Annotated in this window: 121 protein-coding genes and 2 tRNA genes (1 of these 123 running past the window's edge); 73 read left to right on the top strand and 50 right to left on the bottom strand. The window is 73.6% G+C overall.

The features are described from left to right. Positions 1-1354 carry the 3' portion of a sensor histidine kinase gene (locus AB1207_RS17530; protein ID WP_367639691.1) on the top strand. 14 nt of this gene lie to the left of the window's left edge, so 1354 of the gene's 1368 nt are visible here — the last part of the coding sequence; its start codon lies beyond the left edge, outside the window; its stop codon occupies positions 1352-1354. Between the two features lie 109 nt (positions 1355-1463). Here AB1207_RS17530 and AB1207_RS17525 read toward each other — a convergent pair whose 3' ends face one another. Then, complete coding sequence (locus AB1207_RS17525; protein WP_367639690.1) at positions 1464-3002, bottom strand: CCA tRNA nucleotidyltransferase; 1539 nt, start codon at positions 3000-3002, stop codon at positions 1464-1466. Positions 3003-3034: 32 nt separating this feature from the next. Here AB1207_RS17525 and AB1207_RS17520 point away from each other — a divergent pair, with 32 nt between their 5' ends. Both AB1207_RS17520 and AB1207_RS17515 read left to right on the top strand, forming a co-directional pair. Further along, a complete protein-coding gene (locus AB1207_RS17520) occupies positions 3035-3511 on the top strand; it encodes an NUDIX hydrolase (protein ID WP_367639689.1) in 477 nt (158 codons plus the stop codon). Beyond that, a complete protein-coding gene (locus AB1207_RS17515) occupies positions 3508-5730 on the top strand; it encodes a DUF6049 family protein (RefSeq protein ID WP_367639688.1) in 2223 nt (740 codons plus the stop codon). The genes AB1207_RS17520 and AB1207_RS17515 overlap by 4 nt, the downstream gene beginning before the upstream one ends. Here the strand turns inward: AB1207_RS17515 and murJ are convergent. Further along, positions 5695-7365 carry a murein biosynthesis integral membrane protein MurJ gene (gene murJ, locus AB1207_RS17510; protein WP_367639687.1) on the bottom strand — a complete coding sequence of 557 codons (1671 nt, stop codon included), beginning with the start codon at positions 7363-7365 and terminating at the stop codon, positions 5695-5697. The genes AB1207_RS17515 and murJ overlap by 36 nt on opposite strands. Before the next feature lie 89 nt (positions 7366-7454). Here murJ and AB1207_RS17505 point away from each other — a divergent pair, with 89 nt between their 5' ends. Continuing rightward, positions 7455-8564, top strand: coding sequence for a C40 family peptidase (locus AB1207_RS17505; RefSeq protein WP_367639685.1), 1110 nt, complete (start codon positions 7455-7457; stop codon positions 8562-8564). On the opposite strand, the gene AB1207_RS17500 is transcribed toward AB1207_RS17505, so the two are convergent. Further along, a complete protein-coding gene (locus AB1207_RS17500; RefSeq protein WP_367639684.1) occupies positions 8561-9493 on the bottom strand; it encodes a hypothetical protein in 933 nt (310 codons plus the stop codon). The genes AB1207_RS17505 and AB1207_RS17500 overlap by 4 nt on opposite strands. A 178-nt stretch (positions 9494-9671) precedes the next feature. On the opposite strand from AB1207_RS17500, the gene AB1207_RS17495 reads away from it, so the two are divergent. The 5 genes from AB1207_RS17495 to trxA all read left to right on the top strand — a co-directional run bounded on the left by AB1207_RS17495 (position 9672) and on the right by trxA (position 14251). Then, positions 9672-11246 (top strand): hypothetical protein, encoded by a 1575-nt coding sequence (locus AB1207_RS17495; protein ID WP_367639683.1) that lies wholly within the window; start codon positions 9672-9674, stop codon positions 11244-11246. After that, a complete protein-coding gene (gene sigM, locus AB1207_RS17490) occupies positions 11243-11833 on the top strand; it encodes an RNA polymerase sigma factor SigM (RefSeq protein WP_367639682.1) in 591 nt (196 codons plus the stop codon). Before AB1207_RS17495 ends, sigM begins: the two co-directional genes overlap by 4 nt. 78 nt (positions 11834-11911) lie before the next feature. Continuing rightward, a complete protein-coding gene (locus tag AB1207_RS17485) occupies positions 11912-12721 on the top strand; it encodes an RsmA family anti-sigma factor (RefSeq protein WP_367639681.1) in 810 nt (269 codons plus the stop codon). 129 nt (positions 12722-12850) lie between these two features. Further along, the gene (gene trxB, locus AB1207_RS17480; protein WP_367639680.1) at positions 12851-13894 is read left to right on the top strand and encodes a thioredoxin-disulfide reductase; all 1044 of its coding nucleotides are present in this window, start codon (positions 12851-12853) and stop codon (positions 13892-13894) included. A gap of 30 nt (positions 13895-13924) precedes the next feature. Next, entirely contained in the window at positions 13925-14251 is a 327-nt protein-coding gene (trxA, locus tag AB1207_RS17475) for a thioredoxin (protein ID WP_367639679.1), read from the top strand. Between the two features lie 56 nt (positions 14252-14307). On the opposite strand, the gene AB1207_RS17470 is transcribed toward trxA, so the two are convergent. Next, positions 14308-14970: a GNAT family N-acetyltransferase gene (locus AB1207_RS17470; RefSeq protein WP_367639678.1), complete on the bottom strand. Its 663-nt coding sequence runs from the start codon at positions 14968-14970 to the stop codon at positions 14308-14310. Positions 14971-15139: 169 nt separating this feature from the next. On the opposite strand from AB1207_RS17470, the gene AB1207_RS17465 reads away from it, so the two are divergent. Next, positions 15140-16537 (top strand): aminotransferase-like domain-containing protein, encoded by a 1398-nt coding sequence (locus AB1207_RS17465; protein WP_367639677.1) that lies wholly within the window; start codon positions 15140-15142, stop codon positions 16535-16537. Continuing rightward, entirely contained in the window at positions 16534-17505 is a 972-nt protein-coding gene (locus AB1207_RS17460; RefSeq protein ID WP_367639676.1) for a D-alanine--D-alanine ligase family protein, read from the top strand. Before AB1207_RS17465 ends, AB1207_RS17460 begins: the two co-directional genes overlap by 4 nt. A gap of 4 nt (positions 17506-17509) precedes the next feature. Here AB1207_RS17460 and AB1207_RS17455 read toward each other — a convergent pair whose 3' ends face one another. The 8 genes from AB1207_RS17455 to rpmH form a co-directional block, all read right to left on the bottom strand. Next, entirely contained in the window at positions 17510-18673 is a 1164-nt protein-coding gene (locus tag AB1207_RS17455; RefSeq protein WP_367639675.1) for a ParB/RepB/Spo0J family partition protein, read from the bottom strand. Continuing rightward, positions 18670-19797 carry a ParA family protein gene (locus AB1207_RS17450; RefSeq protein WP_367639674.1) on the bottom strand — a complete coding sequence of 376 codons (1128 nt, stop codon included), beginning with the start codon at positions 19795-19797 and terminating at the stop codon, positions 18670-18672. The genes AB1207_RS17455 and AB1207_RS17450 overlap by 4 nt, the downstream gene beginning before the upstream one ends. 239 nt (positions 19798-20036) lie before the next feature. After that, entirely contained in the window at positions 20037-20810 is a 774-nt protein-coding gene (gene rsmG, locus AB1207_RS17445; protein WP_367639673.1) for a 16S rRNA (guanine(527)-N(7))-methyltransferase RsmG, read from the bottom strand. A 35-nt stretch (positions 20811-20845) separates the two neighbouring features. Beyond that, a complete protein-coding gene (locus AB1207_RS17440) occupies positions 20846-21445 on the bottom strand; it encodes a Jag family protein (protein ID WP_437178969.1) in 600 nt (199 codons plus the stop codon). Between the two features lie 49 nt (positions 21446-21494). Further along, on the bottom strand, positions 21495-22508 hold the full coding sequence (gene yidC, locus AB1207_RS17435; protein ID WP_367639672.1) for a membrane protein insertase YidC: 1014 nt from the start codon (positions 22506-22508) through the stop codon (positions 21495-21497). 45 nt (positions 22509-22553) lie between these two features. Further along, positions 22554-22784, bottom strand: coding sequence for a membrane protein insertion efficiency factor YidD (yidD, locus tag AB1207_RS17430; protein WP_437178974.1), 231 nt, complete (start codon positions 22782-22784; stop codon positions 22554-22556). 61 nt (positions 22785-22845) lie between these two features. Beyond that, complete coding sequence (rnpA, locus tag AB1207_RS17425) at positions 22846-23196, bottom strand: ribonuclease P protein component (protein ID WP_367639671.1); 351 nt, start codon at positions 23194-23196, stop codon at positions 22846-22848. A gap of 19 nt (positions 23197-23215) precedes the next feature. Continuing rightward, on the bottom strand, positions 23216-23353 hold the full coding sequence (gene rpmH, locus AB1207_RS17420) for a 50S ribosomal protein L34 (protein WP_367639670.1): 138 nt from the start codon (positions 23351-23353) through the stop codon (positions 23216-23218). A gap of 523 nt (positions 23354-23876) precedes the next feature. On the opposite strand from rpmH, the gene dnaA reads away from it, so the two are divergent. The 12 genes from dnaA to AB1207_RS17360 all read left to right on the top strand — a co-directional run bounded on the left by dnaA (position 23877) and on the right by AB1207_RS17360 (position 38042). Continuing rightward, on the top strand, positions 23877-25442 hold the full coding sequence (gene dnaA / locus AB1207_RS17415; RefSeq protein ID WP_367639669.1) for a chromosomal replication initiator protein DnaA: 1566 nt from the start codon (positions 23877-23879) through the stop codon (positions 25440-25442). A 730-nt stretch (positions 25443-26172) separates the two neighbouring features. Next, positions 26173-27300 (top strand): DNA polymerase III subunit beta, encoded by a 1128-nt coding sequence (dnaN, locus tag AB1207_RS17410; RefSeq protein ID WP_367639668.1) that lies wholly within the window; start codon positions 26173-26175, stop codon positions 27298-27300. A 63-nt stretch (positions 27301-27363) separates the two neighbouring features. After that, positions 27364-28278, top strand: coding sequence for a phosphogluconate dehydrogenase (NAD(+)-dependent, decarboxylating) (gene gnd / locus AB1207_RS17405; RefSeq protein WP_367639667.1), 915 nt, complete (start codon positions 27364-27366; stop codon positions 28276-28278). Positions 28279-28320: 42 nt separating this feature from the next. Then, positions 28321-29505, top strand: coding sequence for a DNA replication/repair protein RecF (gene recF / locus AB1207_RS17400; RefSeq protein ID WP_367639666.1), 1185 nt, complete (start codon positions 28321-28323; stop codon positions 29503-29505). Continuing rightward, entirely contained in the window at positions 29498-30088 is a 591-nt protein-coding gene (locus AB1207_RS17395) for a DciA family protein (RefSeq protein ID WP_367639665.1), read from the top strand. Before recF ends, AB1207_RS17395 begins: the two co-directional genes overlap by 8 nt. Positions 30089-30381: 293 nt before the next feature. Beyond that, positions 30382-32460 carry a DNA topoisomerase (ATP-hydrolyzing) subunit B gene (gene gyrB, locus AB1207_RS17390; RefSeq protein ID WP_437178968.1) on the top strand — a complete coding sequence of 693 codons (2079 nt, stop codon included), beginning with the start codon at positions 30382-30384 and terminating at the stop codon, positions 32458-32460. A gap of 55 nt (positions 32461-32515) precedes the next feature. Further along, the gene (gyrA, locus tag AB1207_RS17385; protein WP_367639664.1) at positions 32516-35245 is read left to right on the top strand and encodes a DNA gyrase subunit A; all 2730 of its coding nucleotides are present in this window, start codon (positions 32516-32518) and stop codon (positions 35243-35245) included. A gap of 152 nt (positions 35246-35397) precedes the next feature. After that, positions 35398-35769: a DUF3566 domain-containing protein gene (locus AB1207_RS17380; RefSeq protein WP_367639663.1), complete on the top strand. Its 372-nt coding sequence runs from the start codon at positions 35398-35400 to the stop codon at positions 35767-35769. 64 nt (positions 35770-35833) lie between these two features. Then, positions 35834-35907 (top strand) — tRNA-Ile (locus tag AB1207_RS17375). A 75-nt stretch (positions 35908-35982) separates the two neighbouring features. Next, a complete protein-coding gene (locus AB1207_RS17370) occupies positions 35983-36384 on the top strand; it encodes a VOC family protein (protein ID WP_367639662.1) in 402 nt (133 codons plus the stop codon). 40 nt (positions 36385-36424) lie between these two features. After that, positions 36425-37438, top strand: coding sequence for an AAA family ATPase (locus AB1207_RS17365; protein WP_367639661.1), 1014 nt, complete (start codon positions 36425-36427; stop codon positions 37436-37438). Positions 37439-37454: 16 nt separating this feature from the next. Then, the gene (locus AB1207_RS17360) at positions 37455-38042 is read left to right on the top strand and encodes an arsenate reductase/protein-tyrosine-phosphatase family protein (protein WP_367639660.1); all 588 of its coding nucleotides are present in this window, start codon (positions 37455-37457) and stop codon (positions 38040-38042) included. A gap of 6 nt (positions 38043-38048) precedes the next feature. On the opposite strand, the gene AB1207_RS17355 is transcribed toward AB1207_RS17360, so the two are convergent. After that, positions 38049-39440 (bottom strand): tyrosine-protein kinase domain-containing protein, encoded by a 1392-nt coding sequence (locus AB1207_RS17355; protein WP_367639659.1) that lies wholly within the window; start codon positions 39438-39440, stop codon positions 38049-38051. 189 nt (positions 39441-39629) lie between these two features. Here AB1207_RS17355 and AB1207_RS17350 point away from each other — a divergent pair, with 189 nt between their 5' ends. Further along, positions 39630-41045, top strand: a complete 1416-nt coding sequence (locus AB1207_RS17350; RefSeq protein ID WP_367639658.1) for a sugar transferase — start codon at positions 39630-39632, stop codon at positions 41043-41045. Continuing rightward, on the top strand, positions 41042-42163 hold the full coding sequence (locus AB1207_RS17345) for a glycosyltransferase (RefSeq protein ID WP_367639657.1): 1122 nt from the start codon (positions 41042-41044) through the stop codon (positions 42161-42163). The genes AB1207_RS17350 and AB1207_RS17345 overlap by 4 nt, the downstream gene beginning before the upstream one ends. 3 nt (positions 42164-42166) lie before the next feature. Here AB1207_RS17345 and AB1207_RS17340 read toward each other — a convergent pair whose 3' ends face one another. From AB1207_RS17340 to AB1207_RS17295, 10 genes are all read right to left on the bottom strand, one after another. Then, a complete protein-coding gene (locus AB1207_RS17340; protein WP_367639656.1) occupies positions 42167-42544 on the bottom strand; it encodes a VOC family protein in 378 nt (125 codons plus the stop codon). A gap of 95 nt (positions 42545-42639) precedes the next feature. Next, a complete protein-coding gene (locus AB1207_RS17335) occupies positions 42640-42789 on the bottom strand; it encodes a hypothetical protein (RefSeq protein WP_367639655.1) in 150 nt (49 codons plus the stop codon). Positions 42790-42863: 74 nt separating this feature from the next. Further along, positions 42864-44438, bottom strand: coding sequence for a methyl-accepting chemotaxis protein (locus AB1207_RS17330; protein ID WP_367639786.1), 1575 nt, complete (start codon positions 44436-44438; stop codon positions 42864-42866). Positions 44439-44565: 127 nt separating this feature from the next. Beyond that, complete coding sequence (locus tag AB1207_RS17325) at positions 44566-45447, bottom strand: alpha/beta hydrolase (protein ID WP_367639654.1); 882 nt, start codon at positions 45445-45447, stop codon at positions 44566-44568. Beyond that, complete coding sequence (locus AB1207_RS17320) at positions 45444-45986, bottom strand: GNAT family N-acetyltransferase (RefSeq protein ID WP_367639653.1); 543 nt, start codon at positions 45984-45986, stop codon at positions 45444-45446. Before AB1207_RS17320 ends, AB1207_RS17325 begins: the two co-directional genes overlap by 4 nt. Before the next feature lie 32 nt (positions 45987-46018). Further along, positions 46019-47482 (bottom strand): lipid II flippase MurJ, encoded by a 1464-nt coding sequence (locus tag AB1207_RS17315; protein WP_367639652.1) that lies wholly within the window; start codon positions 47480-47482, stop codon positions 46019-46021. Next, complete coding sequence (locus AB1207_RS17310) at positions 47482-48621, bottom strand: glycosyltransferase family 4 protein (RefSeq protein ID WP_367639651.1); 1140 nt, start codon at positions 48619-48621, stop codon at positions 47482-47484. The genes AB1207_RS17315 and AB1207_RS17310 overlap by 1 nt, the downstream gene beginning before the upstream one ends. Next, the gene (locus tag AB1207_RS17305) at positions 48618-49736 is read right to left on the bottom strand and encodes a glycosyltransferase (RefSeq protein ID WP_367639650.1); all 1119 of its coding nucleotides are present in this window, start codon (positions 49734-49736) and stop codon (positions 48618-48620) included. Before AB1207_RS17305 ends, AB1207_RS17310 begins: the two co-directional genes overlap by 4 nt. Beyond that, entirely contained in the window at positions 49724-51097 is a 1374-nt protein-coding gene (locus tag AB1207_RS17300; RefSeq protein WP_367639649.1) for an O-antigen ligase family protein, read from the bottom strand. Before AB1207_RS17300 ends, AB1207_RS17305 begins: the two co-directional genes overlap by 13 nt. After that, positions 51094-52206 (bottom strand): glycosyltransferase, encoded by a 1113-nt coding sequence (locus AB1207_RS17295; protein WP_367639648.1) that lies wholly within the window; start codon positions 52204-52206, stop codon positions 51094-51096. The genes AB1207_RS17300 and AB1207_RS17295 overlap by 4 nt, the downstream gene beginning before the upstream one ends. Before the next feature lie 114 nt (positions 52207-52320). Here AB1207_RS17295 and AB1207_RS17290 point away from each other — a divergent pair, with 114 nt between their 5' ends. Beyond that, positions 52321-52437, top strand: a complete 117-nt coding sequence (locus tag AB1207_RS17290) for a DLW-39 family protein (protein WP_367639647.1) — start codon at positions 52321-52323, stop codon at positions 52435-52437. A gap of 13 nt (positions 52438-52450) precedes the next feature. Further along, positions 52451-52523 (top strand) — tRNA-Ala (locus AB1207_RS17285). A gap of 128 nt (positions 52524-52651) precedes the next feature. Here AB1207_RS17285 and AB1207_RS17280 read toward each other — a convergent pair. Then, positions 52652-53254 carry a hypothetical protein gene (locus AB1207_RS17280; RefSeq protein ID WP_367639646.1) on the bottom strand — a complete coding sequence of 201 codons (603 nt, stop codon included), beginning with the start codon at positions 53252-53254 and terminating at the stop codon, positions 52652-52654. A gap of 74 nt (positions 53255-53328) precedes the next feature. Here AB1207_RS17280 and AB1207_RS17275 point away from each other — a divergent pair, with 74 nt between their 5' ends. Both AB1207_RS17275 and AB1207_RS17270 read left to right on the top strand, forming a co-directional pair. Beyond that, positions 53329-53691, top strand: a complete 363-nt coding sequence (locus tag AB1207_RS17275; RefSeq protein ID WP_367639645.1) for a PadR family transcriptional regulator — start codon at positions 53329-53331, stop codon at positions 53689-53691. Next, complete coding sequence (locus AB1207_RS17270) at positions 53688-54401, top strand: hypothetical protein (RefSeq protein WP_367639644.1); 714 nt, start codon at positions 53688-53690, stop codon at positions 54399-54401. The genes AB1207_RS17275 and AB1207_RS17270 overlap by 4 nt, the downstream gene beginning before the upstream one ends. 7 nt (positions 54402-54408) lie before the next feature. Here AB1207_RS17270 and AB1207_RS17265 read toward each other — a convergent pair whose 3' ends face one another. After that, positions 54409-55122 carry a hypothetical protein gene (locus AB1207_RS17265; RefSeq protein WP_367639643.1) on the bottom strand — a complete coding sequence of 238 codons (714 nt, stop codon included), beginning with the start codon at positions 55120-55122 and terminating at the stop codon, positions 54409-54411. Positions 55123-55183: 61 nt separating this feature from the next. Between AB1207_RS17265 and AB1207_RS17260 the strand changes: the two genes are divergently transcribed. Both AB1207_RS17260 and AB1207_RS17255 read left to right on the top strand, forming a co-directional pair. Beyond that, positions 55184-55747 carry a GNAT family N-acetyltransferase gene (locus tag AB1207_RS17260; RefSeq protein WP_367639642.1) on the top strand — a complete coding sequence of 188 codons (564 nt, stop codon included), beginning with the start codon at positions 55184-55186 and terminating at the stop codon, positions 55745-55747. Between the two features lie 20 nt (positions 55748-55767). Beyond that, on the top strand, positions 55768-56595 hold the full coding sequence (locus tag AB1207_RS17255) for a class I SAM-dependent methyltransferase (RefSeq protein WP_367639641.1): 828 nt from the start codon (positions 55768-55770) through the stop codon (positions 56593-56595). 40 nt (positions 56596-56635) lie between these two features. Here AB1207_RS17255 and AB1207_RS17250 read toward each other — a convergent pair whose 3' ends face one another. Then, positions 56636-57472, bottom strand: a complete 837-nt coding sequence (locus AB1207_RS17250; protein WP_367639640.1) for a hypothetical protein — start codon at positions 57470-57472, stop codon at positions 56636-56638. Continuing rightward, on the bottom strand, positions 57469-58038 hold the full coding sequence (locus tag AB1207_RS17245; RefSeq protein ID WP_367639639.1) for a SigE family RNA polymerase sigma factor: 570 nt from the start codon (positions 58036-58038) through the stop codon (positions 57469-57471). Before AB1207_RS17245 ends, AB1207_RS17250 begins: the two co-directional genes overlap by 4 nt. A 70-nt stretch (positions 58039-58108) precedes the next feature. On the opposite strand from AB1207_RS17245, the gene AB1207_RS17240 reads away from it, so the two are divergent. Continuing rightward, a complete protein-coding gene (locus tag AB1207_RS17240; protein ID WP_367639638.1) occupies positions 58109-59788 on the top strand; it encodes a DUF4091 domain-containing protein in 1680 nt (559 codons plus the stop codon). A 116-nt stretch (positions 59789-59904) separates the two neighbouring features. On the opposite strand, the gene AB1207_RS17235 is transcribed toward AB1207_RS17240, so the two are convergent. Beyond that, positions 59905-60798, bottom strand: coding sequence for a hypothetical protein (locus tag AB1207_RS17235; RefSeq protein ID WP_367639637.1), 894 nt, complete (start codon positions 60796-60798; stop codon positions 59905-59907). Between the two features lie 192 nt (positions 60799-60990). On the opposite strand from AB1207_RS17235, the gene AB1207_RS17230 reads away from it, so the two are divergent. Continuing rightward, a complete protein-coding gene (locus AB1207_RS17230) occupies positions 60991-61515 on the top strand; it encodes a peptidylprolyl isomerase (RefSeq protein ID WP_367639636.1) in 525 nt (174 codons plus the stop codon). A gap of 72 nt (positions 61516-61587) precedes the next feature. Beyond that, the gene (locus AB1207_RS17225; RefSeq protein WP_367639634.1) at positions 61588-62406 is read left to right on the top strand and encodes a rhomboid family intramembrane serine protease; all 819 of its coding nucleotides are present in this window, start codon (positions 61588-61590) and stop codon (positions 62404-62406) included. A 287-nt stretch (positions 62407-62693) separates the two neighbouring features. Here AB1207_RS17225 and AB1207_RS17220 read toward each other — a convergent pair whose 3' ends face one another. Both AB1207_RS17220 and AB1207_RS17215 read right to left on the bottom strand, forming a co-directional pair. Next, on the bottom strand, positions 62694-63635 hold the full coding sequence (locus AB1207_RS17220; RefSeq protein WP_367639633.1) for a hypothetical protein: 942 nt from the start codon (positions 63633-63635) through the stop codon (positions 62694-62696). A 116-nt stretch (positions 63636-63751) separates the two neighbouring features. After that, positions 63752-64057, bottom strand: coding sequence for a cell division protein CrgA (locus AB1207_RS17215; RefSeq protein ID WP_367639632.1), 306 nt, complete (start codon positions 64055-64057; stop codon positions 63752-63754). 130 nt (positions 64058-64187) lie between these two features. Here AB1207_RS17215 and AB1207_RS17210 point away from each other — a divergent pair, with 130 nt between their 5' ends. The 5 genes from AB1207_RS17210 (at position 64188) to AB1207_RS17190 (ending at position 67882) form a co-directional block, all read left to right on the top strand. Further along, on the top strand, positions 64188-64904 hold the full coding sequence (locus AB1207_RS17210; RefSeq protein WP_367639631.1) for a DUF881 domain-containing protein: 717 nt from the start codon (positions 64188-64190) through the stop codon (positions 64902-64904). Continuing rightward, positions 64901-65599: a class E sortase gene (locus tag AB1207_RS17205; RefSeq protein ID WP_367639630.1), complete on the top strand. Its 699-nt coding sequence runs from the start codon at positions 64901-64903 to the stop codon at positions 65597-65599. The genes AB1207_RS17210 and AB1207_RS17205 overlap by 4 nt, the downstream gene beginning before the upstream one ends. Before the next feature lie 23 nt (positions 65600-65622). Then, positions 65623-65784: a hypothetical protein gene (locus AB1207_RS17200; protein WP_367639629.1), complete on the top strand. Its 162-nt coding sequence runs from the start codon at positions 65623-65625 to the stop codon at positions 65782-65784. Positions 65785-65835: 51 nt separating this feature from the next. Then, positions 65836-66273: a DUF4190 domain-containing protein gene (locus tag AB1207_RS17195; RefSeq protein ID WP_367639628.1), complete on the top strand. Its 438-nt coding sequence runs from the start codon at positions 65836-65838 to the stop codon at positions 66271-66273. Positions 66274-66355: 82 nt separating this feature from the next. Beyond that, the gene (locus AB1207_RS17190; protein ID WP_367639627.1) at positions 66356-67882 is read left to right on the top strand and encodes an LCP family protein; all 1527 of its coding nucleotides are present in this window, start codon (positions 66356-66358) and stop codon (positions 67880-67882) included. Between the two features lie 86 nt (positions 67883-67968). On the opposite strand, the gene AB1207_RS17185 is transcribed toward AB1207_RS17190, so the two are convergent. Continuing rightward, positions 67969-68967 (bottom strand): Gfo/Idh/MocA family protein, encoded by a 999-nt coding sequence (locus tag AB1207_RS17185; protein ID WP_367639626.1) that lies wholly within the window; start codon positions 68965-68967, stop codon positions 67969-67971. 85 nt (positions 68968-69052) lie between these two features. On the opposite strand from AB1207_RS17185, the gene AB1207_RS17180 reads away from it, so the two are divergent. The 3 genes from AB1207_RS17180 to AB1207_RS17170 all read left to right on the top strand — a co-directional run bounded on the left by AB1207_RS17180 (position 69053) and on the right by AB1207_RS17170 (position 71379). Then, positions 69053-70039, top strand: a complete 987-nt coding sequence (locus AB1207_RS17180) for a LacI family DNA-binding transcriptional regulator (RefSeq protein WP_367639625.1) — start codon at positions 69053-69055, stop codon at positions 70037-70039. 88 nt (positions 70040-70127) lie between these two features. After that, positions 70128-70568: a hypothetical protein gene (locus AB1207_RS17175; protein WP_367639624.1), complete on the top strand. Its 441-nt coding sequence runs from the start codon at positions 70128-70130 to the stop codon at positions 70566-70568. 100 nt (positions 70569-70668) lie between these two features. After that, complete coding sequence (locus tag AB1207_RS17170; RefSeq protein ID WP_367639623.1) at positions 70669-71379, top strand: hypothetical protein; 711 nt, start codon at positions 70669-70671, stop codon at positions 71377-71379. Between the two features lie 7 nt (positions 71380-71386). On the opposite strand, the gene AB1207_RS17165 is transcribed toward AB1207_RS17170, so the two are convergent. Beyond that, entirely contained in the window at positions 71387-71608 is a 222-nt protein-coding gene (locus AB1207_RS17165; RefSeq protein ID WP_367639622.1) for a hypothetical protein, read from the bottom strand. A 128-nt stretch (positions 71609-71736) separates the two neighbouring features. Here AB1207_RS17165 and AB1207_RS17160 point away from each other — a divergent pair, with 128 nt between their 5' ends. From AB1207_RS17160 to AB1207_RS17145, 4 genes are all read left to right on the top strand, one after another. Further along, complete coding sequence (locus tag AB1207_RS17160; protein ID WP_367639621.1) at positions 71737-72159, top strand: YchJ family protein; 423 nt, start codon at positions 71737-71739, stop codon at positions 72157-72159. A 69-nt stretch (positions 72160-72228) separates the two neighbouring features. Next, positions 72229-73356, top strand: a complete 1128-nt coding sequence (locus AB1207_RS17155) for a baeRF2 domain-containing protein (protein ID WP_367639620.1) — start codon at positions 72229-72231, stop codon at positions 73354-73356. 233 nt (positions 73357-73589) lie between these two features. Beyond that, the gene (locus tag AB1207_RS17150; protein WP_367639785.1) at positions 73590-74300 is read left to right on the top strand and encodes a metal-dependent hydrolase; all 711 of its coding nucleotides are present in this window, start codon (positions 73590-73592) and stop codon (positions 74298-74300) included. A gap of 22 nt (positions 74301-74322) precedes the next feature. Continuing rightward, complete coding sequence (locus AB1207_RS17145; protein WP_367639619.1) at positions 74323-74532, top strand: hypothetical protein; 210 nt, start codon at positions 74323-74325, stop codon at positions 74530-74532. 11 nt (positions 74533-74543) lie between these two features. Here the strand turns inward: AB1207_RS17145 and AB1207_RS17140 are convergent, their stop codons facing one another. The 7 genes from AB1207_RS17140 to AB1207_RS17110 form a co-directional block, all read right to left on the bottom strand. Next, positions 74544-74789 (bottom strand): hypothetical protein, encoded by a 246-nt coding sequence (locus tag AB1207_RS17140; RefSeq protein ID WP_367639618.1) that lies wholly within the window; start codon positions 74787-74789, stop codon positions 74544-74546. A 103-nt stretch (positions 74790-74892) separates the two neighbouring features. After that, the gene (gene mnhG, locus AB1207_RS17135; RefSeq protein WP_367639617.1) at positions 74893-75255 is read right to left on the bottom strand and encodes a monovalent cation/H(+) antiporter subunit G; all 363 of its coding nucleotides are present in this window, start codon (positions 75253-75255) and stop codon (positions 74893-74895) included. After that, entirely contained in the window at positions 75255-75536 is a 282-nt protein-coding gene (locus AB1207_RS17130) for an MrpF/PhaF family protein (RefSeq protein WP_367639616.1), read from the bottom strand. Before AB1207_RS17130 ends, mnhG begins: the two co-directional genes overlap by 1 nt. Beyond that, positions 75533-76135 (bottom strand): Na+/H+ antiporter subunit E, encoded by a 603-nt coding sequence (locus AB1207_RS17125; protein WP_367639615.1) that lies wholly within the window; start codon positions 76133-76135, stop codon positions 75533-75535. The genes AB1207_RS17130 and AB1207_RS17125 overlap by 4 nt, the downstream gene beginning before the upstream one ends. Next, positions 76132-77712 carry a Na+/H+ antiporter subunit D gene (locus AB1207_RS17120; RefSeq protein ID WP_367639614.1) on the bottom strand — a complete coding sequence of 527 codons (1581 nt, stop codon included), beginning with the start codon at positions 77710-77712 and terminating at the stop codon, positions 76132-76134. The genes AB1207_RS17125 and AB1207_RS17120 overlap by 4 nt, the downstream gene beginning before the upstream one ends. Then, positions 77709-78146: a Na(+)/H(+) antiporter subunit C gene (locus AB1207_RS17115; protein WP_367639613.1), complete on the bottom strand. Its 438-nt coding sequence runs from the start codon at positions 78144-78146 to the stop codon at positions 77709-77711. The genes AB1207_RS17120 and AB1207_RS17115 overlap by 4 nt, the downstream gene beginning before the upstream one ends. Further along, complete coding sequence (locus AB1207_RS17110; RefSeq protein WP_367639612.1) at positions 78143-80950, bottom strand: Na+/H+ antiporter subunit A; 2808 nt, start codon at positions 80948-80950, stop codon at positions 78143-78145. The genes AB1207_RS17115 and AB1207_RS17110 overlap by 4 nt, the downstream gene beginning before the upstream one ends. Positions 80951-81046: 96 nt before the next feature. Between AB1207_RS17110 and AB1207_RS17105 the strand changes: the two genes are divergently transcribed. Further along, the gene (locus tag AB1207_RS17105) at positions 81047-81457 is read left to right on the top strand and encodes a helix-turn-helix domain-containing protein (protein WP_367639611.1); all 411 of its coding nucleotides are present in this window, start codon (positions 81047-81049) and stop codon (positions 81455-81457) included. A 6-nt stretch (positions 81458-81463) separates the two neighbouring features. Here AB1207_RS17105 and AB1207_RS17100 read toward each other — a convergent pair whose 3' ends face one another. Beyond that, positions 81464-82417, bottom strand: a complete 954-nt coding sequence (locus tag AB1207_RS17100; RefSeq protein WP_367639610.1) for a helix-turn-helix transcriptional regulator — start codon at positions 82415-82417, stop codon at positions 81464-81466. A 59-nt stretch (positions 82418-82476) separates the two neighbouring features. Between AB1207_RS17100 and AB1207_RS17095 the strand changes: the two genes are divergently transcribed. The 3 genes from AB1207_RS17095 (at position 82477) to AB1207_RS17085 (ending at position 85271) form a co-directional block, all read left to right on the top strand. Continuing rightward, a complete protein-coding gene (locus AB1207_RS17095; RefSeq protein ID WP_367639609.1) occupies positions 82477-83766 on the top strand; it encodes an FAD-dependent oxidoreductase in 1290 nt (429 codons plus the stop codon). Between the two features lie 71 nt (positions 83767-83837). Continuing rightward, a complete protein-coding gene (locus AB1207_RS17090) occupies positions 83838-84335 on the top strand; it encodes a GNAT family N-acetyltransferase (protein WP_367639608.1) in 498 nt (165 codons plus the stop codon). Between the two features lie 75 nt (positions 84336-84410). Further along, entirely contained in the window at positions 84411-85271 is an 861-nt protein-coding gene (locus AB1207_RS17085) for an ABC transporter substrate-binding protein (protein WP_367639607.1), read from the top strand. 39 nt (positions 85272-85310) lie between these two features. Here AB1207_RS17085 and AB1207_RS17080 read toward each other — a convergent pair whose 3' ends face one another. Beyond that, positions 85311-86030 (bottom strand): dienelactone hydrolase family protein, encoded by a 720-nt coding sequence (locus AB1207_RS17080; protein WP_367639784.1) that lies wholly within the window; start codon positions 86028-86030, stop codon positions 85311-85313. 140 nt (positions 86031-86170) lie between these two features. Here AB1207_RS17080 and AB1207_RS17075 point away from each other — a divergent pair, with 140 nt between their 5' ends. Beyond that, the gene (locus AB1207_RS17075) at positions 86171-86314 is read left to right on the top strand and encodes a hypothetical protein (protein ID WP_367639606.1); all 144 of its coding nucleotides are present in this window, start codon (positions 86171-86173) and stop codon (positions 86312-86314) included. A gap of 49 nt (positions 86315-86363) precedes the next feature. Continuing rightward, complete coding sequence (locus AB1207_RS17070) at positions 86364-86933, top strand: GNAT family N-acetyltransferase (RefSeq protein ID WP_367639605.1); 570 nt, start codon at positions 86364-86366, stop codon at positions 86931-86933. A 6-nt stretch (positions 86934-86939) separates the two neighbouring features. Here AB1207_RS17070 and AB1207_RS17065 read toward each other — a convergent pair whose 3' ends face one another. Genes AB1207_RS17065 through AB1207_RS17055 form a run of 3 tightly spaced genes read right to left on the bottom strand, consistent with a single transcriptional unit; the run spans position 86940 to position 88575 of the window. Beyond that, a complete protein-coding gene (locus AB1207_RS17065; RefSeq protein ID WP_367639604.1) occupies positions 86940-87575 on the bottom strand; it encodes a class I SAM-dependent methyltransferase in 636 nt (211 codons plus the stop codon). Beyond that, positions 87572-87883 carry an AzlD domain-containing protein gene (locus AB1207_RS17060; protein ID WP_367639603.1) on the bottom strand — a complete coding sequence of 104 codons (312 nt, stop codon included), beginning with the start codon at positions 87881-87883 and terminating at the stop codon, positions 87572-87574. Before AB1207_RS17060 ends, AB1207_RS17065 begins: the two co-directional genes overlap by 4 nt. Continuing rightward, positions 87880-88575 carry an AzlC family ABC transporter permease gene (locus AB1207_RS17055; protein ID WP_367639602.1) on the bottom strand — a complete coding sequence of 232 codons (696 nt, stop codon included), beginning with the start codon at positions 88573-88575 and terminating at the stop codon, positions 87880-87882. The genes AB1207_RS17060 and AB1207_RS17055 overlap by 4 nt, the downstream gene beginning before the upstream one ends. Positions 88576-88718: 143 nt before the next feature. On the opposite strand from AB1207_RS17055, the gene AB1207_RS17050 reads away from it, so the two are divergent. Continuing rightward, the gene (locus AB1207_RS17050; RefSeq protein WP_367639601.1) at positions 88719-89153 is read left to right on the top strand and encodes a hypothetical protein; all 435 of its coding nucleotides are present in this window, start codon (positions 88719-88721) and stop codon (positions 89151-89153) included. An 18-nt stretch (positions 89154-89171) separates the two neighbouring features. Here AB1207_RS17050 and AB1207_RS17045 read toward each other — a convergent pair whose 3' ends face one another. Genes AB1207_RS17045 through aspA form a run of 3 tightly spaced genes read right to left on the bottom strand, consistent with a single transcriptional unit; the run spans position 89172 to position 92997 of the window. Further along, positions 89172-90095, bottom strand: a complete 924-nt coding sequence (locus tag AB1207_RS17045) for an asparaginase domain-containing protein (RefSeq protein ID WP_367639600.1) — start codon at positions 90093-90095, stop codon at positions 89172-89174. Between the two features lie 8 nt (positions 90096-90103). Beyond that, positions 90104-91543, bottom strand: a complete 1440-nt coding sequence (locus AB1207_RS17040) for an amino acid permease (protein WP_367639599.1) — start codon at positions 91541-91543, stop codon at positions 90104-90106. Next, positions 91540-92997, bottom strand: a complete 1458-nt coding sequence (gene aspA / locus AB1207_RS17035; protein ID WP_367639597.1) for an aspartate ammonia-lyase — start codon at positions 92995-92997, stop codon at positions 91540-91542. The genes AB1207_RS17040 and aspA overlap by 4 nt, the downstream gene beginning before the upstream one ends. Positions 92998-93088: 91 nt before the next feature. Between aspA and AB1207_RS17030 the strand changes: the two genes are divergently transcribed. From AB1207_RS17030 to AB1207_RS17020, 3 genes are all read left to right on the top strand, one after another. Further along, complete coding sequence (locus AB1207_RS17030; protein WP_437178973.1) at positions 93089-93790, top strand: FadR/GntR family transcriptional regulator; 702 nt, start codon at positions 93089-93091, stop codon at positions 93788-93790. Between the two features lie 143 nt (positions 93791-93933). Further along, entirely contained in the window at positions 93934-94275 is a 342-nt protein-coding gene (locus AB1207_RS17025) for a hypothetical protein (protein WP_367639595.1), read from the top strand. A 70-nt stretch (positions 94276-94345) separates the two neighbouring features. Beyond that, positions 94346-95605: a phophatidylserine decarboxylase associated domain-containing protein gene (locus AB1207_RS17020; protein ID WP_367639594.1), complete on the top strand. Its 1260-nt coding sequence runs from the start codon at positions 94346-94348 to the stop codon at positions 95603-95605. A gap of 10 nt (positions 95606-95615) precedes the next feature. On the opposite strand, the gene AB1207_RS17015 is transcribed toward AB1207_RS17020, so the two are convergent. Beyond that, a complete protein-coding gene (locus AB1207_RS17015) occupies positions 95616-95798 on the bottom strand; it encodes a hypothetical protein (RefSeq protein WP_367639593.1) in 183 nt (60 codons plus the stop codon). A gap of 104 nt (positions 95799-95902) precedes the next feature. Between AB1207_RS17015 and AB1207_RS17010 the strand changes: the two genes are divergently transcribed. The 15 genes from AB1207_RS17010 (at position 95903) to AB1207_RS16940 (ending at position 111260) form a co-directional block, all read left to right on the top strand. Next, positions 95903-97429, top strand: a complete 1527-nt coding sequence (locus AB1207_RS17010) for an FAD-dependent monooxygenase (protein ID WP_367639592.1) — start codon at positions 95903-95905, stop codon at positions 97427-97429. Between the two features lie 178 nt (positions 97430-97607). Next, the gene (locus tag AB1207_RS17005) at positions 97608-99170 is read left to right on the top strand and encodes an ABC transporter substrate-binding protein (protein ID WP_367639591.1); all 1563 of its coding nucleotides are present in this window, start codon (positions 97608-97610) and stop codon (positions 99168-99170) included. Between the two features lie 106 nt (positions 99171-99276). Then, positions 99277-100236: an ABC transporter permease gene (locus AB1207_RS17000; RefSeq protein WP_367639590.1), complete on the top strand. Its 960-nt coding sequence runs from the start codon at positions 99277-99279 to the stop codon at positions 100234-100236. Then, positions 100233-101123 carry an ABC transporter permease gene (locus tag AB1207_RS16995; RefSeq protein WP_367639589.1) on the top strand — a complete coding sequence of 297 codons (891 nt, stop codon included), beginning with the start codon at positions 100233-100235 and terminating at the stop codon, positions 101121-101123. The genes AB1207_RS17000 and AB1207_RS16995 overlap by 4 nt, the downstream gene beginning before the upstream one ends. Positions 101124-101125: 2 nt before the next feature. Beyond that, positions 101126-102118 (top strand): ABC transporter ATP-binding protein, encoded by a 993-nt coding sequence (locus AB1207_RS16990; protein WP_367639588.1) that lies wholly within the window; start codon positions 101126-101128, stop codon positions 102116-102118. After that, positions 102115-103236 (top strand): ABC transporter ATP-binding protein, encoded by a 1122-nt coding sequence (locus AB1207_RS16985; RefSeq protein WP_367639587.1) that lies wholly within the window; start codon positions 102115-102117, stop codon positions 103234-103236. Before AB1207_RS16990 ends, AB1207_RS16985 begins: the two co-directional genes overlap by 4 nt. Beyond that, positions 103233-104066 carry a M55 family metallopeptidase gene (locus tag AB1207_RS16980; RefSeq protein WP_367639586.1) on the top strand — a complete coding sequence of 278 codons (834 nt, stop codon included), beginning with the start codon at positions 103233-103235 and terminating at the stop codon, positions 104064-104066. The genes AB1207_RS16985 and AB1207_RS16980 overlap by 4 nt, the downstream gene beginning before the upstream one ends. Continuing rightward, on the top strand, positions 104066-105013 hold the full coding sequence (locus tag AB1207_RS16975) for an isoaspartyl peptidase/L-asparaginase family protein (RefSeq protein ID WP_367639584.1): 948 nt from the start codon (positions 104066-104068) through the stop codon (positions 105011-105013). The genes AB1207_RS16980 and AB1207_RS16975 overlap by 1 nt, the downstream gene beginning before the upstream one ends. 36 nt (positions 105014-105049) lie before the next feature. Then, positions 105050-105913: a MurR/RpiR family transcriptional regulator gene (locus tag AB1207_RS16970; RefSeq protein WP_367639583.1), complete on the top strand. Its 864-nt coding sequence runs from the start codon at positions 105050-105052 to the stop codon at positions 105911-105913. Next, a complete protein-coding gene (locus AB1207_RS16965; protein WP_367639582.1) occupies positions 105910-106608 on the top strand; it encodes an SDR family NAD(P)-dependent oxidoreductase in 699 nt (232 codons plus the stop codon). The genes AB1207_RS16970 and AB1207_RS16965 overlap by 4 nt, the downstream gene beginning before the upstream one ends. 25 nt (positions 106609-106633) lie before the next feature. Next, entirely contained in the window at positions 106634-108355 is a 1722-nt protein-coding gene (locus AB1207_RS16960) for a DUF885 domain-containing protein (RefSeq protein WP_367639581.1), read from the top strand. 10 nt (positions 108356-108365) lie between these two features. Continuing rightward, a complete protein-coding gene (locus tag AB1207_RS16955) occupies positions 108366-109217 on the top strand; it encodes an alpha/beta fold hydrolase (protein WP_367639580.1) in 852 nt (283 codons plus the stop codon). Next, positions 109214-110176, top strand: a complete 963-nt coding sequence (locus AB1207_RS16950; protein ID WP_367639579.1) for a ketopantoate reductase family protein — start codon at positions 109214-109216, stop codon at positions 110174-110176. Before AB1207_RS16955 ends, AB1207_RS16950 begins: the two co-directional genes overlap by 4 nt. Positions 110177-110217: 41 nt before the next feature. Continuing rightward, on the top strand, positions 110218-110736 hold the full coding sequence (locus tag AB1207_RS16945) for a GNAT family N-acetyltransferase (protein ID WP_367639578.1): 519 nt from the start codon (positions 110218-110220) through the stop codon (positions 110734-110736). Then, positions 110733-111260, top strand: a complete 528-nt coding sequence (locus AB1207_RS16940; RefSeq protein WP_367639577.1) for a GNAT family N-acetyltransferase — start codon at positions 110733-110735, stop codon at positions 111258-111260. Before AB1207_RS16945 ends, AB1207_RS16940 begins: the two co-directional genes overlap by 4 nt. On the opposite strand, the gene AB1207_RS16935 is transcribed toward AB1207_RS16940, so the two are convergent. Then, entirely contained in the window at positions 111223-112065 is an 843-nt protein-coding gene (locus tag AB1207_RS16935) for a helix-turn-helix domain-containing protein (RefSeq protein ID WP_367639576.1), read from the bottom strand. The genes AB1207_RS16940 and AB1207_RS16935 overlap by 38 nt on opposite strands. 102 nt (positions 112066-112167) lie before the next feature. Between AB1207_RS16935 and AB1207_RS16930 the strand changes: the two genes are divergently transcribed. Next, positions 112168-113064, top strand: coding sequence for an oxidoreductase (locus AB1207_RS16930; RefSeq protein WP_367639575.1), 897 nt, complete (start codon positions 112168-112170; stop codon positions 113062-113064). A 3-nt stretch (positions 113065-113067) separates the two neighbouring features. Next, the gene (locus AB1207_RS16925) at positions 113068-114204 is read left to right on the top strand and encodes a Kelch repeat-containing protein (protein WP_367639574.1); all 1137 of its coding nucleotides are present in this window, start codon (positions 113068-113070) and stop codon (positions 114202-114204) included. A gap of 11 nt (positions 114205-114215) precedes the next feature. On the opposite strand, the gene AB1207_RS16920 is transcribed toward AB1207_RS16925, so the two are convergent. Then, positions 114216-115115 carry an aminoglycoside phosphotransferase family protein gene (locus AB1207_RS16920; RefSeq protein ID WP_367639573.1) on the bottom strand — a complete coding sequence of 300 codons (900 nt, stop codon included), beginning with the start codon at positions 115113-115115 and terminating at the stop codon, positions 114216-114218. Positions 115116-115343: the final 228 nt, after the last annotated feature.

Here is a 115343-nt window from a genome sequence, read left to right as displayed (position 1 = left end):
ACTGCGCCGCCGCGTGGTCGCCGTCGCGACGGCCGTCCTCGCGGCGCTGCTGCTCGTGGTCGGGGTGTTCGTCGACGCCGACCTCGGGTCGCGCCTGCGCGACGACGCGCGGTCGCGGCTCGCCGGGCTGGCCGAGCTCGGGGTGCAGCTCGACGGCACCGTCGACGACCAGACGCTCGTCAACCGGCTCGCCACGGCGGGGGCCGTCGCCCGGCTGGACACCGACGACGGGACCGTCGTCGGCACCCCGGGTCCCGCGGACGGTCCCGGACCCCCCGGGCCCGCCGGGGGTCCGGCGGCAGGCCCGAAGGCGGCCGTCGTCCAGGACGGTGAGCTGCTCCGGACCAGCCGGTCGCTGGGTGACGACCGGGTCCTCGTGCTCACGACCTCGCTGCGGCCGGTCGAGGACGCCCTCGCGCAGTTCCGCCGGTCGATGCTGCTGGGGGCGCTGGCGGGGCTGGCCCTCGCCGTCGTCGCGCTGTGGCTGCTGCTCGGACGCGCCCTCGCCCCCCTGGACACCATGACGTCCACGGCCCGCTCGATCGCCCGGGGCGATCGCGGCCGCCGCCTGGACCCGGACCGCCCGGACACCGAGCTCGGCCGCACCGCGGCCGCCTTCGACGACATGCTCGACTCCCTCGAGGGGGCCGAGCAGCGGGCCACCCGGTCGCGGGACCGCCTGCAGCGCTTCCTGTCCGACGTCGCCCACGACCTGCGCACCCCGCTCGCAGCGGTCATCACGGCGGCCGAGCGGCTGCTGCTCGACACCGGCGACGGGCCCCACCGGCGCGAGCGCGAGGAGGCCGCCGTCCGCATCGTGCGGGAGGCGCGGCGCGCGGCGCAGCTCGTCACCGACCTGCTGTCGGCGTCGCGGCTGGAGGAGCTGCAGCCGCGCGCCGTGCACGCCGACCTCGCCTCGCTGGTCCGAGCCGCCGTCGACGAATCCGGGTCCCTGGGGCAGGGCGTGACACTGCGGACGGCCGCCGTCGACGTGGTCGCCGACCCCGACCACGTGCGTCGCATCCTCGTGAACCTGCTGTCCAACGCCCGCCGCGCCGCCCCCGCCGGACCCGTCGTCGTCACCGTGGACCATCTCGCCGGCCAGGGCCGCGTCGTCGTCGCCGACGGCGGCCCCGGCATCGCCCCGGCCGACCGCGAACGCGTCTTCGACCGCCTCGTCCGCCTCGACCCGGCCCGGGCGGGCGACGGCGGCGCGGGGCTCGGCCTGTCGATCTCCCGCGGTCTGGCCCGCGCCGCGGGTGGGGAGCTGCGGTGCGCGGATCCCGCGGAGGCCGACCTGCCGCCCGGGCTGCCCGGTGGCGCACTCCTCGTCCTCACGGTCCCGGCCGGCTGAGACCCGCGTGGAAAACACTCTTTCCGCCCCTCTGGACCGGTCCGGAGGGGCGGAAAGAGTGTTTTCCACGCGAGACCAGCACGGGCCGGTGACGCGGGGTGAGGGGGTGTCAGGCCTCGCGGGACTCCGGCTGCTCGGCCCACCACGCGCGCAGCTCGCGCTCGGCCTCCTCCGCGCCCAGCGGCCCGCGGTCCATCCGCAGCCCCAGCAGGTGCTGGTAGGCGCGGCCGACGACGCGGGAGGGGCCGATCCCCAGCAGCTGCATGATCGCGTTCCCGTCGAGGTCGGGGCGGATCGAGTCCAGCTCCTCCTGCTCCCGCAGCCGGGCGATGCGGGCCTCGAGGTCGTCGTAGGCGTCCGACAGGCGCTTGGCCTTGCGGGCGTTGCGCGTCGTGCAGTCGCTGCGGGTCAGCCGGTGCAGGCGCTCGAGCAGCGGCCCGGCGTCGGTGACGTAGCGGCGGACGGCGGAGTCCGTCCACTCCCCGTCGCCGTAGCCGTGGAAGCGCAGGTGCAGCTCGGTGAGCCGCGCGACGGCCTTGATCGTGTCGTTGTCGAAGCGCAGCGCCTTCAGCCGCTTCGCCACCATCTTCGCGCCGACGACCTCGTGGTGGTGGAAGCTCACGCCCCCGCCCTCCTCGAAGCGGCGGGTGCGGGGCTTGCCGACGTCGTGGAGCAGGGCGGCCATGCGCAGCAGCAGGTCCGGCCCCGGGACGGGGTCCCCCTCCAGGTCGATCGCCTGCTCCAGGACGGTGAGGGAGTGCTCGTAGACGTCCTTGTGGCGGTGGTGCTCGTCGATCTCCAGCTGCAGCGCCGGCAGCTCGGGCAGGACGTGCGCGGCCAGGCCGGTGTCGACGAGCAGCCGCAGCCCCGCGACGGGGTCGGCCGCGAGGAGCGTCTTCTCCAGCTCCACGCGGACCCGCTCGGCCGAGACGATGGTGATGCGGTCGGCCATCGCGGTCATCGCGGCCGTCACCTCCGGGGCCACCCGCAGCCGCAGCTGGGCGGCGAACCGGGCCGCGCGCATCATCCGCAGCGGGTCGTCGGAGAACGACTGCTCCGGCGTCCCCGGGGTGCGCAGGACGCCCGCGGCGAGGTCGGTGAGGCCGTCGTGCGGGTCGACGAAGTCCATCGACGGCAGCTGCAGCGCCATCGCGTTGACGGTGAAGTCGCGCCGCGAGAGGTCGCTGACGAGGTCGTCGCCGTAGGCCACCTCGGGCTTGCGCGAGGACGGGTCGTAGCTCTCGGACCGGTACGTCGTGACCTCGACGACGAGGTCGCGCTTGCGCGCCCCGATGGTCCCGAACTCCTTGCCGATGTCCCAGGAGGCGTCGCCCCAGGCCCCGAGCAGCCGGGCGGTGTCGTCGGGACGGGCGTCCGTCGTGAAGTCGAGGTCGGTCGAGCGGCGGCCGAGGAGGGCGTCGCGCACGGGCCCACCGACGAGGGACAGCGCGAAGCCGGCGCCCTCGAAGACGCGGCCGAGGTCGACCAGCAGCGCCATCACGGGCTCCAGCGCGGCGACCGCGCGGCCCTTCGCCTCGTCCTTGGCCGACTCCAGGACCGACTCCAGGTCCGACTCCGTGACGGCGACCCGACCGTCGGTCCGGGGGGTGGGGGACTCCTCGTGCAGCACGGGGTCCAAGCCTGCCATGAGTCGACAGCTGCGCTGGCTACAGTGAGCCGATGGTCAAGCCTGCCCGGGAGCCGCGTCGGCGGCTGCCCACCGTGCAGGAGACCTCCTCCGGTGGGCTCGTCGTCGACCTCTCGACCGGGGTCCCGCGCGCCGCCGTCATCTGCCGCCTCAACCGCGCCGGCCGCGCCGAGTGGTGTCTTCCCAAGGGCCACCTCGAGGGCGAGGAGACGCTCGAAGAGGCTGCGGTGCGGGAGATCGAGGAGGAGACGGGCATCCGCGGCGAGGTCGTGGAGACGCTCGGCAGCATCGACTACTGGTTCTCCGCCGACGGCCGCCGCATCCACAAGGTCGTCCACCTCTTCCTGCTCCGCGCGGTCGGCGGGACGCTGACCGTGGAGAACGACCCGGACGCCGAGGCGATCGACGTCGAGTGGATCCCCTTCCCCGACCTCGACGAGCGGCTCGCCTTCCCCAACGAGCGCCGCGCGGCGACGGCGGCGACCCTGCGGCTGGGCGAACTGGCGTGACCGCACGCGTCTCGCGGCGCGGGCTCCTGTCGGGGCTTGCCGCTGGTGGTGCGCTGACGGCCGCGGTGGGCCCGGCGCACGCCTCGACGACGCGCCCGACGGCGAGCGCCACCACGACCGCCAGCAGCACGACCTCGACCGGGCTCCCGCTGCGGGTGGTCCTGCTCGACCTCACCCCCTCGGCCTACTCGGCGACGGACCCGGCGCGCGCGACGGTCGTCGTCCGCGCCCGCATCGAGCACCGCGGGTCGGACCCGGTGACGTCGCTGACCGCCCGGCTCGTCGCCCAGCGGTCCCCCGTCGTCGCCCGCTCCGGCCTCGACACGTGGGCCCGGGCGTCCGAGCGCGCGTCCATCACCCGCTCCTCGGCGAGCTCGGACGACGTCGTCGTGGGGTCCGGGACGCTGGACCCGGGCGCGTCGGCCGAAGTCGTCATCTCCCTGCCGGCGGCCTCCCTGGGGGCGGGCGTCGGCGCGCACCTGGCGGCCGTGGAGGTCTCCGACGACTCCGGCCGCCTCGGCGTCGCGCGGACGTTCCTCGTCTCGGCGCCGCCGCCGGTCACCCCCACGCCCCTGACGCTGCTGCTGCCGCTCGTCGCCGGGCGGGACGCGACCGCCTCAGGGCTGGACGCCGCCGTGCAGGAACGGCTCGGTCCCCTCGTGGACGGCAGCGCCGACGCCCGCGTCGCGTGGGCCGTCGACCCCGCCCTCACCGCGACCGTCGCCTCCGTGCGCGCCGCGACGGGAGCCGCCGCCGACACCCCGACCGCCGGGGCGACGCCCGACCCGACGGCCTCCAGCAGCGCCCAGCCCTCGGCCGAGCAGGCCGAGCGGCTCTCGCAGTGGCTGGGGCGCCTCGCCGCCGCCAGCGCGGGGCGCGACGTCGTGGGGCTGCCGTTCGGCGACCCCGACCTCGAGGCGCTGTCGCGCGCGGCCTCGGGCGCCGAGCTGCTGCAGCGGGCCACGACGGCCGCCGCCGGAGCCTTCGACGGCCTCACCGGTGCGTCCGTGCGCACCGACGTCGCCTGGCCGGCCGACCAGGCCGCCGACGAGGACCTGCTCGGCTTCTGCGTCGAGGGCCGGGCCTCGACCGTCGTCCTGGACGACCGCTGCCTCGTGCCCGACCCGGACCTCACGTTCACCCCCGTCGGCCGCGCCACCGTCGAGCTCTCCGGCGCGCGCTCGGTCGCCGCACTGGTGGCCGACCGGACGATGTCCTCGGTCCTGGCCGACGCCGCCGACCCCGACCAGGCCGTCCTCGTGCGGCAGCGGCTCGTCGCCGAAGCCGCCACGACGACGCTGCAGCGGCCCAACGACCCGCGCGGTCAGCTGCTCGTCGCGCCCCGCAGCTTCGCCCCGGTCGCGTCCACGCTCAGCGGACTCGTCACCGACCTGGAGTCCTCGGGCTGGGCGGCGTGGCAGACGCTCACCGAACTGGTCCAGGCGACCGCGCCGGACGGCGAGCGCTCCGAGCCCCAGGTCGCCGCCGCGACGAACCGCGCCGCCCTGCCGACGGGTCACGTCGAGGACGTCGAGCGGCAGCTCGTCGCCGTCGACGACTTCCGCAGCGCCCTGCAGACGTCGACCCCCGACGCCGACCTCCTGTCCCAGCAGCGCGCGGCGCTGGCGCTGCTCGGGGCGTCCTGGCGCGGGCACACCGACGAGCTGCCGCAGGCCCGGGCCGCCCTCGGCCGGGCGGTGCAGCTGCTGACGGCGGGGGTGAGCATCGCGACGGGCAGCGTCCGCAACCTCGCCGCCGAGCGCAGCGAGCTGCCCATCACCGTCGTCAACGAGCTCGACGTCCCCGTGCTCGTCGACCTCGTCCTGCGGCCGCGGACCCCGCGCGTGCAGCTCGACGCCGTCCCCCGCCAGACGGTGGCGGCGCGCAGCCAGCAGCGCGTGGCGGTGCCCGTGCGCGCGCTCGCGAACGGGTCCGTCGTCGTCGACGCGCAGCTGCGCACCCCCGCCGGCAGCGCCATCGGGTCCCCCGTCGACATCCGCCTCAACGTGCGCGCCGACGTGGAGAACTGGATCTCCGGGGTCGTCGGCGGCGGGGCCGCGGGCCTGCTCGTGCTCGGGGTCGTGCGGGCCTTCCGCAAGGGCCGCCGTCGCGTCGACCAGGCCGAACACCCCGCGGAGCCCCCCGCCCAGGAGGCCGAGGAGGCTCCGAAGGCCCCGGGGGCGTCAGCGCCGGCCGAGCCCGGGCAGCCGGCGCAGTAGCGGGCTCACCAGGTCGTCCAGCTCGCGCACGCGCATGAGCCGGCACAGGACCGCGAAGACGACGAGGACGACGACCCCGCCGACGAGGACGACGGCGAGGTCCGCGGCGCGACCGTCGCCCAGCCGCTCACCACCGAGCGAGACGGCCCAGCCCACGGTCGCTGCGACCGCCGAGATGATCAGCAGCCGCACGAGCGTCCGCAGCAGGAGATGGCCGTCGATGCCTCCGCCGTCGAGGGACCGCAGCCGCCGCCGCAGCAGCACGAGTCCCAGGACGCAGCCCACGACGTTGGCCAGGCTCATGAAGGCCCCGATGCCGATGACCTGCCACCGGGGCTCGAGGACGAAGTAGCAGACCAGGTTGCCGATGGAGGTGACCACGGCGACCACCACCTGGACCACGAACGGCGTCCGAGCGTCCTCGTAGGCGTAGAACACGCGCTGCACGAGGTAGGTCACGCTGAACGGGACGAGACCGATCGTCATGGCCACGAGCACCTCACCGATCGGGTGTGCCGAGAACATCGCGCCACCGACGGCCGGCCCCAGGCTGACGAAAGCCGCGGTGGCCAACGCTCCGGCGGCCGCCACGGTCCGGGCGCCCGTCGAGAAGTCCCGCCGGACGGCAGCGACGTCGCCCGCCACGGCCGACCGGCTCAGACGTGTGAAGAGGGCGGTCACCAGGGACACCGCGACCAGCGAGTGGGGCAGCATGAACAGCAGGTACGCGTAGCTGTAGGAGTTGCCCGACGCCCCGTTGACCCCTGCCTCGTTGAGCGCGTAACCGGCGGATGTCATGACCTTCGAGGTCGGGATGAACGCCACCTGCCCCACTGCGACCCCCGCGAAGGTCCAACCCGCCACCCGGCCCGCGCTGCGCAAGCCGATGCCTCGGAAGCCGAGGCGCGGTCGGTAGCGGAAGCCGATCCGGTGCAGCGGCCACAGGAGCACGAGCGCCTGCAGCGCCACCCCAGCCGTCGCCGTGCCGGCCAGCAACGCGATCATCTCGGGGGTCCAGGCGCTGGCGGAGTACCCCTCACCGCCCGGGTACAGCGCGAGGAAGGCGACCGTCCCGCCGATCGCCACGACGTTGTTGACGACCGGGGCCCACATGAAGGGCCCGAAGCTGCCGCGCGCGTTGAGCACCTGCCCGAGCACCGTGTAGAGCCCGTAGAAGAACACCTGCGGCAGGCACCAGAAGGCCATGGCGGTGCCGAGCGCGAGCCAGTCGTCGTTCCACTTGTCGGCGTACAACCGGACGACCAGGGGCGCGCACAGGGTGATGAGCACCGTCGCGCCGGCCATGACGAGCAGGGCGAGGGTGATGAGCCGGTCGACGAAGTCCTTGCCGCCGTCCGGCAGCTTGAACGCTCGCACGATCTGCGGGACGAGGACGGCGTTGAGGACGCCCCCCGCGACGAGGATGTAGAAGTTGTTGGGCGCCTTGTTCGCAACGTCGAACACCTGGCCGCCCACCCCGGCCGCTGCGCCGCCGATGGCCGAGGCGAGCAGGGCCACCCGGACGAACCCGAGGACCCGCGACACCAGCGTCCCGCTGGCCATGAGGGCGCTGGACCGGGCGAGGGAGGCCTTGGACTCGTCCGGGACGGCCGTCTGGTCGGGGGCTGCGCTCACGCCTCGATGGTGGCCGATGCCTGCGCCGTCCGGGTCATCGCGTCCCCGGTCCGGTCAAGGTCTTCACACGCGGTGACGACCTCACCACGGTGAAGAACCTCGGTCGGGTCGTGGCGGCGGGTGCGTTGGCGCTCTCGCTGGCGGCGCCCGTGGCCGGTGCGCACGCCGAACCCCGCAGCCGCACGCTGCAGACCCAGGCCGACGCGCTGCGCACGTCCGTGCAGGCCCTGCAGCTGCAGCAGTCGATCGCGACCGAGGCCTACGACACCGCCGTCGACGACACCTCCCGCGCGATCTCCGAGGAGGTCCGCGCCCAAGCCGCGCTCGACGCCGCCCAGGGGACGAGCAGCGCCGCCGCCACCGCCGCGACCCGCCGCGTCCGCTCCCTCTACATGGCCGGACCCTCGCTGCCCGCCGGGCTGTCCTCGGGCCTCGGCCTGCTGACGAGCGGTGACCTGGACCAGGCCGCGAGCGCCGCGCGGTCCGCCGCCGTCGCCGCGACCGTGGTCGCCGACGGCGAGTCCACCCTCACCCGGGCCGTCACCGCCCGCACCGACGCGACCGCGGCCGAGGCCCACCTGCAGGAGGTGCGGCGGGACAAGACCGCCGCCGAGCGGGCCGCGCAGGCGGCGAGGACCGAGGTCACGACGGCCCTGGCCCGTCAGCAGCAGCTCCTCGACGCGGCCGACGCCGCGGTGCGGGACGCCGTCGCGAAGGAGGAGGAAGAGGCCCGGCAGGCCGCCCTCGCCGCCGCGGCCCAGCAGGCCGCGGCCGCCGGGGTCGCCGACGCGGGCGACTCCACGGCGGGGGTCGCCGACGCCGTGGCGAACGCCTCGACCGCCGCGCTGGGTGCCATCGCCGCCGCGCACACCCGCGAGGGCATGTCGTACGTCTGGGGCGCGACCGGGCCGACGACGTTCGACTGCTCCGGGCTGACGCAGTGGGCCTACGCCCAGGCGGGCGTGCCGATCCCGCGCACGTCCCGCCAGCAGTACGCGGGACTGCCGAAGGTGCCGCTGGACCAGCTGCAGCCCGGTGACCTGGTGTTCTACGCCAACGGCTCGGACCCGTCGACGATCCACCACGTCGCGCTGTACCTGGGCGGCGGCAAGGTCCTGCACGCCCCGCACACCGGGGACGTCGTGCGCGTCGCCGGTGTGGCCATGCCCGGGCTGTTCGGCGCGGTCCGCCCCTCCTAGCGGGAGGCGAGCACGGCCAGCGTGAAGCTGGCGACGTCCTCGACGACCGCGGCCTGCCAGTCCGGCACGACCTCCGCCGCCCCCGCACGCCACGCCGCCCCGAGGAGCGAGCCGGCCAGCGCGCCCACGGCCCCCGCGACGACCGGGACGAGCGCGCGCTGGTGGTCGCGCTTGGCGAGGGCGAGCGCTCCGCCGGCGCCCGAGGCGATGCGGGCGGGCAGCCCCGCGGCCGTCAGCCGGCTCGGGGTCGCCGGGTTCTTGTCCGCGACGACCTCGGCACCGACGGCGGCGAGGGTGCCCAGCTTGGCGACGGTGTTCCCGCCGGTCAGCGCCGGTCCCGCCAGGCCGAGGGAGCTGCGGCCCCCCGCGGCGACTCCGAGCAGGGCGCTGCGCGCCACCAGGCCCGCCGACGCCCGTGTGGGCTGGTCGACGACGGCAGTGGACCCCTCCTCTGGCCGCCGGTCGACCAGGCGGAGGGTCGAGTGGGCGGCGAGGCCGAAGGCGAGGTGCGGCACGGCGTCGGCCACCCAGTCCTGCCCCGTCCACTCGCGCACGTCCGTGACGCCGAGCGCGTGCGCGGGTCCGTCGGTCGCGGCCAGGGCCAGCGCCCCAGTGACCACACCGCCGACGACGGGCGGCAAGCGCAGCCCGGCGGCGCGCGCCGTCCCGACGAGTGCGCCCACCCCCAGCCCGGCGGCGGTGCCGGTCAGGGCCGCGAGCGCCGTCCGGCGGTTGGTGCGTTCCCCGCGCGACCCCCCGACCTCGGTGCCCAGCCGCTCGGCCAGCGCGTCGACGACGTCCGCGGGCATCGTGCTCGCGTCCCGGCCGCGCCAGGCCATGTCGGCGTACGTCACGGCGTTCAGGACGGCGGTCCCGACGGCACCGGCCGCCAGACCACCGCGCAGGCCACGTCCCAGGGAGCTGCTCACGCGGCCATCCTGGGCGTGGCCCGCAGCCGCCGCGCGCCGAACCGGGATGGGCCGCGCGCGCCCTAGCATGGGAGCGACGACACGGTCACCGCGTGCACGCAGGCACGCGGACGAGACGCAGGGGGTAGGTCTGGACGGGGCGGGCCGCAGCACGGACCGGGACACGGGCGCCGGGCGGGTGGCCGACCGCTACCTCCTCGACCGCGAGCTGTCGGTGCAGACGGACCTCGGCACGAGCGAGTACCTCGGCCGCGACCTGACGCTGGACCGGCCCGTGCGCGTGCGGACGCTGCCGGCCACGGACCCGCGGGCCAAGGAGTTCCTCGACGCCGCCCGTCGCGCCGCCATGCTCAACGACCCGCACGTGCCCCGCATCCTCGACGCCGGCACCGACGAGGACCCGTCGACCCCCGGCGCCGCCACGGTCTACGTGGTCGAGGAGGCGGTCGAGGGCTCGACGATGACGGACCTGCTGCGCTCGGGGCCCCTGCGCCCGGCGGCGGTCCGCGCCCTCGTCGGCGAGGTCGCGACGGCCCTCGACGCCGCCGCCCGCCGCGGTCTGCACCACACCCGCCTGACGCCCGACGACGTCCTGCTCGACCCCGAGGGCGTGGTCCGCGTGCGCGGGGTGGGCGTCGAGGCCGCCCTGGAGGTCGACCCGCCAGCCGTGTCCGCGGCGCGCGCGGCGGCGCTGGCCAACCGTGCCGACGCCGTCGGCCTGGTGGCCCTCGTGTACGCCGGGCTCGTGGGCCGGTGGCCGTCCCTGGAGGGGCTCGCCCCCTGCGCGGCGCTGCCGGAAGCCCCCACGGGTGACGGGAAGCCGTTGCCGCCCAAGGACATCCGTCCGGACGTGCCGAACGACCTCGACACCTTGTGCGTCGTGACGTTCGGCCCCCACGAGGACGGCCCGCGCGACCCGGCCGAGCTCGCCCTGCAGCTCGCGCCCTGGTCGATGGACGTCTTCGACGAGACGCTGCGCCGGATGCGGGGCGAGGCGGCGACGGCCGCCGTCCGCGGCCGGCTGAAGAACCGCGACGAGGTCGTCCCCGAGGCCGAGCCCCCGGTGCCCTTCACCCGCCCCCACTCCACAGCCCGCCCGCCCCGCGACGACTCGCGCCTGGTCCTCGGGATCCTCGGCGCGGTCGTGGCCGCCGGCCTCGTGCTCGCGCTGTGGCAGCTCAGCGGGATCGGCGCCCCCCGCAGCACGAGCGAGCAAACCCCCGCCCCGGCGGCGTCGGCACCGGCCGTCCCGGCCCCCTCGTCGGAGGCACCGGACACGACGAGCCCCACGAGCAGCGCCCCCGCCGCCGCGCCCGCCCTCCTGCCCGTCGCGGCGGTCTCCGCCCTCGACCCGCAGGGCGGTGGGGAGAACTCGCAGACGGCGGCCCGGGCCGTCGACGGCGACCCGTCGACGGCGTGGGAGAGCCAGCGCTACAACTCCGCGGCCTTCGGCGGGCTCAAGGACGGCATGGGCCTGCTCCTCGACCTCGGCGCCGAGGTGCAGGTGTCCTCCGTCGCCCTCACCGACGGCGGCGAGGGCGGGTCGGTGTCGCTGCTCACCGCGCCCGGTCCCGCGCTGGACGGGTCCCAGCCCGTGGCGACGGCCCCCGCGGGCGGCCAGCAGACGCTGACCCCGGCGCAGCCGGTCCGCACCCGGTGGCTGGTCGTGTGGTTCACCCAGCTGCCGACGACGGACGGGGTGTTCCGGGCCTCGGTCGCCGAGATCGCCGTCACCGGCACACCCGCCTCGTGACGGCCGCGGGGGCCCAGGACCCGCGGACCGACGCCGAGCTCGTCGCCGCGCACGTCGCGGGCGACCCGGACGCCTTCGGCGAGGTCGTGCGCCGCCACCGGGACCGGCTGTGGGCCGTCGCCCTGCGCACGACGGGCGACCGCGAGGAGGCCGCGGACGCCGTCCAGGACGCCCTCGTGTCCGCCCTGCGCGCCGCCGACCGCTTCCGCGGCGACTCGGCCGTCACCACCTGGCTGCACCGCATCGTCGTGAACGCCTGCCTGGACCGGGCCCGGCGCCGGGCCGTGCGCCCGACCCGTCCGCTGGAGGAGGAGGTCGGGGCCGGGGAGGACGGTGTGCGCACCGGCGCGGCCCTCGCCGTCGTCGAGGACGCCACGCCCCACGTGGAGGCCCAGCTCGACGTCACGGCCGCCCTCGCGCGCCTGCCCGAGGCGCAGCGCGCGGCCCTCGTCCTCGTCGACATGTACGACGTGCCCGTCGCCGAGGCGGCCCAGGTGCTCGGCGTGGCCGTCGGGACCGTGAAGTCCCGCTGCTCCCGGGGGCGGCTCGCGCTGGCCGAGATCCTGCAGCCCGGAGGGAACCGGTGAGCCGCACCCCGCGTCACACCCCCCGTTCCCCCCGAGTCCCCGTTCAGGGACCGACGACCGGATCCACCCTTGGGAGGCGTGTCCACGGTGAGTGGTGAGTTCGACGGCGAGGAGCTCGACGCGCAGGAGCGCCGCGTGCGCGACCTGCTGCGCTCGGCGGCCGACGTCGGGCCCATGCCGGACGACGTCGTCGCCCGCCTCGACGAGGCGCTGCGCGCGGCGCGACCCGCCACCCCCGTCACGTCCCTGACCGAGCACGCCGAGCGGCGTCACCCGTCCTGGCGGACCCGCCTGCCCCGCGTCCTGGCCGCCGCGGCGGGGATCGCCGTGGTCGGTGGCGGCGCCGTGCTCGTCGGCCTCCAGGGCACCCCCGGCTCCGACTCCGCCTCCAGCGGCGGAGCGGCCGGTGCCGGCGCGGTGGCTGCGGCGTCCGCGTCCCCGGAGTCCGTCCCGGAGTCCGCGGAGGTGCTGCTGAGCGGACGCGACTACGCCGACGCGGCGGCCGTGCGCGACCTCGGCGAGGACGTGCTGGGCCAGGAGGCGCAGGACACCTCCGCCCCGCAGGGCGCAGCCGACGACGCGACCCCGGGCGCGGACACCACGAGCCGCAAGCCCACGATGCTCAACGCGCCGCAGTCGACGGAGTCGCCGGGAGCCCCGCTCGCCACGACCGACGAGTCCCAGCGTCCGGCCGCCGAGCGCGCCCTGGCCTGCACCAAGCAGCTCGGGGTCGCCCCCGACTCCGTCCTCGCGGTCGAGATCGCCTCCTGGCAGTCCCGACCCGCCGCGTTCGTCGTGCACAAGACCGCCGACGCCGCCGAGGTGGTCGTCGTAGCGCTCGACTGCACGCCCGGCGAGCCCGCGCTGAGCACGGTCCCCGTGCCCTGACGGGCCCCCGAGCGGCTCCCCCGGCACCGCGGGGCGGGGAACAGCGGACCCCTACGATCGGTTGAGCAGACAGCACGGGATCCCGGCTCGCGGGGCCCGGCACCGATCGAGGGAAGCAGGTCCGCACAGGTGAGCGAGTCCAGCAACGGGGCCACTCCGCAGGACGTCCGCAACGTCATCGTCGTGGGCTCGGGGCCGGCCGGGTACACCGCCGCCCTCTACGCGGCCCGCGCGGAGCTGAAGCCCCTGGTCTTCGAGGGCTCCGTCACCGCCGGCGGCGCCCTCATGAACACGACCGAGGTCGAGAACTTCCCCGGTTTCCCCGAGGGGATCATGGGCCCGGACCTCATGGACAACATGCGGTCCCAGGCCGAGCGCTTCGGCGCCGAGCTCGTCACGGACGACGTCGTCGACGTCCGCCTCGACGGGGACGTCAAGGAGGTCACCACGGGCGGCGGCGAGACGTACCGCGCCCACGCCGTGATCCTCGCCCTCGGGTCGGCCTACCGCGAGCTCGGCCTGCCCGACGAGAAGCGCCTGTCCGGCCGCGGTGTCAGCTGGTGCGCCACGTGCGACGGGTTCTTCTTCCGCGAGCAGGACATCGTCGTCGTCGGTGGGGGCGACTCCGCCGTCGAGGAGGCCACCTTCCTCACCCGCTTCGCCCGCTCGGTGACGATCGTGCACCGTCGTGAGGAGCTGCGCGCCTCCCGGATCATGGCCAAGCGCGCCGAGGAGAACCCCAAGATCTCCTTCGCCTGGAACTCCGAGGTCGTCGGCATCACGGGTGACACGAAGGTCGAGGGCCTCACGCTGCGCGACACCGTGACCGGTGAGACCCGCGAGATGGCCGCCACCGCGCTCTTCATCGCGATCGGCCACGAACCGCGCACCGACCTCGTCAAGGGTCAGGTCGACCTGGACGAGAACGGCTTCGTCCTCGTGGAGGGCCGCAGCACCCGGACGAACATCGCGGGCGTCTTCGCCGCCGGCGACGTCGTCGACCACGAGTACATGCAGGCCATCACGGCGGCCGGCATGGGTTGCTCCGCCGCCCTGGACGCCGAGAAGTTCCTCGCCGCCCGCGGCGACGCCGGCCTCGAGGAGCAGCCCGCGCGCGAGGAGACCGACCCGGACGTCCCGACGGCCGAGACCGTCGAGCGCCCCCAGCACTGACCCGTCCCGCACGAGAACGAGAGGAACCCCGTGAGCGCCACCGCCGCCACCACCGACGCGACCTTCGACGTCGACGTCCTGCAGTCCGACAAGCCGGTCCTCGTGGACTTCTGGGCCCCCTGGTGCGGCCCGTGCCGCCAGGTCGCCCCGATCCTCGAGGAGATCGCGGCCGAGCACGGCGAGAAGCTCACCGTCGTCAAGGTCAACACCGACGAGAACCCCCGCATCGCCGCGAAGTACGGCGTGACGTCGATCCCGACGCTCAACGTGTACTCCGGCGGTGAGGTCGTGAAGACGATCATCGGGGCCCGCCCCAAGCCCGCCCTCCTCAAGGAGCTCGAGGAGTTCGTCGGCTGACGGACCCACCGCACGACGAGAGGCCGGCACCCGCCTGGGTGCCGGCCTCTCGCACGTCAGGCGGGGGCCACGCCGGTGAGCGTGGGGACGCGGACGGTGCCGAGGATGCGTTCGAGGGCGGCCTCCACGTCCTCGCGCCAGGACAGGGCCGTCTTGAGCTCCAGCCGCAGCCGGGGGAACCGGTGGTGCGGCCGGACGACGGTGAAGCCGACGGACTCCAGCAGGTGCGCCGGCAGGACGCACGGCTCCCCGTGGTCGTGGGCGTTCTCGGTGCTGCCGTCCCCGCCCACCGCAGCCGGTCCGCCGCCGAACGCCTCGACGGCCTTCACCCCGCGCTGGGTGAGGTCCTTGGCCGCGCCCTGCAGCAGCATCCGGGCCAGTCCCTCGCCGCGGTAGGCCGGTTCGATCCAGCCCGTCGTCAGCAGGACGGCGTCACCGCTCACGGGGGACGTGGGGAACCGGCTCTGCTGCGGCACGTAGACCGGCGGCGCGTACATGACGAACCCCACCGGCTGGTCGTCGACGTAGACGAGTCGCCCGCAGGCACCCCACTGCAGGAGGACCGTGGAGATCCACGCCTCCTTCTCGAAGTCCGGGTACCCCGCCTCGGCCGCGCGCGTGGCGGCGGTCTCGTCGAGCTCCCAGAACACGCACTGCCGGGAGGGTTTGGGCAGGTCGGCGACGGTGTCGAGCGTCAGCGGGGCCATGCGTCGTCCCACCGGGGCGGCCTCCCGTCTCGTGCCCGGCACGCCACCGGCGTCCCGTCCGTGCAGGGCCTTCACTCCGTGCCGCTGCGGTGGCACCAGTCTAGGTGGCAGTCTCGGAGTGAGCTCCGCACCCGGAGTGACGATCCCACCGGGGGATCGGCCCGTGCCCGAGGAGGCCGCCATGAGTCAGCACCCGTCGTCCACGAGTCCCGGTGACGCGCCCGTCGCGTCCGCCGCGGCCCGGGCCGGCGCCGCTGCTGCCTCCTCCGCCTCCGTCCCGGGTCAGGGCGGACGCCGCCTCGACCGCTGGGTGGGCACCTACGCCCAGCGCACCGCGTCGATGACCGCCTCGGAGATCCGCGCCCTCTTCGCCGTCGCGAACCGGCCCGAGGTCGTCTCCCTCGCCGGGGGCATGCCCTACCTGCCTGCCCTCCCGCTCGACGCCATCGCCGAGCTCAGCGCGCGCATCGTGGCCGAGAAGGGGGCCCAGGCGCTGCAGTACGGCTCCGGCCAGGGCGAGGAACGGCTGCGCGAGCAGATCGTCGAGGTCATGCGCCCGCAGGGCATCGCCGCGCACCCCGACGACGTCGTCGTCACCACGGGGTCGCAGCAGGCCCTCGACCTCGTGTCGCGCATCTTCCTCGACCCGGGGGACGTGGTCCTGGCCGAGGCGCCCAGCTACGTCGGGGCGCTGGGCGTCTTCCGCAGCTACCAGGCCCAGGTCGAGCACGTGCCCCTGGACCACGACGGCCTGCAGCCCGCAGCGCTGGAGGAGGCCCTCGTCCGGCTCCGGTCCCAGGGTCGGCGCGTGAAGTTCCTCTACACCGTGCCCAACCACCACAACCCGGCCGGCGTGACGCTGTCCCTGGAACGACGCCGCGCCGTCCTCGACATCGCCCGCCGCCACGACCTGCTCGTCCTGGAGGACGACCCGTACGCGCTGCTCGGCTTCGACGGGGACCCGCTGCCTGCGCTGCGGTCGATGGACGCCGAGCACGTCGTCCACCTCGGCAGCTTCTCCAAGACGTTCGCCCCCGGGTACCGGGTCGGCTGGGCCGTGGCCCCGCACGCCGTCCGGGAGAAGCTCGTCCTCGCCTCGGAGTCCGCCATCCTCTGCCCGACGTCGTTCGGGCAGTTCGCGATCGCGGAGTACCTCGCGACCTACGACTGGAAGGGCCAGGTCAAGGTGTTCCGCGAGCTGTACCGCGAACGACGGGACGCGCTGCTGGCGGCCCTGGAGGCCCACCTGCCGCAGGCGACGTGGACCCGCCCGGCAGGGGGGTTCTACGTGTGGCTGACGCTGCCGGGCGGACTGGACGCCAAGGCCATGCTGCCGCGCGCGGTGACCGGCAGGGTCGCCTACGTCCCCGGTGGCGCGTTCTACGCCGACGGCACGGGCGGGCACTCGCTCCGGCTGTCGTACTGCTTCCCCACTGCGGAGCGCATCGCCGAGGGCGTGCGCCGGCTGGCGAGCGTGGTCCACGACGAGCTCGAGGTCCAGCAGCTGTTCGGCTCTCCCGGCGACCGGCACCCCCACCGGGACCAGGGCGTGGTCAACCCCGGGCCGGAGCTCGCGTGAGCGCCGACGCAGGGGTCCGCGATCCGCGCGTGACCGTCCTGGCCGGTGGCCTGTCCCACGAGCGGGACGTGTCGCTGCGGTCCGGACGGCGCGTCGCCGAGGCGCTGCGCGAGGCCGGGTGCGAGGTGACGGTGCTCGACGCCGACGCCCAGCTGCTGCCGCGGCTCGCCGCGGACCGCCCCGACGTCGTCTGGCCCGTGCTGCACGGCGCGATCGGTGAGGACGGCGCCCTGCGCGACGTCCTGGAGCTGCTGTCGCTGCCCTTCGTCGGGTCGCGGGCGGCTGCGTGCCGGTTGGCGTGGGACAAGCCGATCGCCCAGTCGGTCGCCGCCGCGGCGGGCCTGCGGGTGCCCGCCTCGATCGCGCTGCCGCAGGCCACCTTCCGCGACCTGGGCGCCCAACCCGTCCTGGCCGCGGCGGCGGACTGGGCGGGGTTCCCGCTCGTCGTGAAGCCCAGCCGGGGCGGCTCGGCCCTCGGCGTGGCCGTCGTGGGCGACGTCCGCGACCTCGCCCGCGCCGTGGTGGACGCCTTCGCCTACGGCGACACGGCCGTCGTGCAGGAGCACGTCCCGGGGACGGAGGTGGCCGTCTCCGTCGTCGAGACCGCCGGACAGGTGCTCGTCCTGCCCGCGGTGGAGATCGTCGCGGACGGCGGCTCGTACGACTACGCGGCCCGGTACACGGCCGGGGCGACGGAGTTCTTCGTCCCGGCCCGCCTGCCGGAGGACGTCGCCGTGCGGGTGGCCGACGCCGCCCGCACGGCGCACGAGGCGCTGGGTCTGCGGCACCTCTCCCGCGTCGACCTCATCGTCACCGACGCGGGCGAGCCGGTCTTCCTCGAGGCGAACGCCGCTCCGGGGATGACGGAGACGTCACTGCTGCCCCAGGCCGCAGAGGCCGCGGGGCACGGACTCGACGCCCTCTACCGGGGGATCGTCGAGTCCGCGCTGCCGTCACGCCCGCACTGACGCGTCAGTTCTGGCTGCCGAGCAGCCGGAGGATGCGGTCGAGGTCCTCGACCCCCGCGAAGTCCACCGTCAGACGACCCCGCGTGCGGCCCATGCTGATCTTCACGCGGGTGTCCAGGCGGTCGGCGAGCAGCGTCGCACGGTTGTCGAGCTCCGGCTGCGGCTCAGAGGGGTTGCGCCGGCGCGGGGCGGTGTCCGCGTCACCGAGGGCGATCATCTCCTCGACCGCCCGGACGGACAGACCCTCGGCGACGACGCGCTGCGCGAGCCGCTCCATCGCCGCGCCGTCCTCGAGCGACAGCAGTGCGCGCGCGTGCCCGGCGCTGATCACGCCCGCGGCGACCCGCCGCTGCACCAGCGGCGGCAGCTTCATGAGCCGCAGCGTGTTGCTGATCTGCGGACGCGAGCGGCCGATGCGCGAGGCCAGGTCCTCGTGCGTGCAGCCGAAGTCCTCGAGGAGCTGCTGGTAGGCGGCCGCCTCCTCGAGCGGGTTCAGCTGGCTGCGGTGCAGGTTCTCCAGCAGCGCGTCCCGCAGCAGGTCGTCGTCAGCGGTGTCGCGGACGATCGCGGGGATCGTGTCGAAGCCGGCCTCCGTCGTCGCGCGCCAGCGCCGCTCACCCATGACGAGTTCGTAGCGGGGCGAGCCGTCGTCAGCCGCCGCAACGGGACGCACGACGATGGGCTGGAGGACACCGATCTCACGGATCGAGTGCACGAGCTCGGCGAGGTCGTCCTCGTCGAAGACTGTGCGGGGCTGACGCGGGTTCGGCGTGATGGCCGCGACCGGGACCTCCGCGAAGCGGGCGCCCGGGACCTCGACCAGACCGTCCTGCTCCGCCGCCGCTGCCGCGTCCTGCGCAGCGTCGGCCGGGGGGACGGTCTCGTCCTCGGTCGCGTCGGGTGTCTGCTGCGCGTCCTCCGTCGTGACGACCGCGAGGTCACCCACGCGTTCCACGTGAAACGACGTGTCCTCGTCGCGGGTGTCGTCAGCGGGCTCCGGCGCGGGAGTCGGCCGCTGGTCGAAGAAGACGTCGACCGGTCGGCCTGCGGGGCGCATGGCCGGCGGCAGCGATGGCGTTGCCGTCCCCGGACGGGCTTGGGTCGTCGTGCCCCCGCTGGGGATCAGGGCCCCGAGACCACGCCCGAGACCACGTCGCTTGTCGCTCACGCTCCACCCTCCTTCGACGCGAACCCGCGCCGCGTCACCAGTCCGTCCGTCCACCGTGCCCACGGGTCAGCCACCGCCGGGGCCGAACCCACGCCAGCATCCCCCGCAGGGGTGGGCGTCTCCTGCACGCCACGCTGAGCCATTTCGCGCGCCGCCTCGAGGTAGGCCAGGGCACCCGAGGAGAGCGGGTCGTACGCCATGACCGTCTGCCCGTGGCTGGGCGCCTCCGAGATGCGCACGGACCGCGGCACGAGCGAGCGCAGGACCTGCTCCCCGAAGTGGTGACGCACCTCCTCCACGACCTGCGCGGCGAGGCGGGTCCGACCGTCGTACATGGTGAGCAGGATCGTCGTGACGGCGAGGTCCGGGTTGAGGTGTTCCTGGATCAGCTCGATGTTGGACAGCAGCTGGCTCAACCCCTCCAACGCGTAGTACTCGCACTGGATGGGGATGAGCACCTCAGGCGCGGCCACGAAGGCGTTGATGGTCAGCAGCCCGAGGCTCGGGGGGCAGTCGATGAGGACGTAGTCGACCCGACGCTCACCTGCCTGCTGCAGACCCTTGAAGTACTTCGCCACCGCACGCTGCAGCCGAGACTCGCGAGCCACCATCGAGACGAGCTCGATCTCGGCACCGGCCAGGTCGACCGTGGCGGGAGCGCACCAGAGGTCCGGCGCCTCGTCGCACTTCTGCACGACGTCCTGCAACGGCTTGCCCTCGACGAGCACCTCGTACATCCCGGGCACACCGGCGTGGTGGTCGATGCCCAGAGCGGTCGACGCGTTGCCCTGCGGGTCCAGGTCGAGGACGAGCACCTTGAGGCCGGCAGCAGACAACGCCGAGGCCAAGTTGACCGCCGTCGTCGTCTTCCCGACGCCACCCTTCTGGTTGGCGATCGTCATGATGCGCGTCTCGGTCGGTCGCGGGAAGCGTTCCGGAGCCCGGGGCGCGGGCGTTTCACGTGGAACAGCGGGCAGCGGGACCTCGTCGTCCGTCACCTCGTCGGGGAAGGCGGCCGGAACGTCTGCTGCCGTCGGGTGGAGGTCGACGACCGGGGCGAGCGTCTCGTCGACGACGGCCTCCACCACGGTCCCGGTGGCCGCCTCGGTCACCGGTTCGGCCACGACGGACAGAGATGTTTCACGTGGAACCGACGCCTCGGGGCTCGATTCCAGCAGGTCGTCCGTTTCACGTGAAACGGGGGCACTCTCGACGACCTCCGCTGACGACTCATCGACCGGCGTTTCACGTGGAACATCGACCAGCGCGTGAGCAGGGAACCAGCCGAGCCCGCCGTGCGCTGTCGCTGCCGCCGTTCGCCCGAACCAACCGAGCTGACTCACGCGCTGATCCTTCCCGTGGTTCACCGTCGCTGCCCTCGAGGACCGCGACGCTTCGGTGCCGTTGCTGCTGCGGTTGTCGTCTGGCGGAGAGGGCCGTGGCCCCGAGCCACCCGGACCACCGTCGTGCCGCTCTCCGCGTCCGGACCCACCCGCAGCACCTCCGGTTCGGCGGTGATGCCCATCTGCCGGAGCACGTCGGCTGCCGCCGCGATCTCGTCAGCAGCGCTCCGTCCCTTGATGGCGACGAGGTGTCCACCGGTGACGACGAGCGGGAGGGCCCAGCCGTACAGCGTCGCCAACGGCGCGACCGCCCGGGCCGTCACGACGGACGCCGAGAACTCTCCGCGCACGTCCTCCGCACGGCCGCGGGCCACGGCGATCTGATCACGCAGGTCCAGCTCGGCGATGGCCTCGCGCAGGAAGGTGTACCGCCGCTCGAGGGGCTCGACGAGTCGTACCTGGACGTCCGGCCTCGCAAGCGCCAACGGGATCCCTGGGAGCCCGGCACCGGAGCCGATGTCGAGGACGGAGGCTCCGTCCTCGACGACGTCACCGAGGTAGGCACAGTTCAGGAGGTGCCGGTCCCACAGCCGGGGGACCTCTCGCGGCCCGATGAGACCGCGTTCGACGCCTGCCGTGGCGAGCAGGTCGCGGTAGGCCGCTGCACGCTCGACGCGGTCACCGAAGACGCGCTCGATCTCGGGGCGGAGGGTCTCGTCAACGACCCCGGGAACGACGGAGGGCGGTGGTGTTCCACGTGGAACACCACCGCCCTCAGGCAGATCATCCGACACCCCGTCACCCTATCGGCCGACGGAGCCCGGTCAGATCACGCGTCGCTGCTCTGTGGATCTCCGGTCGGCGTGGGCAGGACGACGACGCGGCGACGCGGTTCCTCGCCCTCGGACTCGCTGACGAGGCCCTTCGCCGCGACGGCGTCGTGGACGACCTTGCGCTCGAAGGCGGACATCGGCTCGAGCCGCTCCGCCGCACCGGAGGACTGCACCCGAGCGACGACCTCGTGGGCCAGCCGGACGAGCGAGGTGCGCTTGGTGGAGCGGTGGCCGGCGACGTCGAGCATGAGCCGCGTCCGGTCGCCCGTCTGCGCCTGCACTGCGAGCCGGGTCAGTTCCTGCAGGGCCTCGAGCACCTCGCCGTCGGAGCCGACGAGCCGCGACAGAGCGGGTGTGCCCGCCTCGTCGGCCACGACCGCCACCGAAGCGCGGCCGTTCTCGATGTCGATGTCGATGTCCCCGTCGAGGTCGACGATGTCGAGAAGCTCCTCGAGGTAGTCGGCGGCGATGTCGCCCTCCTCCTCGAGTCGCGACTTCGTCGACCCCTTGCGGCGGGGCTCCTCGGTCGCCGTCGCGGCAGCATCCTCGGTCTGGTCCACCGAGGTCTCCTCGACCGCGTCCGTCGTGTCGTTCACACGTCCTCCTGGCTGGTGTGGCAGTGGAGCTGGTCTGTCGGGCGGGTCGTCAGCGGTTGGGGCCCTGGCTCGACCGCGAGCCTCCGGGCCGGCGCTGCTGGCGGCTGTTGCCCCGCTTGGGCTGCTGGCGCTGACGCCGCACCGGCGTGGCCGGGGTGGTGTGCTCCGCACTGGTGGCGGCCTCGGGGGCGCCCTCCTTGGTGAGCACGACACCACGACGGGCTGCGCGACGGGCCTTGCGCTCCTCCAGCTCCTTCTCCGCCAGCGACCCGGGGTTGGGCATGCGGCGGATGACGAAGAACTGCTGGCCCATGGACCACACGTTGGTGGTGAGCCAGTAGAGGAGGACACCGATCGGGAAGTTGACGCCGGAGACGGCGAAGATGATCGGCAGGATGTAGAGCATCAGCTTCTGCTGCTGAGCGAAGGGGTTGCCCTCCATCGACGCCGACGAGGTGTTCTTCGCCATCAGCTGCTTCTGCGTGATGAACTGCGACGCCGACATCAGGACGATCATCACGGCGGTGAGGACGATGGCGTTCCAGTTGCCGTCACCCCACGACTTCATGAAGACGTCGGAGAGCTGGGCCCCGAAGATCGTGGCCTGGTCGGCCTGCTTGACGAGCTCCTCGTTCAGCGGGCCGACCGTCTTCTCCTGCGCGATGCCGTTCAGCGTGTGGAACAGCGCGAGGAAGATCGGGGACTGCAGGAGGATCGGCAGGCAGCTGGCCATCGGGTTCGTCCCCGACGACCGGTAGAGCGCCATCATCTCCTGCTGCATGGCCTGGCGGGAGGCGGGATCGTTCTTGCCCTTGTACTTCTGCTGGATCTTCCGCATCTCGGGCTGGATGACCTGCATCCCGCGCATCGCCTTGATCTGCTTGACGAAGAGCGGGATGAGCAGGATGCGGATGACGACCACGAGGCCGACGATCGACAGCGACCAGGCGGCCCCGCCGGCCGGGTCGAACCCGATCGCGGTGAAGAGGTCGTGGAAGCGCACCATGATCCACGCGACCACCCACTGGATGGGATGGAGAAGGTCGTAGAAGAACTCGATCATGGGGCGGTTCGTCCTCTCACAGGGGTCGGGCTCACAGGGCTGACCTCAGGGCGCTGGCACCCGGGAGTGCCCCTTCGGCGGAACGGGGTCCACCCCACCAGGGTTCCACGGGTGGCAGCGGAGGAGTCGCCGGACGGTCAACCAGGTTCCGACGACGGCACCTCGGGTCCGCAGCGCCTCGACGGCGTACGCGGAGCACGAGGGGTAGAAGCGGCACGTCGGCCCGAGCACGGGAGAGACGAGCAGTTGGTAGGCGCGCACGAGCAGGACCAGCAGCAGTGCCGGCCACCGCAGGGGGTGCCACCACCGACGCCCGGGCGACGGGTCTCCCGTCGGCTCAGTCACCGGGGGCCAACCCCAAGCGCTTCAGCCCGCGGTCGACGTCGACGGCCAGGTCCGCCGAGCTGGCCTCGGCCGCGCCGGGGAGGGCACGGACGACCAGCAGACCGCCCACGGCCGGCAGGACCGCCAGGCGGTCCGCCGCCAGGTGCCGGAGCCGGCGCTGGGTCCGGTGGCGCTGCACCGAACCCCCGACGGCCTTGGACACGACGAAGCCCACCCGGGTGGGGTGGGCTCGGTCGGTCGTCGCCCAGTGCAGGACCAGGCGACGCGTGCCCGCACGCCGACCTTGCCGGAAGGCGACCGTGAAGTCGTCCCGGTGGCGAAGGCGGTGCTCCGCAGCCAGCACGCGGGCGGGGGATCTGAGGTCAGGCGGCGATCTGCGCGCGGCCCTTGCTGCGGCGCGCGGAGAGGATGGCGCGGCCGGCGCGGGTGCGCATGCGCAGACGGAAACCGTGCACCTTGGCGCGGCGACGGTTGTTCGGCTGGAAGGTGCGCTTGCTCACGGCGGGACTCCTGGGACTCGTGCGGGCGGGCCCCGCCGGACTGTCGGCACCGTCCACACTGGGCGGACGGGTCGACGATGCGGAGCACAGTCCCTTGCAGAGTACGGTCCTCGACCCGACCGGGTCAAAGCGCGCAGGCGGCAGGGCCACGGGGCGGCCCGCGGTCCGTCCACAGGGGCCGCCGCTCGCCCGTCCGGGTGGTGGCAGGAAGGTAGCGTTCCCCCACAGGTCCGGGTGGGACGACCCGCCGGGACCGGCTCCTCGACCCCTGGTCGGCACGCCGCTGCGACGGCGTTCCCTCCGGGCGGTGTCGTCGGGGCGTCCGGCGGACTGCGGCGGCGTGCACGGCACTTGAACGCGAGCCGTCCACGTTGTTACGGTCCCGCTCGACGTGCCGACGCCCGCATCCGATCGAGGTGCCTGCGACGGGCGGTTCGTCGCACCCCCGCCGTCCTCCACAGGTGTGGACAGGGGTGTGGACGAGTCCCGTCAGACGGATCCGGTACGACGGGAGAGGGCTCGAGTGGAGACCGACGGAGGGGACTTCCCCAGCGTCTGGGAACGTGCCGTCGCGCAGCTGGACGACGGGGGCATCACTCCCCACCAGCGGGCGTTCGTGCGGCTGACCCGCCCGCTCGGCCTCCTGGACGGCACCGCGCTGCTGGCCGTGCCGAACGACCTCACCAAGGACGTCATCGAGCAGAAGGTCCGCGAACCGCTGACCCGGGCGCTCTCGGACGCCTACGGCTCGGCCATCCGGCTCGCGGTGACGGTCGACCCCTCCATCGGCCAGGTGCTGGCCCCCGAGCGGACGGGCGAGCGCTCCGGCGACGACGGCGTCCCCAGCGTGGAGCGCGAGCGCGTCGGGGCCGGTCTGGACGCCGAGGGCGTCCCGCACGTGCCCTCCCAGGGCGACCGTCGCGGTGGCGGGCTCGAGGAGGAGTCGCCCCTGGACGACTCCGACCCGGACCTGCTCTTCACCGGCTACAAGGTCGACCGCGGGGCGGGCACGGGGCGGCAGGTCCCCCGCAACCGGTCCACGACCAAGGTCGAGAACGCCCGGCTGAACCCGAAGTACATCTTCGAGTCCTTCGTCATCGGCGCCAGCAACCGCTTCGCCCACGCGGCCGCGGTCGCCGTCGCCGAAGCGCCCGCCAAGGCCTACAACCCGTTGTTCATCTACGGGGAGTCCGGGCTGGGCAAGACGCACCTGCTGCACGCGATCGGGCACTACGCCCAGAACCTCTACCCGGGCGTGCAGGTGCGGTACGTGAACTCCGAGGAGTTCACCAACGACTTCATCAACTCGATCCGCGACGACAAGGCGCAGGCCTTCCAGCGCCGGCACCGCGACGTGGACGTCCTCCTCATCGACGACATCCAGTTCCTGTCGAACAAGGTCCAGACGCAGGAGGAGTTCTTCCACACCTTCAACACGCTGCACAACGCGAGCAAGCAGGTCGTCATCACGTCCGACCTGCCGCCCAAGCAGCTGTCCGGGTTCGAGGAGCGGATGCGCAGCCGCTTCGAGTGGGGCCTCATCACAGACGTCCAGCCGCCGGACCTCGAGACCCGCATCGCCATCCTCCGCAAGAAGGCGATCGGCGAGCGCCTCGAGGTGCCCGACGACGTCAACGAGTACATCGCCTCGAAGATCTCCTCGAACATCCGCGAGCTCGAGGGCGCGCTCATCCGCGTCACGGCCTTCGCCAGCCTGAACCGGCAGCCGGTCGACATGAGCCTGGCCGAGATCGTCCTGCGCGACCTCATCCCCAACGACGAGACGCCCGAGATCACGGCGGCCGCGATCATGGGCCAGACCGCGTCCTACTTCTCGGTCACCCTCGACGACCTGTGCGGGACGTCGCGCTCGCGCACGCTCGTCACGGCCCGCCAGATCGCCATGTACCTGTGCCGCGAGCTGACGGAGCTGTCGTTGCCGAAGATCGGCCAGCACTTCGGCGGCCGCGACCACACGACGGTCATGCACGCCGAGCGCAAGATCAAGCAGCAGATGGCCGAGCGGCGCAGCACGTACAACCAGGTCACGGAGCTGACCAACCGCATCAAGAAGCAGGCGGGCGCCTGACGCCCCCTGCACTCCGCACGACCCCTGGGAGCCCCGCCGGCAGCGTCGCCGGCGGGGCTCTCGTCGTCCGGCGTGCCTGCGTGCCCAGGACGCCCCGAACGCCCCTCGCGCGGGCCCTGACGGTCCGTCCACAGTTGTCCACACGCTGGGGACAGACATGTGGACGACGACGTCGTGAGCCGTGGACAACCCCGTGGACGAGCCGTGGACGCCGTGGGGACCGCCTGGGGACGGGCGTGGACGACGCGGCGCGGGCACGATCACCTGTGGACGACCGGACCTCGCCGTCCTCACCCCGTCCACACGGCTCCGAGGGCCTCGAACAGGGTCTGACCTGCGACGACGCTCGCCCGTCCACAGCCTCCACAAGGGTGACTACTACGACGGATCCCTCTACGGTGAAGTCCGTCAACCCACGTCCAGTGTGGACTGGTGGTGGGGAAACGGCTCAGGACCTGCCTCGAGGGCTGCCCTGAGGACGAGGTGGTCACTCCGAGTGATCGACGTCTCCGGAGTCGTTCGAACAAGGCGTGCAGGCCTGTCCGACACCTCGTGACTCACCGTGACCTCCCTCGTCGGGGCGACGATCGGCGCCGAGGAGGCGCGTGCACGCGTGTCCTGCCTCTCCACTACTGTCGGAAGCCGCCACGTCCTGCCGTCGCCCTCACGGGCCGCAGACGCGGCACGGAGCGGTGAGCAGCCGCGCAGGACGACTGAGAGGCGGTGCCTGGTGGAGTTGCAGGTCGAGCGCGACGTGCTGGCCGACGCCGTCGCGTGGGCTGCCCGGGCGCTGCCCTCGCGCCCCCCGGTGCCCGTGCTCGCCGGGGTGCTCCTGGAGGCCACCGACGAGGGCACCCTGAAGCTGTCCACCTTCGACTACGAGGTGTCCGCGCGCGCCGAGCTGCCGGCCGACGTCCGCACGGCCGGTCGCGTCCTCGTCTCCGGACGCCTCCTGGCCGACATCTCCCGCAGCCTCCCCGCGCGTCCGGTGACGCTGACGACGGAGGGCTCCAAGGTCGTCGTCACGTGCGGCGCGAGCCGCTTCACGCTGCTGACGATGTCGGTCGACGAGTACCCCTCGCTGCCGCAGCTGCCGGAGGCGTCCGGGGAGATCGCCGGTGGCGAGTTCACCGAGGCCGTCGCCCAGGTCACCATCGCCGCGAGCCGCGACGAGACGCTGCCGATCCTGACCGGCGTGCGCATGGAGATCGAGGGCGACCGCCTGACGCTCCTGGCGACCGACCGGTACCGCCTCGCGGTCCGCGAGCTGCGGTGGAACCCCAGCACGCCGGACCTGTCCGCCGTGGCCCTGGTGCGCGCCCGCACGCTGTCCGACGTGGCGCGGTCCCTGGGCGGGGGCAGCAACCTGACGCTCGCCCTGGCCGACGGAGCCAGCGACCTCATCGGCTTCCAGGCCGGCGGCCGGTACTCGACCTCGCTCCTCGTCGACGGCGAGTACCCCAAGGTCCGCGCCCTGTTCCCGGCCGAGTCCCCGACGCACGCGGTCGTCTCCACGGCGGCCCTGACGGAGGCGGTCAAGCGCGTCGCCCTCGTCGCCGAGCGCAACACGCCCGTGCGGTTGCGCTTCGAGGACGGCGTGCTGTCCTTGGAAGCGGGACAGGGCGAGGACGCGCAGGCGACGGAGGCCCTGGAGGCCACCCTCGTCGGTGAGTCCATCGCCATCGCCTTCAACCCGCAGTTCCTGCTGGACGGACTCGGTGCGCTGGCCGCGCCGTTCGCCCGGCTCTCGTTCACCCAGGCGACGCGTCCGGCGGTCCTCACCGGCCAGGCGGACCTCGACGGGGACGACGACGACAGCTACCGGTACCTCCTGATGCCGGTCCGCCTCGCCGGCTGAGCCCGGCGGTCACACAGCCCGGCTCGAGAGAGCAGCCGGGCGCGAGAAGGGAAGCGTCTGGCCATGCACATCGGTCTCGTCGGTCTCGGCAAGATGGGCGGCAACATGCGCGCCCGGCTGCGCGACAAGGGCATCGAGGTCACCGGGTACGACCCGAACCCCGACGTCACCGACGTCCCCAGCCTCGCGGCCCTCGTCGAGGCGCTGCCCTCGCCCAAGGTCGTCTGGGTGATGGTGCCCTCGGGCAAGATCACCCGCGACACCGTCGCGAACCTGGCCCCGCTCCTGAAGGACGGCGACCTCGTCATCGACGGCGGCAACTCCAAGTGGACCGACGACGAGGTGAACGCCAAGCTCCTGGCCGAGCGCGGCACCGGCTACCTCGACTGCGGCGTCTCCGGCGGCGTGTGGGGCAAGGACAACGGCTACGGCCTCATGGTCGGCGGCGCGAAGGGCCACGTCGACCTGGCCCTGCCCGTGTTCGACGCGCTGCGCCCGGAGGGCCCCCGCGAGGAGGGCTTCGTGCACGCCGGCGGCGTCGGTGCGGGCCACTACTCCAAGATGGTCCACAACGGCATCGAGTACGGCCTCATGCACGCCTACGCCGAGGGCTACGAGCTCCTCGAGGCGAAGGGGATCATCCACGACGTCCCCGCCGTCTTCAAGGCGTGGACGCGCGGCACGGTCGTCCGCTCCTGGCTGCTGGACCTCATGGTCCGCGCGCTGGAGGAGGACCCCAAGCTCGACAACATCCGCGGCTACGCCCAGGACTCCGGCGAGGGCCGGTGGACGCTGGAGCAGGCCATCGAGAACGCCGTCCCGATGCCGGTGCTGGCGGCGGCGCTGTTCGCGCGCTTCGCCTCCCGCCAGGAGGACTCGCCCTCGATCAAGGCCGTCGCCGCGCTGCGCAACCAGTTCGGTGGCCACGCGGTGACGTCGGCCGGCCCGAGCTCGGGTGCGGGTTCGGTCAACGAGTGACGCCGGCCCACCAGGCCTGACGGACGGGAGGAGCGGGACCGCGTGCACGTCGCGCACCTCTCCCTGGTCGACTACCGGTCGTACGAGAGCCTCGAGCTCGACCTGCGACCGGGGACGACGACCTTCGTCGGACTCAACGGGCAGGGCAAGACCAACCTCGTCGAGGCGATCGGCTACGTCGCCACCCTCGGCAGCCACCGCGTCTCCGGGGACGCGCCCCTGGTCCGCCAGGGCGCTCCCCGGGCCGTGGTGCGCGCCGAGCTGGTGCGCGGTGGCCGCCGGGCCCTCGTCGAGCTGGAGATCACCCCGGGCAAGGCCAACCGGGCGCGGCTGAACCGCAACCCGGTCCGCCGGACCCGGGACGTCCTGGGCGTCCTGCGCACGGTGCTCTTCGCCCCGGAGGACCTCGCGCTCGTCAAGGGCGACCCGACCGAGCGCCGGCGCTACCTCGACGAGCTCCTCGTCACGCGCTGGCCGCGCGTGGCGGGCGTGCGGGCCGACTACGACCGCGTCCTGCGCCAGCGCGGGGCGCTGCTGAAGTCCGCCGGCAGCGCGATGCGCTCGGGCCGCGCCGACACCCACACCCTCGACGTGTGGGACGAGCACCTCGCGGCCTCGGGGTCCGAGCTGCTCTCGGCCCGGCTCGCGCTGCTGGGCGACCTGCGGGAGCCGGCCGCCGAGGCGTACCGCTCCGTCAGCAAGGGGCAGGGCGACCTGGAGCTGGGCTACCGCTCCTCCCTCCCGCTGCTCGCCGAGGGCGTCGCGACGACGCCCGGGGGCGCGGTGCCGAGCCCGGAGGAGCTGCGGACGGCGCTCCTGGAGCAGATGGCGGAGCAGCGCAAGGCCGAGCTCGACCGCGGGGTGTGCCTCGTCGGCCCGCACCGCGACGACCTCGTGCTGACCCTGGGCGGGATGCCCGCCAAGGGGTACGCCAGCCACGGCGAGAGCTGGTCGGTGGCCCTGGGGCTGCGGCTGGCCAGCTACCGCCTGCTGCTGGAGGACGACGTCCACGAGGACCCCGGCGGTCCGGTGCTCGTCCTCGACGACGTCTTCGCCGAGCTCGACGCCGGCCGGCGCGAGCGGTTGTCCGAGGTCGTCGCCGACGCCGAGCAGGTGCTCGTGACGGCCGCCGTGCCCGAGGACGTCCCGGCCGCGCTGCGGGGGGACCGCGCCGACCGCGTCCACGTGAGCACCGGCGTCGCCGTGCGGGAGGACGCCGGTGACTGACGCACCGGACGACCCCTCGACGGAGGAGGACCCGCCGGAGGGGACCGACCCGGCGGGGGCGGACCTGGCCCGCACGGCGCTGGGCCGGGCCCGCGCGGCTGCGGCGGCGAAGGGCCTGCGCCCGGGACGGGCGCCCCTGGGGGGGATGAAGCCGGCCGAGGCCCGGCGGGCGGAGGCGCTGCGGCGCACCGGAGCGTCGGCCCGGTCGGGGGCCTGGCCGGACGCGCGGGACCCGCAGAGCCTGGACTCGACGCTGGGACGGCTCGTCGGCGAGCGCGGCTGGGAGCAGCCCGTCGCCGTCGGCGGGGCCTTCGGCCGCTGGGACGCCGTGGTCGGGCCGGAGCTGGCGGGGCACTGCGCCCCCGAGACGCTCAAGGACGGCACGCTCGTCGTGCGCGCGGAGTCGACGGCCTGGGCCACCCAGGTCCGGCTGCTGACGAGCCACCTCGTGCGCCGCCTGGACGAGGAGCTCGGCCACGGCGTCGTCACCAAGGTCGTCGTCCGCGGACCGCAGGGCCCGTCGTGGCGCAAGGGCGGCCGGTCCGCCCCCGGCGGCCGCGGGCCCCGCGACACCTACGGCTGATCCGCCGGCTCGGCTCGGCCCGGGAACGGCTCAGGACCGTCGGACCCCCCGGTGCGAGGTCCCCCACGCGCGAGGGGGTCGCGCGGCTCAGGGGCCGCGCAGGGGCGCGCGCAGCGACGGGAGCCGGTCCGGACGGGGTAGACTGTCAGCGAACCTGGTGGTCCTGCGGGCACCTGGATCGCACGGGCTCCGGGCCACCGTGACCAGCTGGTCACGGCCGGGTGCCCGGCTCGGGCCACCGGCTCGCCACGCCCGCGCGCGACCGCCTCGACGCGGAGGGAGAGCACGCGCTCGTGCCAGACCAAGAGACGCCCGGTCCCGAGGACGCGAACCCGCAGGACGTGAACCCCGAGGACGCACCCTCCCTGGCCGACGCGGTGACCCCCGACGGGGTCGCGAACCCCGAGTACGGCGCCGACGCGATCACCGTCCTCGAGGGTCTCGAGGCCGTCCGCAAGCGGCCCGGCATGTACATCGGGTCGACGGGTGAGCGTGGTCTGCACCACCTCGTCTACGAGATCGTCGACAACTCCGTCGACGAGGCGCTGGCCGGCTACTGCGACACGGTCGACGTCACGCTGCTCGCCGACGGCGGCGTGCGCGTGGTCGACAACGGCCGCGGCATCCCCGTCGACGTCATGCCCGGCGAGGGTCGTCCCGCCGTCGAGGTCGTCCTCACCGTCCTGCACGCCGGTGGCAAGTTCGGCGGCGGCGGGTACGCCGTCTCCGGTGGTCTGCACGGCGTCGGCAGCTCCGTCGTCAACGCGTTGTCGACCCGGCTCGACGTCGAGGTCCGCCGTCAGGGCCACGCGTGGCGCCAGTCCTACGAGCACGGTGTGCCGCTGGCGCCCCTGGAGAAGGGCGAGGCGACCGACGCCACCGGGACGACCATCACGTTCTGGGCCGACGGCGAGATCTTCGAGACGACGGACTACTCGTACGAGACGCTCCGCACGAACTTCCAGCAGCGGGCCTTCCTCAACAAGGGTCTCTCGCTGAACCTCACGGACGAGCGCGTCCACCCCGAGGACGAGACCGCCGAGGGCACGGACGACGCGCCGGTGCGGTCGGCGAGCTACCGGTACGACGACGGGCTCATCGACTACGTCAAGCACCTCAACGCGCTGAAGAAGAACGAGCCGCTGCACGAGACGGTCATCTCGCTGGAGGCGGAGGACAAGGAGAAGGGCATCGCGGTCGAGGTCGCGATGCAGTGGACGACGGCGTACTCCGAGGCCGTGTTCACCTACGCCAACAACATCAACACCTCCGAGGGCGGGACGCACGAGGCGGGGTTCCGCACGGCGTTGACGAACCTCGTCATCGACTACGCCCGCACGGCGAAGCCGGCGATCCTCAAGGACAACGAGAACCTCGACGGGTCCGACATCCGCGAGGGGCTGACGGCCGTCATCTCGGTCAAGCTCACCGAACCGCAGTTCGAGGGGCAGACGAAGACGAAGCTGGGCAACACCCTGGCCCGCACCTTCGTCCAGGCCCAGGTGCGCGAGCACCTCGGGCACTGGTTCCAGGCCAACCCCAAGGAGGCCTGGACGATCGCGAAGAAGGCGCAGTCGGCCTCGATCGCCCGGCAGGCGGCCCGCAAGGCCCGCGAGGCGAGCCGCAAGTCGCTGCTGGAGCGCAACTCGCTGCCCGGCAAGCTCAAGGACTGCCAGTCCAACAACCCCGCCGAGTGCGAGGTCTTCATCGTCGAGGGCGACTCGGCGGGCGGTTCGGCCACCCGCGGTCGCGACCCCCGGACCCAGGCGATCCTGCCGATCCGCGGCAAGATCCTCAACGTCGAGAAGGCCCGGCTGGACCGCGCCCTGGGCAACCAGGAGGTCCAGGCCCTCATCACGGCCTTCGGGACGGGCATCGGCGAGGACTTCAACGTCGAGAAGCTCCGGTACCACAAGATCATCATCATGGCCGACGCCGACGTCGACGGTCAGCACATCCGGACGCTGCTGCTCACGCTGCTGTTCCGCTACATGAGCCCGCTCGTCGAGGGTGGTCACGTGTACCTGGCGCAGCCACCGCTGTACCGGATCAAGTGGCTGGGGGGCGCGGAGAACCACGAGTTCGCCTACTCCGACCGGGAGCGCGACGCCCTCATGGAGGCCGGCCTGGCCGCCGGCAAGAAGCTCCCCAAGGAGGGAAAGACCCAGCGCTACAAGGGCCTGGGCGAGATGAACTGGGACGAGTTGTCCGAGACGACGATGGACCGGGCCCACCGGACCCTGCTGCAGGTGACCCTCGAGGACGCCGCCGCCGCCGACGCGGTCTTCTCGACCCTCATGGGCGAGGACGTCGAGTCCCGCCGCAGCTTCATCCAGCGCAACGCCCGCGACGTGAGGTTCCTCGACGTGTGAGCCCTGTTCCACGTGGAACATCCGTCGAGAACCGTGAGCTGAGAGGCACCACCCCGTGAGCGAGAGCACCACCGAACCCCCCGCCGGCGACCGCGTGGACCAGGTCGACCTGCAGGCGGAGATGCAGCGGTCGTACCTGGACTACGCGATGAGCGTCATCGTCTCGCGCGCGCTGCCGGACGTCCGGGACGGGCTGAAGCCCGTGCACCGCAGGGTGTTGTACGCGATGTACGACGGCGGGTACCGCCCCGACCGCGGGTACTCCAAGTGCGCCCGCGTCGTCGGCGACGTCATGGGTCACTACCACCCGCACGGTGACACCTCGATCTACGACGCCCTCGTCCGGCTCGCCCAGGACTGGTCGCTGCGCTACCCGCTCGTGGACGGCCAGGGGAACTTCGGCTCCCCCGGGAACGACCCGGCCGCGGCCCCGCGGTACACCGAGTGCCGGATGGCGCCGCTGGCCATGGAGATGGTCCGGGACATCGACGAGGAGACCGTCGACTTCTCCCCGAACTACGACGGCCACACCACCGAGCCCGACGTCCTGCCGAGCCGGTTCCCCAACCTGCTCGTCAACGGCTCGGCCGGCATCGCCGTCGGCATGGCGACGAACATCCCGCCGCACAACCTCCGCGAGGTCGCCGAGGGCGCGAAGTGGTTGCTGGACAACCCCGACGCCTCCGACGACGAGCAGCTCGCGGCCATGCTGCAGCGCATCAAGGGCCCGGACTTCCCCACGGGTGCGCAGATCCTCGGCCAGCGGGGGATCGCCGACGCCTACCGCACCGGCCGCGGGTCGATCACCATGCGCGCGGTCGTCACGGTCGAGGAGATCTCGAACCGCACGTGCCTCGTGGTCAGCGAGCTGCCGTACCAGGTGAACCCGGACAACCTCGCCGAGAACATCGCCAACCTCGTGCGCGACGGCCGGCTCACCGGCATCGCCGACGTCCAGGACCACACGTCGGGACGGACGGGTCAGCGGCTGGTCATCATCCTGCGCCGCGACGCCGTGGCGAAGGTCGTGCTGAACAACCTCTACAAGCACACGCAGCTGCAGCAGAACTTCGGCGCGAACATGCTGGCGCTCGTCGACGGGGTGCCGCGCACGCTGCCGATCCACGCGTTCCTCAAGCACTGGATCACCCACCAGTTGGACGTCATCGTCCGCCGGACGCGGTTCCGGCTGCGCAAGGCCGAGGAGCGCGCCCACATCCTGCGCGCCCTGCTCAAGGCCCTCGACGCCATGGACGAGGTCATCGCCCTCATCCGCGCGAGCGCCACGGTCGAGGTCGCCCGCGACGGACTGATGGAACTGCTCGACATCGACGAGATCCAGGCCCGCGCGATCCTCGAGATGCAGCTGCGTCGCCTGGCCGCCCTGGAGCGGCAGCGGATCATCGACGAGTACGACGAGCTCATGCGGCTCATCGAGGACTACAACGACATCCTCGCCCGGCCGGAGCGCCAGCGGCAGATCGTCGGCGACGAGCTGGCCGAGATCGTCGAGCGCTACGGCGACGAGCGCAAGACGCAGATCCTGCCCTTCGAGGGCGACATGACGGCCGAGGACCTCATCCCCGTCGAGGACGTCGTCGTCACCGTCACCCGCGGCGGGTACGCCAAGCGCACCCGCACCGACCTGTACCGGGCCCAGCGCCGCGGCGGCCGCGGGGTGCGCGGGGCGTCGCTGCGCGAGGACGACGTCGTCGAGCACTTCTTCACGACGACGACCCACCACTGGTTGCTGTTCTTCACCAACCTGGGCCGGGTCTACCGAGCCAAGGGGTACGAGCTGCCCGAGGGCGGCCGGGACGGACGCGGTCAGCACGTCGCGAACCTCCTCGCCTTCCAGCCGGGGGAACGGATCGTCGCCGTCCTCGACATCGAGGACTACGAGCAGGCTCCGTACCTCGTGCTCGCCACCCGCGGCGGCATCGTCAAGAAGACGCGGCTGTCGGAGTACGACTCGAACCGCTCCGGCGGGCTCATCGCCATCAACCTGCGCTCGCACGCGGGCCCCGACGGCGGCGAGGAGGTCGACGACGAACTGTTCGGCGCGACCCTCGTCGGCGAGGGCGAGGACCTGTTCCTCGTCTCCCGCAAGGGCATGAGCGTCCGCTTCGAGGCGACCGACGAGAACCTGCGCCCGATGGGCCGGGCCACGTCCGGGGTCACGGGCATGAAGTTCCGCGGCGACGACGAGCTGCTGGCGATGGCCGTCGCCCGCGACGACCTCTTCGTCTTCGTCGTCACCGAACTCGGCTACGCCAAGCGCACCAAGATCGGGGAGTACCGCAAGCAGGGTCGCGGGGGGCTGGGCATCAAGGTCGCCAAGCTCACCGAGGAACGCGGCGACCTCGTCGGGGCACTGACCGTCTCCGAGGAGGACGAGGTCCTCGTCGTCATGCAGGCCGGCCGCGTCGTGCGCTCCCGCGTCGACGAGGTGCCGGCCAAGGGCCGCGACACGATGGGCGTCACGTTCGCCCGTCCCGAGACGGGCGACCGCATCCTCGCCGTCGCCCGGAACGCCGAGCGCGTCATCGACGAGGAGGTGGAGGCCGAGGAGGTCTCCGACGCCACGACGGAGGCCGCCGACGACCCGCTGCTCGACACCGCGGGTGCCGGGGACGACCAGGCGGCCGCCGAAGGCGCCGACGAGGCGCCGAACGGTGGAGCACCTGTGGAGGAACCGGGGAACGACCCTGTGGCGGGGGCGGCCGATGGCGTACCGTCGTCCGAGGCTCCGCCGAGCGAGCCCGACACCGGAGGTGACGAGTGACCCCCGCCGAACGCGCGACAGCTTCGTCGGCAGCGGCTGGCACGCAGGGCAAGGCCCCGGCGACCGGTCAGACCGGGCGCCCCACGGCTGACCCGGCCCGGTCGGCAGCCGCCCCGGGGCAGGCGTCCGGCCAGTCCAAGCCCCGCAACGGTGTGGACTCCGTCCCCCGCCGCGTGCGCCTGACGCTGGCTCGCGTCGACCCGTGGTCGATCACCAAGCTGTCGTTCCTGCTCTCGGTGGCCGTCGGCATCGCCCTCGTGGTGGCGACGGCGGTCATCTGGAGCGTCCTGGACGGCATGGGGGTCTTCACCGACCTCAACGGCCTGCTCAAGGACGTCGTCGGCAACGAGGTGGACTTCGACCTCCTCGACTACGTCGGCTTCGGCAAGGTGCTGTCCCTCGCGACGGTCATCGCCGTGGTGGACGTCGTGCTGCTGACGGCGCTCTCGACGATCGTCGCGTTCCTGTACAACGTGTCCGCCGCCCTCGTCGGTGGTCTGCACGTCACGCTTTCGGACGACTGAGCTCCCGCGGGTGCTGAGCACCCGCTCGGGTCCGGTAAGGTTGTCTCCGCTGCGTGCAGCGAACGGGCCTATAGCTCAGTCGGTTAGAGCGCTTCCCTGATAAGGAAGAGGTCGGAGGTTCAAGTCCTCCTAGGCCCACCGCCAAGCCCCCGTGGACGTCGTCCACGGGGGCTTCGTCGTGCAGGGGCGGCCGAGCAGGAGCACGGTGGCGCGGTGGACGTCCCCTTCCCCCGCGCGCTGCACACGGTGCTGGACACCACCGACGCCCGCGCCCTCGCCGAGTTCTACCGGGCCCTGCTGGGCCTGAGGTACCGCGACGGCGACGAGGGGACGGGTCCCGCGGACTGGCTCGTGCTCACCGAGGGCGACGGGTCCCGCGTCCTGGCGTTCCAACAGGTCGACGACCTCCCCCGTCCGACGTGGCCGACGGGGCGGGTCCCGCAGCAGGTGCACGTCGACTTCACGGTGCCCGACCGCGAGGTGCTGGAGCACCACCAGCAGCGGGCCCTGGAGCTCGGCGCGACGCTGCTGCTCGACCGCACGGACGATCCCGACGAGCCCCTCTACGTCGACGCCGACCCGGCCGGCCATCCCTTCTGCCTCTTCGTCGCCTGAAGACCCGTGACGGTCGAACTACCCACGGTAAGATCCAATGGTGGAGGGACGGCTGCTGGCCACGGCCGCACAGGTCAAGGCGCTCGTGGAGAGCCACACCGCCGGCGACGACGCCAAGTTCCGCGCCGCCCTGACGGAGGTGCTCGACAGCGCCGGCCGCAAGGGGGACCGGGCGCGTGAGGTCGAGGACCTGCGGGCGCTGCTCGACACCCGGCGGTCGGCCGCCCGGCCGCAGAGCCCGCCCCCGCCCGCCGCCCCGACCACCGTCGTCCAGCCGCGCGGGGAGCTGGCCCGGGTCCTCACCGTCGCCCTCCCCCGCACGACCCTGGCCGACCTCGCGCTCGGCAGCGACGTCATGGCCCGCCTGCACCGCGTGCTCACCGAGCAGCGGCACGCCGACGTCCTGCGCGCCCGGGGGTTCCAGCCGCTGCGCAAGCTGCTCCTCACGGGACCGTCCGGCACCGGCAAGTCCATGACGGCCGAGGTGCTCGCCGCGGAACTGGCCGTCCCCGTCTTCACGGCCCGCCTCGACGCCTTCGCCGATCTGCCGGCCGACGACGCCGTCGCGCAGCTGTCCCTCGTCTTCGACCTCATGGCCCAGAGCCGTGCGGTCTGCCTGTTCGACGACGTCGACGCCCTCATCGACCCCGACGGCGGGGAACGCAGCCGCACCCGCCTGCGGGACGTGCTGCGCGCCTTCACCGGGTTCCTGGACGCCGACGCCTCCGCCGGCGTCCTCGTGGTGACCACGAACCGGCCCCAGCTGCTCGACCGTCCCCTGCTGCGCCGCTTCGACACCGTCGTCGACTACCCGTTGCCGAGCACCGGGGTCGTGCAGGAGGTCGTCCTGCGCCGGTTGCGGGGCTTCGACCTGTCCGCGGTGGAGTGGCCGCGGGTCGCGTCCACCGCCAGCGGACTGAGCCACGAGCAGGTCTCGGCCGCGGCGACCCTGGCGGCCAAGCAGTGCATCCTCGACGGCGCCGCCCAGGTGGAGACCGGTGCGCTGCTCGCCGCGCTGCGGGAACGACGGCAGATGCTCAAGATGGCCCCGTGAGGGCGGTGGGGCCGGCGTGAGGACCAGGTTCGAGGTCCTCCTCGTCTGCACGGCCAACGTCAGCCGCTCGCCGATGGCCGCGTCGCTGCTGCGTCACCACCTCGCGGACCGGTTCGGCGAACGCGCGGCGACCATCCGCGTCGCCAGCGCCGGCACGACGGCCCTGGTCGGGGAGCCGGTGGACACCGACGTCGCGACCGTCCTGCGGAAGGTCGGGCGTCCCGACCTGACGGGCGGCGAGTCCGGGCGTCAGCTCGACGCGCAGCTCGTCGGCGCCGCCGACCTCGTGCTGACGATGACCCGCGAGCAGCGCGGCGCGGTCATCGCGCTCGTCCCCTCGGCGCAGCGGCGCGTGTTCACGGTGCTCGAGCTGGCGCGCATCGCCCGGATGCTCGGTGCGGAGGGGCGTCTGCCCGCGAGCGCCTCGCCGGGAGCGGGTTGGAAGGCGCTCGTCGCCGCCGCCCCGGCGTGGCGGGGGCCGACGGCGCCCAAGGACCCGGCCAGCGACGACGTCGACGACGTCCACCGGGCCAAGCTGGACGTGCAGGTCAAGGCCGCGCGGCGGCTCGACGAGGCGCTGGCCGCGGTCGTCGCGGTGGTCTGAGCGCGCTCAGCGCTCCAGGAGGACGTGCTCGGCGTCGGCGGGGGTCGTCGGCTGGTAGCCGTAGCCGTACTCGTAGGCGTAGCTGTACTCCGACGCCTTCGACGGGACCATCGTCAGCACCCCGCCGAGGACGGTCGCGTCGACGGCGCGCAGGCGCTCCAGACCGCGCGCGAGGTGCTCGCGCGTCGTCCTGCCGTGCTTGACGACGAGGACGGCGCCGTCGGCCTGCCGGGCCAGGACGGCGGCGTCGGCGACGGGCAGCAGCGGCGGGCTGTCGACGATGACGAGGTCGGCGCGGTCGCGCAGCCGCTGCAGCAGCTCGCTCATGTGCCGGGAGCCCAGCAGGGCGGCGGGGTTGAGCGGGATGGGGCCGGCGGCCAGGACGGACAGGCCGGTGTCGCCGTAGGGCTGCAGGACGTCGTCGAGGTCGGCGCGGCCGGCGAGGACCGTCGTCAGGCCGGCGCTGTCCTCGACGCCGAGGTAGTCCGCGACCCGCGGCAGCCGCAGGTCGCCCTCGACGAGGATCGTCCGCAACCCGGCGGCCGCGGACGTCAGCGCGAGGTTGACCGCGGTGGTGCTCTTGCCCTCCCCGGGCAGCGCGGACGTCACCACGACCAGGCGCGGCGGGTGGTCGACGTCGGCGAACTGCAGGTTGGTGCGGACCTGCCGCAGGGCCTCGGACTGCGGGGAGCGGGACCCCTCGACCACGAGCTCGGGGCGGTCGCCGCTCTCGCCCGCGGGCACGGACCCGAGCGCGGGGGCGCCGAGGTCGGAGATCGTGGTGAGCGTCTTGACGGTCGTGTCGAGCACCTCGCGCAGGATGGCGAGCCCGGTTCCGAGGACCGCGCCGGCGAGCAGGCCGAGGGCCAGCATCTTGACGAGGTCGGGGGCGATCGGGTCGCGACGGACCTCGGCGGGCCGCAGCACGTTGATGCGGACGGGGCTCATCGTCTCGGGGGTGGCCTGCTCGAGCTCGCTGACCGCCGTGCCGAAGTGCCGGGAGATGGAGTTGGCGACGTCGGCGGCCAGCTGGGGCGAGGACTCGTCGACGGTGACCTCGATGAGGACCGTCCCGATGGGGGCGCTGGAACCCACGTGCTCGGCGAGGGCGCGGGGCGTGGTGTCCAGGCCCAGCTCGCGGATCACCGGGGTGAGGACCTTGGGGCTCTCCAGGACGCTCGTGTACGACTGGACGCGCTGCTGCGTGAACATGCTGCCCTGCATGAGGAGGGCGGCGTTGCCCGTGTCGTACATGGACACGAACATGAGGCAGTCGGCGCGGTACACGGGGGCGCTCGTGGAGTAGGCGCCGAAGCCGGCCCCGCTGCCCAGCAGCACCGACAGGACCACGAGGATCCAGTGCTTGCGCAGCGCGCGCAGGTAGTCGACGAGGTCCACGGCTCGTCCATCGGCCGAGGTCCCGGCCAGTTGACCCGGACGGGTCCTCCTGTCGGCAGGGGACCCGCCGAACGGGTTGAAACGATGGACAGGAGGCCGGACACCTCAAGTCGACACGCCGTCGGGACGACGAAGAACGGTGTTGAGCCCGGGCGGTGTGCTACGGGGACGCCGACCTGGAGGACCGACGTGGCCACGACCAGCGAACCGGGGACGAGCGCGCGCTCGGCCGGTGCTGGATCGACGGCTGCCGTCCGCCGCCCCTCGTGGGGATCCCTGCGCCGCGCGCGTCGCAACCGTTCCCAGCTCGCGACCCTGCTGCTCGCCACGGACGCGGTGTGCGTCCTGGCCGTCGTGCTGCTGCTCGGCCACGGGGACCCCGCCGTCGTCGTCTTCTCGGTGGCGGCCCTCGTCGTCCACGCCTTCGCCGGCCTCTACCGCCCGCGCATGGACCTCAGCATCCTCGACGACCTGCCCCTCCTGGCGGGGGCGGGCATCGCCTCGGTCGGGGTCGCGTCCATCGCGGACGGCGCCCTCGGCATCGGTGACGTGGAGCGGAGCACGCTCCTGGTGGCCCTCGCCCAGACCGTCCTGATCCTGTGCGCGCGCGCCGTGGTGTACGTCCTGCGCGTCCGGTACCGGACGGCGGGCCGCATCGCCATGCGCACCCTCGTCGTCGGCTGCGGTGGGCTCGGCGCGCAGATCGTCGAGCACCTGCAGTCCGGTGAGCAGGGTCTCCTGCCGGTGGGGTTCATCGACGACGACCCGCGGCTGTCCGCCGGGGAGCGCCCCCTGCCGGTGCTCGGTGGCATCGCCGACCTCGAGCGGCTCGTGACCGAGCAGGCGGCCGACATCGTCGTCATCGCCTACTCCAACGTGCCCGAGATGGTCGTCGTCGACGTCCTGCGCAGCTGCCAGGGCCTGCCCGTCGAGATCTTCACCGTGCCGCGGTTCTGGCAGGTCACCAACACCCACCGCTTCGTGCAGTCCGTGCGGGGGGTGCCGCTCGTGCAGCTGCGGCGGCCCGCGTTCCGTGCCGTGACGTGGCCGCTCAAGCGCGTCATGGACGTGGCCGCCTCGGCCCTCGGTCTCGTGGTGGCGATGCCCGTCCTGCTGGTGTGCGCCGCGCTCGTGCGCCACGAGGTCGGGCCCGGTCCGCTGTTCCGGCAGGAGCGCGTGGGGCTGGACGGCCGCACGTTCCCGCTGCTGAAGCTGCGCACGATGCGTCCGGACGCCTCCTCCGACGTCCGCTGGAACGCCCAGGAGAACGTCGGGCCGGTCGGCGGCTGGCTCCGCCGCCTCTCCCTCGACGAGCTGCCCCAGCTGTGGAACGTCCTGCGCGGGGAGATGTCCCTCGTCGGGCCGCGTCCCGAACGCCCGCACTTCGTGGAGCAGTTCACGCTCGACTACGACGACTACCTGTGGCGGCACCGGGTGCCCGTCGGGGTCACCGGCTGGGCCCAGGTGCACGGTCTGCGGGGGGACACCTCGATCTCCGAGCGCGCCCGCTTCGACAACCACTACGTCGAGAACTGGTCGCTGTGGCTGGACGTGAAGATCCTCCTGCGCACGGTCGGTCAGGTGCTCTCGGCGGCGGGACGGTGAACGAGACGCCCCTCGTCCTCGTCCTCGGCACCGCCGACTGGAACGCCCCCGTCGCCACGAACCAGCACCACGTGACCCGGGCCCTCGCCGCGGACTGGCCCGTCGTGTTCGCCGAGGGGACCGGGACCCGGTCCCTGCGGCCCTCCGACGCCCGTCGCGTCGTGCGCCGACTGCGGTCCGCGCCCGCGCTGGAGGGTCGGCCCGTCCCGCAGGGCGTCGAGGTCGTCACGCCCCGGGTCATCCCGCACCACGCCCCGAGCACCCGGCGCGTGAACTCCGCGTTGCTGCACCGCCAGCTCCGGCGCTGGGTCGAGCACCCCGGTCCGCGGCTGCTGTGGACGTACACACCGTTCACGTACGGCCTGGAACGGCGGGCTGACCGGACGGTCTACCACCTCGTCGACCTGCTGCACGAGAACCCCGGCGTCCACCGCGGGCGGCTGCTCGCCGCCGAGTGGCGACTGGAGGCCGACGTCGCGATCGGCACGAGCCCGGCCATCGAGGACCACCTCCGCTCGCAGGGGTTCGCGGACACCCGCTGCCTGCTCAACGTGTGCGACGTCGCCCTGTTCAGTGCCGCGGCCCAGGATCCGGATGTTTCCCGTGGAACATCGGTGGTGTTCGCCGGGACGCTCGCTCCGCACAAACTCGACGGCGAGCTGCTGCTCGAGCTGGCCAGGGCCCTGGGCAGTCGGCTCCGGCTCGTCGGTCCGGTCGTCGAGCCGGCGAACCCGTTGTGGCGCAACCTCACCGCGGCGGGCGCCCAGCTCGTCGGCCCGCTCGCCCCGGCCGCGCTCGCGCGCGAACTGGCGGCGTCCTCGGTGGGGCTGGTGCCGTACCGGAGCACCCCGCTGACGCGCGGCATCTCCCCGCTGAAGACGTTCGAGTACCTCGCCGCGGGGTTGCCCGTCGTCAGCACCCCGCTGCCCGCGGTGGCGCCGGTCGACGGTGCGGTCTTCGTCCAGGACCCCGCGACCTTCGTGGCCCGGGTCCTGCAGCTCCTCGCCGACGAGGACCCGACCCGCCCCGCGCGGATGACCCGGCTCGCCCAGGGACACGACTGGGAGAGCCGGGGACGGGACCTGCGGGCGCTCGCGGGTCAGCTCCTCGCCGGCTGACCGTCAGCGCAGCGGCTCGCCCACGTCGACCCGGTTGCCGTCGGGGTCGGCGACGACGAACGTCCGCAGCCCGAAGTCCGCGTCCCGCAGGCCCTTGACGATGCGGGCTCCGTGCCGGACGAGGTGGTCGTGCAGGGCCGTCGCGTCGTCCACCAGCAGGTGGGCCACGTTGTGCAGCCCTGCCTTGTGGCCCCGCTGGAGCGTCAGGTGCAGCTCGGCCGCACCGCGGCGCAGGATGACGAAGCCGGTCGGGTCGCCGTTGGTGACAACGACGTCGAGGCCGAGGACGTCCCGGTAGAAGCCGAGCGCCCGCTCGACGTCGGTGACGGGCACGCCGGCCGCGATGCGGCCGTAGGTGGTCGGGGGCAGGTCGAGGGTCATCGGAGTCCTCCACGCGTCAGGGGCCGGACGGAGGCTGTGCTCGTCGGGTGGGGTGACGGCGCGGTGGCCGGGAACTCCCGGATGCTACCGCCGCGTCAGGACCCGGCCCCCGGGCCCGGCGGGCGGCGCCGACCCTTGAGCACGAGCAGGACGACCACCCCGATGACCACCGCGGCGGCCACCGCCAGCAGCAGCAGGAAGAGGATCACGAGGATCCACGGGTGGTCGACGAGGTTGCGGAACACCCCGCCGACCCTAGGCCGAGGCCCCGGACCGCGCGGGGTTCCGCACGATCCGGGGCCCGGTCCCTCAGCGTCCCTCAGAGGCGGAAGGTGCCGACCAGGGCGTTCAGCTCCGCGGCGGAGCGGGCGACCTCGTCGGCGGTGGTGGCGGTGTGCCCGGCGCTCGTCGTGGTCTGGGAGGCCGCCGCGGCGATCCCGGAGATGTTGACGGAGATCTCCTGCGACCCGGTGGACACCTCGGTGACGTTGCGGACCATCTCGGCGGTGGTGGCCGACTGCTGCTCCACCGCCGCGGCGATCGTGGCCTGCAGGGCGTCCACGCGGACGATGACCTCGCCGATCTGCTCGATCGCGGCCGTCGCCGCCTGCGCGTCGGCCTGGGTGGCGCCGACCTTGGCGACGATCTCCTCGGTCGCCCGGGCGGTCTGCTGGGCCAGTTCCTTGACCTCCCCGGCCACGACGGCGAAGCCCTTGCCCATCTCCCCGGCCCGGGCCGCCTCGATGGTGGCGTTCAGGGCCAGCAAGTTCGTCTGCTCGGCGATGGAGGTGATGAGCTTGACGACGTCGCCGATCTCGCGGCTGGAGGCCGACAGGCGGGCCAGGGTCTGCGAGGCGTCCTGGGCGGCGGCCACGGCGGTGGCGGCGGTCGCGGAGGCGTCGGCGGTGGCCGAGGCGATCTCGCGGATGGCCGAGGTCATCTCCTCCCCGGCGGCGGCGACGGTCCCGATGGAGGCGGTGATCTCCTCGGTGGCGGCGGACACGACGTGGGACTGGGCGGCGGACTCCTCCGCGCCGGAGGACAGCTGGGTGGCGACGGCGGTGAGTTCCTCGCTGGAGGCGGCCAGGGTGGTGGCGTTGGCGCTGATGCGGCCGACGGTGGCCGACAGGGACTCCAGGGAGGTGTCGGTGGCCGCGGACAGCCGGCCGACCTCGTCCTTGGCGACGTAGGCGACGCGCTGGTCCAGGCGGCCCTGCGCCAGACCCTCCATGACCGTCACCGCACGTCCCAGCGGCCGGGCGATGGAGCGGGAGATGAGGACCGCGACCACCACGGCGAGGAGCAGGGCGACCAGGACGCATGCGACGAGGACGGCGACGGCCTGGCGGTAGGCGCTCTTGCCCTCGGCGGCCAGCTGGACGGCGGACTCCGCCTCGGCCTTGTTGATCTCGGCGAGCGCCTGGCCCACCTTGTCCCCCGCGGGCGTCACGGTGGAGGCGCGGAGCGCCACGAAGCCGGCGAGGTCGTTGTCCTCGGCGAGCGGGACGAGGCCCTGGGCGGCGCTGCGGTAGGACGCGATGGCCTCGGTGTACGCCTGCTGCGCGGCGGCGGACGCCGCGGGGTCGGTGCCCTGGTAGGTCGTCCAGGCCGCGTCGAGGGCCTGGTTGTCGCTGTCGGTCTGCGCGAGGGCCGCGGTGGTGCCGGCGGCGTCGGGGGTGAGGGCGGCGTTGGCGATGTCCAGACGCAGGGTGGTGAAGGCGTTCTGCACCTTGTCGATGCTGTCGACCGAGGCGATCCCCGACGTCGACAGGTAGTCCATCTTCGTCTGGGCGGCGCTGAGGCGCTGGATGCCGACGCCGGCGACGAGGACGAGCAGGACCCCCACGAGGCTGAAGCCCAGGGCCAGCTTCACGCTCACTCGCAGGTCACGCATCCGGGCCACGGGGACCACCTCTCGACGACGGCGGAGCCCGGCCCACCCGGTCCCGTCCGCATCCCCATCGGACGCCGCTCGGCTCACCTGACCGGCGACCAGGTGCCGGAAGGAACGGGTGTCGACCTCAGCGGAGCGACCCCAGCCACGCGGCGACGTCGGCCCGCGCCGCGGCCGCCATCGAGGTGTCGTGCCCGGTGAACCCGTGCGGTGAGGCGGGGTAGACGCTCAGCTCGACTGACCCGCCGGCCGCGGCGATCCGCTCGGCCATGGCCCGGTTGTCGGCGAGCAGCACGTCGTCCGCGCCGACCACGAGGAGCACGGGCGGCAGGCGCGTGAGGTCGGCGAGGACCGGGGACACGTCGGGTCGGGTGCGGTCGGTCCCGGGGCCGAGGTAGGCGCCCAGGAAGAACTCGTCCGCGATGAGCCGGCCGGCGGGTGTCGTCCCGCTGAGGTCGTACGTGCCGAACTGCAGCGCGGCTCCCGAGAACGCGTCAACCCCCGCGTCGCGCAGGCGCAGCGACGTCCCGAGGGCCAGCGTCGCACCGGAGGAGAACCCGCCGACGGTGAGCCGGTCGGTCTCGAACCGGTCCACGGCGACGTCGACGAGCCAGCGCGCGGCCGTCTCGACGTCGTCCGGGGCGGCGGGCCACGGGTGCTCGGGGGCGAGCCGGTGCTCGACCCCGACCACGACGAGTCCGGTGGCCTCCGCGAGCGCGCGGCAGCGGACGTCGTCGTGCGCGGCGGAACCGATCACGAAGCCGCCCCCGTGCACCTCGAGGTGCACGCCGGCGACCGGCCGTGACGTCGGGACGTGCACCCGGACCGGCACCTCCCGGCCGAGCGCGTGGACGACCGCGGGCCGGGCCGGGGGGACGGCCGCGACGGGAGGCGGCATCCGCTCGCGCGCGGTGTGCAGTTCCGGCGCGGACGACGGGCCCCGCCGGGGACCGCGACGGGCGTAGAAGGCGCGGGACTCCGCCGCGAGGTCTTCCCACCGCACGCTCACGGCCGCGGATCCGTGGCCAGCACCCCCCAGACCTGCTTGTCGTGCCACGTCCCGCCGTAGCGCCACGCTTCGCGCAGCGTGCCCTCCAGCGTCATCCCGAGCCGCCGCGCCACCGCGGCACTGCGCACGTTGTCCGCCCGGCAGCGCCACTCGGCGCGGTGCAGGCCCCGCTCGTCGAAGGCGTGCTCGAGCAGCACCCGTGACGCGCGGGTGACGAGACCGCGGCCCTCCGCGACGGGTTCCAGCCAGCAGCCCAGCTCGCAGGTGCCGGCAGCGGCGCTGAACGTCACGAACATCACCCCGCCCACGAGCCGGTCCCCCAGCCACAGGCCGATGAGCCGTCCGCCGTCCTCGGCCTGCGACGCGGCGTACCGGGACAGCGTGGAGCGGGCCCCGTCGACACCCTCGGCGAGGAACGACGCCCCCACCCACGGACGCACGTGCTCGCGGGCCCGGTCCAGGTGCGCCGCGAACTCCTCCGCGTGCCGCACCTCCAGGGGGCGCAGCCGTGCCCCGTCGCCCAGGTCCACTGCGAACACGGCGCCCTCCTCGTCCTCCGGCGGATCTGACGCTACGCCTGTGATCCGCGCACGATCCCGACGCCGACCCGTCGCCACGGCCCGACCCCGAGCCACGCGGCCGCCCACACCGCACCGACCGCCCCCGTCACGGCGACCAGCGCGACCCAGCCGCTCAGGTCCCGCCCCACCCACCAGCCGAGGACCCCGGCCACAGCGGCGACGGGCAGGCAGGCCAGCAACCACCGCCCCAGCACGCCGGCCACCCCCAGGGGTCGGGCTGCGACGACCGTCGTCACGACCGCCCCCGCCGACGCGGCCAGCCCGAGCGTCACCGGCCCGAGCACGCCGTGCAGCGACAGGTTCACGGCGAGCGTCACGACGAGACCCGCGAGGAGCGCACCCGCGGCCGTCCGGTTCCGTCCCGCCGCGTTGAGCGCCTTGACGAGGACGTACGCGCACGACTGCGCCCAGAACCCCACGCCGAAGCCCGTCAGCACCGCGGCCGACGTCGTCACCGCCGACGCGTCGAATGCGCCCCGCGCGTAGAGGACCTGCACGACCGGGGCGCTGCCGACCGTCAGCACGACGGAGGCCGGGACGACGACGAGCAGCAACCCCGGCAGCGTCCCCGCGAGGCGCTCGCGGGCGGCCGTCCGGTCGAGACCGGCCAGCGCGGCCAGCCCGGCGAGCCCGAGGGGGACGGCGAGCAGGTTCACCCCCGTCGTCGCCACGAACCGCGCGTAGTCGACGGCCGCCACGACCTGGTCCCCGAGCAGGGACGCCACGACGCGTTCGGTGACGACGGACCCCTGGAGCACGACGGGCAGCAGCAGCAGGGGGCGGACCCGCCGCCAGACCTGCGCGAGCACCTCGCGCGCCCCCGTCGTCGGGCCGCGGGGCACGAGGTCGGCGACCTGCCCGACGCCCCAGGCGTGCAGCCCGAGGTAGGCGAGGGCGAACCCCGTCGCGAGGACGACGGGTTCGCCCAGGGCCCACGCCGCGCCGAGGGCGGCCACCATCCCGAGGTTCTGGACGGTGGCGCGCACGCCGGCCAGGCGGAACCCGCCGTGCGACATCTCGAGGTAGCTCAGCAGCGAGAACTGCAGGTAGCTGGGGATGCCCAGCGCCATGACGCGCAGGAACTCCGCGCAGGTCGCCGCCGTCGCCGGTTCCAGTCCCGGCGCGACGAGGCGGACGACGGTTCCCGCACCCGCCACGAGCGCGACGACGAGGACCGCGGACAGGACCCAGAGCCCGCGACGCAGGGCCCGGAACAACCGGTCGGCGCGATCGGGGTCGGTCCGCAGGAGTTCCTTGTGCAGCGGCAGGAAGCCGGCGGACAGGACGTCGGCCGTGAAGAAGTCGACGGGGACGAGGGTTCCCGTCTGCGCCACGCGGGTCGCCGTCGCGGGAACCCCCGTCCCGTAGGCGGCCGCGAGCAGCACCTCGCGCAGCATCCCCAGCAGTTTCCCCGCCAGACCGCCGAGGACGAGGCGGCGGACGCCGTCGCGCATCACGGGACGCCGAGCAGGGCTGCGTACCGGGCGGCGACCCCCGACAACGCGTACCGGTCCGGCAGCAGGGACGTCCCCGGTCTCCCGTGGCTCAGCAGGCGGCGCACCGCCGCGGCGAGGTCGTCAGGGTCCGCCGCGTCGACCCGGGGAACGTTCGTCCCCTCGACGGGAGCCGCGGTCCGGGACGTCACCGCGGGGGTTCCGCACGCCAGGGACTCCAGGACGGCCATCGGCAGTCCCTCGCGCCACTGGGACGTCAGCAGCGAGACGTCGGCCGCCGCCAGCACCCCGGGAACCCGGGAACGGTCGACCGCCCCGAGGAACCGCACGCGGTCCTCGACGTCGAGGTCGTGGGCCAGGGTCTGCAGGGCCGTGCGGTCCGGGCCGTCGCCGGCGAGGACGAGGGTCGCGTCGGGGAACTCCCGCAGCAGGCGGACCGACCGGTCGACCCGCTTCTGCGGGTGCAGCCGACCGACGACGACGAACAGCGGACCGGAGGCGTGCAGTTCGGCGCGCACGCGCTCGCGGGCGGTGGGGTCCGGTCGGAACACGTCGGTGTCCACGCCGTTCTCGAGGAGGTGGACCGGTGGCATCCCGACGGCGCGCCCCAGCGGGAACTGCGTCAGCGACTGCGCGACGCTCGGCCCGACGGCGACGACGTCGTGGAACCGGCGGTAGGTGGCCACGTCGTTGGCGAGCCCGGAGATGTTGCGCGGCAGCGAGATCAGGGGTTTGAGTCGCCGACCGCCGAGTTTCGAGACGATCTCGTTGACGGACGTCCCGTGCGCCTGCAGGACGCACCGAGCACCGGCGGACCGGGCGAGGTCGAGGACGCCGAAACCCCCGGCGCTCACGGACAGCACGCCGTCGACGCCTCGGGCCAGGTCCGCCGCGACCGCCGTGCGGGACGCGTTCCACCACGAGCGCGTGTACCGGCCGGGGACGGTTCCGGGCAGTGCGCGGACGCGGACACCGTCCGCGAGGAACTCGGGGGGAGAACCCGGAACCCGCGTCGTCACCACCGTGACGTCGGTGCCGCGGGCGGCGAGCGCGCGGCACAGGTCCCACGTCACCGACTCCATCCCGCCCGCGTGGTGCAGCGGCAGGGACCGCGTCAGCACGAGCACCCGGCGGTTCACCGCGGACCCCCGTCGGCGAGCAGGCTGTCGAGCAGGGTTTCCAGCCGTGCCGTCTGGACGCGGACGTCGAAGTTCTCCCGCACGTGCGCGGCGGCGGCCCGGCCGAGGTCGGCGGCCAGTCGTGGGCGTTCGAGGACCCGGCGGATGGCGGCGGCCAGGGCGTCGGGGTCCTGTTCGGGGACGAGCAGTCCGGTGGTTCCGTCGACCACCGCGGAGGGGATCCCGCCGTGCCGGGTGGCGACGACGGGACGACCGAGGGCCCCGGCCTCCAGGAGGACCTGGCCGAGTCCCTCCTGGTCGCCCGTGGGTCCGGTGGTGCTGGGCAGGCACAGCAGCGACGAGCGCGCGATGCGCTGCAGCGTCTCGGCGTGGTCGAGCGCGCCGGTGAACTCCACGTCGAGCCGGAGGTCGCGCGCCAGTGCGGTGAGTTCGGCGCGCAGCGGCCCGTCGCCCACGCACGTCAGCCGGACGCCGGCCATCCCCGTGAGGGCCCGGAACAGCGTGGCGTGCCCCTTCTTCGGGACGAGGCGCCCCACGTGGACGAGGGTTCCCGGGACGGGGTCGGCCGCCGGCAGGACGTCGAGGTCGATGCCCAGGTGGTGCGTCACGGTGCGGTCGGCGGGGAAACCCCTGTCCAGGACGCGGTGGCGCAGGTGGTCGGAGACGGGCAGGAACAGGTCACCGCGGTGGGCCAGCGCGCGGGAACGTCGCGCGTAGGTGGCCCACGAGACGTGCCGTGCGCGCAGCAGTTCCGCGCGGGAGGTGGTCGCGTCCACGCCGTGGAACACCGTCGCGAGCGGAACCCCGGCGCGCCGGGTCGCGGGCAGCGCGCAGGAGGCCTCGAACCCGAAGTGGGCCAGGACCGCGTCCACTCGCAGCGCGCGCAACGCCGCCGTCAGGGGACCGGACGCGAGCCCGGCCGTGTGGAGCGCGGCGGCGCGTGGCCCGGCGGCGTCGACGAGCGAGTGCGACGGCAACCCGCCGGCGACCTCGGCGGGCACCGCGTCCCGGGAGACCAGGACGGGTTCCCAGCGGGAGAAGGCCCGCGCCTGGGTGAGGACGAAGGGTTCGGACGGCAACCCGAAGGTGTGCCGGACGACGGCTACGCGGGGCACGGGACCGCCTCGCGCTCGACCGCCGCCCGGTGCGCGGCGAGCCGGCTCGTGACGAGCCCCAGCAGCATCGCGAGCAGGATCATCGACTTGGCCTCGCCGTACACGGCGGTGTTGTCGCCCATGCCGTGGATGAGCACCCACCACCACGCGCCGAGCGCGAACGCGGTGGTCCGGGCCAGGTGCGTCCCGACGTTCTTGACCACGATCGCGGTCAGCACGACGAGGATCGTGACCGCCAGGAACAGCAGCCCCGCGACGCCGGGGAGACCGCTGGAGGCCCACGCGGCGATGAAGAGGTTGTGCGGGGGGAGGGTCTCGATGCCGAGGGCCGCGAACTGCTCGATGGTCCGCGACCACCCACCGAACCCGAGGCCGAGGACGAGGTGCTCGCGGAACATCGTCATCGCGAACTCCCACATCGGGGCGCGGCTGGCCAGGCTCTCCGTGGAGGCGTCGGCGTAGCCGGGGACGTACTTCTCCAGCAGCCGTGGCACGAGCCAGACGCCGAGCCCGATGGCGGCCCCGGCCTGCGGCAGGAACCAGCGCGCGTTCGGGCGTCCCAGGACCTGCACGCCGCGGACCGCCAGGGGCAGGACGAGCGCGAGCGCCGCCGCCGTCTTGGACCCCGTCATGAAGGTGGCCGACCAGCACACGAGCGCACCGGCGGCGTACAGGCGCTTGCGGCGGCGGTGCTCCGCACCCCGCAGCCCGACACCGAGGGCGAGGAAGCAGAACGTCGCGACGCCGAGGAACATCGAGGACACGTTCGCGTTGATGAAGAACCCGCCGGACTTCAGCGGGTCGGTGACGTTGTTCGCGCCGCCGTCGAAGAACGCCGTCATGGCGTCCGGGCCGACGATGAGCGGCGCCAGCGGGGACTGCAGGAACACCGACTCCACGGCGGGGGAGAGCCGGAACACCCAGACGAGGACCGCGTTGACGACGGCCCAGCACAGGACGACGGTGAACGGCCCGGTGAGTGCGCCGGCCCGGACCCGTTCGACCCGCGCGGCGTACAGCAGGAGGAAGGCGAACGAGATCAGCCGCGCCACCTCGAGGATCCCGACCATCGGGTCCGGGGACCAGCTGATGGCGGCGGCCTGGGTGACGCCGAGCACGAGGACCGCCCGGAACACCGGGTCGCGGACGGGCAGTTCCTTGCGCTCCAGCAGCCAGCAGACGGCGATGAGGATGACCCAGCACTGGCTCAGCGGCAGGTTCAGCGTCCCCAGCGGACCGACGAACACCTGCGGGACGGCGAGGAACGCCGCCACGGTGAGGCGCGTGCGGTCGGTGGCGGTGACGCAGAACAGCAGACCGGTGAAGGCGCCGGCCAGGCCCAGCGCCAGCACGAGGATCACGGGCGCAGCACCCCCGTGTGCTCACCGACCCAGTCGCGGATCCGGGCGGTGAAGCGGTCGACGTCGAAGGCGAGGGCGCGCGTCCGGCAGTCGGCCGGACGGCAGGCCTCCGCGCGCGGGAGGGCCTCGACGAGGGCGTCGACGGTCAGCTCGTCGACCAGGGCGCCGGAGACGCCGTCCAGGACGGTCTCCCCGGACCCGCCGCGGCGGGGGGCCAGGACCGGCGTCCCGGACGCCATCGCCTCGACGGGGACGATGCCGAAGTCCTCCACGGTGGGGAAGACGAGGACGGCGGCGCGCCGCAGCAGTTCCCGGACGGTGTCGTGCGAGGGGCGGTCGAGGACGACGACGGGGACCGCGGCGGTCGCGGCGCGTGCGCGCAGCACGGGCAGCAGCGGCCCGGTGCCGGCGACGACGACGGGACGGCCGGCGCGTTCGGCGACGTCGACGGCGAGCAGGTGGTTCTTGTACGGGACGAAGCGGCCGAGGGCCAGGAGGAACCCGTCGGGCAGGTCGAGGGTGTCCGGACCGGTGGCGGCGAAGCGGGCGACGTCGACGGGCGGGTGGACGACGACGGCGTCGCGGCCCCAGAACCGCTCGATGCGGCGGGCGACCTCGGCGCTGTTGGCGGCGAAGGCGGTGACCCTGCGGGCCGCGCGGTGGTCGGCCGCGGCCAGCGCCCGGCGGGCCGGCGCGAGCAGCGGGGACGTCCCGCGGCCGTCGAGCTCGGGGCTCCAGACGTACCGGGCGGGGGTGTGGACGTAGGCGAGGTGGACGCCGTGGGGGGCGACGAGGCGGTTCGACGTCGCGAACGCGTGGTGGGAGGTGACGACGAGGTCGTAGCTGCCCTGGACGTCGCGCGCGTGCCGGGCCCAGGCGACGGGCATCAGCGGCAGGGCGAGGGCGCGTTGGTCGCGGAACCGGTCGAGCGCCGTGGTCCGGACGGCGCGGCCGCCGAGGTCCAGCCGGACTCCCGGGGCGGCGCTGAGGGCGTGCAGGTCCGCGCCGGGCCACACGCCGGCGAGCACCTCGAAGACCTGCTCGGCGCCCGCGCGCGCCGCGATCCACTCGTGCACCAGGGCGATGCGCAGGCCGGGGTCCGTGGTCATGACACCCCTCGGTCGGCACCCCCGTCGTCGACCTGAGCGCGATCACGCAGCGTGCTAGCGTTTCCGCGTCACGGCGGGTGTCCGCCGCGACCCGTCCTGTGAGGAGGCCCGAGCGTGAAGAAGGTGCTGTTGGTGGGGCTGCTCGCCGGAGGAGTCTTCGCGTGGCGCCGACGGGCGTCGCAGAAGGCGGAGCGCGAACTGTGGGCCGAGGCCACCGACACGGTGCGCTGACTCGGCACCACCCGGGGGCATGGCGCAATTGGTAGCGCACCTGCTTTGCAAGCAGGGGGTTAGGGGTTCGAGTCCCCTTGCCTCCACCGGCGCCACGAGGCCGGTCACGTCGACGACGTGACCGGCCTCGTGCGTTTCCCCGGGGGTCACCCCAGCACGGCGTCGAGCACCCGCCGGGCGAAGCGGCAGAACGCCGGGACGACCTGCCTGTCCGTCACGCCCGGGCGCCCAGGGCGGCGACCACCGCCGGGTCGTGCGACGCGGCGAGCAGCGCCACGACGTCGTCGGGCAGGTCGCGCTCGCCCGCCAGCGTCCACCGGGCGTCCGGCGAACCGTCGACGGCGGTCCGCCGGGCGGCGTCGGGATCGAGCGGAACGTCCAGGGCCGGGGCGCTCTCCAGGGCCAGCTGGAGGACGGCCGGGACGACCACCTTTCCCAGGTCCTTCTCCGGCGACGTCCCCAGGTCGACCCGCACCTCGTCCCCGACCCAGGAACGCCAGTCGGTGTCCGGGTCCCCGGGACGCAACGCGGGGTTGGCGTCGGCGAGCGCCGCCAGCTCGTCCGCCACCACCTGCAGGTCGGCCAGGGGGACCGGGTCCTGCACGTCGCCGCCCTCGAAGACCGACACGTGCTCTCCGGACCACCCCGTGACGGCGGACCAGCGGGGGTGCGAGGGCAGTTCCCAGACCCCGCCCGACGTCCCGCGGGTCCACCCCGACGACCGGAGGACTCCCGCGATCCGGTCGACGTCCCCGAGGAGCCGGCCGGCGGCTGCGAGCGGCAGGACCGAGGCGACAGGCGCTGGGACGGAGGTCACCGTCCGAGGGTGGCGCACCCGGCGCGGGACGTCGACCCTCGACGGGGAGCCTCGACTGAGCTACCTTGCGACGCATGACACCGGACGCGCCGGACCGCCGCGCGCAGCTGCTGCGGGGATCCCTCGACCTCTGCGTCCTGGCGGCCCTGGCCCAGCAGCCGGGCCACGCCTACGAACTGGCCTCCCGCCTCGCGGAGGCGGGTCTGCGGGACGTCAGCTACGGCACGGTGTACCCGATGATCACGCGTCTGCGCAGGTCAGGGCTCCTGCACGAGCAGACCGAGGCGAGTCCCGTCGGCCCCGCGCGCAAGGTGTTCTCGCTCAGCGCCGCGGGTCGGGAGGCCCTCGACGACTGGCTCGCGCAGTGGCAGCGGGCGACCCTCGACGTCGAGACCGTCCTGCGCAGCACCGGGGTCTGGGCGGGGAGGGGCGCGTGATCTCGCCGCTGCCGTCGCAGGACCGGTCCCTCCCGGAGGACGTGCGCCGCGTCGTGGCCCGCGTGCAGCGGGAGTGGCGGCTCCTCGGCGTACCACGTGCCCTGCGCGACGTCGTCGCCCGCGACGTGGCGGCCGACCTGCACGACGCGTACCGCGAGGGCCGCACGCCGGAGTCGGTGCTGGGCACGTCGGTGCGGGAGTTCGCCGCCGACGTCGCCCGCGAGAACGGGTGGCTCGTGGCCTGGCCCATGTACGGCCGGTTGCTCGCCGCGGCGGGAGCAGGCGCGGGTCTGGCCGTGGCGGCCGGTCTGGTCCTGCTCCTCCCGCTCACCGCCTGGTCCCTGGAGGTCGCCGCCGCCGCGCTGCTCGGGCGCGCCGGTGTCAGGGCGGCGGCCGGCGAGGACCCGTCCTGGTACCTGCCGATCGTCCTGGGCAGCTACGTCGTCTTCGGCGTCGGCTTCGTGGCCGCTGTCCTGGGGTGCGTCCGGTGGGCGTTGCGCTCAGCCGTCGGCCTGACCCGGACGCTGCGCGCGGGTGCCCTCGGCCTGCCCGCCTCGGCGGCGCTCTCGTTGCCCGTCGCGGTCTGGGTCGGGCACGTCAGCGGGTTCAGCACGTCCCCACCGGTCGTGCTGACCGAGTGCGGACTCGTCCTCGGGGCCGCCGCCGTCGCACTCGTCACGGCGCGCGCGTGGGCGGTCCGCCCGCTCTGACGACGCCTCACGTCGGCAGGTCGACCCCGGTGCGCAGCAGGTCCACGGCCTCGACCGGCGACCCCGGGTAGTTGACGCTCACCCAGAACCGGTGGTCGGCGGTCTCGCTGGGCCAGGCGAGCCGCGTGTCGGCGGGGTCCATCCACTGCACTCCGAGCGGGCCACCGTCCGGCCAGGAGAGCACGGTGTAGTCGTCGTGCGGAGTCCGGTCCACGTCGGTCACCGGCTCGGCCGCCCGACCGCCGTACTCGACGGTCATCCACACCAGGCCACGGGCGCGCGCCGTCTGGAAGTCGTCGTCGGCCGACGTCCCGGGCGGCAGCCACACGAGGGTCACGGCCTGCTGGTCGGCGTCGGGGTCCGCGCTCGGAGGGGACGGAGCGGCGGCGGACGGCACCGGATGGTCGAAGACCGCCCGGCCGTCCACCGCGCCGCAGACGCGGGTCCACCCGTCTCCCGCCAGAGCGGGGAACGTCGGGAGCCGGAGGCTCAGGTGCCGTCCCACCTCGTCGCAGGGCAGCACGGTGCCCACGAGGTCGCGGGCCGACTCGACGAAGGCGAGCGGGTCACCGCGCCGCGCGAACTCCGGCGTGCGGAGGGCGGCGACCGCGGCCTCGTCGGTCGGGCCGAGCACCAGGGCCGGGGCGGGACCGGCGCTCCCCTCCGGAACGGTCGCGAGGGCGAGCACCAGCGGCAACGCCACGGCCCACTGTCGTCGCACGGCCCCTCCTCGGATCGCTCGACGTCCACTGTCGCACCACCGGCCTGCGTACGGTGCGGACGTGACGACCCCTCCGGCGACCCGCCTCGGCGGCTTCACCCTGCCGGTGGGCGACGGCCTCGACCTCGTCCTCGCCGAACCGCGTCTCGCGGCGCCGCTGCACTCGCTGCTGCTGGCCAACCTCGAGCACCTGCAGCCGTGGGACGAGCTGGCGCGGCCCGACCTGACGCTGGAGGAGTTCCGCGGCGTCCAGGTCCGGGCGTGCCAGGCGTGGGTGGAGGGACGAGGGGTGCCGTGCGTCCTGCGGCTGGACGGGCGGGTCGTGGGAGCCCTGGGGTCACGGACCGTGGCCGACGGGACGACGGCCGAGCTGGGGTTCTGGGTGGACGCCGCCCACCAGGGTCGAGGGCTGGTCAGCCGCAGCGTGCGCGCGCTCGTACGGCACCTCGCCGTCGACCACGGGATCCGCACCGTCGAGATGCGGATCGCCGCCGGCAACGTCCGCAGCCGCGCCGTCGCCGACCGGCTCGGCTTCGCGCTGGTGCAGACCGTGCCGGGGGTCCTGACGATCGACGGGCGGCCCCACGACCTGTGCGTCCACCGCCGCCCCGCCCTCGGGGACTGACGGGCTGCCACGATGCGTCCGTGGACGGACCGACGGACGCCGTGCAGGACTACTACGCGAGCTACCACGAGCGGGAACTCGCCCGGCTCGTCACCGCCGAGGGCCGGCTCGAGTTCGCGGTCACGACGCGACTGCTCGCCCCGCACCTGCCCTCCGCCGGTCGCGTCCTCGACCTCGGCGGGGGCCCCGGCCGGTACAGCGCGTGGCTGGCCGAGCGAGGTCTGGAGGTCACGCTCGCGGACCTGTCACCGAACCTGTTGGACCTGGCGCGGCGGCACCTCGCCGACCGCGGGGTGAGCGTCCGGGAAGTCGTCCAGGCCGACGCCCGCGACATGAGCCGTTGGCCTGCAGGCTCTTTCGACGCCGTGCTGGCGCTCGGTCCGTTCTACCACCTGCCCGACCCGCAGGACAGGGAGCGGGCGCTGGCCGAGGTGGTCCGGGTGACGACGCCGGGTGGGCTCGTCGCGACGGCGTGGATGCCGCGGTGGTCACTGCTGCGGCGGACGCTGGCGATCGCGGACGAACGGGACCGGCTCACCGACCCGGCGTTCGTCGACGCGCTGCTCGCCCGGGGCGAGTACGAGAACCCCCACCGCGGCCGGTTCACCCACGCCCACGGCGCCGACCCCGCACGGCTGGACCAGGACCTCGCGCAGGCGGGAGTGCGGACGGTCGCACTGGCGTCGACGGACGGGTTCGCCAACGGACTGCACGACGCCGTCGACGCCCTGCGGACGCAGGAGCCGGCGCGGTACGAGGCCGTGCTCGACCTGCTCGCGCGCACGGCCACGGACCCGAGCCTGCTCGGGACGGCCGGGCACCTGCTGCACCTGGGCCGGACGGGGTGAGGGTGACAGCGCGGACGAGCCGACCCGTGGCGCAGGGCGGTCACTGCGGGGGCGCAGGGATCGTCACGGCCTGCAGCCTCGGGTCCGTCACGATCGCCCGGAGGGCATCGGTCGTCGCCTGGGAATCCGCCGGGTAGACGCTGTCGACGGGGATGTCGGGGGCGGCGATGGAGGCCGTGGCGGAGATCGAACGCCCGTCCGGCAGGCGGAGCGAGGCGTACGGCTCCACCGGCCGCGCAGGTTCGGGCATCGACCCGAGCTGCACCAGGGTCCGGTGCGTGCCCACCGTGAGGACGTTCCCGTCGGGCAACTCCTCCTGCGAGCAGGTGACCTCCCCCGTGCAGACCTCACCCGTGGCCTTGAGCGCTTGCGGCGCCGATCGGTCGATGTCGATGCCGAGGGTGACTGCGGGTGAGGTGGCGGTGTTGCTCGCCTTCCACATCAGGACCGTCTGGGAGCGGGCTCGCCACCCTTCGGCGTTGCGGCCGGCGGACCAGCCCGGTAGGTGCGACTCGACGACTTCGTCGAAGGTGGCCGCGGCAGCGCTGGTCACCGCGGGGTCGACCTCCACCTCACCGCCTTGGAGGGTCTGTAGCGGTGTCGGGACCGGATCGTGCTGTCCTGGAGCCGGATCGGCGACGGACAGCTCCAACGGCGTGGGGTCCAGCAGGTGCGCCCCGCCCACGGCCCCGCCGGTCAGCAGGACGGCGGTCAGGGCGCCGACGCCCCAGCGGGTGCGGCGTTGACGGCGCAGCCTGGTACGGCCGCGGCCGGTGGCCTCGGCGATGAAGGCGGCCGAGTTCTGCACAGGCCCGGCGGCAGCGTGCAGCTCAGCGCGCAGGGCGTCGGAGAAGGGGTTGTGGGTCTCGGTGTTCACGAGCGCGCCCAATCCACGAGGGAGGCAGCGGAGGAGGGAACCTCTGGGCTCGGCCGGTCCGGCTGGGGTGGTTCCCCGGCAGCACGGCCGGGCAGGGCCTGGCGCAGCCGGGCCAGGGCCCGGGAGGCTTGGCTCTTGACGGTGCCGACGCTGATGTCGAGCAGATCGGCGACCTGGTCGTCGCTGCGGTCGTCGAGGTAGCGCAGGACGATCACCGCACGTTGGCGTGGTGGCAGCGGGCGCAGGACCGCGAGGAGGTCGGCGCGCTGTTCGAGGTCGACCAGCGGCTGGGAGGGGTCGGCGCCGGCGAGGTGGTCGTCGACGTCGCGGACGGCTTCGTGGCGGTGGGACCGGTGGCGCCATCGTGAGGTGGCGGCGTTGGCGAGGGCGCGGCGGGCGTAGGCGCTGGGGTCCTGGATGCGGGGCCAGCGGGCGTACATCCTGGCGTAGACGTCCTGCAGGAGGTCCTCGCCGATGTGGAAGTCGCCGGCCAGGAGTCGGGCGATGCGCCGCAGCTGCGGGGTCGCTTCGTGTGCCCAGGAGGTGAAGTGCTCTTCCCGGTTCATGTCGTCCACACTGCCCTGACGCCGACGACCCGAGATCCGGTTGCACGCGGAGTCGACGCTCCCGGCGTTCGTGGGCGTGCAGGATTGCGCCAGGCCGGGAGCCTTCGCCTTCACCGTGGTCAGTTCGCTGGAGAAGGTCTTCCCCGACCAGGCGCCCCCACCCGCTGGTGCTGAGCCGTTGCGCGCCTTCACGGGGGAGACGGTGTCCTTCCAGGTGGCGTGGCGTCCCCCGGCGGTCCGCGATCTGAGCGATCTGCCCCGGCTCCGCCTGGAGGTGGCGGCGGGACGGGGCGCTCGGGCGGACGTGTTCCGGGTCGGACTGGTCCCGGTGCTGGTGCCCGCCTTCGAGGACTCCGACGACGTCTTCCTCCGCAGAGCGCCGGGACTGTTCCCCGACCCGCTCACCCCCCTCGGCGAGGGCGAGCTGAGCTCGTCGGTGCTCGGGGCCTGGTCGGCGTGGTGGGTCGACGTCGTCGTGGAGGACCCGGAGGGGGACCGGCACCGGGAGGTGGTCGTGCGGGTGCGGACCGAGGACGGCCAGCTCCTGCACGTCGACACGGTGGCGCTGCAGCTGCATCGCCAGGTCCTGCCGCCGGTGGACATCGCGGTGGCCCAGTGGCTGCACACCGACTGCCTGGCCGACCACTACGGCGTCGAGCCGTTCGGAGCACGGCACTGGGAGTTGCTCGAGTCGTACTTGCCGTCGGTGGGTCGCGCGGGCGGGAACTGCCTGCTCACACCCCTGTGGACTCCGCCGCTGGACACCGAGGTCGGCGGCCGGCGCACCACGACGCAGTTGCTGGACGTGCGTCGGGACGAGACGGGATGGCAGTTCGGGTTCGACCGGCTGGACCGTTGGGTGGCGCTGGCCCTCCGTCACGGCTTCGACGTGCTGGAGATGCCGCACCTGTTCACGCAGTGGGGAGCGGAGGCGACCCCGTCGATCTGGGCCGGCGGCCCGGCTGGGCTGGAGGAGGTCTTCGGCTGGCACGTGAGCGCCTCCGATCCGCGCTACCGCGGCTTCCTGGAGGCGTTGCTACCGCGGCTGCAGGCCCACCTCGCCCTGCGCTGGCCGACCGTGCGGACCGTCTGGCACGTCAGTGACGAACCGGGCCACGACAAGCTCGCCGGGTACCAGGCCGCCCGTGCGGTGGTCGGAGACCTGGTGAAGGGTCAGACCGTCATCGACGCCCTGAGCGACCGGTCGTTCCTCACGAGCGGTGCCGTCGACATCCCCGTGGTGGCCGCGGATGCCGCCGCCCCGTTCATCAGCGCCGGCGACGAGTTCTGGGCCTACCACTGCAACGTGCACGACCGGGGGGTGTCCAACCGGTTCATCGCCATGCCGAGCTGGCGGACCCGTGCGATCGGGGAGCAGCTCTTCCGGGCCGGCGCGTCGGGGTTCCTGCACTGGGGCTTCAACTTCTGGAACAGCCAGCTGTCCCGCGGCGCCGTCGACCCCTGGCAGGACCCCAGCGCCGGGAACGCCTTCCCCGCCGGTGACCCGTTCCTCGTCTACCCCGGACCCGACGGAACACCGGTGGAGTCGTTGCGGCACCGCGCCTTCGCGCAGGGCATGGCCGACCACGCCGCGCTCCAGCTGGTCCGTGACCTCACCGGACAGGACCTGACGCGGACCACACCTGGCACGTCCCGCCGCCAGGACGCGCTCCTCTCCTCGGGGCGCACCGCCGACGACTGGTTGCAGACGCGGCCGGCCGTCGACGCCGTCCTCGCGGGGCTGACGTGAGCCGGGTCCTCGTCGGGCCTCGTCGGGCCTCGTCCGGCCGCAGCCGACCGTGCGGCTCCGGCGGACGCCGTGAGGGCCGGCCCCGTCGCCTGACGGAGCCGGCCCTCACGAGAGCGTCACTCGCCCTTGAGCTCCTCGGGCGTGCCGTCCTCGACGGGGGCGTACTCGTGCTTGCCCGTCGTGGGCGCCTCGGAGGCCTCGGGAGTCGAGGTGGTCGAGGGCGCGGTGGCCTCCTCGAGCTTCTCGGTGCTCTTGTCGGCGGCCGGCGTGCTCGGCGTCGTGGTGGCGGGGGCGGGCGTCCAGGCCGCGCCCGGGGCCGCCCACGGGTCCTCCTTCTGGGAGTTCTTCACAGCCGCGTAGACCGCCGCACCACCGGCGGCGATGAGGGTGAAGACGAGGAACTTGCGTCCCGCGCTGCCCTTCTTCTTCGCGACGGCCTCGCCCTTGAGCACGGCGACGGCACCCTTCGAGCGCTGCTGGGCGATCTTCTTGGTGTGCTTCGCGGTGGCCTTGGCGGCCTTCGTGCCGGCCTTGCCGGCGGCCTTCCCGGCCTTGCCCGCGACCTTGGCGCGCCGCTCGGCCTGGTGGGCCTTCTTGGTCAGCGACTTCTCCAGGCCCTGCTCGAACTTCCTGCCGTCCTTCACGACGTCCTTGACGGCGTTCTGGACGGTCTCGCTCGTGGAGGCGGCGGCCGCGGTGGCGGTGCCGGCGGCGGCCGCGACGGCCGGGGCGGCGGCATCACGGGCGTTGCTCGCGGCCTCCTGCACGGCCTCGACGAGCTTGGGGAGCAGGTCGTCGACGATCTTGTCGCGGGCGCTGTCCACGGCGGGGGACACCTTGTGCGCGGCGGCCTCGACCTTCGGCGCAGCCGCTTCGAGCGTCGTGTCCCAGGCCTTCTCCAGGCGCGGCTGGGCCCAGTCGACGGCGGACCCGACCGCCGGCGCGACCTTGCCGGCCAGCGTCGCTCCCTGGGCCTGCAGCTTCTCGGTGTGGCTCTTGGTCAACGACATCCGTTCCTCCTCGTGCTCGTGCTCGTCCTCTGGCCCGTTCATCCGATGTCGCGAACGTGCGGGGTGCGCGGTCCGTGCCCCACGCCGAACGGTCGGCGACGATCACCACCCGTCATCTGACCGCACCCGCGCCCTTCCCGCCACCAGACGCCCCGCCGGGTGCCGTGCAGGACCCGTGGAAGGATGAGCGGCATGTACGCCACCCTGCACACCAACCACGGCGACATCCGCCTGGAACTGTTCGAGAACCACGCCCCCAAGACGGTGGCGAACTTCGTGGGCCTCGCCGAGGGCACGAAGGAGTGGCAGGACCCGGCCAGCGGCGAGAAGAAGACCGCGCCGTTCTACGACGGGCTCACCTTCCACCGCATCATCGACGGCTTCATGATCCAGGGGGGCTGCCCCCGTGGTGACGGCCGCGGCGGCCCCGGGTACCAGTTCGACGACGAGATCCACCCGGACCTGCGCTTCGACAAGAAGTACCTGCTGGCCATGGCCAACGCCGGGAAGATCGCCGGTCACGGCACCAACGGGTCCCAGTTCTTCGTCACCGTGACGACGACGCCGCACCTCAACGGCAAGCACACGATCTTCGGCGAGGTCGCCGACGAAGAGAGCCGCGCCGTCGTGGACGCCATCGCCACCGTGCCGGTCGGCCCCGGTGACGCTCCCCGCGAGCCCGTCGTCATCACGTCCGTCGACGTCGAGCGCGACTGACCTGCACCGCACGTCCACCCAGGACACGCACTGAGCGTGAACGACGGGGGCGTCCCGCGCGTTGAACCCGACGTGAGCGACGTCCCCGTCTGTCCCCGCCACCCCGACCGCGAGTCGTGGGTCCGCTGCCAACGCTGCGGGCGGCCCGTCTGCCCGCAGTGCCAGCGCCCCGCCGCCGTCGGGGTGCAGTGCGTGGACTGCGTCGCGGAGGGCAACAAGGGCGTCCGCCAGGCGCGCACGACGTTCGGCGGGGTGCTGAGCAACCGCGACACCCTCGTCACCAAGGTCCTCATCGGCGCGTGCCTGCTGATGTACCTGGGCCAGCAGGTCATGCCGACGAACGTCTTCTACCAGGTCGCCCTCGTCAACGGCCCGTTCCCGGGGTCCTTCGGTCAAGGCTCCTGGTGGCAGCCCGTCACGTCCGCCTTCATGCACGGCGGTGTGCTGCACCTGCTGTTCAACATGTACGCCCTGTGGATCACCGGGCAGTACCTCGAACCGCTCCTCGGACGCGTCCGCTTCTCAGCCCTCTACCTCGTGTCCGCGCTCGGCGGGGCCGTCGGCGCCCTGCTCCTGGCCCCTGCTGGCACCGTGACAGTCGGTGCGTCCGGGGCCATCTTCGGTCTCTTCGCCGCGCTCTTCGTCGTGAACCGGCACCTGGGTCGCCAGACCGGTCAGATCGTCGTGCTCATCGTCATCAACTTCCTCATCGGCGTCTTCTACGCCGGCATCTCGTGGCAGGGGCACCTCGGCGGGCTCGTCACGGGGGCCCTCGTGGCCACCGCGATGGCGCGGGGTCGGCAGGGGAACCCGGTCGTGCAGTGGGCCGGAACCGCCGCCGTGGCTCTGTTCGTCCTGGCGGGCCTCGGCTACGCCGCAGCGCTGTACTGAGCCGCGCCCAGCTGGTCACCCAGCGCGATCCACCCGCTCGAGCGACTGTCCACAGGGATTCGCACACCTGTGCGAATGCCACGGCTGTCATCCACCGGGTGTGGGGCACGCTGTGGATCGAGCGGCCCCTTACCCACACTCATCCACACCTTGTGGACGAGTCGGTGGACAAGCCCTGTGGACGATGTCCTGCCTTGTCCACACGCCATCCCCAACCGGTGGATGACGGGGGCCCCGGAGACCCCTTCCCAGGGCTGCACGCTGCGTGATCAGTAGCCCACCGAGCGTCAGACGACGGCTGGGGAGACCGCGTCGCCGTCGGGGTCGCGCGCCGTGTCCGCCCAGCGGCGGGTCTGCGCGGCGAGGTCCTCCCAGTACCGCGGGCGCCCGTGCGGGGCCGGGGCCAGCCACCCCTGCTCCATGTGCGTGCAGACGGCCGGGTCCGCCGCGGCGAGGCGGCGCCGGCGCGAAGGACGGCGCACGGAGGCGACGTCGACCGCGCTGCGGAACGTCGTCAGGTAGACGGCGCGCGCCAGCCGGACGGCGGGGTTCGACGACGACCCCGGGTGGTGCGCCACGAGGTCGCGCAGCGTGAAGCGGGAGACGCCCTGCACCGCGAGCAGGCTCGTGTGGTCGAAGTCGCCGCCGGACAGGCAGCACAGCACCAGCAGGCGGTGGTCCTGGCGCAGCGCGCCGAGCCGGACGGCGAAGGTGCTCGTCGTGCTCTGGTGCGGCACCCAGCGGACCACGTCGGCCGGGATCGACTCCTCACCCCGGCCCGAGCGCGGCCGGCGCCACACGGGCACGCGCCCGTCGATGTCGTCGTGCGTCCCGACGCCGTAGGGAGCCAGGTACTCCGCGCGCCCCTGCGCGGCGACGCGCCCCAGGCAGAGGAGGGCGTCCGGGCGCCACAGGTAGTCGTCCTCGGCGAACAGGACGACGTCGTCGGCGGCCCAGTCCGAACGGACGGCCAGCTTCAGCCCGGCGAGGTAGCTCGCCCGGTTGCTGCCGCCGGTGATGGCGCGCACGGTGCCGTGCGCGCGCATGAGGGCGAGCCGGGCGTCCGGGATGGGCCCGTCGTTGAGGAAGAGCACGTCGATCGCGTCGCCGGCCTCACGCGCCAGCGCCACCGAGCGCAGGAAGGAGTCCAGCGCCAGCGACTTCGAGTACCAGGACGGCCGACCCTTGGCGTTCTCCCCGCCGTGGGATCGGTAGACGACGTGCAGCACTCGGCCCCCTGGTGGCTGTGGACGACGGGGTCACCCTAACCGTCACGCAAGGGAAGGGTTGACCGCGCGGGCCGCGCCGTCACCCGTCAGGACCAGTCCCGACGGAGGGTGGTGCGTCAGCGCCAGCGCGTCGTCATCGCGAACCCCACGAGCACGAGCGCGAAGCCCGCCACGAGGTTCCAGTTGTCCCAGCCCGGCACGGGCAGCATCGAGCTGGACAGGTAGAACACGACGATCCAGGCCAGGCCGAGGACCATGAGGCCGACCATCGTCCAGATCCACCAGCGCGGGGTCAGCTGGTTCTTGCGCTTGACCTCGCGGTCGGCGTCGGACACCCCTCCGCGACGGCGCTTGCCGGCGTCCGCGGTGGCAGTCGCGTCGCTCGTGACGTCCGTCTCGTCGGACTTCTTGCGGCGGGGCACGTCGACCTCCAGTCGGGGTGGGCAGGGACGGGGACCGTCACCCGCCGCTCAGCCTAGTGCGACGATCGGTGTCGATGTCGGCGCCGAGACGGTGCGCCGGACCCGAGCCGGGGGAGGACGAGGGGTGCGCGTGGACGCTGGACGCATCACCCGCCGGGCCGGCGTCGTGCTCGTCCTCGCCGCCGCAGGTCTGCTGTTCGCGACGAGCGCCCTCACCTCCGGGGGGACGGACCTGCGCTCGGAGTCGGCCGACCTCGGGTCCGTCGTCGCCCAGCGTTCCCGGGAGAACGCCCAGCGCGCCGCCCAGGTCGCGACACTGCGCTCGGAGGTCGACACCCTCAGCCGCGACGCCGCGACGGCCCCCGGGGAGGACCCGCTGGAGGATCCCGCGCTCGGTACGGCCTCGGGGGCGCTCGCCGTCCAGGGTCCGGGCCTGACGGTCACCCTCGACGACGCCCCGGACACCGAGCGTCCCGCCTCGGCCTCGCCGGACGACCTCGTCGTGCACCAGCAGGACGTCGAGGGCGTCGTCAACGCGCTGTGGAACGGGGGCGCCGAGGCCATGATGATCATGGACCAGCGGATCGTGTCGACGTCCGCCGTCCGCTGCGTCGGCAACGTCCTCGTCCTGCAGGGCCGCACCTACTCCCCGCCGTACCGGATCACGGCCGTCGGGGACGTCTCCCGGCTGCGGGCCGCCCTCGACGCGTCGGCGGAGATCTCGATCTACCGCGAGTACGTCGCCGCCTACGGCCTCGGCTACCAGGTCTCCGCGGGCCAGGACCTGCAGCTGCCCGCCTTCGACGGCACGACGCGCCTGACGTACGCCCGGGAGGGTGCCGCGTGATCCGCCGGGCCGTCTCCGTCCTCGGTGAGCTGCTCGTCACCGCCGGCGTCCTCACGCTGCTCTTCGTCGTGTGGCAGCTCTACTGGACCGACCTCACCTCCGGCCGGGCGCAGGCCGCGACGGTCAGCTCCCTGGAGCAGCGGTGGGAGCGGGCCGCACCGGCCCCGACGTCCTCGGCGCCCGCCGCCGACCCGCCCGTGGACCCCGTGGCGGTCCCGGCCGTCGGTCAGCCGTTCGCGATCCTGCACGTCCCGCGCTTCGCCGCCGACTACTCCGTCCCGGTCGTCGAGGGCACCGGCACCGAGGAGCTCAAGGACGGCATCGGCCACTACACGCAGGCCGTCATGCCCGGCCAGGTCGGCAACTTCGCGATCGCCGGCCACCGCGTCACGTACGGGAAGCCGTTCAACCAGATCGCCGAGCTGCAGGACGGGGACGCCGTCGTCGTCGAGACCGCGACGCAGTGGCTGACCTACCGGGTGCGCTCCCACGAGATCGTCAGCCCGAAGCAGGTCTCCGTCATCGCGCCCGTGCCCGACCAGCCCGGGGCCACGCCCACGCAGGCCTGGCTGACGATGACCGCCTGCCACCCGATGCACTCGGCGCGGCAGCGGTACGTCGTGCACGCGCTGCTGGAGTCCGTCCGCAACCGCGCCGACGGTCCGCCGTCGTCGCTGGACGCCCCCGCCGGCTGAGACCCCGAGACAGGAGACGACAGGTGTACGCGTGGTGGTGGCGGGTCCTGCCCGGCCCTTGGTGGGTGCGGGCGCTCATCAGCCTGCTCGTGGCGGCCGGGATCGTGCTGCTCTGCTTCACCGTCGTGTTCCCCGCGATCGCGGACCACCTGGCCATCAACGACGGGACCGTCGACGGGCAGTGATCGCGGTTTGCTGGGACGCTTTCCGTCCACCGACCAGGGAGGACACCCAGCATGTCCAGTGAGTACCCCCCGCCCAGCGGGTACGGCCAGCAGGACCAGTACGGGCAGTACGGCCAGAGCAAGCCCCGCAACGGCCTCGCGGTCGTCGCGCTGGTGCTCGGCATCGTCGCGCTGCTGCTGTCCTGGATCTTCGTCGGCGTCGTGCTGTCGATCGTCGGGCTCATCCTGGGCATCTCCGCTCGCAAGCGGGTCAGGCGCGGGCAGGCGACCAACCGGGGAACGGCGACGGCGGCCATCGTCGTCAACGTCGTCGCGCTGGTCGCGAGCATCGCCCTGTCGATCGTGTGGATCGTCGCCGGCTCGTGGTTCCTCAACAACGGCGGTCAGGACTACGCCCAGTGCGTGGCCAACGCCCAGGCCAACAACGACCAGGCGGCCGTGGAGCAGTGCGCCCGCGACTTCCAGCAGGACGTCCTCAACAACAGCTGACGCTGTGAAGGGCTCGCGCACACGCTGCGGAACGTTGACGGTTCACTCAAGGGCACGGCCTCCCCGGCCGTACCGTGACAGCGTGCCGACTTCCACCGACCCCGCGCCGCACGAGGTCCCCGGAGCAGGACGCCGCGCCCGCGGCCGCCACTCCGACCACGCCCACGGGACGGCCTTCAAGGTCCTCCGCGGGGTGTTGGTCGCGGCGGTCGTGCTGGCGGTCGTGGCGACCGGCGGTGGCGTCTACGCGTACTACAAGCTCCAGGGCAACATCAACGCCCAGGACATCAACAGCCTTCTCGGCACCCGGCCTTCGGACGAGTCCAAGGTCGACCCGACCACGGGTCAGGACGCGGTCAACATCCTCGTGATGGGCAGCGACACCCGGGACCTGTCCGACGGTTCGGGTGACGAGTACGGCGGCGCGAAGGCGGACCCGGGCGCGCGGTCGGACACCACGCTCCTCGTGCACCTCGCGGCGGACCGCAAGAGCGCCACCATGGTGAGCATCCCGCGTGACTCGGTCGTGCAGATCCCGGCGTGCAAGCTGCCCGACGGCACGATGACGAAGGCCCAGAAGGGCATGTTCAACTCCGCGTTCTCGATCGGTGGCGCGGCCTGCACCGTCAACACCGTGCAGGACCTGACGAAGGTCCCGATCGACCACTACGTCGTCGTCGACTTCAGCGGATTCCGCTCGATGATCGACGCGCTCGGCGGCGTGACGATCTGCACGCCGGAGGCGATCGACGACAAGGACGCGGACCTGCACCTGACCGCCGGGACGCACGACGACGTCGACGGTCAGACCGCCCTGGCCTACGCCCGCGTCCGCCACATCGGCGACGGTTCGGACATCTCGCGCATCGGTCGGCAGCAGGCGCTGATGAGCTCCATGGTCCAGAAGGTGACGAGCTCGGCGATCCTCACGCGCCCGGACAAGCTCTTCTCGTTCCTGGACGCGGCGACGAAGTCGGTCACCACCGACCCTGGCCTGGCGGACCTGTCCGAGATCGCGGGCCTGGCGCAGTCGCTGCAGAAGATGCCGGCCAACGGCGTGCAGTTCGTGACCGTCCCGACCGAGCCGTACCCGGCGAACCCGAACCGCGTGCAGTGGACGTCGGCGGCCGACGCGCTGTGGCAGCAGGTCCGCACCGACACCGCGGGCCCGGCCTCGGCGACGCCGACGGCCTCCCCGACCGCGGACCCCGGCACGAGCTCGGAGCTGCTGGTGGCGCCGTCGAAGATCTCCGTCCAGGTGCTCAACGTGGGCGGGACGGCCGGCGCGGCGGGGACGCTGTCCAAGGCGCTGACGGGCGTCGGGTTCGTCTCCGGCGGCACCGGCGACGGCGAGGCCACCGACCCGGGCGAGGACGTCCTCGTCCGCTACGGCACCGACCGGCAGGACTCGGCGAACACCGTCGCCGCGGCGCTGGGTGGCGCCAAGACGCAGCTCGACCCGTCCCTGGGCAAGAACATCGTCGTGGAGGTCGCCTCCGCGGGGGTGACGGTGAGCGACGTCCGCTCGCGCGTGACGGGCACGCCCGCCGCCGCGACGCCGACCCCGACCATCACGGCCCGCGTCGCCACCGACGACATCTGCGCCTGACCGCACCCTCCGGGGGTGGGCTCGTCGTCACGTCGGGCTCGTAGGTCGAGCACGACGTGACGACGATCCCCACCCGCTGAGGCGTGTCAGCCGACGCGGACCGGCGCTCCGGTGAGCAGCGACTCCTGCGCCGCGTCGGCCACCTTCGACGCGGCGACGGCGTCCTCCGGCCGGCACAGCTCGTCCGGCTCACCTCGCACGAGGCCGGCGAAGGCCTCGATCTCGGCCCGGTAGGCCTCGGCGAACCGCTCCGCGAACGTCGTGTGCGCGACGCCGGCGGGGAAGCCGACGCCTGGTTCGGCCGAGCGCACCGCGCTGCGCTCGTCGAGGCCGACGACGACCGTGCCCTTCGACCCCTGCAGCTCCAGCCGCACGTCGTGCCCGGCGCCGTTGTAGCGCGAGGCGCTGACGACGGCGAGCGTCCCGTCGTCGAGCGTGCAGACCGCGAGCGCCGAGTCGACGTCCCCGACCTCGCCGATCGCGGGGTCGCCGTTGTTGCTGCCGCGGGCGTACACCTCGACGACCTCGCGACCCGTGATCCAGCGGATGACGTCGAAGTCGTGGACGCTGCAGTCGCGGAACAGCCCCCCGGAGGTGGCGAGGAACGCGACGGGCGGCGGCGTGACGTCGCACGTCACGGCCCGGACGGCGTGCAGCCAGCCGAGCTCGCCGGCGGCGTGGGCGCGTTTGGCCTCGCGGTAGCCGGGGTCGTAGCGGCGCTGGTGGGCGATGCGGACGACGCCGTCGTGGCGGGCGATGAGGTCCAGCACGGGCAGCGACAGCGCGACGTCCGGGGCGACCGGCTTCTCGCAGAGCACGGGGATGCCCGCCTCGACGCCGGCGCGGATGAGCTCGGGGTGCTGCGCCGTGCCGGTGGCGACGACGAGGCCGTCGATGCCCGACGCCAGGAGCGCGGCCACGTCGGCGGCCGCGGCGGCACCCACCTCCGCGCCGACCTGCTGGGCGCGGGTCGCGTCGACGTCGGCGACGGTGACCCGGCCGACGCCGGGGGTCGCGACCATCGTCCGCGCGTGCATAGCGCCGATGCGGCCGACGCCGGCCAGGCCGAGGTGCAGGTCGGTCACGGGATCCTCCTCGTCGAGTCTGTTGGACCGGTCCAACGGCGACTACGATCGTCGGACGGACCCAGGGTGTCAAGGAGGTGACCGCGTGACCCGGCCGACCATCCGCAGCGTCGCCGCCCGCGCCGGCGTCTCCAAGTCCCTCGTCTCGCTCGTGCTGCAGGACAGCCCGAAGGTCTCGCCCGAGCGGCGCGCCGCCGTCCTGACCGCGATGGACGAGCTCGGCTACCGACCCGATCCGACGGCCCGCAGCCTGGCCCAGGGCCGGACCCGCGCGATCGGCCTCGTCCTGGACGACCTGCGCAACCCGTGGTTCGTCGACGTCCTCGAGGGCCTGCGTCCCGTCCTGCACGCGGCTGGGTTGCGGCCGGTGCTGGCCGAAGCGCGCAGTGAGCCCGACGCCCCCCGCACCTTCGCCGACCTGCGCCTCGACGGCCTCGTCGTCATCGGCACCCTGCCCGACCTGGCCCTCGTCGAGGAGGTCGCGGCGGACGTGCCGACCGTCCTGGCGGGCACCCGCCTGGCCGACGGCGACCCGTTCGCCGTCGACGTCGTGGCCGGGGACGACGGGACCGGGGTCCGCCTCGCCGTCGAACACCTCCTCGCGCTCGGGCACCGCCGCCTGGCCCACGTCGCGGGCACCGGACCCGTCGGCGACCTGCGCCGACGCGCCTTCGAGGCCGCCGCCCGTGCGGGGAGAGCCGACGTCCTCGTCGAGACCGGCCCCATGACGGAGGACGCCGGCCACCGCGCCGGCCGCGCCCTGCTGACCCGGCCGGACCCGCCGACCGCCGTCGTCGCCGCCAACGACGCGGCCGCCGTCGGCGTGCTCGCGGCCGCGGCGGACCTCGGCGTCGCCGTTCCGGGCGCGCTGTCGGTCGTCGGCTACGACGACACCTCGATCGCCAAGCTGCGCGCCGTCTCGCTCACCAGCGTCGACAACGCCGCCCACGAGGTGGGACGGCTCGCCGCCCGGCGCCTGCTGGACCGGCTCGAGGACCCCGACGCCCCCGCCGACCTGCAGCTCGTCGCCCCCCGGCTCGTGGTGCGGGCCACGACGGCGGCGCCGGCCTGACCGCGGAATCGCACCGACCGCCTCCGAGACCGGGTGCCGAATGGTTCGGTGAGGCTCGCGGCGCGAACGACGGCCGTACGTTGCGTCCATGTCGACCAACGCCCCGAGGAGGTGGTGGCTCCTCGTGCCGCTGGCCCTCGTCGTGCTGTCCTCCTGCTCCAGCGAGCCGGACCCACCGCCGGGTCCCAGCCCCGAGGCCGTCCAGCGCGTGGCCGACCTCGTCCGCGACGCCGCGACCGCCGCGGGCGACTCCCCGACCGTCGGCAGCGGCGGGGACGCGCACCAGACGACCAGCGTCCGGCTGGGCGGTGTCCCCGCTGACGGCGGCACCCGGGCTGCCTGGGTGGCGTGCACCGGCGGGTCGGACCTGGACGCGCAGCTGGCCGGGGCGGCCATCACCGTGGACTGCGACGGGCAGGCCCACCGCGTCGAGGGCCTCGTCCCGGACGGCGACACGGTGGTGTTCGAGATCACCCGGCCCAGTGACGTCGACTCCGTGTGGGCACTGACCATGACCAGCGCTGTCTGAGACGGGTCGACGACGACGACGGCGGCGCCGGCCTGACCGTCCGCTGGGAGGAGGCGAGAACACCGCGCGCCACCGCGCCGCGTCCGGCACCCTCGCGGACGTGCCCCGCTGGTTCCTCGTCGTGTCCGCCATCGCGGGCCTCGGCTTCGCGGTCCCGACCGTCCAGGCCGTCGCGACCGGCGATGTCAGGACGGCGGTGGTCAGCGTCATCGTCACCGGCTTCTTCTGCTGGCCCCTCGTGACGTGGCTGCGGTACCGCCGCGATCCGGCCGACTCCACGGGACCGGACGGCCTGCCTCCCGAGGACCTCACGGCGCGCGGCGCGCGGCGGTGGCTCGTCCCCGTGGCGCTCCTCGTGGTCGTCGCGGTCCTCGGCCTCGTGCCGCGCTGGTCCGGGAGCCTCGTGCCCCTGTGGGCGCTGGTCCTCGCCGCAGTCACCGTCCTGCGCCTGCGCACGGGTGGCGACGAGGTGCACTTCACCGACGACGCCCTCGTGGTCCGTCCCCGGACGGGCGTCGAGAAGCGCTACCCGTGGGCGGACGTGCTGGAGCTGTCGTGGTCGGCTCCGCACTGGCTGATGTCCGGGTCAGGACCCGTGGCTCGGATCAGCGGGAGCGCGTACGACACCCCGGGACCGACGAGCCCCGGGCAGTTGGCCGCCGTCCTGCTGGCCGGCCACGACGACCGGCTCTGGGGACGGCGGCAGGTCCGACGGGTCGCGGCCCGTCACGGGATCCCCTTCACCGACGACCTGGTGAACCTCGTCAGCTCTGGGCGGCGGCCGGCCCGGCTCCCGGGGGAGCACTCGTGACGGTGCCTCAGTCCTCGGAGCGCGCGCGGGTGCACCGGCGCGCCTGCCACAGGAACGACACCGCCGCGAGGGCGAACGCGACGGCCGGCAGGTAGGCGAGGTCCTTCGCACCGCTGAGGGCCTGAACCCAGTTCGAGACCGAGATCGCCGCGAACGCCACGGCCAGGGCGATCCAGGTGAGCGGCGTCTGCGCCCAGGTGGCGGTCTGCGTCCTGCGTCGCTGCGTCATGGCTCCACCGTGGCCGACGACCGCTGCGAGGGCGTCCCCCGATCGTCGGAGACCCGCGGGACGGTCGACCGACGCCGCCCGGGCGGAGCCGATGTGAGCCGGGGGACCGTTGCGGGCATGATCCGGTGATGCTCGAGCCCACCGGGTCGCCTCCGCCGCCTGCCGACCCCCCGTGTCCCTGCGGCTGGGGCGAACCCCTGGCCGGGTGCTGCGGCCGCTACCTCACCGGCGGCGTGGACGCCCCGACGGCGGAGGCGCTCATGCGCTCGCGCTACACGGCCTTCGCCCTCGGCGACGTCGAGCACCTCCTCCGCAGCTGGCACCCCGCCACGCGCCCCGACGAGCTCGACCTCGACCCGGACGTGCAGTGGCGCCGGCTCGTCGTCCTGGCGACGGACCACGGCAGCCCCTTCGACGACACCGGCACCGTCGAGTTCGAGGCGCACTACCGGCTCGCCGGCCGGCGGGGGGTTCAGCACGAGGACTCACGGTTCTCCCGCGTCGAGGGCCGATGGGTGTACGAAGGGCCGGTGGGAAACCGAGTCGCGTGATGCGGCGGTCGTCCTGCACTGTGGGTGACAGGCAAGAGCGGACAGCAACACCGTCACGAGGGAGTCCCTGTGAAGCTGACCTGGCTCAAGGACGTGGCCACCGACCCCGGGCCCTCCGTCTCCGTCTACGTCGACGCGACCCGGGACCGGGCGACGGGCGCGCACGACATCGACCTGCGCTGGCAGGAGGCCCGCTCGGCGCTCGCCGGTCAGGGCGCCCCGGAACCGGCGCTCGCCGCCCTCGACGCCGTCGCGGCCGAACCGACCGGGGTCGGCGGTCACGTCGGCCGCGCGCTCGTCGCCACGGCGACGGGGCTGCAGCTCGACCTCGTCCTGGCCTCCCCGCCGCAGCGGGAGGAGGCGACGACCGGACCCGTCGCGCACCTCATGCCGCTCGTGCGCTCCATGGCCGACGACGTCCGCTACGTGCTCGTCGAGCTCGACCGCGCGGGCGCCGACGTCACGGTGGCGCGCACGGGTGCCGTCGTCGGCCGCGAACGGAGGACCGTCGAGGGTGGACACGACCTGCTGCACAAGGGGTCCGGGGACAACCGCGCCGAGCACCGGTACCAGCGGACCGTCCAGGACTCCTGGGACCACAACGCCGCCGCGGTCGCCAGCGACCTCGCCGACCTCGTCCGCCGCGAACGGCCCGACGTCGTCCTGGTGACCGGTGACCCCAAGGCCATGGCGTCGCTGAAGGACAAGGCACCGGCCGCGCTCGCGTCGGTGATGTGCGAGGTCAAGGGCGGTGGCCGCGCCGCCGGCACCCGCGAGAAGGCCTTCGAGGCCAACGTCGCCGCCGCTCTCGACGTCGTCCGCACCCGCCGCCGCCAGGCCGTCGTCGACGAGTTCGCCCAGGAACGCGGTCGGCAGGGCCGCGCCGTCGAGGGCCTGGACCCCGTCGTCTCCGCGCTGCGCGCCGGCCAGGTGCGGACGCTGCTCCTCGTCGACGACCCGACGTCCACCGACCAGCTGTGGACGGGCCCCGGCCCGCTCGAGGTCGCCACCACCCGCGAGGACCTCGACGTGCTCGGCGTGAGCGACGTCGTCCAGGTGCGGGCCGACGCGGCCCTCGTCCGGGCGCTGGCCGCCTCCGACGCCGAGATCGAGCTGGTGCGGCAGCCCGAGGAGGACGAGGACCCGCCGGTGTCGCTGGCCGACGGCATCGGCGCGCTCCTGCGCTACGCCGTCTGACCCACCCCACGGGCGACGCCTCGTTGCCTCCCCGAGGACGATGACCGGCCGCGTTGGGCCACCGCGCACCTTCGGTTGATCTCCCGGGAGGCGCCTCGTTGCCTCCCCGAGGTCGATCACGGGCCGCGGGGAGGCAACGAGGGCGCCCAATGTCCTCGTGGAGGCAACGAGCCCTCCCCCGGGCGCCGCGCGCTACCCTCCAGGCCTCTGACCTGGGAGGACGACACACCGTGATGGGCCCGGCGCACGCCGCCAGCGGACTGGCGGCGGGGGCCCTGACCCTCGGCGTCGCCGCCACGCACCTCGGCATCGACCGACCCCTCGAGCAACTCGCGTGGGTCGTGGCGTGGGGCGGGTTCGCCTACCTGCCCGACCTGGACCAGAAGGGCTCGACGGCCGGGTCGATGTGGGGGCCGCCGACGCGCTGGCTCTCCCGCCTCATCGGCGTCCTGGCGCGACGGCACCGCGGCGGCACCCACGACGCGCTCGTCGCCCCCCTCGTCTTCGGCGGGCTGGCGGCGCTCGCGGCGCGCAACCACTGGACGGCACTCGCCGTCCTCGCCCTGGGCATCGGCCTGGCCCTGCACGCCGTCGCGCAGCTCGTCCCGGGGGACGCCGAGAAGACGGCGATCGGCAACCTCGTCCTGTCGGGTGCGGGCGCGTGGTGGCTGACGGACCAGGGGGTCCACCTGCCGTGGTTGCCCTGGGCCGTCGCGGGCGGCGTCCTGGTCCACATCGCCGGCGACGCGCTGACGACGGACGGTGTCCCCGTGCCGTTCACGACGTGGGCCCGGCGGCGACCCCGGACGCTCGGGCTGCGCCTGTTCGACGCCGGCCGCGGTCCCGAGCCGCTGCTGCAGTACCTCGTGTTCCCGACGCTGACGGTGCTGGGTCTGGTGCGCTACGTCGGCCCCGTGCGGGACCTGCTGGCACCTCTGGTGTGAGGGACTCCGGCACACTGGGACGGTGGCGAGACAACCGTGGTGGCGGGCGACGAAGACCCTCGAGCAGTCGAAGCGGTCCGGGCTGCTCTACGCCGTGGTGGCGGCGCTGTCGTGGGGTGTGGTCCTCACCGACGGCAGCCCGCTCGCCTGGCTGGCGGCGGTCGCCTTCACCGCGGGAGCCGTCTACTTCCTCGCGGCGTGGCGGGTCCGCCGTTCGCACGAGGGGGACTGACCCCCGGGGGCTCAGGTGAGGTGCGCCCGCACGGTCGGGGCGCCGATGAGCCCGACGGCCCGAGCGCGGCGGACGGCGGCGGCGGTGCTGCGGACGCCGAAGCGCTCCCGCAGTCCGGAGACCGTCGCGATGACCCCGCGCACGTCCAGGGCCAGTTCGGCGCCCGCTGCGACGAGGGAGCGGCCCTCGGCCACCAGCTCCAGGAGACGTCGCTCGACGGGGGTCACGGGAGGCGTGCTGCCCACGTGGTCGGTCACGGTCCGCTCCTCGGCCCGGGATGCCGTGCCCGGTGTTGGACACTCACCCGACGTTACGGTTCCGCACCGTTCCGCGCCAGGGGTGTTCCGCCGAGCGGAAGCATCAGCCGGCCGACCGCTCCTCCTCGGCGAGCTTCTCGGCCAGGTCGTCGTGGTCGAGGACGGACGCGTCGACCTGCCCCGTCCGGTAGGCCGCCCGGCCCACCATGTGCGCCGCCACCGGCACCGTGAGCAGCTGGAACGCGGCGATGGCCACGAGGGTGGCGATGTCCGTCGTCCGCTGCAGCGCGATGCCCACCGCCACGAGGGACAGCACGACGCCCAGCACCTGCGGCTTGGCCGTCGTGTGCATGCGGGCGAGGACGTCGGACAACCGCAGCAGCCCGATGGCCGCCACCAGCGTCAGCAGGCAGCCGAGCAGCAGTGCCGCCGACCCGACGACGGTTCCGATCGTGGTCCAGTCCATCAGCGACGTCCCCTCTCCGCGGCGCTCTCCTTGGACGCGTACCGCGCCACGCTCACCGAGCCCACGAATCCGACGAGGGCCAGGACGACGATGACCGGCAGCGTGGTCGCGTGCCGGTTCGCCGCGGCCTCGACGCACAACCCGATGACGACGATCGCGACGATGACGTCGAGGGCGATCACGCGGTCGAGCATCGTGGGGCCCTTGGCGACGCGCAGCAGCGCCAGCAGCGCCGCGACGGTGAGCATCCCCACGCACAGGGCGATGACGACGGGGTTCACGGGCGGCTCCCTCCGCACAGGGCGTCCGAGCCGTCGGCCCGGCAGCGGTCGAGGTACTCGGCGTACGCCTGCGGTGTCGCGAACGTCCGCATGATCCGGCGCTCGGTGAGCAGCACGTTGCGCCGGGTCTCCTCCCGGCCCTCCGCGCTGTCGACGCCGAGGGCGTGGATGTAGATCGACCCCTGGCCGCCGAGCGCGGACGGGGCCCCGATCTCCACGACGACCGAACCCGGGACGAGCGAGACGAGTTCGGCGGTCATCGTCACGAACAGGTCCGACCCGCTGTGCAGGGGGACCCGCACGACGGAGTTGCGCGGCTGCTGCCCCGGCCGGACCGCGAGCCAGGCGACCTGGGCGCTCGCGGCGAACAGGTCGACGAGGAACCGGCCGAGCAGCAGCAGGATCCGCAGCGGCCGGATCCGCAGCCCGAACCTCACCGTCGGCAGCGGCAGGACGATCGTCACGAGCAGGCCGAGCAGGGTTCCGGACAGGACGTTCGCCCAGGACAGGTCGCCCCACAGCAGCAGCCACAGCACGACGAGCCAGACGAGCATCGGCACGCTGACGCGTTCGCGCAGCGAGAGCACCTTGGCGTTCACGACCCCACCTCCGACGCCCCGCCCTGCAGGACGGTGTCCACGTACGGCGCGCGGTCCAGCAGGTCCTGCGCGGCCCGGTCGCTGATGCCGAACAACGGGCCGGCGATGACCGTGATGCCGACGCCGACGGCGACGAGGGCCGCGGTCGGGACGAGCATCCCCAGCGGGGTGCGGACACCGACCTGCGTCGCGGTCGCGAGCCCCGCGACCTGGTCGCGGTCGGTGTGCTCCTGGGGTTCCTGCCAGAACGCCCGGTTCCACACCTTGGCGATGGCGTAGAGGGTCAGGAGGCTCGTGACGACCCCGCCGGCCACGAGGACGTAGGCGGGCCACGTCCCGACGTCGACGCCGGCCTGCAGCAGGCCGAGCTTGCCGATGAACCCCGAGAACGGCGGGATGCCGGCGAGGTTCATCGCGGGGACGAAGAACAGCACCGCGAGGACGGGCGTGCGTTTCGCGAGCGATCCCAGGGCGTCCAGGGAGGTGCTCCCCGCGTACCGCTCCACCAGTCCCGTCACGAGGAACAGGGTCGTCTGCACGGTGATGTGGTGCGCGACGTAGAACACCGCGCCGGACAGCCCGGCCGTCGTCCCGAGGGCGATCCCGAACACCATGTACCCGATGTGGCTGACGAGCGTGAACGACAGCAGACGTTTGACGTCGCTCTGGGCCACGGCGCCGAGGATCCCGACGACCATCGTCGCCAGCGCCACCCACAGCAGCAGGTCGGCGGCCTGGCCGCCGGGGAACAGCAGCGTCTCGGTGCGGATGATCGCGTAGACGCCGACCTTGGTCAGCAACCCGGCGAACACGGCCGTGACGGGTGCCGGCGCCGTCGGGTAGGAGTCCGGCAGCCACGCCGACAGCGGGAACACCGCGGCCTTGATGCCGAACCCGACGAGCAGCAGCAGGTGCAGGACGAGCTGGACGTCGGGGTCGACGTCGCGCAGCCGGACGGACAGCTCGGCCATGTTCACCGTCCCCGTCGCCATGTAGACGAGGGCGATCGCGGTGAGGAACACCATGGACGACAGCAGGCTCACGACGACGTAGGTCGTCCCGGCCCGCACGCGCGCCTTGGTCCCGCCGAGGGTCAGCAGGATGTAGCTGGCCGCCAGCAGGATCTCGAACCCGACGTAGAGGTTGAACAGGTCCCCGGACAGGAACGCGTTCGAGACGCCGGCCGACAGCACGAGGTACGTCGGGTGGTAGATCGAGACCGGCGTCCCCTCCTCGCCGTCGGCGACGCCCTGCGCGAGGGAGTAGAGCAGGACGGCGAGGGTGACGACCGAACTCACGACGAGCATGAGCGTCGAGAGCCGGTCCGCCACCAGCGGGATCCCGAGCCGGGAGGGCCAGCCGCCGACGGCGATGGAGTACGTCCCGTTCCCGCGGTCGGTGAGGACCAGCATCGCGACGGTGGCGGCGACGACGATGCTCAGCGCGGTGACGCTGATCGTGCGCTGCGCGCGCGGTCGGCGGGCCAGCGCCAAGGTCAGCCCCGCCGCGAACAGCGGCAGGACGACGGGCAGCGGCAGCAGGACCCGGGGCCAGTCGTTCCAGTCGATCCCGTTCACCGGCTCACCCCCTCGCCCTCTTCGTCGCTCGTCTCGTGCGTGTCGTCGTCGTAGCTGGCGGACGTCTCGTCGAGTTCGGCCCGCCGCACGATCCGGCGGTCCTCGACGTCGTCCTGGACCTCGTCGTGGCCGTCGAGCTGCCAGCTGCGGTACGCCAGGGCGAGGACGAACGCGACCATCCCGAGCGTGATGACGATGGCCGTCAGGACCATGGCCTGGGGGAGCGGGTCGCTCATCGTCTCCGCGGTCGTCCCGCCGCTGAGGATCGGGGCCCGGCCGGGGCGGCCGCTCGCGACGAGGAACAGGATGTTGATGCCGTTGCCGAGCAGCACGATGCCGACGAGCACGCGCGTCAGGGTGCGTTCGAGCAGCAGGGCGACCCCGCAGGCGACGAGCACCCCGGAGACCACCACGAGCGTCAGGTTGGGGCTCACCGGGAGACCTCCTCCTCGATCTGGCGGTCGACCTCGGCGCCCAGGCTGCGGATGACGTCGACCACGAGGCCGACGACGAGCAGGTAGACCCCGACGTCGAAGAACAGGGAGGTCACGAGCTTCACGTGACCCAGGAGCACGACGTCGAACTGGATGATCGCGGTCTGCAGCACGCCCTGGCCGATGAGGATGCCGACCAGGCCGGTGCCGGCGGACAGGAACAGGCCGCTGCCGAGCAGCCAGCCCGCGTTGATGGGGACCGCGGTGTTGAACTCGTACCGACCGCCCGCGAGGTAGCGCACGACGAGCGCGAGCCCGGCGACCAGACCGCCGGCGAATCCGCCGCCGGGCTGATTGTGCCCGGAGAACACCAGGTACACCGACAGCACGAGGATGGCGTGGAACGTCAGCCGCGTGACGACCTCGAAGACGACGGAGCGGCGCTCGGGGTCGACGGTGCTGCCCGCGGGCAGCCAGTTCTGCAGCCGCGACCTGCGCGGCGCGTCCTCCTGCGGGTCCGTGTGAGCGGTGAACGCCTGGTCGATCGACCCCATCCGCCGGTTGAAGACGAGGCTCGCGACCCCGGTCGCGGCGACGAGCAGCACCGAGATCTCGCCCATGGTGTCCCAGGCGCGGGCGTCGACGAGCGTCACGTTGACGACGTTCTTCCCGCCGCCGAAGGAGTAGGCGAGGTCGGGCAGGTCGATCGAGACGGGGACGGCGACGCGGGCGCCGGACGCGACGAGCGCGAACAGGGACGTGCAGGTGCCGACGGCGACGCCGATCGCGATGCGCACCCAGCGCGTGCCCACGAGCGGGCGCGAGGAGAAGAACGGGGGCAGCCGGCGCAGCGCGAGGACGAACACGACGAGCGTGATGGTCTCGGCCAGCGCCTGCGTGAGCGCGAGGTCCGGGCCGGCGTGCAGCACGAAAAGCAACGTCACGCCGTACCCCGTGACGCCCGCGAGCATCACGGCCCGCAGGCGCCGGCGGGCCCGCACGGTGAGGACGGCGGCCGCCACGACGACGATCCCGACGAGGACCTGCCCGACGTTGTCGTAGAGGACGACGTCGCTGGGCCACGGCCGCGTCCACAGCAGCGCGCCCCCGGGCACGAGGACGACGACGACCAGGATCGAGGCGAGGTAGATCGGCAGCGAACCACGCTGGGTGGCACCGGTGACCTCGACGGCGATGCGGTCCACGGCGCGCACGGTCTTGCGGTACCCCCGGTCGGCGCCGGGGACTCCCGGGCCGCGCGCCTGCAGCGCCTCGACGCGGTCCTTGGTGACGACGAGGACGGCGGCCAGCGCGAACGTCACGACCGTCAGCAGCAGCGGCAGCGAGAACCCGTGCCACAGCGCGAGGTGCTCGGCCTCGCCGGGCAGGTCGTGGGCGATGAGCGCCGCGGGCCGGTCCACGAGCGGGGCCAGCGGCCCGGCGAGCAGGGTGACGCCGGCCAGCACGAGGGGGGAGGCGATGAGCCCGGCCGACGGCCGCGGGGCGGTGGAGTCGGGGACGCCCGGCTTGCGCCAGAACGTGCCCCACACGAAGCGCGCCGAGTACGCGGCCGTGATCACCGACCCGAGCACCAGCACGCCGAGCACGACGGGGTCCTGCAGGAACGCCGCGTACGCGGCCTCCTTGGCGACGAAACCCGCGGCCACGGGAACCCCGGCCATCGAGGCGGCCGAGACGGTGCCGACGACCGCGAGCAGCGGCATCCGGCGCCCGAGCCCGGACAGTTCGCGCAGGTCCCGTGTCCCGGTCTGGTGGTCGACGACGCCGACGACGAGGAACAGCGACGCCTTGAACGTCGCGTGGGCGATCAGCAGCGCGATGCCGGCCGTCGTGGCGGCCGCGGTCCCCGCCCCGACGAGGACGGTGAGGAAACCCAGCTGGCTGACCGTGCCGAACGCGAGCAGCAGCTTCACGTCGTGCTGGCGCAGCGAGCGGTACCCGCCGAGGACCATCGTCGTCAGGCCGAGGACCAGGACGGTCGTCCGCCACTCGGGCATCTCGGCGGCCGCCGGGGCGAACCGCGCGACGAGGTAGATGCCGGCCTTCACCATGGCGGCCGCGTGCAGGTAGGCGCTGACCGGGGTGGGTGCGGCCATCGCGGCCGGCAACCAGAAGTGGAACGGCACGAGCGCGGACTTCGAGATCGCGCCGACGAGCAGCAGGACGACCGCGACCGTCACGGACGGGCCGGTGGGGAAGTTCTCCAGGACCGCCGACAACCGGTAGGTCCCGGCTGCCTGCCCGATGACGATGAGCCCCACGAGCATCGCCAGGCCGCCGAAGGTCGTGACGACCAGGGCTTGCGTCGCCGCGCGGCGGGCGGAGCGCTTGTGCGAGTCGTACCCGATGAGCAGGTACGAGAACACCGTGGTGAGTTCCCAGAACACGTACAGCTGGACGAGGTCGTCGGCGAGCACGAGTCCGGTCATGGCGCCGGTGAACGCGGTCAGGACGGCGGCGAACCGCGCAGATCCCGGGTCCTTCGCGTGGAAGTAGCTGCCGCAGTAGAACAGGACGAGGGCACCCACCCCGCCGACGAGCAGCGTGAGGACCCACGACAACGGGTCGAGGCGGAACGCGAGTTCGGCGCCCAGGGAGGGGACCCAGGGGACGACGACCTCGGGGGTCTGCCCGCGCAGGACGGCGGGGCCCTGGAACGCCGCCCAGACCGTCGTGGCCGCGGGAGCGAGGGCGAGCAGCGTGAACGCGCGCCGGTCCAGCCACCTCACCAGGGGCACGGCGAGGACGGCGGCGACAGCGTGGACGAGCAGCAGTGTCAGCACGGCCGGTCCTCACGAATCGGGGGCAGGTCGGTTCTCACAGCGTAACCCAGATTTTCGTTCTGTTCGATTCGGGAGGAACCCTGCTACGGTCGGACGGTGTCGTCGTCCGTCGCCTGCCACGGCGCCGAGGTCACCGTCCGACCCGGCCTCGAAGGTCTCGCTGAACTCGCTGAACTCCTCGCTGCGCAGCCCGAGGCGCTGCTGTCGTTGAAGGTTGGCCGACGCGGGGCCGCGCTGCCACCGGAACTGGCCCACGCCCTGCGCGAGACCGTCACCGCCCTCGCCCACGGCGAGGCCGTCACCCTCACCCCGCACGAGGCGCTCCTCACCACGCAGGAGGCCGCCGACGTGCTCGGGGTGAGCCGGCCGACGATGGTCCGGCTCCTGGAGTCCGGCGCCCTGCCGTACACGAAACCCGGCACGCACCGCCGGGTGCTGCTCGAGGACGTGCTCGCGTACGCCGGGCAGCACCGCACGCCCCGCGCTCCCGTTCCCCGGCACGCCTGAACCGGATCAGTCGTGCGCGGCCGCGCTGAGGTGCCCCGCGGCCGTGGCGCACGCGTCCCGCAGCTGCACCGGCTGGACCTGCGTCATCGGGCTGCCGAACGTCGTGAACAGGCCAGCGAGCCCGATCCACGACCAGGCGCCCATGGACAGTTCGCAGCGGCAACCGTCCACCCGCCGGACGACGGCTCCGCCGGGGGCGAACCGCGCGACCAGTTCGGCCGGCAGGTCGAGGACCGCGGATCCGGTGCACGGCCAGGGCGCGAGCCGGTCCCCGCGGTCCGCGGTGCCCTGGACCAGTGCGCCCGGCCCGCCCTCGGGCAGGGGGCGCTCGCGGAAGGGCACCCCGGTCGGTTCCAGGGCGGTGTCCTCGCCGAGGCGGAGGACGACCCAGTCCTCCCCGGTCCGGTCCCACGCGAGGAGGTACCAGCGCGCGGCCCAGACGACCAGGTGGTGCGGTTCCAGCAACGGCGACCGCTCCGGCCCGGGCACGCGCAGCAGCTCCCGACGGCGGACGGCGCCGCCGACGGTGCGCACGACGTCCGCCGGGGGCGGCGGCGCCGGGAACTCCCACTGGTTCGGGACGGCCGTCACCGTGAAGGCGTCCGCGTCCCGCCGCAGCCGGCGCGGCATCACCTGCCGGACCGTCGCCAGCGCCCGGCGGTTGGCGTCCTCGATCCCGCGCAGCACCGAGGACGTGGTCTGCAGCGCGACCACGACCGCGACGACCTGCTCCTCGTCCAGCACGAGCGGTGGCAACGCCCCGCCCGGACCGAGCCGGTACCCGCCACCCGCGCCCGTGACCGGTTCGACGGCGTAGCCCAGTTCGCGCAGGGTCTCCACGTCGCGCCGCACCGTGCGCCGTGAGGTCCCCAGGCGCCGGGCCAGCTCCTCACCGCCGAGCGTCGCCCCGGTGGTCAGCATCGAGAGCAGGCTCAGCGCGCGGGCCGACGTGGACGGCACCGGACCTCCCTCCCGAGTGGTGGCCACCCGGTGGCCGCCAGGAGTTCCATCGTGCCGCCATGACCCCCACCAGCACAGCCCCGTTCCGCGTCGTCGTCGTGGGGGGCGGGATCGGCGGCCTCGCCCTGACCGCCGGCCTGCGCCGCCACGGGTTCGACGTCACCGTCCACGACCGTGACACCGACCCCGCGGCGACCGGCGGGTACCACCTCACCCTCGACACCTCGGCGCAGCGGGCCCTGCGCGAACTCCTCGACCCCGAGCTCTACGCCCGCCTCCTCGCCTCGGCGTCCGCGGTGCGGCGCCGGCCGCCGGACGTCTGGTTCGACTGGCGCGGCCGGCCCCTCGGCGAGATCACGGTGAAGGGCCTGGACCCCGACAGCATCGACGTCGACCGCATCACCCTGCGCCTGCTGCTGGCCGACGCCGCCGGCGACAGCCTCGTCCTGGGCAGCACGTGCACCGGGGTCGGCCGTGACGAGGGCCCGGGTGGACGCGCCCGGGCGACCTTCGCCGACGGCAGCACCGACGAGGGCGACCTGCTCGTCGGGGCGGACGGGCCGCACTCCCTCGTCGTGCGCCACCTCCTCGGGCACCCGACCAGCCGGCCCGCGGGGCTCCTCGGGATCTCCGGACGGACCCGGGCCGCCGACCTCGACCCGGCCGAACGCGCCCGCCTCGGTCCCCGGTCCAGCCTCACCGTCGGCCCCCGCGGCACCGCGCTCTACACGGGGTTCCTCGACCCGGACGGGTACGCCGTGCTCGACGCCGCGCACGACCGGGCCGCCGTCACGACCGGGCCGACGTACGTGTGGGGCGCGATGGTCCCCGAGGCGACCGCCTCCGCCGCCCTGCGCGAGCAGCGGGGCGGGCCGTTGCGCGACACGACCGTGGCGACCCTGCGGGCGGCCGGGTGGGGGGACGCGCCCCTGCAGGTCCTCGGGCGGACGGACCCCTCGACGGTGGCTTCCTACCGCTTCCACGTCGGCCCGCAGCGGGTGCGCGACATGGCGCCCTGGCCCGCCGGCTGCCTCACCGCCCTCGGCGACGCCGTCCACGCCACCCCGCCGACGGCGGGCAAGGGAGCGGGGACGGCGATCGTCGACGCGCACGGGCTCGTCACCGAGCTGTTGGCCGCGCGGGCCGGGACGCAGACCCTGGCCACCGCCGTCAGCACCTTCGAGACGGCCATGCGCCACCGCGGCACCGCGGTGACGAACCTGTCCATGGCGACCGTCGACCGCATCCTCGCCGGCGCCTCCCCGGCCGGGTCCGCGCTGACCCGCCTGTCGCTGCCGGTGCTGGCGTGGTCGACGGCGGTGCGGGGTCGGGTGACCGGCCGGCGGTGAGCCGCGCTGCGATGATCGCGGGGTGGTGGAAGAGCCGCGGGTGTGGCCGGCTGTCGAGTGGATCGCCCCCCGTGCCTGAGGTCGTCGTCGCTCCCGAGGACCCGACCTCGGTCCCCGCCCGCGCGGCGCTGCGCGCCTACTACGACGACATCGTCACGCGCTGGTACGGCCGCGCGGCCACGACGGCCGAGGTGGACGAGCTCGTCGCCGGCTCCGGGGACGACCGGCTCGCGCCCCCGGACGGCCTCCTGCTCCTCGCCCGGCGCGGCGAGGACGTCCTGGGCTGCGCGGGTCTGCGGGTGCTGGGGGACATCGGTGAGGTCACGCGCCTGCACGTCACGAGCGCGGCCCGGGGCCACGGGGTCGGCACCCGCCTCCTGAGGGCCCTCGAGGAGGAAGCCCGCGCACGGGGTCTGCAGGTGCTCCGGCTGGAGACCCGCGACGACCTCGTCGAGGCACGCCGCCTCTACGCGCGGCACGGATACACGCCCACGGACCGCTTCACCGACGACCCCTACGCCCACCACTGCCTCGCCAAGCGCCTGGACCCCGCTCACCCGGACGGGTGAAACGGTCCAGCGGGACCGCTGCCGATGGAGGGAGGGGGACCGCCCGGTCCCCGACGCCGTCCGAGGAGGACCCCCGTGCGCACGACCCGCTTCCGTGCCCCCCTGGCCGCGGCACTCGCCGCGACGGCGCTCGCGGGCCTGGCCGGTTGCGCGGGCGACAGCGCCGCGACGACCCCGGCCGCCGCTTCCACCGCCCTCCCGCTCGTGGTGCCCGGCACCCTGACGGTCGCGACCGACGCGACCTACGCGCCGATGGAGTCGATGCAGGGGGCGGACTTCGTCGGCGCCGACATCGACCTCGTCACCGATCTCGCTCAGCGGATGGGCCTGAAGGTCGTCTTCGTGCAGACCGGGTTCGACGACCTCATCGACACCGTCTCGGCCCACCGCGCCGACCTCATCGCCTCGTCCATGACCGACCGCGCCGCCCGGCAGGAGAAGGTCGACTTCGTCGACTACTTCATCGCCGGCAGCCAGGCCATCGCCGCCGGCGGGAACCCCCTCGGCCTCGACGGCCCCGGCACCTGGTGCGGGCACCGCGCGGCCGTGAACTCCGGCACGACGAACGGCGACCTCGTGGCCGCGCAGTCCGCCCTCTGCACGGCGGCCGGCAAGGCGGCGATCGTGGTCGACGAGGTGCCGAACGGCCAGAGCGCCGCCGAGGTCGAAGCCGGCCGCGCCGACTTCGGCGTCGAGGACTACCCCTCGGCCGCCGACCTGGTCGCCGCCTCCAACGGGAAGACCGCCCTCGCGGGCAAGCCGCTGCAGCCCTCGCCCTACGGCTTCGGCGTCGCCAAGGACCGCACCGAGCTGCGGGACGCCGTGCAGCGCGCGCTGCAGGAGTCGATCGCCTCCGGCCGCTACGCCGAGGTCCTCAAGGCCCACGGGGTGGAGGCCGCCGCGTTGACGACGACGGCGCTCAACGGCGGGGCGTGAGGGGGGAACTCCGTCCGTCGGAGCCGTGGCGTTCCGCGGTCAGGCGTCCGGTGGGGTTCTGTCCCCCGCGGCGCGCAGGTGCGTCTCGAAGAAGCGCAGGATGCGTCCCCACGCGTGCTCCGCGGACGGTTGGTGGTAGCTGAAACCGGCGACCCGCTCCAGCGCCGCGAGGGGTCCCGCGTTGTGCCGGTTGAGGAACGAGTGCCCGGCCCCGGGGTACTCGTGGACGTCGTGCTCGACGCCGGCGTCGGTGAGGATGCCCTCCAGACGCTGTGCGGCCCCGCGCAGGGAACGGTCGCGACCACCGAAGCTGGCCACGACGGGGCAGGCCCCGCGCAGGACCTCCTCGGCGTTCGGCGGCAGTCGACCGTAGTTGGGGGCGGCGGCGTCGAACCCGCGGGTGGCGGCGACCAGCGCGAAACCCCCGCCCATGCAGAACCCCAGGACCCCCACGACGCCCGTGGACCGGGGGTGCTCCGCGGCGAACCGTCGGGCGGCGTCGATGTCGCCGAAGGCGGGTCCGTGCCCCGCCGTCATGGCCGAGAAGGTGGCGCGCAGGCAGCGGACGCCGCCGGCGCTGAACAGGTCCGGAGCCACGGCGAGGTAGCCGGCGGCGGCGAGGCGGTCGGCCTGCTGACGGGTGTCGTCGGTCAGCCCGAACGCCTCGTGCAGGACCACCACTGCGGGCCACGGCCCGTCCCCGACCGGGGGGACGGCCACGTGGGCCTTGAGGGTGGACACGGTGGTGGCGCCGGGGATCGTGGTGTCGGGCACGGGGACTCCTCGGGTGGAGGGACGACGGTGCGAGGTGGGCTGCTGCAACCTCCCGCCTCAGCGAACTCCACCCGTCCCCGGCGCGCACCCGGTGGGCGCAGGGGTCGGGCTGCGACGATCACGCGATGACCGACATCACCGGCATCGTCAACCTCGTCCTGTTCGTGTGCCTCGTCGTCTACCTGACGCGGTTGCGCGCGACCCTGACGCGCTCGGCCGAGGCGCAGGAACGCATCGCTGCGGCCCTGGAGCGGCAGGTGGGCGAGTGACGTCGAGGCCTGGGCGGTCCACCGGCGTCGGGCACTACCGTCCCCTGGCATGCACCTCAGCTCCGACGAGCCCGGGCCGACCCGTCCGACGCAGCAGCAGGGCCCCCGGTTCGCACCCTTCGTGGACGAGCACGACAACGTCGAACAGCTCACCGAGCTCTGCCACCGGGCCTACGCCGAGCACGCCGCTCAGGGGCGACGGTTCTTCGGGTCGTACCAGTCGGTGGAGCACACCCGCCGGAGGGTGCTGGACGGTGAGTGCTGGGTCGCGGTCGTCGACGGCGAGTTCGTCGGAACGGTGACCGTCAGCGGGCCCGGAGGTTTTCCCGACGGGTACCCGGCGGCACCGCAGGCCGGCCGTTTCTCGCAACTGGCGGTGGACCCCACGTGGCGCGGCACCGGGCTGGGCCACGCTCTGCTGGTCCACGCCGAACGGCGTCTGGCGGAACGGGGCTGCGACGCGGTCGTCATCGACACGTCGTCCGCGGCCGACGAACTCCTCGCCTGGTACTGGCGGCGGGGGTACACGGTGGTGGGCCGGTGGACGTGGTCGGTGACGAACTACGACAGCACGGTGCTGCGCAAGGAACTCCCCGCCGTCGACGGGCGCGGGGACTGACGGTCGTCAGCGGTCCCGCCGCAGCTCCCACAACCCGTAGTGCACGACGTACCCGTACTCCTCGTGCCGCCACGCCGGCACGTACCGGTACCCGTACGGCGCGAGCCCGGACGCGGTGACCGCGGCGAGTTGCGCGGTCGCGTCGTAGGCGTGCATCGCCACCCCGGGCAGCCCCTCCGCGGAGAACTCCCTCGTCGACGCGCCGGGCCCGAGGGCGCGGTCCTCCACCGCTCCGACGAGGACCCGCGCACCCGGTGCGCACACCGCCGCGAGGTGGCCCAGCGTCGCGTCGAGGTCGCGGCAGAACTCCAGGCAGCCCACGGCCAGGACGACGTCGAACCGACCCCAGTCCGCCGGCACGGGGTCGTGCAGGTCGTGGAGTTCGTAGCGCCCTCCGGGTCGGGCCTCGCGGGCGCCCGCGAGCATCTGCGGAGAGACGTCGCAGCCGACGACCTCGACGTCCTCGGCGAGCTGGCTCGTCAACTGCCCCGGCCCGCAGCCGACGTCGAGCACCCGGCACTCCGGCGTGACGGCGCGCAGCAGGAAGTCGGCGACGAGCGGTCCGTAGTACTGGACCGACCGCCAGCCCGGGACGTAGTGCGGGGCGAACTCGTCGTAGTAGGTCGCGATCTCCTCGTTCATCCCCACCCCAACGCCCGCAGACCCGCGGCCGTCCCCGCCGCCAGCACGACGACGACGATGAACGGTGCCCGGCAGACGAGGGCCAGGACCGCCACGAGCAGCCCCGCGGCCCGCGCGTCGAGCACGAGGTCGCGGCCGGTCGAGAACGTCTGCAGAACCACGAGCGATGCGAGCAGCGCCACCGGCAGCATCCCCGTCAGCCGCTTCACGCGCGGCTGTTCCAGCGCGGCGGGCGGGACGACGTACCCGGCGAACTTCGTCGCGAAGGCGACGGCAGAGGCGCCGAGGACCGCGAACCAGAACGTCACGCCTCGTCCCCTGTCCGGGGCTGCGGCCAGCACCACGCCACGAGCGACCCCACCGCGGCCGCCGCGATGACGGGCAACCCCTGCGGGATGACCGGCACGAGCACGGTCGTCACGAGTGCTCCCACGACGGCGATCGCGACGGGTTCCCGTCCCTTCAACCTCGGCCACAGCAACCCGGTGAACGCCGCCGCGGCGGCCGCGTCGAGACCGAAGCGCTTCGGGTCGCCGAGGGAGTTCCCGGCCAGCGCGCCGACGAGCGTCATGAGGTTCCAGCCGACGTACACGCCGAGGCCGGTCACCCAGAACCCCAGCCGTCGCAGCGGAGGTTCGGACTGGGCGACGGCGACGGCCGTCGACTCGTCGATGGTCAACTGCGCGACGGCGGCCCGGCGCCAGCCCCGCGGCCGCATGACCGGGACGAGTTGCAGCCCGTAGAGCGCGTTCCGCACGCCGAGCAGGGAGGACGCCGCGACGGCGGCCCCCGCCGTCCCGCCCCCGCCGAGCACGCCGATGAGCGCGAACTGCGACCCGCCGCTGAAGAGCAGGAGGGAGAGCACGCACGTCTGCCAGACGGACAGTCCGCTCGTGACGCTGAGGGCGCCGAAGCTCACCCCGTACAGGCCGGTCGCGACGGCGACGGACAACCCCTGCCGGACGACGGCGGAGCGCGCATCGGTCGGCGCAGCGGTCACGGACCCAGTGTCCCAGCCGCTCGCAGTGGAGCCGGCGCGCGGGCTGCTTCCCACGCTGAGCCCTGGGTGGCGTCGTCATGTGGGGTGGTGGCGCCCCGTCGTGGTGGGGCGGGTCGGTGCGGTGGCTGCCTACGCTGACGGTCGTGCGCGACGCCCTGTTCCCGATGAGCCCCGCCGAGCGGCGCCTGGCCCGGCATGCGTGGGCGCAGGTGGACGTCGACGGGCGCCGGCAGGCGGTGGAGCGCGCTCGTCAGGGCCTGCCCGCCGACCAAGCGCCGGTCGCAGCTGCGGCCTTCGACTACGGGCGCTACCTGCTGCACGTCAACGTGTCGAACCGGCTACCGCGCTGGCTGCAGCCGGCGGTGGGCGCGCTGGTGGCGGTGGTGGGTCTGCTGTTGCTGAGCGGGTTGCTGGCGGTGCCGGGCCGGGTCGGGGGTGGACTGGTCTTCACCCTGGGAGGACTAGTCGTGGTGGCGGCGGGGTTGCTGGGCTGGGCACAGCGCAGGACGGCTCACCTGCTGGTAGCTGCCAACGCCCCTTCCAGGACCGCATCTGAGCAGGCGGACCGCGGTCGCTGACTGACGGGGCCGCTGCTGTCAGCCGCGCGCGGCGAACCCCTCCGCCACGTCCGCCCCCGCCCGCAGCAGCGCAGCCAGCAGCACGCGCGCCTGACCGGCCTTCAACCGGCCTGCGGGGACGGCCCCGGCCGCGGCGAGGTCCGCGCCGCCGCCCCCGTCGCCGTAGGTGGTGGCGACCGGCCCGGCGGGGACCCGCGTCGTCAGCACCACGGCGACCCCGGCCTCCCGCGCCCGCGCGACCGCCGCGACGACGGCGGGCGTCGCGTTCCCCGAGCCCAGGCCCTGCAGGACGATCCCCCGCGCACCGGCGGCGACGCACGCGTCGAGGAGCATCCCGTCCATCCCGGGGTACCCGGCGACGACGTCGACGCGCGGCCACGGTCCGTCAGCCCGCGGCAGCAGCACGCGGGGAAGGGGACCGTCGGGCGCGGTGAAGGCGTCGAGCTCGGTGGTGTGGCGCTTGGCCGTTCCGGCGGCGTGCACGAACCCGCCTCGGAAGGCGACGACGACGCCCGTGACCGATGCCGCCGCCCACAGCGCGTAGTGGACGTTCGCAGGGGCGTCCGACTCCGGGTGGTCCGCCGTCCGCTGCGACCCCGTCAGCACCACCGGGCGGGCGTCGTCGTGGTGCAGGTCGAGCAGGTAGGCGGTCTCCTCCAGCGAGTCCGTCCCGTGCAGGACGACGACCCCGGCGACGTCGGGGTCGGCGAGCGCGTCGTGGACGGCCGTCACGACGGTCCACGCGTCGTCCAGCGTGAGCGTGGAGGAGTCGACCCGCAGCGCCTCGACGACCCGCACCCGCACGCCGGCCTCCGCGGCGGCGGCGCCGACGAGGGCGCCACCGGCGAGGGTCGGGCTGCTGACCCCGTCGGCGCCCACGGTGCTGGCGATGGTGCCGCCGGTGGTCACCACCACGATCAACGGGGTCGTCGGGGTCGCCACGGTCCTCCTCAGTCCTGCTGACGCTGAGCGGCCAACGCTTCCACACGCGGCTTCGCGGCGCGCCACCCGAGGGCCAGCAGCGGCACGATGACGACGAGCGAGCCGATCGTCCAGGTGCCGACGGGGTGGTCGAAGGCCATGAGCACGAGCACGGCGACGAGGAACACGAGGGTCGCGTACCCGCTCCACGGCGCGAACGGCATCCGGAAGGCGGGCCGCGCGATGCGTCCGGCCTTCGCCCACGACCACAGCCGCAGCTGGCACAGGACGATGACGCCCCAGGCGCTGACGATGCCGATCGCCGCGATGTTCAGGACGATCTCGAACGCGTCGGCGGGCACGAGGGCGTTGAGCACGACCCCGAGCAGCGCGACGACGACCGTCAGGGCGATGCCGCCGTACGGGACGCCGTTGCGGTTCACCCGGCCGGCGAACGAGGGGGCGGAACCCGTGTGCGCCATGGAGTGCAGGATGCGGCCGGTGGAGTACAGGCCCGCGTTGAGCGAGGACAGCGCGGCCGTCAGCACGACGAGGTTCACGAACGCGTCGACGCCCTCGACCCCGACGTGGGAGAAGAACGTGACGAACGGGCTGACGCCCTTCTCGTAGACGTCGAACGGCAGCAGCAGCGCGAGCAGCAGGACCGAGCCGACGTAGAACACGACGATGCGGACGATGACGGTGTTGATGGCGCGGGGGATGACCTTCTGCGGTTCCTCGACCTCACCCGCGGTCGTGCCGACGAGCTCGATCGAGGCGTACGCGAAGACGACCCCCTGGATGACGACGACGGCCGGCAGCAGCCCGTTGGGCAGCCAGCCCCCGTTGGCCTCGATGAGCCCGAACCCGGGCTTCTGGCCGTCGATCGGCTCGCCGAACACCACGAAGTACGTCCCGACGACGAGGAACACCGCGAGGGTCCCGACCTTCAGCAGTGCGAACCAGAACTCCAGCTCGCCGAAGACCTTGACCGAGAGCAGGTTGAGCGCCAGCACGACGACGATCGCGGCGAGTGCCCACACCCACTGGTCCACCGACGCGATCGGTGCCCAGTAGCGGCCGAAGAAGTTCATGTAGAGCGCGACGGCCGTGACGTCGACGACGGCCGTCGTGGCCCAGTTCAGCCAGTACAGCCACCCGGCGACGAAGGCGGTGCGTTCGCCGAAGAACTCCCGGGCGTAGGACACGAACGACCCCGACGTGGGCCGGTGGACGACGAGTTCGCCGAGCGCGCGCAGGATGAGGAACCCGAAGAACCCGCAGACGGCGTACACGCCGACGAGGGCGGGACCGGCGCCGGCGAGGCGACCGCCGGCCCCCATGAACAACCCGGTCCCGATCGCGCCGCCGATGGCGATCATCTGGACCTGGCGGGGTTTGAGGTCCTTGCGGTACAGCGCTTCCGGGGCGGCGACCGCGGCGGTGCGGTCGGGGAGCTCGGTCGTCATCGAGAGGTCTCCTGGGTCGTCGGGGAGGTCTGGATCTTCTGGGCGGTGAGGTTCTCCGGCTTGAGCAGTTCTTCGAGCTCCTCGCGGCCGAGCAGTCCGGCGGCGAGGACGAGGTCGGCGACGGAGGCCCCCGTCAGCGCGGCCTCGGTGGCGATGCGGGTGGCGGCCTCGTAGCCGATCCGCGGGTTGAGGGCGGTGGCGAGCCCGATGGAGTTCTCCACACGAGCCCGCAGCAGTGCGGGGTCGGTCGTGATCCCCGTGACGCAGCGGTCGGTGAGGACGGCGACGGCGTGGGTGAGGTTGCGTGCGCCCTCGGACAGTCGCTGCGCGATGACGGGTTCGAAGGCGTTGAGCTGCAACTGTCCCGCCTCGGCCGCCATGGAGATCGACACGTCGTTGCCGACGATCTGGAACGCCACCTGGTTGACGACCTCGGGGATGACCGGGTTCACCTTGCCCGGCATGATCGAGGACCCCGCCTGCACCGGCGGGAGCTTGATCTCCCCGAGCCCCGCGCGGGGACCGGACGACAGCAGCCGCAGGTCGTTGCAGACCTTCGACAGCTTGACCGCGACGCGCTTGAGGACGCCCGAGAGGTGGACGAACTGTCCGACGTCCTGGGTGGCCTCGACGAGGTCGGGCGAGCTCACGAGGTCGTACCCCGTGATCTGCGCGAGGTGCCGGACGGCGAGGTCGGCGTACCCGACGGGGGCGTTGAGACCCGTGCCGACGGCCGTCGCGCCGAGGTTCACCTCGAGCAGCAGGTCGGCGGACTCCCGCAGGCGTTCGAGGTCCTCGGTGAGCATGACGGAGTACGTGGCGAACTCCTGGCCCAGCGTCATCGGCACGGCGTCCTGCAGTTGCGTGCGGCCCATCTTGACGACGTCGCGGAACTCGGCGGCCTTCGCGGCGAACGCGTCGCGCAGCCGTTCCAGTTCGGCGCACAGCGCCATGATCCAGCGGCGCGTGGCGATGTTCACGGCTGTCGGGTAGACGTCGTTCGTCGACTGCGAGGCGTTGACGTGGGTGTTCGGGTGGCAGTGCGCGTAGTCGCCGCGGGCGTGGCCGAGGAGTTCCAGCGCGCGGTTGGCGACGACCTCGTTGGCGTTCATGTTCGTCGAGGTGCCGGCGCCGCCCTGGACGACGTCGACGACGAACTGCTCGTGCAGCGCCCCGTCGGCGATCTCCCGGCAGGCCGCGACGATCGCGTCGGCCCGCTCGGCGTCGAGGACGCCGAGCTCGAGGTTGGCCAGGGTGGCGGCCTGCTTGACGTCGACGAGGGCCCGCACGAGGTGCGGGTCCTGGCCGATGACGCGACCGGTGATGGGGAAGTTCTCCACGGCGCGCAGGGTGTGGATGCCCCAGTACGCGTCGGTGGGCACCTCCCGCTCGCCGAGCAGGTCGTGCTCGGTGCGGGTGGGGGTGTGGGGCTCGTCGGGGGCGGGGCGGGTCACGACATCGGGTCCCTTCGCTGGACCTGTCCGGCTGTCTGACAGGTGGCTCGAGAATGGGGGAGGCATCGCCGTCCCGTCAAGGGCACGCATGATGGGCCCCATGACTTCCTGGGCCGACCGCGCGCCCGCCGTGACCCGGGTCGGCGCCGCCGAGGCCGTCTTCGCCGACCTGCGCGACGCGATCCTCGGCGGCGAGCTGCCCGTCGGCACCCGCCTGCCGTCCGAGGCCGCTCTCGCCGAACGGCACGGGGTGTCACGGTCCGTCGTGCGGGAAGCGCTGCGGTCCTGCCACGCACTGGGCCTCACCGAGCCGCGCACCGGCCTGGGGTCCTTCGTCGTGCACGACTCGGTCGAAGCCGACCCCGTCTTCGGCTCCTTCGCCGCCTCCGAGCTGCTCGAGGCCCGGCCCCTCGTCGAGGTGCCCGCGGCGGGGTGGGCGGCGTTGCGGCACAGCGAGTCCGAGCTCACCGAGCTGCGCGAGCTCGTCGAGGCGATGCGCGGCGAACCGGACCCTCAGGAGTGGGCCGTCCTCGACGGCCGGCTGCACGGTCTCATCGCCCAGGCGTCGCGGAACCGGGTCATCGTGTCCGTGCTCGCCGCCGTCCGCGAGGCCTCCACCGCCCAGTCCCAGGCTCTCAACCTCCTCCCCGACCGCCGCGAGCACTCCGACGACGAGCACGCCCGCATCGTCGAGGCCATCGCCACCCGCGACGACGCGGCCGCCCGCGACGCGATGAGCGCGCACCTGGAGGCCGTCGGATCGGCGCTGCGGACGCTCACCGACCGGCCCTGAGGCAGCGTTCGGCCGTCCGGTGGGGACCGGGTCCCACATGATCGCGACCACTGTCGACGGGCACGGAGGCTGCCGATGGACGGGTGGGAGCGACGACGCGGCGTGTCCGCGCCGTGCGCGCCCCGACCGGTCTGGAGGACCACGTGAGCATCTCCGTCAGCGGGACCAACCTGGCGTCGATCGCCCGCCCGGGCTCGGGCGGCGGTTCCCCCGCCGAGAAGGCGTTGCGCGAGGCGACGCGGGACTACAAGGAGGCCCAGGACACGCTCGTCAGCGACGTCACGAACCACGCCGACGAGGACACCCTGAAAATCGACCGCGCCCAGCTCGAGGCGGCGGCGCAGGCGATGGCGCAGGCCATGGCCGCGCTGGCGCAGGAGAGGGCGGACGCCCAGCGGGCGCGCGACGACGCCCGGTCCGCTCGTCAACCGGGACCCGCGTCCCTGGTGAGCACCGCCGACGGCGGTCTGGACCTCTTCGCCTGACAGCGCGGCATGCGGGGCACGGTCCCGCCGCAACGAGCGCGCCTCCTCGAGCCTGCCTAGCGTGACGCTCATGACGCACCAGCTCTCCCGGTCCGACGCTCCGCGACACGGTGGCTGGCTGCCCGACCCCGAGAGCGTCGCGGCCTGGGTCGCCAACCTGCGCCGTCGGCTCGACGAGGACGGCGACCCGGAGCGGCACCCGGTCATGGCGGAGTTCGACGAGCTGCTCGCCCGGGACGCGGTGGCCCGGATGCAGCTCGAGCGGATGGTCGCCGAGGTCCCCGAGGGACCGGGTCGGCCGCCCCGGCACGTGCGGGACCTGCCGGACCTGCTGCGGCTGCTCAACGCCGTCCTGACGACGGCGCCCGAGTTCAGCCGCGATTCGATGGTCATGACCCCCGTGCAGGCCGTCCTGGACCAGACGACGGCGACGCCGTCGGGTTTCGCCGCCTACCGGAACCCGGCCGTCAACGCGGTCCTGGAGAAGTACCTCGACGCCTGGTGCGAGCACCTCGACAGCCCGGCGTCCCTCTCCGTCATCGACGACTCCGCTGCGGGCTGGATGTCGCAGGCGGCAGCCGAGGCCGTCGGCATCGAGCAGTACGAGCACGACCCCGACGACGAGCACTGGGGCTTCTCGTCCTGGAACGACTTCTTCACCCGGCGGTTCCGCGACGGCGAACGACCCGTGGAGGACCCGGACGACGACGGGGTCGTCGTCAGCCCGTGCGAATCGACGCCCTACGCGCTGGCCCGGGACGTCCAGCACACCGACGAGTTCTGGCTGAAGAGCCAGCCGTACTCGTTGCAGGACATGCTCGCCGGTGACCCCTCCGTCGAGGAGTTCGTCGGCGGCACCGTCTACCAGGCCTACCTCAGCGCCACCGACTACCACCGCTGGCACGCCCCCGTCGCCGGCACCGTCGAGCGCGCGTTCGTCGTCGGCGGGACGTACTTCTCCGAGGCCGACAGCGAGGGTCCCGAGGCGAGGGAACCGCAGCAGTCGCAGGGCTACATGGCCCACGTCGCGGCGCGCGCCGTCGTCCTCCTGCGCGCCGACGACCCCGCCCTGGGACTGGTGGCCTTCGTCCCCGTCGGCATGGCGGACGTCTCCTCGTGCGTCCTCGACGACGGCGTCGTCCCCGGAGCCCACCTGGCGAAGGGGGACGAGGTGGGCCGGTTCCAGTTCGGGGGGTCGACGTTCTGCCTCGTGTTCCGCCCCGGTGCCCTGGCGGAGTTCTCCGTCCAGGCGCTACCGCGCGACGAGGCCGCCACGACGCCGCTCGTGCACGTGCGCTCCCGCATCGCCCGCGCGACGCGAGAGGTCTGATCCCGAGGCGTCAGGCGCCGGGGCCCGGCATGTTGTGGGCGTGGAACGTTGCCCCGCCCCGGCCCGCGACGTCCCAGTCGTCGCGGTGCGGGACCTCGCGGGAGGACCGGTCACGGCCGCGGTCGCGGACCGCGAGGACCACCACCAGCGCGACGAGCAGCACGACGACGGCGACACCGATGGCGAAGGTCATGGCGTCCTCCTGGTGACGGTGGACCCTCACTCTCCCACCGATCCGGCCGGCGCGGGAGCGGGGCGGACCTGGCACGAGCCACGCCGGGCGCGCATCCTGACCAGGTGACCGGAGTGGACGACCTGCCCGCGGAGGACACCGACGTCCTCGTCGTCGGCGCCGGCCCGACGGGCCTCCTGGCCGCCCTCGTCCTGGCCCGCCGCGGTGTCCGCGCCGTCGTCGTCGACGGGAAGTCCGGCCCGACGACGGAGTCACGTGCCCTCGCGGTCCAGGCGCGGACGGTGGAGGTCTACGACCAGCTCGGCCTCGCCGACGACTTCCTCGCCCGCGCGCACCGTGCCGCCCGGGTGCAGATCGGCCCACCCGGACGCCCCGCGGTGGTCGACCTCGCCGCCGCCCAGGAGGGTCAGACCCCGTTCCCCGGGCTGCACGTCCTGGAGCAGAGCCGCACGGAGGACCTCCTCGTCGGCGCCCTCGGCGCGACCGGCCGCGACGTCCGCTGGAACCACGCCCTCATCGACCTCGACGACCGGACGGCCGAGCCCGACGGCCGCGTCTGCGCGCTCCTCGACGGTCCGGACGGGATGACCCGCCTCCGCGCCCGCTGGTGCATCGGTGCGGACGGCGCCGGGTCCGTCGTCCGCCGCTCGCTGGGCCTGGCCTTCGAGGGCGTCACCGACGACGCCGTGTTCTGGGTCGCCGACGTGCGCGGCGCGACCGGCCTGCCGGAGGACTGCCTCACGATGCGGGCGGGACGCCGGGGTTTCGGCGTGTTCTACCCGCTCGGTGCGGGCGGGCACGTCCGGGCCATCTCCATCGCCGCCAGTCCGGACGTCGGACAGGAGGAGGCTCTCGCCACGGCGCGCAGGGACCTCGGCGTCGGCCACGCGTCCGTCGACTGGTTCTCCACGTACCGCGTCCACCACCGCGTCGCCGAGCGGTTCCGTCGGGGCGCGGTGTTCCTCGCCGGTGACGCGGCCCACGTCCACTCCCCGGTCGGCGGTCAGGGGATGAACACCGGTCTGCAGGACGCTCAGGACCTCGCGCACCTCCTCGCCGACGTCGTCCTCGGCCACGCCGGCCCGGACGCCCTCGACCGGTACGAACGGGAACGGCGGCCCGTCGCCCTGCGCCTGGTCCGCGTCACCGACCGGGCGTTCGGCCTCATGGCCCGGAGGAACCCCGTGACCGCCCTGGTGCGACGGGGGTTCGCCACCGTGGCCGCGCCGTTCGCCGCGCGGGGCGTGCGAACGTCCGTCGGTCGTCGTGTCGCCGGGTACGTCGGCCAGTACCGGATCCACCACCACGTCGCCACGAGGCCCTTGCCCGCCTGGGCGGACGACCGCGCCGTCGGACGACGCGCGTTCCCGACGCAGGGGAACCGCCCGGCCCTGCGCTCCCTCGCGTGGCAGTTGCACTCCTACGGCGCGGCCCCCGCACGCCCCGCGGACCTGCCGGACTGGATCGAGGGACCGCACGCGTTCCCCACCGACACGGGCCGGTGGCGGACCGACCGCACGTACCTCGTCCGGCCCGACGGCTTCGTCGCCGCGGCCGTTCCCACGGTCGGGGGAGTTCTCGACGACGAGACCCTGCGCGCCGCGTTCCGCGCCCACGACCTGCGCGCCTGACGACCCTCGCACCCGCCGAAGGGGCGGAGTGTGACCTCGACGTATCCCGAACGTAACAAGCTGGACAAAATGCGGGGCTACTGTAACCATCGCTACAGCGACGCAGGGGTCGTGCACGAACCCCGTCCCACCCAAACCCCCGGCGCCCTCCACGGCGCAGAGACGAGTGAGGCCCCCGATGAGAACACGGTTCGGAGTGGTCGGAGCCCTGGCCCTGACGATGGCGCTCGCCCTCGGTGGGTGCGGCGCGGCCGGCAGCGACGACGGCGCCGACGCGGGAGGTGCACCCGCCAAGGGTGGCGACCTGACGATGGCGCGCTCGGCGGACATCATCGCGATGGACAAGACGACGACGTTCGACAACAACTCCATCCGCGTGATGGAACAGATCATGGAGCCCCTGTTCCACGCCAGCGCGGACGGCACGAAGCTCGAACCCTGGCTGGCCACCGGCTACACCATCTCCGACGACCAGCTCACCTACACCATCCCGCTGCGCACCGACGTCACGTTCTCCAACGGCACGCCGATGACGGCGAAGGACGTGAAGTTCTCGATCGATGAGAACACCAAGACCGGCGCCGAGGGCTGGGGTTTCGTCAACGCGGCGATCGACACCGTCACGGCCACCGACGACCACACCGTCACCGTGAAGCTCAAGTACCCGTGGGCGCCCCTCATCGCCGACCTCTCGATCTTCTCCAACGGCGTCGTGCCGGAGGGTTACGGCGGCAAGACGGCCGAGGAGTTCTACACCGCCCCCGTCGGTACCGGTCCCTTCGTCTGGGACGGCTGGAAGAAGGGGCAGTCCCTCAAGCTCACGGCGAACGAGAAGTACTGGCAGAAGGGCAAGCCGTACCTGTCCAGCGTGCAGTGGAACGTCGTCCCCGACGCGAACACCCGCAAGCTGCAGGTCCAGGGCGGCCAGATCGACATCGACGACACGCCGGACTGGTCGAGCCTGTCGTCCTTGAAGGCGTCGGGCGACGTCAAGGCCGAGACGTTCCCGTCCACCCAGATCGACTACGTCGCCTTCAACCAGGCCCGCGCCCCGTTCGACGACGTCCACGTCCGCCGCGCGATCTCCTACGCCATCGACCGCGAGTCCCTCGTGAAGGCCGTCCTGTTCGGCAACGGCGAGGCCGCGAACTCCCTGCTCTCCCCCGGCACGCCGTACTACGACAAGAACGCCGGCGGTGCCACCTTCGACGTCGCCAAGGCCAAGGCCGAGCTCGCGCAGTCCTCGAAGCCGGACGGTTTCACCACGACGCTGCTCATCGCCTCGGGGAACCCGAACCAGGCCTCGGTCGCGCAGATCATGCAGTCGGAGCTGAAGGACATCGGCATCACGATGGAGATCAAGCAGCTCGACCCGACGGCGAACAAGCAGGCCCGGCTGGCGTCGGACTTCGACATGACCATCTCCGCCTGGACGATGGACATCCCCGACCCCGACCAGTGGACGTCCTTCGCGGTCGACCCGCAGGGCGGTTCGAAGTCGGCGTTCACCTCCTACGACAACCCCGAGGTCGTCGCCATCAACGCGCAGGCGCAGAAGGAGACCGACAGCGCCAAGCGGCAGGAGCTCTACACCCAGCTCCAGCAGAAGACGAGCGAGGACGCGTTCCTGGCCTACCTCTACTACTCGCCGTACGTCTACGCCTCGACGAGCAAGGTCCAGGGGTTCCACGTGACGCCGCTGGGCGGGTACCTGCTCCAGGACGTCTCCAAGAAGCAGTGACCGCCGGACGGGGGCGGGGAACACCCCGCCCCCGTCCCGCCACGCTGCGAAACCCCTTCGCGAACCCCCTCGTGAACCCCCCCGACGTGAACAAGGAGGTGGGACGGTGAGCCACCGTCTGCGGTTCATCCCCGGCCGTCTCGTGCAGTCCATCCCCGTCGCCTTCGGCGTCACGCTCATCGTCTTCCTCCTGGCCCACCTCCTCCCCGGCAACGCGGCCCTGGCCCTGCTGGGGGAACGCGCGACCGAGCAGAGCGTCGCCGCGCTCACGGCGAGGCTCGGCCTCGACGAACCGCTGTGGCGGCAGTACCTGCTCTTCCTCGGCCAGCTCGCCCACGGCGACCTCGGCACCAGCTTGACCTACCAGCTCCCGGTCACCCAGCTCGTCCTCGAGGCGATCCCGGTGACGCTGACCCTGCTGCTGTACGCGCTCGTGCTGGCCCTGCTCATCAGCGTGCCGCTCGCCGCCCTCGCCGCGTTCCGCCCCGGCGGCGCCCGCGACCTGGGTGTGCGGGGTTTCACCCTCGTCGGTCAGGGCATGCCGCAGTTCTGGGTGGGCATCATGCTCATCCTGCTGCTGGGCGTCAGCCTGCGGGCCTTCCCCGTCGGCGGGTACGGCGACACGGCGCTGGAGCACCTGTACCACCTGTTCCTGCCGGCGGTGACGCTCGCGATCGCCATGTCGCCGACCATCATCCGCAGCCTGCGCTCGTCGATGATCTCCGTGCTGGGTTCGGAGTACGTCGGGACCGCGAAGATGAAGGGGGCCTCGGGGGTGCAGCTGTTCCGCGGCCACGTCCTGCGCAACGCCGCCATCCCCACCGTCTCGATCATCGGCGTCAACCTCGGGTACCTCGTCGGCGGTTCCCTCGTCATCGAGCGCGTGTTCGCGCTGCCCGGTCTGGGGTCTCTGATGATCAACTCGATCTTCACCCGCGACTTCCCGACGATCCAGGGCGTCACCCTGTTCGTCGCGTTGTTCGTGGTCGTCGTCGGCATCCTCACCGACGTCGTCTACACGCTCCTCGACCCCCGGGTCGACCTCAGCCGGACGGCCCGCGCATGAGCACCCCCACCGCGCTCCTCGTCGAGCGCAGCGCCCGGCGCCGGGCCACCCGATCCCGGTCGCGCTCGCTGCAGCCCTGGTACCGCAACGGTTCCCTCGTCGCCGGGGGTGTCATCGTCGGGCTGCTCGTCCTCGTCGCGGTCCTCGCCCCGGTGCTCGCCCCCTACGACCCGGTGGAGCAGGACCTGGCGAACGCGTTGCAGTCCCCGTCGGGCGAGCACCTGCTCGGCACCGACAAGTACGGCCGCGACGTGCTGTCCCGGCTCATCTGGGGCGCCCGGGTCGACCTGCGGGTCGGGTTCCTCGCGGTCCTCATCCCGTTCGTCGTCGGCACCGTCGTCGGCGGGATCGCCGGCTACGCCGGGGGCTGGCTCGACACCGTGCTCATGCGCGTCGTCGACGTGTTCTTCGCCTTCCCGTTCTACGTCATGGTCATCGTCCTGGTCTTCGTCTTCGGGTCCGGCGAGTTCAGCATCTACATCGCCATCGCCGCCGTCTCCTGGGTCTCCTACGCCAAGATCGTCCGCGGCGAGGTCCTCGTCGCCAAGGAGCAGGACTACGTGGTCGCGGCCCGCCTCGGCGGCATGTCGCACGCGCGCATCCTCGTCCGGCACATCGGCCCGAACGTCCTGTCCCAGGCCGTCATCTACGGGATGAGCGACATCGTCATGGACATCATGGCGATCGTCACCCTGGGGTACCTCGGCCTCGGCATCGCCCCGCCGACGGCGGAGTGGGGTTCGATGATCAACGACGGCCAGGAGTTCATCACCACCCAGTGGCAGCAGGCGACCATCCCCGGTCTCGTCGTCGTCGTCACGAGTCTCGGTCTGTCCTGGCTCGGCGACGGGATCTCCGACCTCCTGAACCCGGAGAGGAGGAAGTGACCGTGGCCGCTTCCCTGCTCAGCGTCTCCGACCTCACCCTCGGCGTCCGCCGGCGCAACCGCCCCGACACCCGCATCGTGGAGGACCTCTCGCTCGAGGTCGCCGCCGGGGAACGGTTCGGGATCGTCGGGGAGTCCGGGTCCGGCAAGTCGCTCACGCTGCGTGCCGTCGCCGGGCTGCTCCCGCGGGGCGTCGAGGTGCTCTCCGGCAGCATCCGCTACGACGGCCGCGAACTCGTCGGGATGCCGGCGGCGCAGCGCCGCCGCCTCATGGGCCCGGAGATCGCGATGGTCTTCCAGGAGCCGATGACCGCGCTCAACCCCGTCGTCCGCGTCGGGGACCAGGTCGCGGAGGGCCCTCGGCGCCACCTCGGGCTGTCGAAGGCCGACGCCGCCCAGCTGGCGGTGGAGACGATGGCCCGCACCGGGATCCCGGACCCCGTCCGGCGGGCACGCGCCTACCCGCACGAACTGTCCGGCGGGCTGCGCCAGCGCATCATGATCGCGATGGCCGTCGCGTGCGGACCGCGGCTGCTGCTGTGCGACGAACCCACGACCGCGCTCGACGTCACCGTCCAGCACCAGGTGCTCAAGGTCCTGGAGGGGTTGTGCGACGACACCGGTACCGCGCTGGTGTTCGTCACCCACGACCTCGCCGTCGTGAACCAGACCTGCTCGGACGTAGCGGTCATGTACTCCGGCCACGTCGTGGAGTCCGGGTCCGTCCGCGACGTCCTCGGCGACCCGCGGCACCCGTACACGAAGGGGCTGCTCGACTCCGCCCCCGACTTCGACCAGCCCGACCGACGGCTCGTCCCCATCCCCGGGTTCCCCCCGAACCTCAGCGCCCGCCCGGCGGGGTGCCCGTTCGCCCCCCGGTGCGCGTTCGCCGTGGACGCCTGCACCGCGGCCGTCCCGCCGCGTGAACTCGTCGCCCCCGGACACGACGCCGCGTGCATCGAGACCCACCGCATCTTCGAAGGAGCACCCGCGTGAACGGGACGACCACCCCGGTGCTGCGGGCCGCGGGCGTCACCAAGACCTACCAGCTGCGCCCGTCGCTGGCGGCGCGGTTGACGCGGACCGAGCACCGCACGGACCTGCGCGCCCTCGACGGGGTCGACCTCGAGCTGCGCCGCGGGGAGGTCCTCGCCCTCGTCGGGGAGTCCGGGTCCGGCAAGTCCACGCTGGCCAAGGTCCTCGTCGGCAGCACGACGCCGAGCGGGGGTTCCCTCGAGCACGACGGGGAACCGGTGCCCGCGCGCCGCGGCAAGGACGCGAGCCGCCGGATCCAGATGGTGTTCCAGGACCCGTACTCCTCCCTGAACCCTCGCATCTCCGTGGCGTCGATGCTGCGCGAACTGCTGCTGCTGCACGACGTGGTCCCGCGCGCGCAGGTGCGCCAGGAGAGCGTCCGGCTGCTGAACCTCGTCGGGCTGGAGGAGGACGCCCTCGACGCCTACCCGAGCCAGTTCTCCGGCGGGCAGCGTCAGCGCCTGGCCATCGCCCGGGCCCTGGCCGTGCGCCCCGACGTCCTCATCGCCGACGAACCCGTCTCCGCGCTCGACGTGTCGGTGCAGGCCACGATCCTCGACCTGTTCGCGAGGCTGCAGCGCGACCTGGGCCTGAGCATCCTGTTCGTCGCCCACAACCTGGCCGTCGTCCAGCACCTCAGCCAGCGGGTCGCGGTCATGTACCTGGGGCGCATCGTCGAGGTCGCCGACACGGCTGAGCTGTTCGCGAACCCGCGGCACCCGTACACCCGGGCCCTCATCGACTCGATCCCGCGGATGCGGGCCGGCAGCGTCAACGAGGACTTCGTCTTGGAGGGCGAACCGCCGAGCCCCTACGACGTCCCGTCCGGGTGCCGGTTCAACCCGCGCTGCCCGTACGCCGTCGACGCCTGCCGGACGGTCGACCCGGCGTTGGAGACGGTCGTCCCCGGGCACGTCAGCGCGTGCCTGCTCGCGGAGGAACTGCCCGCGTTCCAGGCCCCGCCCGACCCGGCGGCGAGCACGGCCCTCGTCGACGTCCGCGAGGACTTCCCCGATGACGTCCCGCAGGACCACCCCGAAGAACCGAGAACACCGCACGCGAGGAGCACCGCACCGTGAAGGTCTGGATGTCGCTGGACATGGAGGGCGTCGCCGGGATCGTCGACTGGGACCAGTGCCGTCCCGGCAGTCCCGGGTACGCGCTGGGCTGCGCGCTGCTGCAGGACGAGGTGAACGCCGCGATCGAGGGCGCGGTCGCCGGCGGGGCGACCGAGGTCGTCCTCAACGACTCCCACAGCCGCATGGCGAACCTCGACCCGCGCAGGATCGCCGGAGAGGCGAAGTACCTGTCCGGTCGGCACAAGCCGATGTACATGATGCAGGGGCTCGACGAGACCGTGGACGCCGCGTTCTTCGTCGGGTACCACGGGTCGATCTCCGGGGAGGCCTCGGCGATGTCGCACACCTACAACCCCGAGGTCTTCTCCGGCGCGCGCCTCAACGGCCGCGCGGTGGGCGAGAGCGGCATCAACGCCCTCGTCGCCGACCACTACGGCGTCCCCATCGCGTTCGTCTCGGGCGACGAGGTGACGTGGGAGGAGACCGCCCCCTTCGCGCAGGGCGCGGTGAACGTCGTGACGAAGCAGTCGATCACCCGGGCCAGCGCCCTGAACCTGCACCCGAGCGAGTCGTGCCGCCTCATCCGGGCCGGCGCCGAGGAGGCCGTGCGCCGGGTCGCGGCGGGCGAGGTCTCGCTGCCGCGGGTCGAACGCCCCGCCGTCCTCGACCTGGACGTCCAGACCGCCGACATGGCCGACGTCGCCACCTGGGCGCGCGGGGCGGAACGCACCGGGACGCGCGAGGTGCGGATCCAGGGGGAGGACCTGCTGTCCGTCTTCCGGTCGTTCGTGGCCGTCAACTACATCACCCGTCAGGCAGGTGGCCGCTGATGCGCGACGAGGAGATGGTGGCGCGCCCGGTCGAGACGAGGCTGTGGCACGTGCCCGCGGCCGGGCCGTTCGCCCTGGCCCTGCACGGCGGGGCCGGGGGACGCATCGAGGAACTGTCCGCCGAGCGGCGCGAGTCGTTCGAGTCCGGGTTGCGCCGCGCCCACGGGGCCGGTCGCGCCGTGCTGGCCGACGGCGGGACGGCGCTCGACGCCGTCTGCGCGGCGGTCGAGCAGTTGGAGGACGACCCCCTGTTCAACGCCGGCCGCGGTGCGGCCCTGGCTGCGGACGGCACCGTCGAGCACGACGCGGCCGTCATGGACGACGAGGGCCGGGCCGGTGCCGTCGCGGTGTCCCGGCACGCCAAGAACCCCGTGCGGCTCGCCCGCGCGGTGCTGGAGAACAGCACGCACCTGCTGCTCGTCGACCCCTCCCGCGACCTGGCGACCGGCTGGGACCTCGAGGTCCGCGAGCAGGAGTACTTCGTCACCCAGGCCCGGCGGGAGCAGCTCGACCGCATCCACGCCCTGCGCCTGGCCGCCCCCCGCCACGGCACGGTCGGCGCCGTCGCGCGCGACCGGCACGGACGGGTCGCCGCGGCGACCTCGACGGGCGGCATGGCCGCGCAGAGCGCGGGCCGGGTCGGCGACAGCCCCGTCATCGGCGCCGGGACCTACGCCCGCGGCGACTCCCTCGCCGTGTCCTGCACGGGCGAGGGCGAGGCCTTCATCCGCGGCGTCGTGTCGTACGACATCGCCGCCCGGATGCGCTACCTCGGCGCCACGCTGCCGGACGCGGTGCGGGACACGGTGCTGGCGGAGCTGACGACCAAGGGTGCCAGCGGCGGCCTCGTCGCGGTCGCGCCCGACGGTAGCGTCGTGGCCGCCCACAACTCGCCCACCATGTTCGCCGCCTTCGAGGGGCAGGACGGACTCGTCCTGCTGACCTGAGCGGGCGCCGTCGTGCACGTCCTCGAGGAGAGCACCATGACCATCGACGAGGAGATCTTCGCCCGCATGGGCGAGCTGAGCCCCGCCGAGAAGAAGGTGGCGCGCGTCCTCCTGGCCTCCTGGCCCAGCGCCGGGCTGGAGAGCGCTGCGGCCGTCGCCAAGGCCGCCGGCACGAGCACGCCCACCGTGCTGCGCCTCGTGACGAGGCTCGGCATCGGCGGGTACCCGGACTTCCAGCGGCGGCTGCGCGAGGAGGTCACCCACCGCATGAGCAGTCCGGTGAACCGGACGGTGGAGGGTGCCCGCGAGCACGCCGAGCGCCCGGTGTTCCAAGCGGCGATCACCGAACGCCTCGGGCTCGTGGAGCAGCTCGCGGCCTCCGTCCCGCCCAGCGAGTTCGACCGGGCCGTCGAGGCCCTGGCGGGGAAGGCCAAGCAGGTCGTGGTGATGGGCGGCTACTTCAGCCGGTTCTCGGCCGAGCTGCTGGCGACGCAGCTGGACCAGGTCGTCCCCGCCGTCGACTTCGTGGCGCAGCCGGTCGGGCACGACATCGGCAAGCTCCTGCGGTTGTGCCCGGGATCGGTGGCGGTCGTCTTCGACTTCCGCCGCTACGAGCTGACCGCGAAGCAGGCCGCGGCGATCGCCAAGGGCCGCGGCGCGAAGGTCGTCGTCATCACCGACCCGGGCCTGTCGCCGGCGACGGAGAGCGCGGACGTCGTGCTCCCGGTGCCGGTGGACGGCCTGCCCTTCGACTCCGTCGTGGGCACGATCGCCCTCGTCGAGGCCCTCGTCGAGGCCGTCCTGCTCGCCACCGGGGACCGGGGCATCGACCGCATGAAGCAGTGGGAGGACACGGTGCAGATCGCCCGTGCCCACCGGAGCACCGAGGAGAGCACGTGAGTGGACTGACGGGCCGGACCGCGGTCGTCACCGGCACCGCCCAGGGCATCGGCCGGGCCATCGCCGACCGGCTGCAGGACGCCGGCGCCGCGGTGCGCGGCGTCGACCGCGACGAGGTCGACCTCGCGGACACCCGCGCGGTCGAGGAGTTCTTCGCGCAGGTCGGGGACGTCGACGTCCTCGTCAACTGCGCCGGTGGCGTCGTCGGCCAGACCCACACCCCCATCGACGAGCTCGCGGACGACGCCTGGGACGCCGTCGTCGCGGCCAACGTCGTGACCATGCGGAACTGCACGAGGGCCGCGGCCCGCTCCATGAAGCGCCGGGGTTTCGGGCGCATCGTCACCATCTCCTCCGGCGCGGGCCGCAGCGTCAGCCTCACCGGCATCCAGGCCTACACGACCGCCAAGGCCGCGCAGATCGGCTTCACCCGGCAGCTGGCCCACGAACTCGGCCCGTTCGGCATCACGGCGAACTGCATCGCGCCCGGGTTCGTCCTCTCCAACCCCACCACGCAGGCGCAGTGGGACTCCTACGGGACCGCGGGCCAGCAGGCCCTCCTGGAGCGCATCGCGGTGCGCCGCACGGGGACGCCGGACGACATCGCCCGCGGCGTCCTGTTCTTCGCCGACCCGGACGCGTCCTGGGTCAGCGGCCAGACCCTCTCCATCGACGGCGGGCACTCCCTCTTCTGAGGGGCCCCGCGAGGACGGAAACCCTGTGACCACCACCACCCCCGGGACGGCCGCCGACCAGCTGGCGGCGCTCGGCGAGCGCTACTTCCACGCCCAGCACACCTACGACCCGTACAACGCGACCCTGCTCGGCCTGACGGAGTTCGACCACCTGCCCGGAGACCCCTCGCGGGAGGCGAGCGCGCGGGCCGCCGCAGAGCTCGGGGCGGTGGCCGACGCCGCGGAGGCCCTGGACCCGGAGTCCTTGAGCGAGGCCGGAATCGTGGACCGCGGCGTCCTCGTCGCGCTCGCCCGCGGCGCGGCGCAGGACGCGGCGCACTCCCTGTGGGCCGCGAACGCCTCGGCCAAGGGCTACGTCAGCCGGCAGGGCCTGGTCTTCCAGGCGGTGCCCGCCATGACGACCGCGGACGCCGCCGGACGCGAGCGCTACCTACACCGGCTCGCGGGCCTGCCCGGGTTCTTCGGCGCCCTGGCCGACCGCTACGCGCAGGAGGCCACCGCCGGACGCGTCCCGACGCGCCTCGGGGTCGAGCACGCGGTGGAACAGCTCGAGGGCCACCTCGGCGCGGCCGTGGAGGAGGACGCCCTCCTCGCCCCGGCCCGCGCGTCCGGTGACACCGCCACGCAGGAGGAGGCCACCCGCCTCGTCCTCGACGAGGTGCGCCCCGCCCTGCGGACCCTGGCGGCCCGGCTGCGGGAGGACCTGCTTCCCGTGGCCCGCGACGGGGCCGACATCGGCATCCGCGCCGTGCCCGGCGGCCGGGAGGGGTACGCGGCCGCCGTCCGGCGGCACACGACGACCGACCTCACTCCCGAGGAGATCCACCAGCTCGGCCTGGACGTGCTGGCGGAGATGCGGGCGCAGTGGAGTGAGATCGGCACCCGCGCGCTGGGGGAGGGGGAGTTCTCGCGCATCACGCGGCGGCTGCGGGAGGACCCCGCCCTGCGGTTCCAGACGAGCGCGGAGATCCTCGCCGTCGCGCACGCCGCCCTCGCGCGGGCCGAGTCCGTCCGCGCCCGCTGGTTCCCGGACCTCGGCATCCCGGACTGCGTCATCGAGGAGATCAACCCCGTCGACGGGGCGGGCAGCGCGCTCGGCTACTACCGCCCCCCAGCCGTCGACGGCAGCCGGCCCGGCGCCTACTGCGTCCTGGCCGCCGACGCCCCCAGCCACTTCCGCTACGAGTACGAGGCGCTGTCCTTCCACGAGGCCGTCCCGGGTCACCACCTGCAACTCGCCTCCGCGCAACTGCTCGACATCCCCCGCTACCGCCGGCACCTGGACGTCGAGGCGTGCAGCTTCAACGAGGGCTGGGGCCTGTACTCCGAGCAGCTGGCCGACGAGATGGGCCTCTACAGCGACGACCTCGCCCGCCTGGGCATGCTGTCGTTCCGCGCGCTGCGGGCCTGCCGCCTCGTCGTCGACACCGGCATCCACCACTTCGGCTGGACGCGGGAACAGGCCGTGGAGTTCATGTACGAGAACACCGCCACGAGCCGCGGGCACGTGGAGAGCGAGGTCGACCGCTACACGGCCTGGCCCGGCCAGGCCCTCGCCTACATGGTGGGCTGCCGCGAGATCGCCCGGCTGCGCGCCCACGCGGAGGCGGCCCTGGGGGACCGGTTCTCCGTCGTCGCGTTCCACCGGACCGTCCTCTCCGTCGGGCCCGTCCCGCTCACCGTGCTCGGCGACGTCGTCGAGCGCCACGTCACCGCGACCCTCGCGTCGCACACCCCTGAGGACTGAGGAGGACCCCGTGGACGTCACCATCAACGGAGCGCGCCTGAACGTCGAGGTGCTGGGCCCGGAGGACGGCCCCGTCCTCATCGCCCACCACGGCGGCGGGGGCATCGGCTCGCTCGCCGAACCCCGGTCCACCTTCGGTCCGCTCGCCGACCGGTTCCGGGTCATCGTGTTCGACGCCCGCGGCTGCGGGCTCAGCGAGGGGGTCGGACCGTTCTCGCACGAGCAGTGGGCCGCGGACGTCGACGGGCTGCGGCAGTGGGCCGGCGCCGAGCGCGTCACGGTGGCCGGGGGTTCCTACGGCGGGTTCATCGCGCTGGAGTACGCCGTCCGCTACCCCGACCACGTGGACGCCGTGGTCCTGCGCGACACGTCCGCGGACGGCTCGAACCTCGAGCTCGCCTTCGAGAACGCCCGCCGGCAGACGAGGGTGGCGATCGACTGGGACCACTTCAACCGCTACTGGGGCGGGACGGTCCGCAGCGACGAAGAGCTCAAGGAGCTGTGGCGCGAGCTCATCCCCCTCTACGACGCCGACTACGACGAGGCCCGGTCGACCGCCGCCGTGGAGGCCGGGATCTACCGGCACGAGGCGCACAACGCGTGCTTCCAGGAGAACTTCCCCACCTACGACCTCAAACCCGACCTGCCGAACCTCACCGTCCCCGTCCTGGTGACGGTGGGCCGCCACGACTGGGTGACCCCCGTCAGCGCGTCCGAGACGATCGCGCGCCTCGTCCCGGACGCCGAACTGGTGGTGTTCGAGAACTCGGGGCACTCCCCGCAGAACGAGGAGCGCGAGGAGTTCCAGCGCGTGCTGCGCGCGTTCGTCGACCGCGCCGTGCCGGCGGGGGTGCCGGCGTGACGCTCTTCGTCATCGGCGCCGGCGCCATCGGTGGGACCCTTGGCGCCCACGCGTTCCGGGCCGGCCACGACGTCGTCCTCGTCGACGCCGACGCCGACCACGTCGCGGCCGTCCAGCGAGACGGGCTGCGGATCGAGGGACCGGTCGCGCAGTTCACCGTCCGGATCCCCGCGATCCTGCCCGGGGACCTGCCGGACACCGTCGAGCGCGCCGTCGTCGCGGTGAAGAGCCTGCACACCGCCTCGGCCGCGGAGCTGCTGCGCGACCGGCTCGCCCCCGACGGGTTCGTCCTCACGGTGCAGAACGGCCTCACCGCCGACGTCCTCGTCGAGGCCGTCGGCCGCGAGCGGGTCCTGTCCAGCTTCATCAACGTCGGGGCGGACCTCATGGGCCCCGGGGTGGTCCTGCAGGGGAACGTGGCGACGTTCCGCATCGGTGAGCTCGACGGCGGGGCGATCACCCCCCGCGTGCGGGAACTGGCCGAGGTCCTGCCGTACGCCGAGCCCACCGACAACGTCCTCGGGTTCCTGTGGGGCAAGGAGGTCTACGGCGCCATGATGTGGGCCGGCGCCGTGTCCGACCTGCCCATCGCCGAGACGCTGGAACGGCCCGAGTACCGCGAACTCATGACGGTGCTGTCGGAAGAGGTGCTGGCGCAGGCGCCCGTCCGGGTCGAAGGTTTCGACGGGTTCGAGCCGGACGACCTGCCCGGGTCCTTCGACCGGTTGGCCGCGTTCAACCGCCGCAGCGCCAAGACCCACTCCGGCATCTACCGCGACCTCGTGGTGCGCAAGCGCAAGACGGAGGTCGACGAGGTGCACAAGGACATCCAGGGTCCGGTCTTCGACCGGATCGTGGAGATGGTCCACGACATCGAGGAGGGCCGGCGGACCTGCGAGGTGGCGAACCTCGACGAGCTCGCCCGGTTCGTGGCGTCGCGGCGCGGGTCGCCGGCCTGACGTCCACCGCCGGTCGGGGACGCGCGCGGTAGCGTCCGGGCATGGCCTTCGACCGGCAACCGGTGCTCGCGAGCGACCTCGTCCTGCTGCGGCCGCTGCGTGCGGACGACGCGGAGCCGTTGCGCCGCATCGCCGCCGACCCGTTGCTGTGGGAGCAGCACCCGGCGAAGGACCGCACCGAGGAACCTGGGTTCCGCGCCTGGTTCGAGGAGGCGCTCGCCTCCGGCGGTGCGCTGGTCGCGGAGGACCGGGCGGACGGGAAGGTGTTCGGGACGTCGCGGTACGTGCTGCGCGGGCTGGACGCAGTGGAGATCGGCTGGACGTTCCTGGCCCGCTCCCGCTGGGGCGGGCGGTGGAACGGAGAGGTGAAGCGGCTCATGCTGGACCACGCGTTCGCCCTTCTGCCGAGCGTGGTGTTCACCGTGCACGCCGACAACGTGCGGTCCCAGCGGGCCGTGGAGCGGCTCGGTGCGCACCGCACGGGAACCCACGTCGACGGCCAGGGCCTGCACCAGGTGACGTACCGGCTCGACCGCGAGGCACCGGAGGTGGTCCGGTGATCGCCGTGCTCACGCTGCCGGTCGTCCTGCCGGTCCGGGGCGGGGAGGTCTCGCTGCGCCACGCCGACGAGAACGACCTGCACGCGGTGGTGGGGTTGCTCGCCGACGATCCCGTGAGCGCCGCCCGCGGTGACCGAGCGTCCGAGGCGGACGAACCCCTCTACCGCGCGGCGCTGCTGGAGATCCTCGCCGACCCCTCCAACGACCTCCTCGTGGCCGTCGTGGGGGAGGACGTGGTCGGAACCCTGCAGCTCACCCGGATCCCCGGCATGGCGCGGCGTGGTTCGGCGCGGCTGCTCGTCGAGGCGGTGCGGGTGCGCAGCACCCTGCGGTCGGGTGGGATCGGCACGGCGCTCATGCGCTGGGTCACCGACGTCGCCGCCCCCGCGACGGGTTCCTCGCTCGTCCAGCTGACGTCCGACAACGCCCGCACCGACGCCCACCGGTTCTACGAACGGCTGGGTTTCGCCGGGTCCCACCGGGGCTTCAAGTACGCGGTGCCGTCCCGTCCGACGTCCGGCTGAGCGCCAGGGACCCGAGCAGGGCCAGGGCCTGCGCCGACGTCGAACCCCGCTCGGCGTGGTAGACGACGAGCAGTTGCCCGTCCGTCCCGCCGACGGCCAGCTTCTCGCGGCGCAGTTCCAGCAGACCCACCTCCGGGTGCTGCAACCGGGCCGTCCCACCGGCCAGGTCGCGCACGTCGTGCCGCGCCCAGAGCCGGGCGAACTCCGGGCTGGCCAGGGAGAGTTCCCCGACGAGCCGGGCCACCCGCGGGTCGTCCGTCCCGGCACCGACGGACGCACGGAACGCGGCGACCATCCCCGCACGCGCCTGCTCGGGGTCGAGCACGACCGCGCGCTCCGCCTCGTCGAGGAACACCGCGCGCAACCGGTTCTGCCCGACGCGCAACGAGGGCCACAGCGCCGACGCCAGTGGGTTCGCCGCCAGCACCTCGAACGTGCGGTCCTCGACGAACGCGGGCAGGTCGAGCGCGTCGAGCAGCTGCCGCGTGCCCACCGGGACGACGTCCCGTGGCCGCCGCCGCGGGCCGGGTCCTCCCGGCGTCGCCAGGCTCAGGAGGTGGTCGGTCCCTGCGGCGTCGAGCTGCAGCACCCGCGCGACGGCCTGCAGGACCTGTCGCGACGGGTTCCGGTCCCGCCCCTGCTCGAGCCGCAGGTAGTAGTCGGCGCTGATGCCCGCGAGCGTGGCCACCTCCTCGCGCCGCAGCCCGGGGGTTCGGCGCACACCGGTCACCCGGACCCCGACGTCGGTGGGGTCGAGGAGTTCGCGCCGGGCGCGGAGGAACTCACCCAGGGGGTTCTGCGGCACCGGACCAGCGTAGGCGCGGATCCCAGGAGCAGCCTGGTCCCCGCAGTCCCAGGAACGGGCCGGTGCTGCCTGACGGCCCTGGTCCAGGCGCAGCCTGTCGGCATGACCACCACCCACGACACCGCACGCAGAACCTTCCCCGTCGGCGACCTCGACCTCGCCCGCACGGGGTTCGGCGCCATGCAGCTCGCCGGCCCGGGCGTCTTCGGCCCGCCGCGGGACCGCGACGAAGCCCTCGCCGTGCTCCGAGCCCTGCCGGAGCTCGGCGTGAACCACGTCGACACCGCCGACTTCTACGGCCCCCACGTCGTCAACGAGCTGGTCCGCGAGGCGTTCACCCCCGCCGACTCGGTGCACGTCGTGACGAAGGTCGGCGCCGTCCGCGACGGGAGCGGGGCCTGGATCCCGGCCACCGACCCCGACCAGCTCGTCGCCCAGGTGCACCAGAACCTGCGCACCCTGGGCGTCGACGCGCTCGAGGTCGTCAACCTGCGCGTCGGCGGCGGCGCCGACGGCCACTCCGCGGTGCCGGGCTCGATCGCCGAGCGGTTCGGAGCCCTCGCCGAGCTCCGCGCGCAGGGACTCGTCCGCCACCTCGGCCTCAGCACCGTCGACCTCGCCCAGCTCGACGAGGCGCAGGCCATCGCCCCCGTCGTCTGCGTCCAGAACCTGTACAACGTCGCGCACCGCGAGGACGAGGAACTCCTCCGCGCGACGCGCGAGCGCGGCATCGCCTACGTCCCCTACTTCCCGCTCGGCGGGTTCTCCCCGCTGCAGTCCCGGACGCTCGACGACGTCGCCGCCGGGCTGGGCCGGTCCCGTCTGTCCGTCGCCCTCGCCTGGCTGCTGCAGCGATCGCCCAACGTCCTGCTCATCCCCGGGACGTCCTCGGTCGCGCACCTGCGCGAGAACGTCGCCGGCGCGGCCGAGCCGTTGCCGTCCGACGCGGTGGCGGCGCTCGACGCGCTCGGCACGACGGCGCCGGAACCGCGCCCGTAGGCGGTGCGTCCCAGCGGCGTGCTGCGCCGTCGCGAGCTCCTGGCCCTGTCCGCCGTCGGCGCGCTCACGGCGTGCGGTCGTTCGGCCGGTGGATCGCCGGGTGAGAGCCCGGCGTGGCCCGGTGAGCTGACGGTCCTCACGGGTGGGTGGCGGGAGCTGCCTGCGACACCGGTGAGCCCGCGCCGCGCGCCGACGCTCACCTGGACGGGCACCGAGCTCCTCGTGACCGGCGGCGTCGGCCGCGAGGTCGGGCCACCGGTCAGCTGTCCGCCGGGGGCCTTGTGCGTCCCGCCCGAGACGGAACCGCTCGACGGCAGCGGTGCGTTCGACCCGGTGTCGAGGACGTGGCGCAGGCTCACCGGGGGCAACGTGTTCCACCACGGGCCCGCCTGGACCGGTCGGCTCCTGACGGACGGGGGGACCTGGTTCGACCCCGCCACGGACCAGACAGGTCGGGCCCCTGAGAACGGCCTCCTCGTCTACGCGCCCGCGTCCTGGTCCGGCACGGAAGTCCTCTGCGTCGGGACGGACGGCAGCGGACAGCCCGTCCCGCACACCCTCTGGGCGTGGGACCCGTCGACGGGAGCGACCAGGACCAGCCGTGTTCCCGGCCCCGACTCGGGGGAGACCTGCCACCTGGCGTGGGCCGGTGGCGAGCTGCTCGTCGAGTCGACCCTGGTGCCCGCCGGCGGCGACGTCACCCCCGTCCACGCGTACGACCCGCAGGCGGACCGGTGGCGGCCGACGGCACTGGCGGCGTCGGCACCCGGCTCCACTCCCCTCGGGAGCTGGGACGGCAGCCGACTCGTCCGGCTCAGGGGGTCCTCGCAGGACGGGTTCCCGGACGACGTCCGGCAGCTGGACCTCGTCGATCCGCAGGACGGCTCGTCGTCGGCGGTCGAGGTGCCGACCGCCCTGACGACCGGCGGCTGGACGCCGCAGGTGGTGGTCGGCCCCGGCCGCGTCGCCGTCGGTCTGGGCGGCCGGTTCGCGGTCCTGGACGGCGAGACCTGGACGGCGCTGCCGGAACTACCGGACGTCGAGGCGACGACGATCCCCACCGCCGCGTGGGCGGGGGAGCGCCTCGTCGTCTGGGACGACGCGATGCACCGCACCGGGTGGTCCTTCGAGATGGCCTGACCCGGTCGGCGTCAGACCAGCGCGGCCACGACGGTGCGGCACCGCACCGGGTCGGTCGTCAGCCCGACGTCGACGGCCCACGACCAGTAGTCGACGGTGCGCGCCACGACCCACTCCCGCGCGAGCCCCTCGTCCAGGCCGCCCGCCGCGCAGATCGACCGCAGCAGGGCCGGCAGGTCGCGCCCCGCGGGGTGGTCGACGAGCCTCCAGAGGAGTTCGGGCATCGAGCGTTCCGGCGGACCGGCCAGGGGTTTCGGGTCCACGACGACCCGACCCGCGCCCGGGCGCCGCAGGACGTTGTCCGGGGTGAGGTCCGCGTGCACGAGGGTCTGCGCCCCGGCGCGCCCGCTGAGGCGTTCCGCCGCCCGCCGGGACGCCTCCACCCACCGCTCCGGGAGGGGGTTCCTCAGCCGTCGTTGCCGGTCCCCGACCGTGCGGGCGATCTGCTCGGCCTCCGCCGCCGTGGTCGGCGTCCCGTCGGGTGCGGGCACCGCGAGTTCGCGCAGCAACCGGCCCACCGCGCGGCTCACCTCCTCGGGCGGGCAGTCGACCAGGCTGCGGGAGGCGTCCAGCCGCTCGAGGAGCAGGACGTCACCCTCCACGTCGTAGTCCAGGAGCCGGACCGCCCCGCGGCCGGCCCAGGTCCGCAGTGCGGTCGCCTCACCGCGGACGTCGTCGTCCCGGTGGGAGAGCTTCAGCACGCAGGCCTCGCCGTCCCGGCGCACGGGCAGGACGAGGGCGTGGGCGCCGTGCGCGGGAACTCCGTCGTCGGGTTCCAGCGACCACCGTGCGCACGAGGCGGCGACGAGGTCGGGGAGCCCGTCGAGCCAGCGCTGCGCGTCCGGCCCCGTGAGGGCCGGGCTCTCCCGCAACCCGGCGGGTACGAGGCGGCGTGCGTGGGCGACGTCCACCCGCCCAGGCTGCCGCGCGACGTCGGTCACCCGCAACAGCGTTGTGCGGGAACGCTGCAGCCATCGCGCCGTCCGGGCGCGACACGCCGGTTGCGAGCGAGTGTGGACGGGATGGGTGCAGCGTTCCTGCACACCCCCGGCCCGCCGCCAGGTCACCGGCAGTCGGCGACGACGGCCGAGGGCACGGGGCCGTGCTGGTCGCGGGTCGACACCACCGCGACCAGCACG

The organism is Kineococcus endophyticus (assembly GCF_040796495.1).
GTDB classification, from domain to species: Bacteria; Actinomycetota; Actinomycetes; order Actinomycetales; family Kineococcaceae; genus Kineococcus; species Kineococcus endophyticus.
Note: the sequence above shows the minus strand (reverse complement) of the source record. Positions and strands in the feature narration are given on the sequence as shown.

Coding starts and splice junctions, on each gene's coding strand:
- AB1207_RS17525 (WP_367639690.1), bottom strand. CDS start 3,002: ATGGCAGGCTTGGACCCCGTGCTGCACGAGGAGTCCCCCACCCCCCGG.
- AB1207_RS17520 (WP_367639689.1), top strand. CDS start 3,035: ATGGTCAAGCCTGCCCGGGAGCCGCGTCGGCGGCTGCCCACCGTGCAG.
- AB1207_RS17465 (WP_367639677.1), top strand. CDS start 15,140: ATGAGTCAGCACCCGTCGTCCACGAGTCCCGGTGACGCGCCCGTCGCG.
- yidC (WP_367639672.1), bottom strand. CDS start 22,508: ATGATCGAGTTCTTCTACGACCTTCTCCATCCCATCCAGTGGGTGGTC.
- gnd (WP_367639667.1), top strand. CDS start 27,364: ATGCACATCGGTCTCGTCGGTCTCGGCAAGATGGGCGGCAACATGCGC.
- AB1207_RS17340 (WP_367639656.1), bottom strand. CDS start 42,544: ATGACCCTCGACCTGCCCCCGACCACCTACGGCCGCATCGCGGCCGGC.
- AB1207_RS17330 (WP_367639786.1), bottom strand. CDS start 44,438: ATGCGTGACCTGCGAGTGAGCGTGAAGCTGGCCCTGGGCTTCAGCCTC.
- AB1207_RS17315 (WP_367639652.1), bottom strand. CDS start 47,482: ATGCGCGACGGCGTCCGCCGCCTCGTCCTCGGCGGTCTGGCGGGGAAA.
- AB1207_RS17295 (WP_367639648.1), bottom strand. CDS start 52,206: ATGACCACGGACCCCGGCCTGCGCATCGCCCTGGTGCACGAGTGGATC.
- AB1207_RS17275 (WP_367639645.1), top strand. CDS start 53,329: ATGACACCGGACGCGCCGGACCGCCGCGCGCAGCTGCTGCGGGGATCC.
- AB1207_RS17245 (WP_367639639.1), bottom strand. CDS start 58,038: ATGAACCGGGAAGAGCACTTCACCTCCTGGGCACACGAAGCGACCCCG.
- AB1207_RS17235 (WP_367639637.1), bottom strand. CDS start 60,798: ATGTCGTTGACCAAGAGCCACACCGAGAAGCTGCAGGCCCAGGGAGCG.
- AB1207_RS17230 (WP_367639636.1), top strand. CDS start 60,991: ATGTACGCCACCCTGCACACCAACCACGGCGACATCCGCCTGGAACTG.
- AB1207_RS17195 (WP_367639628.1), top strand. CDS start 65,836: ATGTCCAGTGAGTACCCCCCGCCCAGCGGGTACGGCCAGCAGGACCAG.
- AB1207_RS17175 (WP_367639624.1), top strand. CDS start 70,128: ATGTCGACCAACGCCCCGAGGAGGTGGTGGCTCCTCGTGCCGCTGGCC.
- AB1207_RS17165 (WP_367639622.1), bottom strand. CDS start 71,608: ATGACGCAGCGACGCAGGACGCAGACCGCCACCTGGGCGCAGACGCCG.
- AB1207_RS17160 (WP_367639621.1), top strand. CDS start 71,737: ATGCTCGAGCCCACCGGGTCGCCTCCGCCGCCTGCCGACCCCCCGTGT.
- AB1207_RS17150 (WP_367639785.1), top strand. CDS start 73,590: ATGGGCCCGGCGCACGCCGCCAGCGGACTGGCGGCGGGGGCCCTGACC.
- mnhG (WP_367639617.1), bottom strand. CDS start 75,255: ATGGACTGGACCACGATCGGAACCGTCGTCGGGTCGGCGGCACTGCTG.
- AB1207_RS17095 (WP_367639609.1), top strand. CDS start 82,477: ATGACCCCCACCAGCACAGCCCCGTTCCGCGTCGTCGTCGTGGGGGGC.
- AB1207_RS17075 (WP_367639606.1), top strand. CDS start 86,171: ATGACCGACATCACCGGCATCGTCAACCTCGTCCTGTTCGTGTGCCTC.
- AB1207_RS17070 (WP_367639605.1), top strand. CDS start 86,364: ATGCACCTCAGCTCCGACGAGCCCGGGCCGACCCGTCCGACGCAGCAG.
- AB1207_RS17065 (WP_367639604.1), bottom strand. CDS start 87,575: ATGAACGAGGAGATCGCGACCTACTACGACGAGTTCGCCCCGCACTAC.
- AB1207_RS17040 (WP_367639599.1), bottom strand. CDS start 91,543: ATGACGACCGAGCTCCCCGACCGCACCGCCGCGGTCGCCGCCCCGGAA.
- AB1207_RS17030 (WP_437178973.1), top strand. CDS start 93,089: ATGGGCCCCATGACTTCCTGGGCCGACCGCGCGCCCGCCGTGACCCGG.
- AB1207_RS17020 (WP_367639594.1), top strand. CDS start 94,346: ATGACGCACCAGCTCTCCCGGTCCGACGCTCCGCGACACGGTGGCTGG.
- AB1207_RS17015 (WP_367639593.1), bottom strand. CDS start 95,798: ATGACCTTCGCCATCGGTGTCGCCGTCGTCGTGCTGCTCGTCGCGCTG.
- AB1207_RS17005 (WP_367639591.1), top strand. CDS start 97,608: ATGAGAACACGGTTCGGAGTGGTCGGAGCCCTGGCCCTGACGATGGCG.
- AB1207_RS16995 (WP_367639589.1), top strand. CDS start 100,233: ATGAGCACCCCCACCGCGCTCCTCGTCGAGCGCAGCGCCCGGCGCCGG.
- AB1207_RS16975 (WP_367639584.1), top strand. CDS start 104,066: ATGCGCGACGAGGAGATGGTGGCGCGCCCGGTCGAGACGAGGCTGTGG.
- AB1207_RS16970 (WP_367639583.1), top strand. CDS start 105,050: ATGACCATCGACGAGGAGATCTTCGCCCGCATGGGCGAGCTGAGCCCC.
- AB1207_RS16945 (WP_367639578.1), top strand. CDS start 110,218: ATGGCCTTCGACCGGCAACCGGTGCTCGCGAGCGACCTCGTCCTGCTG.
- AB1207_RS16930 (WP_367639575.1), top strand. CDS start 112,168: ATGACCACCACCCACGACACCGCACGCAGAACCTTCCCCGTCGGCGAC.